Source organism: Microbacterium oleivorans (assembly GCF_001691565.1).
Taxonomy (GTDB): Bacteria; Actinomycetota; Actinomycetes; order Actinomycetales; family Microbacteriaceae; genus Microbacterium; species Microbacterium oleivorans_B.
Genome location: NZ_MAYO01000003.1, coordinates 909,737 through 1,019,391 on the forward strand (window position 1 = coordinate 909,737; position 109,655 = coordinate 1,019,391).

General features: G+C 69.3%; 124 protein-coding genes and 1 riboswitch (2 of these 125 running past the window's edge). Of the genes, 26 read left to right on the plus strand and 98 right to left on the minus strand.

The window, feature by feature from the left end; translation table 11 throughout:
• The 3 genes from BBA86_RS07105 to BBA86_RS07115 all read right to left on the minus strand — a co-directional run.
• Window positions 1-433 carry the 5' portion of a glycosyltransferase family 2 protein gene (locus BBA86_RS07105; protein WP_065570926.1) on the minus strand. Its footprint begins 1,262 nt before the window's first position, so only the first 433 of its 1,695 coding nucleotides appear in the window; it begins with the start codon at window positions 431-433; its stop codon lies off the left edge, out of view.
• A gap of 20 nt (window positions 434-453) precedes the next feature.
• Complete coding sequence (locus BBA86_RS07110; protein WP_065570927.1) at window positions 454-1,287, minus strand: fructose 1,6-bisphosphatase; 834 nt, start codon at window positions 1,285-1,287, stop codon at window positions 454-456.
• Between the two features lie 184 nt (window positions 1,288-1,471).
• Window positions 1,472-2,098, minus strand: coding sequence for a hypothetical protein (locus tag BBA86_RS07115; RefSeq protein WP_223247049.1), 627 nt, complete (start codon window positions 2,096-2,098; stop codon window positions 1,472-1,474).
• A 230-nt stretch (window positions 2,099-2,328) separates the two neighbouring features.
• On the opposite strand from BBA86_RS07115, the gene BBA86_RS07120 reads away from it, so the two are divergent.
• Window positions 2,329-2,889, plus strand: a complete 561-nt coding sequence (locus BBA86_RS07120) for a hypothetical protein (RefSeq protein ID WP_065570929.1) — start codon at window positions 2,329-2,331, stop codon at window positions 2,887-2,889.
• Window positions 2,890-2,966: 77 nt separating this feature from the next.
• Here the strand turns inward: BBA86_RS07120 and truA are convergent, their stop codons facing one another.
• The 3 genes from truA to BBA86_RS07135 are packed head-to-tail and all read right to left on the minus strand — an operon-like array spanning window position 2,967 to window position 5,610.
• Complete coding sequence (truA, locus tag BBA86_RS07125; protein ID WP_065570930.1) at window positions 2,967-3,797, minus strand: tRNA pseudouridine(38-40) synthase TruA; 831 nt, start codon at window positions 3,795-3,797, stop codon at window positions 2,967-2,969.
• Window positions 3,798-3,819: 22 nt separating this feature from the next.
• Window positions 3,820-4,725, minus strand: a complete 906-nt coding sequence (locus BBA86_RS07130; RefSeq protein ID WP_065570931.1) for a PfkB family carbohydrate kinase — start codon at window positions 4,723-4,725, stop codon at window positions 3,820-3,822.
• 42 nt (window positions 4,726-4,767) lie between these two features.
• Entirely contained in the window at window positions 4,768-5,610 is an 843-nt protein-coding gene (locus BBA86_RS07135; RefSeq protein ID WP_065570932.1) for a universal stress protein, read from the minus strand.
• A gap of 197 nt (window positions 5,611-5,807) precedes the next feature.
• Between BBA86_RS07135 and BBA86_RS07140 the strand changes: the two genes are divergently transcribed.
• Window positions 5,808-7,748 carry an acyltransferase family protein gene (locus tag BBA86_RS07140; RefSeq protein ID WP_065570933.1) on the plus strand — a complete coding sequence of 647 codons (1,941 nt, stop codon included), beginning with the start codon at window positions 5,808-5,810 and terminating at the stop codon, window positions 7,746-7,748.
• 380 nt (window positions 7,749-8,128) lie between these two features.
• Here the strand turns inward: BBA86_RS07140 and rplQ are convergent, their stop codons facing one another.
• From rplQ to BBA86_RS07335, 39 genes are all read right to left on the minus strand, one after another.
• Window positions 8,129-8,701: a 50S ribosomal protein L17 gene (gene rplQ / locus BBA86_RS07145; protein ID WP_065570934.1), complete on the minus strand. Its 573-nt coding sequence runs from the start codon at window positions 8,699-8,701 to the stop codon at window positions 8,129-8,131.
• 57 nt (window positions 8,702-8,758) lie between these two features.
• A complete protein-coding gene (locus BBA86_RS07150) occupies window positions 8,759-9,748 on the minus strand; it encodes a DNA-directed RNA polymerase subunit alpha (protein WP_018187328.1) in 990 nt (329 codons plus the stop codon).
• Window positions 9,749-9,865: 117 nt separating this feature from the next.
• Window positions 9,866-10,264: a 30S ribosomal protein S11 gene (gene rpsK, locus BBA86_RS07155; RefSeq protein ID WP_018171470.1), complete on the minus strand. Its 399-nt coding sequence runs from the start codon at window positions 10,262-10,264 to the stop codon at window positions 9,866-9,868.
• Between the two features lie 34 nt (window positions 10,265-10,298).
• Entirely contained in the window at window positions 10,299-10,673 is a 375-nt protein-coding gene (gene rpsM, locus BBA86_RS07160) for a 30S ribosomal protein S13 (RefSeq protein ID WP_065570935.1), read from the minus strand.
• A gap of 146 nt (window positions 10,674-10,819) precedes the next feature.
• Entirely contained in the window at window positions 10,820-10,936 is a 117-nt protein-coding gene (gene rpmJ / locus BBA86_RS07165) for a 50S ribosomal protein L36 (RefSeq protein ID WP_005050492.1), read from the minus strand.
• Window positions 10,937-11,001: 65 nt separating this feature from the next.
• The gene (infA, locus tag BBA86_RS07170) at window positions 11,002-11,223 is read right to left on the minus strand and encodes a translation initiation factor IF-1 (protein ID WP_017201569.1); all 222 of its coding nucleotides are present in this window, start codon (window positions 11,221-11,223) and stop codon (window positions 11,002-11,004) included.
• A gap of 135 nt (window positions 11,224-11,358) precedes the next feature.
• Entirely contained in the window at window positions 11,359-12,036 is a 678-nt protein-coding gene (locus BBA86_RS07175) for a DsbA family protein (protein ID WP_065570936.1), read from the minus strand.
• Window positions 12,037-12,048: 12 nt separating this feature from the next.
• Complete coding sequence (gene map, locus BBA86_RS07180; protein ID WP_065570937.1) at window positions 12,049-12,882, minus strand: type I methionyl aminopeptidase; 834 nt, start codon at window positions 12,880-12,882, stop codon at window positions 12,049-12,051.
• The gene (locus BBA86_RS07185; protein ID WP_065570938.1) at window positions 12,882-13,475 is read right to left on the minus strand and encodes an adenylate kinase; all 594 of its coding nucleotides are present in this window, start codon (window positions 13,473-13,475) and stop codon (window positions 12,882-12,884) included. Before BBA86_RS07185 ends, map begins: the two co-directional genes overlap by 1 nt.
• Complete coding sequence (gene secY, locus BBA86_RS07190) at window positions 13,472-14,797, minus strand: preprotein translocase subunit SecY (protein WP_065570939.1); 1,326 nt, start codon at window positions 14,795-14,797, stop codon at window positions 13,472-13,474. Before secY ends, BBA86_RS07185 begins: the two co-directional genes overlap by 4 nt.
• 100 nt (window positions 14,798-14,897) lie before the next feature.
• Entirely contained in the window at window positions 14,898-15,458 is a 561-nt protein-coding gene (gene rplO, locus BBA86_RS07195; protein WP_065570940.1) for a 50S ribosomal protein L15, read from the minus strand.
• The gene (gene rpmD / locus BBA86_RS07200; RefSeq protein WP_020098644.1) at window positions 15,458-15,643 is read right to left on the minus strand and encodes a 50S ribosomal protein L30; all 186 of its coding nucleotides are present in this window, start codon (window positions 15,641-15,643) and stop codon (window positions 15,458-15,460) included. Before rpmD ends, rplO begins: the two co-directional genes overlap by 1 nt.
• The gene (rpsE, locus tag BBA86_RS07205) at window positions 15,643-16,329 is read right to left on the minus strand and encodes a 30S ribosomal protein S5 (RefSeq protein ID WP_065570941.1); all 687 of its coding nucleotides are present in this window, start codon (window positions 16,327-16,329) and stop codon (window positions 15,643-15,645) included. Before rpsE ends, rpmD begins: the two co-directional genes overlap by 1 nt.
• Complete coding sequence (gene rplR, locus BBA86_RS07210) at window positions 16,326-16,685, minus strand: 50S ribosomal protein L18 (RefSeq protein WP_065570942.1); 360 nt, start codon at window positions 16,683-16,685, stop codon at window positions 16,326-16,328. Before rplR ends, rpsE begins: the two co-directional genes overlap by 4 nt.
• Before the next feature lie 2 nt (window positions 16,686-16,687).
• Window positions 16,688-17,224: a 50S ribosomal protein L6 gene (gene rplF, locus BBA86_RS07215; protein WP_065570943.1), complete on the minus strand. Its 537-nt coding sequence runs from the start codon at window positions 17,222-17,224 to the stop codon at window positions 16,688-16,690.
• A 6-nt stretch (window positions 17,225-17,230) separates the two neighbouring features.
• On the minus strand, window positions 17,231-17,629 hold the full coding sequence (rpsH, locus tag BBA86_RS07220; RefSeq protein ID WP_018187339.1) for a 30S ribosomal protein S8: 399 nt from the start codon (window positions 17,627-17,629) through the stop codon (window positions 17,231-17,233).
• Window positions 17,630-17,763: 134 nt separating this feature from the next.
• Window positions 17,764-18,354 (minus strand): 50S ribosomal protein L5, encoded by a 591-nt coding sequence (rplE, locus tag BBA86_RS07225; protein WP_018187340.1) that lies wholly within the window; start codon window positions 18,352-18,354, stop codon window positions 17,764-17,766.
• Window positions 18,355-18,356: 2 nt separating this feature from the next.
• Complete coding sequence (gene rplX / locus BBA86_RS07230) at window positions 18,357-18,716, minus strand: 50S ribosomal protein L24 (RefSeq protein WP_065570944.1); 360 nt, start codon at window positions 18,714-18,716, stop codon at window positions 18,357-18,359.
• Window positions 18,717-18,718: 2 nt separating this feature from the next.
• Window positions 18,719-19,087, minus strand: a complete 369-nt coding sequence (gene rplN, locus BBA86_RS07235; RefSeq protein WP_064003326.1) for a 50S ribosomal protein L14 — start codon at window positions 19,085-19,087, stop codon at window positions 18,719-18,721.
• 3 nt (window positions 19,088-19,090) lie between these two features.
• On the minus strand, window positions 19,091-19,420 hold the full coding sequence (rpsQ, locus tag BBA86_RS07240) for a 30S ribosomal protein S17 (RefSeq protein ID WP_018187343.1): 330 nt from the start codon (window positions 19,418-19,420) through the stop codon (window positions 19,091-19,093).
• Window positions 19,420-19,734 carry a 50S ribosomal protein L29 gene (rpmC, locus tag BBA86_RS07245; RefSeq protein ID WP_018187344.1) on the minus strand — a complete coding sequence of 105 codons (315 nt, stop codon included), beginning with the start codon at window positions 19,732-19,734 and terminating at the stop codon, window positions 19,420-19,422. Before rpmC ends, rpsQ begins: the two co-directional genes overlap by 1 nt.
• Window positions 19,734-20,153 carry a 50S ribosomal protein L16 gene (rplP, locus tag BBA86_RS07250; protein ID WP_065570945.1) on the minus strand — a complete coding sequence of 140 codons (420 nt, stop codon included), beginning with the start codon at window positions 20,151-20,153 and terminating at the stop codon, window positions 19,734-19,736. Before rplP ends, rpmC begins: the two co-directional genes overlap by 1 nt.
• The gene (gene rpsC / locus BBA86_RS07255; protein WP_018187346.1) at window positions 20,153-20,908 is read right to left on the minus strand and encodes a 30S ribosomal protein S3; all 756 of its coding nucleotides are present in this window, start codon (window positions 20,906-20,908) and stop codon (window positions 20,153-20,155) included. The genes rplP and rpsC overlap by 1 nt, the downstream gene beginning before the upstream one ends.
• Window positions 20,908-21,303: a 50S ribosomal protein L22 gene (rplV, locus tag BBA86_RS07260; protein ID WP_065570946.1), complete on the minus strand. Its 396-nt coding sequence runs from the start codon at window positions 21,301-21,303 to the stop codon at window positions 20,908-20,910. Before rplV ends, rpsC begins: the two co-directional genes overlap by 1 nt.
• A 40-nt stretch (window positions 21,304-21,343) precedes the next feature.
• Window positions 21,344-21,625 carry a 30S ribosomal protein S19 gene (rpsS, locus tag BBA86_RS07265; RefSeq protein ID WP_018187348.1) on the minus strand — a complete coding sequence of 94 codons (282 nt, stop codon included), beginning with the start codon at window positions 21,623-21,625 and terminating at the stop codon, window positions 21,344-21,346.
• 12 nt (window positions 21,626-21,637) lie between these two features.
• On the minus strand, window positions 21,638-22,477 hold the full coding sequence (rplB, locus tag BBA86_RS07270) for a 50S ribosomal protein L2 (RefSeq protein WP_036309862.1): 840 nt from the start codon (window positions 22,475-22,477) through the stop codon (window positions 21,638-21,640).
• A 24-nt stretch (window positions 22,478-22,501) separates the two neighbouring features.
• Window positions 22,502-22,801 carry a 50S ribosomal protein L23 gene (gene rplW / locus BBA86_RS07275; RefSeq protein WP_064003330.1) on the minus strand — a complete coding sequence of 100 codons (300 nt, stop codon included), beginning with the start codon at window positions 22,799-22,801 and terminating at the stop codon, window positions 22,502-22,504.
• The gene (gene rplD, locus BBA86_RS07280; RefSeq protein ID WP_065570947.1) at window positions 22,798-23,460 is read right to left on the minus strand and encodes a 50S ribosomal protein L4; all 663 of its coding nucleotides are present in this window, start codon (window positions 23,458-23,460) and stop codon (window positions 22,798-22,800) included. The genes rplW and rplD overlap by 4 nt, the downstream gene beginning before the upstream one ends.
• 2 nt (window positions 23,461-23,462) lie before the next feature.
• Window positions 23,463-24,122, minus strand: a complete 660-nt coding sequence (rplC, locus tag BBA86_RS07285) for a 50S ribosomal protein L3 (protein WP_065570948.1) — start codon at window positions 24,120-24,122, stop codon at window positions 23,463-23,465.
• Window positions 24,123-24,133: 11 nt separating this feature from the next.
• Entirely contained in the window at window positions 24,134-24,442 is a 309-nt protein-coding gene (gene rpsJ / locus BBA86_RS07290; protein WP_018171443.1) for a 30S ribosomal protein S10, read from the minus strand.
• 407 nt (window positions 24,443-24,849) lie between these two features.
• A complete protein-coding gene (locus BBA86_RS07295) occupies window positions 24,850-25,065 on the minus strand; it encodes an Rv0909 family putative TA system antitoxin (protein WP_065570949.1) in 216 nt (71 codons plus the stop codon).
• Window positions 25,066-25,209: 144 nt separating this feature from the next.
• Window positions 25,210-26,400 carry an elongation factor Tu gene (gene tuf / locus BBA86_RS07300; protein WP_018187366.1) on the minus strand — a complete coding sequence of 397 codons (1,191 nt, stop codon included), beginning with the start codon at window positions 26,398-26,400 and terminating at the stop codon, window positions 25,210-25,212.
• A gap of 147 nt (window positions 26,401-26,547) precedes the next feature.
• Window positions 26,548-28,662 (minus strand): elongation factor G, encoded by a 2,115-nt coding sequence (gene fusA, locus BBA86_RS07305; protein WP_065570950.1) that lies wholly within the window; start codon window positions 28,660-28,662, stop codon window positions 26,548-26,550.
• Window positions 28,663-28,739: 77 nt separating this feature from the next.
• Window positions 28,740-29,210 (minus strand): 30S ribosomal protein S7, encoded by a 471-nt coding sequence (gene rpsG, locus BBA86_RS07310; protein ID WP_018187368.1) that lies wholly within the window; start codon window positions 29,208-29,210, stop codon window positions 28,740-28,742.
• 5 nt (window positions 29,211-29,215) lie between these two features.
• Window positions 29,216-29,584 carry a 30S ribosomal protein S12 gene (rpsL, locus tag BBA86_RS07315; RefSeq protein ID WP_018171438.1) on the minus strand — a complete coding sequence of 123 codons (369 nt, stop codon included), beginning with the start codon at window positions 29,582-29,584 and terminating at the stop codon, window positions 29,216-29,218.
• 305 nt (window positions 29,585-29,889) lie between these two features.
• Window positions 29,890-31,203 carry a DUF5684 domain-containing protein gene (locus BBA86_RS07320; protein ID WP_065570951.1) on the minus strand — a complete coding sequence of 438 codons (1,314 nt, stop codon included), beginning with the start codon at window positions 31,201-31,203 and terminating at the stop codon, window positions 29,890-29,892.
• A gap of 42 nt (window positions 31,204-31,245) precedes the next feature.
• Window positions 31,246-31,905, minus strand: a complete 660-nt coding sequence (locus BBA86_RS07325) for a spermidine/putrescine ABC transporter substrate-binding protein (RefSeq protein WP_065570952.1) — start codon at window positions 31,903-31,905, stop codon at window positions 31,246-31,248.
• Between the two features lie 66 nt (window positions 31,906-31,971).
• Window positions 31,972-32,439 (minus strand): DUF6121 family protein, encoded by a 468-nt coding sequence (locus BBA86_RS07330; protein ID WP_065570953.1) that lies wholly within the window; start codon window positions 32,437-32,439, stop codon window positions 31,972-31,974.
• A 16-nt stretch (window positions 32,440-32,455) separates the two neighbouring features.
• Window positions 32,456-33,514: a hypothetical protein gene (locus tag BBA86_RS07335; protein WP_065570954.1), complete on the minus strand. Its 1,059-nt coding sequence runs from the start codon at window positions 33,512-33,514 to the stop codon at window positions 32,456-32,458.
• 131 nt (window positions 33,515-33,645) lie between these two features.
• Between BBA86_RS07335 and BBA86_RS07340 the strand changes: the two genes are divergently transcribed.
• Entirely contained in the window at window positions 33,646-34,251 is a 606-nt protein-coding gene (locus BBA86_RS07340) for a hypothetical protein (protein ID WP_065570955.1), read from the plus strand.
• A gap of 4 nt (window positions 34,252-34,255) precedes the next feature.
• On the opposite strand, the gene BBA86_RS07345 is transcribed toward BBA86_RS07340, so the two are convergent.
• The 6 genes from BBA86_RS07345 to pxpA form a co-directional block, all read right to left on the minus strand.
• Complete coding sequence (locus BBA86_RS07345; protein WP_065570956.1) at window positions 34,256-34,879, minus strand: hypothetical protein; 624 nt, start codon at window positions 34,877-34,879, stop codon at window positions 34,256-34,258.
• 102 nt (window positions 34,880-34,981) lie between these two features.
• A complete protein-coding gene (gene rpoC, locus BBA86_RS07350; protein WP_065570957.1) occupies window positions 34,982-38,857 on the minus strand; it encodes a DNA-directed RNA polymerase subunit beta' in 3,876 nt (1,291 codons plus the stop codon).
• 41 nt (window positions 38,858-38,898) lie between these two features.
• Complete coding sequence (locus BBA86_RS07355) at window positions 38,899-42,396, minus strand: DNA-directed RNA polymerase subunit beta (protein WP_065570958.1); 3,498 nt, start codon at window positions 42,394-42,396, stop codon at window positions 38,899-38,901.
• A gap of 237 nt (window positions 42,397-42,633) precedes the next feature.
• A complete protein-coding gene (locus BBA86_RS07360) occupies window positions 42,634-43,224 on the minus strand; it encodes a hypothetical protein (RefSeq protein ID WP_065570959.1) in 591 nt (196 codons plus the stop codon).
• A 27-nt stretch (window positions 43,225-43,251) separates the two neighbouring features.
• Complete coding sequence (locus BBA86_RS07365) at window positions 43,252-44,796, minus strand: 5-oxoprolinase/urea amidolyase family protein (RefSeq protein ID WP_065570960.1); 1,545 nt, start codon at window positions 44,794-44,796, stop codon at window positions 43,252-43,254.
• Window positions 44,790-45,545 (minus strand): 5-oxoprolinase subunit PxpA, encoded by a 756-nt coding sequence (gene pxpA, locus BBA86_RS07370; RefSeq protein ID WP_065570961.1) that lies wholly within the window; start codon window positions 45,543-45,545, stop codon window positions 44,790-44,792. Before pxpA ends, BBA86_RS07365 begins: the two co-directional genes overlap by 7 nt.
• 131 nt (window positions 45,546-45,676) lie before the next feature.
• On the opposite strand from pxpA, the gene BBA86_RS07375 reads away from it, so the two are divergent.
• On the plus strand, window positions 45,677-46,513 hold the full coding sequence (locus BBA86_RS07375) for an alpha/beta fold hydrolase (RefSeq protein WP_065570962.1): 837 nt from the start codon (window positions 45,677-45,679) through the stop codon (window positions 46,511-46,513).
• A gap of 24 nt (window positions 46,514-46,537) precedes the next feature.
• Here BBA86_RS07375 and BBA86_RS07380 read toward each other — a convergent pair whose 3' ends face one another.
• From BBA86_RS07380 to BBA86_RS07390, 3 genes are read right to left on the minus strand one after another with little or no spacing between them, the layout of a single operon-like run.
• On the minus strand, window positions 46,538-47,485 hold the full coding sequence (locus BBA86_RS07380; RefSeq protein WP_065570963.1) for a DNA-methyltransferase: 948 nt from the start codon (window positions 47,483-47,485) through the stop codon (window positions 46,538-46,540).
• A complete protein-coding gene (locus tag BBA86_RS07385; protein ID WP_065570964.1) occupies window positions 47,482-48,531 on the minus strand; it encodes a biotin/lipoate A/B protein ligase family protein in 1,050 nt (349 codons plus the stop codon). Before BBA86_RS07385 ends, BBA86_RS07380 begins: the two co-directional genes overlap by 4 nt.
• 4 nt (window positions 48,532-48,535) lie before the next feature.
• Complete coding sequence (locus BBA86_RS07390) at window positions 48,536-49,438, minus strand: alpha/beta fold hydrolase (protein ID WP_065570965.1); 903 nt, start codon at window positions 49,436-49,438, stop codon at window positions 48,536-48,538.
• Between the two features lie 86 nt (window positions 49,439-49,524).
• Between BBA86_RS07390 and BBA86_RS07395 the strand changes: the two genes are divergently transcribed.
• The 3 genes from BBA86_RS07395 (at window position 49,525) to BBA86_RS14570 (ending at window position 51,604) form a co-directional block, all read left to right on the plus strand.
• Window positions 49,525-49,971 (plus strand): MarR family winged helix-turn-helix transcriptional regulator, encoded by a 447-nt coding sequence (locus tag BBA86_RS07395; RefSeq protein ID WP_065570966.1) that lies wholly within the window; start codon window positions 49,525-49,527, stop codon window positions 49,969-49,971.
• Complete coding sequence (locus tag BBA86_RS07400; RefSeq protein WP_065570967.1) at window positions 49,968-51,341, plus strand: MFS transporter; 1,374 nt, start codon at window positions 49,968-49,970, stop codon at window positions 51,339-51,341. The genes BBA86_RS07395 and BBA86_RS07400 overlap by 4 nt, the downstream gene beginning before the upstream one ends.
• 125 nt (window positions 51,342-51,466) lie before the next feature.
• The gene (locus tag BBA86_RS14570; RefSeq protein WP_189318437.1) at window positions 51,467-51,604 is read left to right on the plus strand and encodes a hypothetical protein; all 138 of its coding nucleotides are present in this window, start codon (window positions 51,467-51,469) and stop codon (window positions 51,602-51,604) included.
• A 9-nt stretch (window positions 51,605-51,613) separates the two neighbouring features.
• Here the strand turns inward: BBA86_RS14570 and BBA86_RS07405 are convergent, their stop codons facing one another.
• Genes BBA86_RS07405 through ddaH form a run of 5 tightly spaced genes read right to left on the minus strand, consistent with a single transcriptional unit; the run spans window position 51,614 to window position 57,208 of the window.
• Window positions 51,614-52,459 carry a transglutaminase N-terminal domain-containing protein gene (locus BBA86_RS07405; RefSeq protein WP_065570968.1) on the minus strand — a complete coding sequence of 282 codons (846 nt, stop codon included), beginning with the start codon at window positions 52,457-52,459 and terminating at the stop codon, window positions 51,614-51,616.
• Entirely contained in the window at window positions 52,456-53,388 is a 933-nt protein-coding gene (locus tag BBA86_RS07410) for an alpha-E domain-containing protein (protein WP_065570969.1), read from the minus strand. The genes BBA86_RS07405 and BBA86_RS07410 overlap by 4 nt, the downstream gene beginning before the upstream one ends.
• Window positions 53,382-55,082 (minus strand): circularly permuted type 2 ATP-grasp protein, encoded by a 1,701-nt coding sequence (locus BBA86_RS07415; RefSeq protein ID WP_065570970.1) that lies wholly within the window; start codon window positions 55,080-55,082, stop codon window positions 53,382-53,384. Before BBA86_RS07415 ends, BBA86_RS07410 begins: the two co-directional genes overlap by 7 nt.
• 48 nt (window positions 55,083-55,130) lie before the next feature.
• Complete coding sequence (rocD, locus tag BBA86_RS07420) at window positions 55,131-56,348, minus strand: ornithine--oxo-acid transaminase (protein ID WP_065570971.1); 1,218 nt, start codon at window positions 56,346-56,348, stop codon at window positions 55,131-55,133.
• Complete coding sequence (ddaH, locus tag BBA86_RS07425) at window positions 56,345-57,208, minus strand: dimethylargininase (protein ID WP_065570972.1); 864 nt, start codon at window positions 57,206-57,208, stop codon at window positions 56,345-56,347. The genes rocD and ddaH overlap by 4 nt, the downstream gene beginning before the upstream one ends.
• Before the next feature lie 163 nt (window positions 57,209-57,371).
• Between ddaH and BBA86_RS07430 the strand changes: the two genes are divergently transcribed.
• The gene (locus BBA86_RS07430) at window positions 57,372-58,121 is read left to right on the plus strand and encodes a hypothetical protein (protein WP_223247050.1); all 750 of its coding nucleotides are present in this window, start codon (window positions 57,372-57,374) and stop codon (window positions 58,119-58,121) included.
• A gap of 191 nt (window positions 58,122-58,312) precedes the next feature.
• On the opposite strand, the gene BBA86_RS07435 is transcribed toward BBA86_RS07430, so the two are convergent.
• The gene (locus tag BBA86_RS07435; RefSeq protein ID WP_065570974.1) at window positions 58,313-62,035 is read right to left on the minus strand and encodes a proline dehydrogenase family protein; all 3,723 of its coding nucleotides are present in this window, start codon (window positions 62,033-62,035) and stop codon (window positions 58,313-58,315) included.
• 57 nt (window positions 62,036-62,092) lie between these two features.
• A complete protein-coding gene (locus BBA86_RS07440) occupies window positions 62,093-62,653 on the minus strand; it encodes an acyl-CoA thioesterase (protein WP_065570975.1) in 561 nt (186 codons plus the stop codon).
• Between the two features lie 132 nt (window positions 62,654-62,785).
• On the opposite strand from BBA86_RS07440, the gene BBA86_RS07445 reads away from it, so the two are divergent.
• Window positions 62,786-63,295, plus strand: coding sequence for a GNAT family N-acetyltransferase (locus BBA86_RS07445; RefSeq protein WP_065570976.1), 510 nt, complete (start codon window positions 62,786-62,788; stop codon window positions 63,293-63,295).
• Between the two features lie 189 nt (window positions 63,296-63,484).
• Here BBA86_RS07445 and BBA86_RS07450 read toward each other — a convergent pair whose 3' ends face one another.
• The 11 genes from BBA86_RS07450 to BBA86_RS07500 form a co-directional block, all read right to left on the minus strand.
• Window positions 63,485-64,948 (minus strand): cytochrome b/b6 domain-containing protein, encoded by a 1,464-nt coding sequence (locus BBA86_RS07450; RefSeq protein ID WP_317614747.1) that lies wholly within the window; start codon window positions 64,946-64,948, stop codon window positions 63,485-63,487.
• A 210-nt stretch (window positions 64,949-65,158) separates the two neighbouring features.
• Window positions 65,159-66,148 (minus strand): electron transfer flavoprotein subunit alpha/FixB family protein, encoded by a 990-nt coding sequence (locus tag BBA86_RS07455; RefSeq protein ID WP_065570978.1) that lies wholly within the window; start codon window positions 66,146-66,148, stop codon window positions 65,159-65,161.
• 18 nt (window positions 66,149-66,166) lie between these two features.
• Window positions 66,167-66,943, minus strand: coding sequence for an electron transfer flavoprotein subunit beta/FixA family protein (locus tag BBA86_RS07460; protein ID WP_065570979.1), 777 nt, complete (start codon window positions 66,941-66,943; stop codon window positions 66,167-66,169).
• Window positions 66,944-67,054: 111 nt separating this feature from the next.
• Window positions 67,055-67,459 carry a RidA family protein gene (locus tag BBA86_RS07465; protein ID WP_065570980.1) on the minus strand — a complete coding sequence of 135 codons (405 nt, stop codon included), beginning with the start codon at window positions 67,457-67,459 and terminating at the stop codon, window positions 67,055-67,057.
• Window positions 67,456-68,232 carry an enoyl-CoA hydratase-related protein gene (locus BBA86_RS07470; RefSeq protein WP_065570981.1) on the minus strand — a complete coding sequence of 259 codons (777 nt, stop codon included), beginning with the start codon at window positions 68,230-68,232 and terminating at the stop codon, window positions 67,456-67,458. Before BBA86_RS07470 ends, BBA86_RS07465 begins: the two co-directional genes overlap by 4 nt.
• 29 nt (window positions 68,233-68,261) lie before the next feature.
• On the minus strand, window positions 68,262-69,449 hold the full coding sequence (locus BBA86_RS07475) for a thiolase family protein (RefSeq protein ID WP_065570982.1): 1,188 nt from the start codon (window positions 69,447-69,449) through the stop codon (window positions 68,262-68,264).
• On the minus strand, window positions 69,446-70,636 hold the full coding sequence (locus BBA86_RS07480) for a bifunctional 2-methylcitrate synthase/citrate synthase (RefSeq protein ID WP_065570983.1): 1,191 nt from the start codon (window positions 70,634-70,636) through the stop codon (window positions 69,446-69,448). The genes BBA86_RS07475 and BBA86_RS07480 overlap by 4 nt, the downstream gene beginning before the upstream one ends.
• 22 nt (window positions 70,637-70,658) lie before the next feature.
• Complete coding sequence (gene prpB, locus BBA86_RS07485) at window positions 70,659-71,558, minus strand: methylisocitrate lyase (protein ID WP_065570984.1); 900 nt, start codon at window positions 71,556-71,558, stop codon at window positions 70,659-70,661.
• Window positions 71,559-71,718: 160 nt separating this feature from the next.
• A complete protein-coding gene (locus BBA86_RS07490; protein WP_065570985.1) occupies window positions 71,719-73,245 on the minus strand; it encodes an MmgE/PrpD family protein in 1,527 nt (508 codons plus the stop codon).
• Window positions 73,242-73,919, minus strand: a complete 678-nt coding sequence (locus BBA86_RS07495) for a GntR family transcriptional regulator (protein WP_065570986.1) — start codon at window positions 73,917-73,919, stop codon at window positions 73,242-73,244. The genes BBA86_RS07490 and BBA86_RS07495 overlap by 4 nt, the downstream gene beginning before the upstream one ends.
• A 57-nt stretch (window positions 73,920-73,976) precedes the next feature.
• A complete protein-coding gene (locus BBA86_RS07500) occupies window positions 73,977-74,585 on the minus strand; it encodes a TetR/AcrR family transcriptional regulator (RefSeq protein WP_065570987.1) in 609 nt (202 codons plus the stop codon).
• 66 nt (window positions 74,586-74,651) lie between these two features.
• Here BBA86_RS07500 and BBA86_RS07505 point away from each other — a divergent pair, with 66 nt between their 5' ends.
• Window positions 74,652-75,629 (plus strand): zinc-binding dehydrogenase, encoded by a 978-nt coding sequence (locus tag BBA86_RS07505; protein WP_065570988.1) that lies wholly within the window; start codon window positions 74,652-74,654, stop codon window positions 75,627-75,629.
• Window positions 75,630-75,660: 31 nt separating this feature from the next.
• On the opposite strand, the gene BBA86_RS07510 is transcribed toward BBA86_RS07505, so the two are convergent.
• From BBA86_RS07510 to BBA86_RS07530, 5 genes are read right to left on the minus strand one after another with little or no spacing between them, the layout of a single operon-like run.
• On the minus strand, window positions 75,661-76,509 hold the full coding sequence (locus BBA86_RS07510; protein ID WP_065570989.1) for a hypothetical protein: 849 nt from the start codon (window positions 76,507-76,509) through the stop codon (window positions 75,661-75,663).
• Entirely contained in the window at window positions 76,502-77,077 is a 576-nt protein-coding gene (locus BBA86_RS07515; protein WP_065570990.1) for a hypothetical protein, read from the minus strand. Before BBA86_RS07515 ends, BBA86_RS07510 begins: the two co-directional genes overlap by 8 nt.
• Window positions 77,070-77,681 (minus strand): hypothetical protein, encoded by a 612-nt coding sequence (locus BBA86_RS07520; RefSeq protein ID WP_065570991.1) that lies wholly within the window; start codon window positions 77,679-77,681, stop codon window positions 77,070-77,072. Before BBA86_RS07520 ends, BBA86_RS07515 begins: the two co-directional genes overlap by 8 nt.
• Window positions 77,682-77,713: 32 nt before the next feature.
• Entirely contained in the window at window positions 77,714-78,952 is a 1,239-nt protein-coding gene (locus BBA86_RS07525; RefSeq protein ID WP_065570992.1) for a hypothetical protein, read from the minus strand.
• Entirely contained in the window at window positions 78,952-79,254 is a 303-nt protein-coding gene (locus BBA86_RS07530; RefSeq protein ID WP_141677849.1) for a hypothetical protein, read from the minus strand. Before BBA86_RS07530 ends, BBA86_RS07525 begins: the two co-directional genes overlap by 1 nt.
• 110 nt (window positions 79,255-79,364) lie before the next feature.
• On the opposite strand from BBA86_RS07530, the gene BBA86_RS07535 reads away from it, so the two are divergent.
• Window positions 79,365-79,898, plus strand: a complete 534-nt coding sequence (locus BBA86_RS07535) for a ribonuclease H (protein ID WP_065570994.1) — start codon at window positions 79,365-79,367, stop codon at window positions 79,896-79,898.
• Here the strand turns inward: BBA86_RS07535 and BBA86_RS07540 are convergent, their stop codons facing one another.
• The 3 genes from BBA86_RS07540 to BBA86_RS07550 are packed head-to-tail and all read right to left on the minus strand — an operon-like array spanning window position 79,899 to window position 82,282.
• A complete protein-coding gene (locus BBA86_RS07540) occupies window positions 79,899-80,774 on the minus strand; it encodes a hypothetical protein (RefSeq protein WP_065570995.1) in 876 nt (291 codons plus the stop codon).
• Window positions 80,767-81,252 (minus strand): NUDIX domain-containing protein, encoded by a 486-nt coding sequence (locus BBA86_RS07545; RefSeq protein WP_065570996.1) that lies wholly within the window; start codon window positions 81,250-81,252, stop codon window positions 80,767-80,769. The genes BBA86_RS07540 and BBA86_RS07545 overlap by 8 nt, the downstream gene beginning before the upstream one ends.
• Before the next feature lie 16 nt (window positions 81,253-81,268).
• Window positions 81,269-82,282 (minus strand): aldo/keto reductase family protein, encoded by a 1,014-nt coding sequence (locus tag BBA86_RS07550; RefSeq protein ID WP_065570997.1) that lies wholly within the window; start codon window positions 82,280-82,282, stop codon window positions 81,269-81,271.
• Between the two features lie 75 nt (window positions 82,283-82,357).
• Here BBA86_RS07550 and BBA86_RS07555 point away from each other — a divergent pair, with 75 nt between their 5' ends.
• The 8 genes from BBA86_RS07555 to BBA86_RS07590 all read left to right on the plus strand — a co-directional run bounded on the left by BBA86_RS07555 (window position 82,358) and on the right by BBA86_RS07590 (window position 89,066).
• Window positions 82,358-83,023, plus strand: a complete 666-nt coding sequence (locus BBA86_RS07555; protein WP_065570998.1) for a hypothetical protein — start codon at window positions 82,358-82,360, stop codon at window positions 83,021-83,023.
• Between the two features lie 76 nt (window positions 83,024-83,099).
• Window positions 83,100-84,143: an ABC transporter substrate-binding protein gene (locus BBA86_RS07560; protein WP_065570999.1), complete on the plus strand. Its 1,044-nt coding sequence runs from the start codon at window positions 83,100-83,102 to the stop codon at window positions 84,141-84,143.
• Window positions 84,113-85,192: an iron chelate uptake ABC transporter family permease subunit gene (locus tag BBA86_RS07565; protein ID WP_189318438.1), complete on the plus strand. Its 1,080-nt coding sequence runs from the start codon at window positions 84,113-84,115 to the stop codon at window positions 85,190-85,192. Before BBA86_RS07560 ends, BBA86_RS07565 begins: the two co-directional genes overlap by 31 nt.
• Window positions 85,189-85,950 (plus strand): ABC transporter ATP-binding protein, encoded by a 762-nt coding sequence (locus BBA86_RS07570; RefSeq protein WP_065571000.1) that lies wholly within the window; start codon window positions 85,189-85,191, stop codon window positions 85,948-85,950. The genes BBA86_RS07565 and BBA86_RS07570 overlap by 4 nt, the downstream gene beginning before the upstream one ends.
• 339 nt (window positions 85,951-86,289) lie before the next feature.
• On the plus strand, window positions 86,290-87,021 hold the full coding sequence (locus tag BBA86_RS14445; protein ID WP_141677850.1) for a hypothetical protein: 732 nt from the start codon (window positions 86,290-86,292) through the stop codon (window positions 87,019-87,021).
• 364 nt (window positions 87,022-87,385) lie between these two features.
• Window positions 87,386-87,910 (plus strand): helix-turn-helix domain-containing protein, encoded by a 525-nt coding sequence (locus BBA86_RS07580; RefSeq protein WP_065571002.1) that lies wholly within the window; start codon window positions 87,386-87,388, stop codon window positions 87,908-87,910.
• Window positions 87,907-88,134, plus strand: coding sequence for a hypothetical protein (locus BBA86_RS07585; RefSeq protein WP_065571003.1), 228 nt, complete (start codon window positions 87,907-87,909; stop codon window positions 88,132-88,134). The genes BBA86_RS07580 and BBA86_RS07585 overlap by 4 nt, the downstream gene beginning before the upstream one ends.
• A gap of 194 nt (window positions 88,135-88,328) precedes the next feature.
• The gene (locus tag BBA86_RS07590; protein ID WP_065571004.1) at window positions 88,329-89,066 is read left to right on the plus strand and encodes a hypothetical protein; all 738 of its coding nucleotides are present in this window, start codon (window positions 88,329-88,331) and stop codon (window positions 89,064-89,066) included.
• 23 nt (window positions 89,067-89,089) lie between these two features.
• On the opposite strand, the gene BBA86_RS07595 is transcribed toward BBA86_RS07590, so the two are convergent.
• The gene (locus tag BBA86_RS07595) at window positions 89,090-90,121 is read right to left on the minus strand and encodes a hypothetical protein (RefSeq protein WP_141677851.1); all 1,032 of its coding nucleotides are present in this window, start codon (window positions 90,119-90,121) and stop codon (window positions 89,090-89,092) included.
• Between the two features lie 296 nt (window positions 90,122-90,417).
• Here BBA86_RS07595 and BBA86_RS07600 point away from each other — a divergent pair, with 296 nt between their 5' ends.
• Window positions 90,418-90,660: an antitoxin VbhA family protein gene (locus BBA86_RS07600; protein WP_065571006.1), complete on the plus strand. Its 243-nt coding sequence runs from the start codon at window positions 90,418-90,420 to the stop codon at window positions 90,658-90,660.
• A 408-nt stretch (window positions 90,661-91,068) separates the two neighbouring features.
• Here BBA86_RS07600 and rlmN read toward each other — a convergent pair whose 3' ends face one another.
• A complete protein-coding gene (rlmN, locus tag BBA86_RS07605; RefSeq protein WP_065572218.1) occupies window positions 91,069-92,292 on the minus strand; it encodes a 23S rRNA (adenine(2503)-C(2))-methyltransferase RlmN in 1,224 nt (407 codons plus the stop codon).
• Between the two features lie 76 nt (window positions 92,293-92,368).
• The gene (mmuM, locus tag BBA86_RS07610; RefSeq protein WP_065571007.1) at window positions 92,369-93,238 is read right to left on the minus strand and encodes a homocysteine S-methyltransferase; all 870 of its coding nucleotides are present in this window, start codon (window positions 93,236-93,238) and stop codon (window positions 92,369-92,371) included.
• Between the two features lie 55 nt (window positions 93,239-93,293).
• Between mmuM and BBA86_RS07615 the strand changes: the two genes are divergently transcribed.
• Together BBA86_RS07615 and BBA86_RS07620 are read left to right on the plus strand one after the other, a co-directional pair.
• A complete protein-coding gene (locus BBA86_RS07615; RefSeq protein ID WP_065571008.1) occupies window positions 93,294-93,761 on the plus strand; it encodes a GNAT family N-acetyltransferase in 468 nt (155 codons plus the stop codon).
• Between the two features lie 35 nt (window positions 93,762-93,796).
• A complete protein-coding gene (locus BBA86_RS07620) occupies window positions 93,797-94,645 on the plus strand; it encodes a Cof-type HAD-IIB family hydrolase (protein ID WP_065571009.1) in 849 nt (282 codons plus the stop codon).
• A gap of 10 nt (window positions 94,646-94,655) precedes the next feature.
• Here BBA86_RS07620 and BBA86_RS07625 read toward each other — a convergent pair whose 3' ends face one another.
• The 3 genes from BBA86_RS07625 to BBA86_RS07635 are packed head-to-tail and all read right to left on the minus strand — an operon-like array spanning window position 94,656 to window position 97,046.
• The gene (locus tag BBA86_RS07625; RefSeq protein WP_065571010.1) at window positions 94,656-95,486 is read right to left on the minus strand and encodes an SDR family oxidoreductase; all 831 of its coding nucleotides are present in this window, start codon (window positions 95,484-95,486) and stop codon (window positions 94,656-94,658) included.
• A 16-nt stretch (window positions 95,487-95,502) separates the two neighbouring features.
• On the minus strand, window positions 95,503-96,273 hold the full coding sequence (locus BBA86_RS07630; RefSeq protein WP_065571011.1) for an enoyl-CoA hydratase/isomerase family protein: 771 nt from the start codon (window positions 96,271-96,273) through the stop codon (window positions 95,503-95,505).
• Window positions 96,274-96,284: 11 nt separating this feature from the next.
• Window positions 96,285-97,046, minus strand: coding sequence for an SDR family NAD(P)-dependent oxidoreductase (locus BBA86_RS07635; protein ID WP_065571012.1), 762 nt, complete (start codon window positions 97,044-97,046; stop codon window positions 96,285-96,287).
• A 128-nt stretch (window positions 97,047-97,174) separates the two neighbouring features.
• On the opposite strand from BBA86_RS07635, the gene BBA86_RS07640 reads away from it, so the two are divergent.
• Together BBA86_RS07640 and BBA86_RS07645 are read left to right on the plus strand one after the other, a co-directional pair.
• Entirely contained in the window at window positions 97,175-97,900 is a 726-nt protein-coding gene (locus BBA86_RS07640) for an aminoglycoside 3'-phosphotransferase (RefSeq protein ID WP_065571013.1), read from the plus strand.
• 79 nt (window positions 97,901-97,979) lie between these two features.
• A complete protein-coding gene (locus BBA86_RS07645) occupies window positions 97,980-98,174 on the plus strand; it encodes a hypothetical protein (protein WP_065571014.1) in 195 nt (64 codons plus the stop codon).
• Between the two features lie 8 nt (window positions 98,175-98,182).
• On the opposite strand, the gene BBA86_RS07650 is transcribed toward BBA86_RS07645, so the two are convergent.
• Window positions 98,183-98,536, minus strand: a complete 354-nt coding sequence (locus BBA86_RS07650) for a hypothetical protein (protein ID WP_065571015.1) — start codon at window positions 98,534-98,536, stop codon at window positions 98,183-98,185.
• A gap of 118 nt (window positions 98,537-98,654) precedes the next feature.
• Between BBA86_RS07650 and BBA86_RS07655 the strand changes: the two genes are divergently transcribed.
• The gene (locus BBA86_RS07655) at window positions 98,655-99,158 is read left to right on the plus strand and encodes a GNAT family N-acetyltransferase (protein WP_065571016.1); all 504 of its coding nucleotides are present in this window, start codon (window positions 98,655-98,657) and stop codon (window positions 99,156-99,158) included.
• 98 nt (window positions 99,159-99,256) lie between these two features.
• Here the strand turns inward: BBA86_RS07655 and BBA86_RS07660 are convergent, their stop codons facing one another.
• The 3 genes from BBA86_RS07660 to BBA86_RS07670 all read right to left on the minus strand — a co-directional run bounded on the left by BBA86_RS07660 (window position 99,257) and on the right by BBA86_RS07670 (window position 102,146).
• Window positions 99,257-100,051 carry an energy-coupling factor transporter transmembrane component T family protein gene (locus tag BBA86_RS07660; protein WP_065571017.1) on the minus strand — a complete coding sequence of 265 codons (795 nt, stop codon included), beginning with the start codon at window positions 100,049-100,051 and terminating at the stop codon, window positions 99,257-99,259.
• A complete protein-coding gene (locus BBA86_RS07665; RefSeq protein WP_411267689.1) occupies window positions 100,048-101,589 on the minus strand; it encodes an ABC transporter ATP-binding protein in 1,542 nt (513 codons plus the stop codon). Before BBA86_RS07665 ends, BBA86_RS07660 begins: the two co-directional genes overlap by 4 nt.
• Window positions 101,508-102,146: an ECF transporter S component gene (locus tag BBA86_RS07670; protein WP_065571019.1), complete on the minus strand. Its 639-nt coding sequence runs from the start codon at window positions 102,144-102,146 to the stop codon at window positions 101,508-101,510. The genes BBA86_RS07665 and BBA86_RS07670 overlap by 82 nt, the downstream gene beginning before the upstream one ends.
• Window positions 102,139-102,248, minus strand: a riboswitch (TPP riboswitch). (Overlaps the previous gene by 8 nt.)
• A gap of 38 nt (window positions 102,249-102,286) precedes the next feature.
• Here BBA86_RS07670 and BBA86_RS07675 point away from each other — a divergent pair.
• A complete protein-coding gene (locus tag BBA86_RS07675; protein ID WP_065571020.1) occupies window positions 102,287-103,645 on the plus strand; it encodes a D-alanyl-D-alanine carboxypeptidase family protein in 1,359 nt (452 codons plus the stop codon).
• A 9-nt stretch (window positions 103,646-103,654) separates the two neighbouring features.
• Here the strand turns inward: BBA86_RS07675 and BBA86_RS07680 are convergent, their stop codons facing one another.
• The 8 genes from BBA86_RS07680 to BBA86_RS07715 form a co-directional block, all read right to left on the minus strand.
• Window positions 103,655-104,587 carry a J domain-containing protein gene (locus BBA86_RS07680; protein WP_065571021.1) on the minus strand — a complete coding sequence of 311 codons (933 nt, stop codon included), beginning with the start codon at window positions 104,585-104,587 and terminating at the stop codon, window positions 103,655-103,657.
• Between the two features lies 1 nt (window position 104,588).
• Entirely contained in the window at window positions 104,589-105,650 is a 1,062-nt protein-coding gene (locus tag BBA86_RS07685) for an enoyl-CoA hydratase/isomerase family protein (RefSeq protein WP_065571022.1), read from the minus strand.
• Window positions 105,651-105,717: 67 nt separating this feature from the next.
• Complete coding sequence (locus tag BBA86_RS07690) at window positions 105,718-106,194, minus strand: hypothetical protein (RefSeq protein ID WP_065571023.1); 477 nt, start codon at window positions 106,192-106,194, stop codon at window positions 105,718-105,720.
• A gap of 72 nt (window positions 106,195-106,266) precedes the next feature.
• Window positions 106,267-107,094 carry a uroporphyrinogen-III synthase gene (locus BBA86_RS07695; RefSeq protein ID WP_065571024.1) on the minus strand — a complete coding sequence of 276 codons (828 nt, stop codon included), beginning with the start codon at window positions 107,092-107,094 and terminating at the stop codon, window positions 106,267-106,269.
• Between the two features lie 169 nt (window positions 107,095-107,263).
• Entirely contained in the window at window positions 107,264-107,530 is a 267-nt protein-coding gene (locus tag BBA86_RS07700; protein WP_065571025.1) for a hypothetical protein, read from the minus strand.
• Entirely contained in the window at window positions 107,520-107,930 is a 411-nt protein-coding gene (locus BBA86_RS07705) for a phage holin family protein (RefSeq protein WP_065571026.1), read from the minus strand. The genes BBA86_RS07700 and BBA86_RS07705 overlap by 11 nt, the downstream gene beginning before the upstream one ends.
• Complete coding sequence (locus tag BBA86_RS07710) at window positions 107,927-108,340, minus strand: hypothetical protein (RefSeq protein WP_065571027.1); 414 nt, start codon at window positions 108,338-108,340, stop codon at window positions 107,927-107,929. Before BBA86_RS07710 ends, BBA86_RS07705 begins: the two co-directional genes overlap by 4 nt.
• 88 nt (window positions 108,341-108,428) lie before the next feature.
• A protein-coding gene (locus BBA86_RS07715; protein ID WP_065571028.1) for a protoporphyrinogen/coproporphyrinogen oxidase crosses the window boundary here: on the minus strand, window positions 108,429-109,655 show its 3' portion. 195 nt of this gene lie beyond the right edge of the window; the window shows 1,227 of its 1,422 coding nt (coding positions 196-1,422); its start codon lies beyond the right edge, outside the window — the gene reads right to left on this strand; it ends in the stop codon at window positions 108,429-108,431.

Sequence of the window (109,655 nt, forward strand, 5' to 3'; positions counted from 1 at the left end):
TCTGCTCGAGTAGCGACCGGATGACATCGGCGATCGACTCGGCCTCGTTGTACGCCGGGACGATGCAGCCGATCGTCGAGCGGTGCACCGAGGAGTTCTCGAGCACGGAGGAGAAGTCGTCGGCGAACTCGTCGACGGGGACGATGTCGCCCGGACCGGACGGCGCCGCAGCGAAGCCGCCCTGCGCGGGCGCACCCTGCCACGAGCCCTGCGGCGCGGCATCCTGCCACGCGCCGACGGGCTGAGCCCATGCACCGGCGGGGTCCTGCCACTGCTGAACGGGCTGCTGCTGAACAGGCTGCGGCTGCGCGGGCTGCTGCGACACGGGCCACGACGGCTGCTGCGACTGCGCCCCGTTCGGATCCTGCCACCCCCCACCCGGAGGCTGCGCGGGCTGCCAGCCCTGCGGGCCGGGGATGTACGGACTTGTCACGTCGGTTCCTCGAACTGGATTCACGGTGTGGTGGGACCGCCGGTACCGCCGGTCGATGTCCAACCGTCAGTCCCCGTCGTGCCCTGGGAGTCTCCTCCCGACGTGCCGCCGGTTGTTCCCCCCGTGGACTCGTCGGTCTCTGTATCACGAGGATAGATCGCAATCGGGATGACGGGGTAGACCGTCTGCTGCGCGAAGCTCTTGTCGTCGTCCGCGGTGCCCTCGACCCAGATGTCGAGCGCGAACTGCAGTGTGATGCCGTACGTGTCCTGCGGCAGCTGGTTGATGGTCGTCTCAGGGACGAGCAGACCGCCCTGGTAGCTGTTGATGAGCAGACCCCGGTTCGAGCGGATCGTGTCGGTCGGCACGAGTGTGCGCGGGTCGGCGCTGAACTGGAACGGCGAGCTGACCTGGTTGGACGTCTGCGCGGTCTGCGAGCTGATCGTCACGTTCGAGAGGAAGACGCGACGCTTCTGCTTGAGGACGGCCTTCTCATCGACGCGCGTGTCCTTGACGTTGACGGCGAACCCGAAGGTCTTCGGGTTGTCGGGGTGCCACTCGCGCGTGCGCTTCGAGTCGACCGCCCAGAAGTCGAGGATGATCTGCAGGCCGTCGGCGACCTCATAGGTCATCTGCACGGAGCCGTCATAGGTGAACTGCGAGTCGAAGGGCATCTCGGTCGTGCCCGCGGCGGGTGTCGCGTTGGGCACCGGCACAGCCTGGGCGTTGTCCTTCGTGCTCGAGATGCCGTTGAACGCCTCGACGATCTGCGAGCACCCCGACAACGAGAGTGCGGCCGCGGCTGCCAGCGCGACGATGGCCAGCCGACGGCGGGCCAGGGGACGGGTGGACATGCGCGAACCTCGTTCGATCGAAGGGGTGGAGGGCACCGGCGGCGGGGTTCGGGTCGCCGCCGCCAGTGCCACGTCCTTCACGTTAGAGGCGTGGACGAGCGCGGACCCGGGAGTTCGGGAACCCTCGCGGCGGCCTTTACCGGATCTTGAGGTTCTTGAGGTTGGCGGATGGACCGCAGGACCGTTATTCCGAACCGGATGCCGCCTGCTGCGCGATGGCGACGGTCACCGTGTCGGTCGCGGTCTGCTTCGCGTACTCGTCGGCCTTGGGCTTGGTCTGCACCAGGAAGTCGTACGTGAACTGCAGCGTCACGTACGTCGCGTTCTCGGGCACCTGGCCGACGTTGAAGGTCTGCGAGTAGCTGTAGGGCTTGAGGACGAGGTAACCGTTCTTCACGCTCGCCTGGTCGACCTGCGGCTCCAGTGCGGGGAACGTCTCGTCTGCGTTGGCGGGGATCGCCAGCATCGTCGCCTTCTGCAGATAGACCTTCTGGCCGTCGTTGGGCTTCACGGTCGTCACGAGCGACAGGCTCACCGGCTTGACGGCGGTGGGCGTCCAGCGGTCCATGCGCAGCTCGGACCAGTAGTTGACCGCCACGCTCACCGCGCCGGCGGTCAGATCGCGCTGCGTCGACCCGCTCGAGAGGTCGTTCTCGACCGGGGGTGCGACGACGGGCGGCGGCGATGACGGAGCGGGAGCCGACGACGATGTCGGCGACGGCGCGGTAGCCCAGGGCGCCGGCCCGCAGCCCGACAGGACGACGGCGGCGCTCACGACGACGGCGGCCGCGGCCAGACGCATGGTTCTCATCCGCATCATGACCCCTCCCCGCGGTGCCGACAGTCTACAAGGGCGGATGCCGGGTGCCGATCGCCGGGGATGTGTCGGAGTGAGTCGTTGTTTACCTGATCGAAACCCCAAATAGTTGCTGATACTGAGCGATTCCTGAATACTGGCTATGTCCAACCAACGAGGGGCGGCCGGTTGGATTTTTCTTTGCCGTCCACGCCTCGACCTCACGACGACCGAAAGCACTCACCATGAAGCACAAGATCAGCAAGGCTGCGGCAGCTCTCGCCGTCGCCATCGCGGCGGTCTTCGCGGCGCCGGCCGTCGCGAGCGCCTACCCCGCAGACCCCGACGTCGTCGACGCGCCCAGCTCGCTGGCTCCGGGCGAGTCCGGCACCGTGACGTTCGACGACTTCGCCGCCGGCGAGACCGTCGAGTTCACCCTGACCGGTTTCAACGCCTCGGGCGCCACCCTGGCTCTCGTCGCGTTCGCCGCTCAGGACTCGCAGACGATCACCAAGGAAGCCAACGCTCAGGGCGAGGCGGCCGTCTCGGTCACCCTCCCCTCGAACGCCCGCGGCAGCTACACGCTTGCTGCCGTCGGTCAGGACAGCGGCGAGTCGGCATCCACGACCATTGCGGTCGCCGCAACGGGCCCCGGCGACGGCGGCACCGACCCCGGCACCGCTCTGCCGAACGCCGGTTTCGACGGTGACGCACTCCTCGGCCTCTGGGTCGGCGGCGGCGTTCTCGTTCTCGCCGGTGCGAGCATCGCGGTCGCGACCTCGGTGCGCCGCGCACGTCGGGCATAAGGCACTCGCGAACCATCGCAAAGAGGAACTCCCCCGGGCCACGGCCTGGGGGAGTTCCTCTTTTTGCGTCTCGGGGGTCAGTCGAGCTCACGCCGCGCGCGCGTCTGCTCGGCGCGCGTCGCGAGGAGCTCATCCGCAGGGTAGCCGACCTCGGTCAGGGTCAATCCGCGCGCTGCCAGCACCTTGATCTCGTTCGTCCGAGTGAGTTCGTCGCGGATCTCCGCGACGCGGGCGACGTCGATCCGCCCCTCTCCCGCGGCGACGCACGCGCCCACGAGCGCCCGCACCATGCTGTGGCAGAACGCGTCGGCCTTCACCGAGGCGATGAGCGCGCCGGAGTCGTCGCGGTGCCAGCCGTATTCGAGCAGGGTCCGGATGGTCGTGGCCCCTTCGCGCGGCTTGCAGTACGCGGCGAAGTCGTGGAGCCCGCGGAGGCTGCGAGCCGCGGCATCCATCGCTGCGACGTCGAGGGATGCCGGGACCCAGGTCGTCCTGCCGCGCTCCAACGGGTCGTAGCCCGTCGTCCGGTCCGCGACCCGGTACGCGTAACGTCGCCAGACCGCCGAGAAGCGCGCGTCGAAGCCCTCGGGCGCGACGCCGACGCGGTGGACGAACACATCGGGGTACGGCCCGAGCACGCCGTTCAGGCGGGCGGCGAGCGCCTCGGGTTCGGGGTGACGGCCCGACAGCAGGCGACGCTCCTGCCCCTCGGTGAGGTCGAGGTGGGCGACCTGCGCGGACGCGTGCACACCGGCATCCGTCCGGCCCGCGACGACCAGCCGCGGGTCTCCGCCGAGGATTCTGGCGATGGCTGCCTCGAGCGTGCCCTGCACGGTCCGGAGGTTCGGCTGCCGCGCCCATCCTCGGAAGTCGGTGCCGTCGTAGGCGAGATCGATCCGCAGGCGCACGATGCCAGCCTATCCGCGGCCGTCAGAGCGCCGCGTCGACCTCGGTGCGCGTGGGAGGGTTCGCGCCGGGGCGCGAGACCGTGATGCCCGCCGTCACGACCGCGCGGCGGAGTGCGCGCTGCAGCGCATCGACGTCGCCGGCCAGCAGCGCGGCGTCGTCGACGAGGCTCGTGATGAGGCTCGCCATGAACGCATCGCCGGCACCGATCGTGTCTGCCACGTCGACGCTCAGCGGCGCAACCTCGACCGTGCCCGCCGCTCCCAGAGCGAGCGCGCCCTCGCCGCCCCGCGTCATGACGACGACCTGCGGTCCGAACGCGGCGATCGCCTCGAGCACCTGCTCGGCGGACATGCCGGGGTAGAGCGCCTCGGCATCCTCATCGCTCAGTTTGACCAACGATGCCGCGGCGAAGGCACGCTCGGCGACCGGACGAGGATCGTCGCCGACGAGCGCCGGGCGCACGTTGGGGTCGACCGTGACGATGCGCCCCGCCTCGCGGGCGCGCTCCAGCGTCGCGAGGGCGACCTCTCCCCCGGGCTGCAGGAACAGAGCGATCGATCCGGAGTGGACGACGGATGCCGCCGCTGCCGCCGCCTCGGCCGCTGCCGCATCGAGCGCCCACACGATGTCGAACTCGTAGTCGGCCGACCCATCGGCGCGCAGTCGGGCGCGCGCGGTGGAGGTCGCGGCATCCGTCCACGACGCCGCATCGATCGCGGCGCCGGACGCCGTCACCTGGTCGGCGATGCGCCGGCCCCGGTCGTCCCGACCGAGCCGGGTCAGCAGCGTGGCGGACACCCCTTGCCTCGCGATGCCGACGGCGACGTTCGCGGGGCTGCCGCCGACGTGCTCGGCGTCCGTGCCGTCCCGCTCGACGATGTCGATCAGCGCCTCGCCGACGACGAGGACGGTGTCCGTGTGGGTCATGCCCTCACTTTCGCACGACGGACGAGGCCGTGCACATCCATGTCAGCGGACGACCGCGGTGGCGGTCGGCAGATGCGACAGCAGCTCCTGACTGATCGACCCGAGCAGGAACCGCGCAAGGGTGCCGCGGCCATGCGTCCCGACGACGACCATGCGCGCATCGGCGGCGATCCCGGCCAGGACGTGCGAGGGGTGCCCCCGCTCCACGCGCCGCACGACACGCAAATCGGGGTACCGGGCCGAGAGCCCGCCGAGCGACAGCGCCAGCACCTCCTCCGTCGTCGCCTGCATGTTCGCCAGGTACAGGTCGGGGTAGACCTCCATCGCGTTCCGCGGCGTGTGCACGGGAGTCCACACGCTGACCGCGATGAGCGGCTCGCCGAGACGGTCGGCCTCCGCGGCGGCGAACTCGATCGCGTGCTCCGACACCTCCGAGCCGTCGATGCCGACGACGACGCCCATCCCCTCACCCAGGTCGCGGTCGGGGATCACGACGACGGGACAGGTCGCCCCCGCCGCGATCCGGATGCCGTGGACTCCGCGCGAAGGCCCGGTGCCGGGACCCCGGTAGTCGCTGCCGAGCACGAGCATGGCGGCATCCTTCGACGCCTCGATGAGCTTCGTGACGGGATTGCCGGACTCCACCCGCGTGGACACCGGGACACCGGCATCCGCCACGCGCTTCGCCTCGCCGTCGAGCAGCTGCTGAGTCGCGGTCTGCGCCGCTCCCAGGACCTCCGCCTCGCCGATCGCACCGATCGCCCCACCGACGACCGACACCAGCTCGATCGCCTGCCGCCGCGTCGTCGCACGGGCGATCGCCCAGTCGACGGCCCGCGTCGACACCCGCGCTCCGGTGACTCCCACGATGATGGTGCCCGCCATGATGCCCGCCCTTCCCTGGACGACACGCCGACCCGATCGCGGTGACGTCTGCGGCGCTCGTCCGTGTCTCGGTACTGCCAACCTATCCCGCCCTCACGCGGGTCGGAAGAGACGGACGGCGCTCAGGATGGCTTCGTAGACTGGATGCCGACTTCCGCCCACCAGCCCTCGACCCCTCCTCGACGACTGCCTCAGCCATGCCCCGAACCGCTCCCGCGCGCCTGCCAGGACTCGACGGTCTCCGTGCCATCGCCGTCCTGCTCGTCGTCGTCTACCACCTGTTCCCCGCGCTGCCGGCGGGGTTCCTCGGCGTCGACGTGTTCTTCGTGATCTCCGGGTTCCTGATCACCACCCTGCTGATGCGCGAGCACGAGGAGCACGGCCGGATCCGGCTGCTCGAGTTCTGGCGGCGACGCGCGCGCCGTCTGCTCCCGGCGATCGGCGCGGTGGTCCTGGTCAGCGCGTCCCTCGCGTGGATGGTCGGCGGCGACGTGCTGGTGGGCCTCGGATCGCAACTGGCCGGCGCCGCAACCTTCGCGTACAACTGGGTCGCGGTCGCCGCCGGATCGTCCTACTTCGGCGGACTCGACTCCTCCGCGCCCGAACTCCTGCGGAACCTCTGGTCGCTCGCCGTCGAGGAGCAGTTCTACCTGCTGTGGCCCCTCCTGCTCCCCCTCGTGCTGCGGCTGCGCCGGGGGCGCGTGATCGTCGCCGTCGCGCTGGCCGCGGCATCCGTCCTCACCGCGGTGCTGCTCGTCGGCGCGGACCCGACGCGCGTGTACTACGGCACCGACACGCACGCGTTCGGCCTGCTGCTCGGCGTCGCGCTGGCGTTCATCCGTCCGGCCGAGCGGTCGCGGGGCGTGCCGGCGACGATCGGCGGGCTCGGTCTCGCGGCGGTCGTCGCGCTGGCCTTCGTGACGCCGGGGCGCGGTGCGGAGACGTTCCCGGGTCTGCTGCTCGCGGCATCCGTCCTCACCGTCACCGCCATCGCCGCAGCCGTCCGCCCGGGGTCCTGGCTCGGGCGCGTGCTCGACGTCGCGCCGCTGCGGTGGGTCGGGGAACGGTCGTTCGGCATCTACCTGTGGCACTGGCCCCTCGTCGTGCTCCTCACCGTCGCGACGACGGGTGCCTCCCCCGACGTCGCCGTGCCCGTCGAGGTCGCGGCGGCCACCCTGATCCTGACGCTGCTGGCCGCCGAGATCTCGTACCGCTTCATCGAGCAGCCCGTACGGCGGCTCGGCTTCCGCGCCGCCGTACGCACCGTCGGGCGTGCCTTCCGAGGCGGTCCTGCCCGTCGCCTCACCGCGACCACGGCCCTCGCCGCGGGAGCTCTCGTCGTGGCCGGGACCACTGCCGCCGTCGCCGATGCGCCGAGCATGGCCTCGAGCGAAGCCGTCGTCGAGAACGGAGCGGCGGCGCTCGGCGCAGGTCCGCGCGGTTCCGACCACGCCACCCTGCCCGGAGCGGCCCTCCGCAGCGACGATCCGCCGATGCGCCCCGAATGCCCGAGCGCCAACCTCGCCGACGACGGCGGGCTCTGCACGGCGCCCGACGGCCGGCCCGCTCCCCCGGCTCCGGCACGCGTCGCCGGCGCCCGCGTGACCGCCGTGGGCGACTCGGTCATGCTCGCCTCCGCAGGCGGACTGATCGATCGGATGCCGGGGGTCGACATCGACGCGAAGGTGTCGCGCTCGATGAGCGCCGGAGTGAGCATCGTCGACGGACTCGCGGCACGGGGCCAGCTGCGCGACTACGTCGTCGTGGGCCTCGGCACCAACGGGCCGATCGACCCCGATGATCTCGCGCAGCTCAAGAAGGACGTCGGGCCGAGGCGCACGCTCGTGCTCGTGACGGCCCATGCGTCGCGCGACTGGATCCCGGGGGTGAACGACGAGCTCCACGCCTTCGCCGACCGCGTGCCGGGCGTCACGATCGCCGACTGGTCGGGCGCGGTATCGGGTCACGAAGACCTGCTGGCGGGCGACGGCATCCATCCCGGCGCCGCCGGAGGCAGGCTCTACGCCGACGCCGTCGGCGACGCGATCGACGAGGTCGAGAACAGTCGCGCCCAGCTCGAGTACCGCGTCGAGCTCGCCCAGTGGGCCGTCGGCGACACCTTCGCCCGCACCCCCTGACCCCGGCCGCGGTGCCGGCGTTCCCGGGCCGACACCTCCGGGTCGATACCTTCGGGCCGATGCCCACCGGGTCGAGACCATCGAGTCGAGACCCCTGGGCCCAGACCTGCGGGCGGACACCACCGGGTCGACACCCCTGGGCCCACATCATGTGCTCTCGTCGAGGACACACGCTGCGCACGGTTCGCGACGTATGTTCTCGTCGAGATCGCATGATCCGGACGCGGGGACGGGCGGCCGGGGACGGGCGGCGGGCGGACGCGGGGCGCGGCACGCGCCGCGAGGACGCGCGCGGCACGCGCACACACGTAGCCGGGGTACGAGAAAGGGCCCGCCCCGAAACGGGGGCGGGCCCTCGGATTCCCTCCGGGGAGGGAGCCTTACTTGGCCTCGTCGGCCTTCTCGTCCTCGGACGCGACGGCGTCCTCGGCGGTGGCTTCGGCAGCGGCGCCCTCTTCGGGCGACTCGGCACCGGCGTCGGCGGCGTCCTCAGCGGGCGTCTCGACCTCGGTCTCCTCGACCGCGGGCTCCTCGGCGGCAGCCGGAGCGGCAGCGGCCGGAGCAGCCTTCTTGGCGGACTTCGCCTTCGGGGTGACGGGCTCGAGGACGAGCTCGATCACGGCCATGGGCGCGTTGTCGCCCTTGCGGTTGCCGACCTTCGTGATGCGGGTGTAACCACCCTCACGCTCGGCGACCAGGGGGGCGATCTCAGCGAACAGCTCGTGCACGACGCTCTTGTCGCCGATGACCGAGAGGACGCGGCGGCGGGCGTGCAGGTCACCGCGCTTGGCGAAGGTCACCAGGCGCTCGGCGAACGGACGCAGGCGCTTGGCCTTGGTCTCGGTCGTGGTGATCGACTTGTGCGTGAACAGCGAAGCGGCGAGGTTCGCCAGCATCAGACGCTCGTGGGCGGGGCCGCCTCCGAGGCGGGCACCCTTCGTGGGCTTGGGCATGTCAATTACTCCTGGGAATGAAAGTCAGTCAAAAGGACCCGGCGAACCGAGATCCGATCAGACGGTCTCGTCGTCGTAGCCGCCGTAGAAGTGCGAGCCGTCGAACCCGGGGACCGAGTCCTTCAGCGACAGACCGAGCGAGACAAGCTTGTCCTTGACCTCGTCGACCGACTTCTGACCGAAGTTGCGGATGTTCATGAGCTGCGTCTCCGAGAGGGCGACGAGCTCGGACACCGTGTTGATGCCCTCGCGCTTGAGGCAGTTGTACGACCGAACCGACAGGTCGAGGTCCTCGATGGGCATCGAGAGCTCGTTGGTCAGGACCTCGGCGACCGGCGCGGGGCCGATCTCGATGCCCTCGGCCTCGACGTTCAGCTCTCGGGCGAGACCGAACAGCTCCACCAGCGTGCGACCGGCCGATGCGACGGCGTCGCGGGGGCTGATCGACGACTTGGTCTCGACGTCCAGGACGAGCTTGTCGAAGTCGGTGCGCTCCCCGGCACGGGTGGCGTCGACACGGTAGCTGACCTTGAGGACGGGCGAGTAGATCGAGTCGATCGGGATCTGACCGGCCTCGGCGTACTCGTTGCGGTTCTGCGTGGCCGAGACGTAGCCGCGGCCGCGCTCGATCGTCAGCTCGAGCTCGAACTTCGCCGAGTCGTTGAGCGTCGCGATGACCAGGTCGGGGTTGTGGACCTCGACACCCGCCGGGGCGGAGATGTCCGCGGCCGTGACCTCGCCGGCGCCCGTCTTGCGCAGGTACGCCGTGATGGGCTCGTCGCGCTCGCTCGACACCACGAGCTGCTTGATGTTCAGGATGATCTCGGTGACATCTTCCTTCACACCCGGGACGGTGCTGAACTCGTGCAGCACACCGTCGATGCGGATGCTGGTGACCGCGGCACCGGGGATCGACGACAGCAGGCTGCGACGCAGGGCGTTGCCGATCGTGTAGCCGAAGCCGGGCTCGAGGGGCTCGATGACGAATCGGCTACGGAAGTCGCCGACCTTCTCCTCGGTCAGAGTGGGACGCTGTGCAATAAGCACTATGTGTTCCTTTCAGTCACGTGACCGCTATATGACACGTGCAGTTGGTGAAGTGTTGAGTTGTGTCCGGGATGCCGGGGCGCGACACGCGTCGCAACCCCCGGCATCCGTCGAGGATCAGACGCGGCGGCGCTTCGGGGGACGGCAGCCGTTGTGGGCCTGGGGCGTCACGTCCTGGATCGAACCGACCTCGAGGCCGGCGGCGGTCAGCGAACGGATCGCGGTCTCGCGACCCGAGCCGGGGCCCTTGACGAAGACGTCGACCTTCTTGACGCCGTGCTCCTGCGCCTGACGCGCAGCGGACTCGGCGGCCATGCCGGCGGCGTACGGGGTCGACTTGCGCGAGCCCTTGAAGCCGACGCCACCCGAGGAGGCCCAGCTGATGACCGCACCCGAGGGGTCGGTGATCGAAACGATCGTGTTGTTGAACGTCGACTTGATGTGGGCCTGGCCCAGCGCGATGTTCTTCTTCTCCTTGCGGCGCGGCTTGCGCGCAGCGGACTTGGCCTGTGCCATGTGAGTGTTCTCCTAAACCTGTGGCGGCGGCGCTTTAGCGCGCCTTCTTCTTGCCGGCGACGGTGCGCTTGGGACCCTTGCGGGTACGCGCGTTGGTCTTCGTGCGCTGGCCGCGCACAGGCAGGCCGCGACGGTGGCGGATGCCCTCGTACGAGCCGATCTCGACCTTGCGGCGGATGTCAGCGGCGACCTCGCGGCGGAGGTCACCCTCCACCTTGTAGGTGCCTTCGATGTGGTCGCGGAGAGCAACCAGCTGCTCGTCGCTGAGGTCCTTGACGCGGATCGACTCGTCGATACCGGTCGCGCTGAGGATCTCGACGGAGCGGGTACGGCCGATGCCGTAGATGTAGGTGAGGGCGATCACCACGCGCTTATCGCGCGGGATGTCAACGCCGGCAAGACGTGCCATGCGATGTCTCCTAGGAGTAAGTGGAGGTGTGGAGCAGGACCGGTGCCCGGGCCTCCGACCCGAGGTGTCCCCCGCTGAGCGGGTTCTGATCCTGCCGAGATGTGTTCAGTTGTGAGCCTGCGAGCCGCGCGGGGCGCGGCATCCCATCAGCCCTGGCGCTGCTTGTGACGCGGGTTCGACTTGCAGATGACCATGACGCGACCGTGGCGGCGGATGACCTTGCAGTGGTCGCAGATGGGCTTGACGGAGGGGTTGACCTTCATGATGTTCCTGATTCGCTGTCTTCGCCGACGCTCCGGGAGGAGCGAGGCGTTACTTCTCGACCGGTCTAGCGGTACCGGTAGACGATGCGGCCGCGGGTCAGGTCGTAGGGCGACAGCTCCACGACCACACGGTCCTCGGGGATGATGCGGATGTAGTTCTGCCGCATCTTTCCGGAGATCGTGGCCAGGACCTTGTGACCGTTGCTGAGCTCGACGCGGAACATCGCGTTCGGCAAAGCCTCGGAGATCACGCCCTCGATCTCGATGACACCGTCTTTCTTGGCCATACGCTCGCTTACAGTTGGCAGACCGGTCGGTCTGCGGTGAGTGGGATGTGTGGTGACACGCCGAAACAGGCGCAACGCACCAAAGATTTAGTGTACGTGATATCGGAGCCCCCCGCCACTCGGGCGCGTCGCGCGTCAGCGCGAGGTGAGGTTCGCGACGATGTCCTTCTCGGGGTCGTACGTGACGGGGACGACCTGGCCGTTGACCATGAGCGTGGGCGTGCCTGTCGCTCCCTCGGGCAGCTGCTGCGACTGGGCGAAGGACTTGTACTCGCCGTCCGTGATCGCCTTCTCGAGCTTCGCGGTCATCTTCACGCCGGAGTCCTTCGCGAGCTGGATGAGCTCGTCGTCGGTGAGACCGGGCGTCTGCTCCTTGGGCTGCTTGTCGTAGAGCGCACGGAAGAAGGCGTACGCGTTGGCGGGATCCGCCTCGGCGACGGCGTAGAAGGCGGATGCCGCACGGCTCGAGTACTCCGACCCCTGCGACAGGCGGTCGAGGATGGTCACGGGGTGAACCTCGAGCGTGATGCTGCCGTCGTCGACCAGGCCGGCGATCGTCTTGCCTTCAGCGTCTTCGAACTGTCCGCAGTAGGGGCACATGAAGTCGACGTAGGTCGCGACCTTGTCGGGTCCGTCACCGAAGGTGACCGCGCCGGTCTGCTTGTCGATACCGCTCGAGGAGGGCACCGGGCCGGGGTCGGTCGCGCGCGTGTTCAGGACGGCGACGACGGCGATGACGCCGACGAGGACGGCGACCACCCCCGCACTGACCCAGATCGCGAACCAGTTCGTTTTGCGCGCGGCCGTCGCCATGTGCGTGTCCTCTCAAGAAATGGGGGTCGGGGTGACGCCGAATCGTGCGAGACCCGAGGCGCCCCCGTCGGGCGCGGTGAGCACCCAGATACCTCCATCGTGCACGGCGACACTATGTTCCCAATGGGAGCCGTCCTCGCCGTCGACGGTGCTGACCGTCCAGTCGTCGTCTTCGACCAGGGTGGCCTCGTCGCCGCCGACGATCATCGGCTCGATGGCGACGCACAGGCCGGGACGCACCTCGGGCCCCAGGTCCGCGACGCGGTAGTTGAAGATCGTCGGACCCTCGTGCATCTTGCGGCCGATCCCGTGACCGACGTAATCGCGGAGGATGCCGTAGTCCTCCCCCGACGACTCGATGTAGGTCTGCACGGCGTCGCCGATCTCGCCGACGCGCGCGGCGGAGGCGAGCGCGGCGATACCGGCCCACAGTGATCCCTCCGTCACGTCGGACAGACGCCGGCGCCGTTCGACGAGCTCGGGACGGTCCGGGTCGGGAATCACGATCGTGATGGCGGAATCGCCGTTCCACCCCTCGAACTGCGCACCGCAGTCGATCGAGACGATGTCTCCCGGCTCCAGAACCCGGTCACCCGGGATGCCGTGCACGACCTCCTGGTTCACCGAGATGCAGGTGCTGTGCTGATAGCCGCGAACGAGCTGGAAGTTCGATTCCGCGCCGCGAGCGAGGATCGTCGCCTCGGCGATCGCATCCAGCTCGGCCGTCGTCACACCGGCGCGGACGGCCGGACGCACGGCGTCGAGCGCGGCGGCGGTGATCAGCCCCGGCTCCACCATCGCGCGAAGCTGCGCGGGAGTCTTGTAGATCGATCGACGGAACACCATCAGGCGGTGATGCCGCGGCCCGCGAGGGCTGCGGTGATCCGCTCGGTGATCTCGTCGAGCGAGCCGACACCGTCGACCTCGTCGACGATGCCGCGGTCGCGGTACACGTCGAGGATCGGTGCGGTCTCCGACTCGTAGATCGACAGCCGCTTCGCGATCGACTCCTCGTTATCGTCGGCGCGGCCCTGCTCGGCAGCGCGACGGGAGAGGCGGGAGATCGACTCGTCGCGGGGAACGGACAGCTCGATGACCGCCGTGAGGGGCTCGCCGCGTCCGTCGAGGAACGCGTCGAGGTCGCCCACCTGGCTCAGGTTGCGCGGGTAGCCATCGAGGAGGAAGCCGTGCGCGGCATCCTCCTGCGACAGCCGATCGCGGACGATCTCGCTGGTCAGGGCGTCGGGGACGAGGTCGCCGGCGTCGATGAGCGCCTTCACCTTGAGCCCCAGTTCGGTGCCGTCCTTCACGTTCGCGCGGAAGACGTCTCCGGTGGAGATGGTCGGGATGCCGAGATGGTCGGCGATCCGGGCCCCCTGCGTCCCCTTGCCCGAACCTTGCGGGCCGATGATCAGGAGGCGGGCGGGGGTCTGCGTCATCGGAGGAGTCCTTCGTAGTGGCGCTGCTGGAGCTGGGCGTCGATCTGCTTCACGGTCTCGAGACCGACACCGACGATGATGAGGATCGATGCGCCGCCGAACGGGAAGTTCTGGTTGGCACCGACCGTCGCCAGGGCGATGAGCGGAAGCAGGGCGATGAGACCCAGGTAGATCGAACCCGGCAGCGTGATGCGAGTGAGGACGTAGTCCAGGTACTCGGCCGTGGGACGCCCCGCACGGATGCCGGGGATGAACCCGCCGTACTTCTTCATGTTGTCGGCGACCTCGACCGGGTTGAACGTGATCGCGACGTAGAAGTAGGTGAAGCCGATGATGAGCAGGAAGTACACCGCCATGTAGAGCGGGTGGTCGCCGTTCACGAAGTTCGCCTGGATCCACGAGACCCAGCCGGGGACGCTGCCGTCGGCGGACGGGTTCGCGTTGAACTGCGCGATGAGGGCCGGGATGTACAGCAGCGACGACGCGAAGATGACGGGCACGACACCGGCCATGTTCACCTTGATCGGGATGTACGTGTTGCTGCCGCCGAGGGTGCGACGGCCGACCATGCGCTTGGCGTACTGGACCGGCACGCGCCGCTGCGACTGCTCGACGAAGACGACGAGAGCGACGGTCGCGACGCCGACGGCGAGCACGAGGAGGAAGATCTCGAAGCTGCGGGCGACGGCGATGCTCCACAGCGCGGAGGGGAAGGTCGCGGCGATCGAGGTGAAGATCAGGAGCGACATGCCGTTGCCGATGCCGCGCTCGGTCACGAGCTCGGCCATCCACATGATGAGGCCGGTACCGGCGGTCAGCGTCACGATCATGAGGAGCTGCGCCCACCAGGCCTCGTCGGTGAGGAGCTGCTGGCACTCGGGGACGCCGGTGATGCCGAAGAGCTGACCCGAGCGAGCCACGGTGACGAGAGTGGTCGACTGCAGCAGCGCGAGCGCGATCGTCAGGTAGCGGGTGTACTGGGTGAGCTTGGCCTGACCGGCCTGGCCCTCCTTGTACAGCGTCTCGAAGTGAGGGATCACGACGCGCAGGAGCTGGACGATGATCGTGCCCGTGATGTACGGCATGACGCCGAGGGCGAAGATCGACAGCTGCAGCAGCGCGCCACCCGAGAACAGGTTGACGAGCGAGAGGAGCCCCTCGGTGGACCCGGACTGGTCCAGGCAGGTCTTCACGTTCGGGAAGTCGACGAACGGAGCGGGGATGTGCGCACCGAATCGGTAGATGGCGATGATGCCGAGCGTGAAGCCGATCTTCCGACGCAGATCCGGAGTGCGGAAGACCCGCGCGATAGCGCTGAACAAAGGGATTTCCTCCAGTGGGATGCCGGGCGCGTCGGGGCGCGCCGCATTCCAACATACGGCAACAGGGGCCGGAGGTTACCCTCCGGCCCCTGGCACGTGATTACTTGATCGAACCGCCAGCGGCGACGATCTTCTGCTCGGCCGATCCCGAGACCTTGTCGACGGAGACCGTCAGCGCGACCGAGATGTCGCCGGTGCCGAGCACCTTGACCTTCTCGTTCTTGCGGACGGCGCCCTTGGCGACCAGATCCGTGATGGTGACGTCGCCACCATTGGGGTACAGCTCCGCGAGCTTGTCGAGGTTGACCACCTGGTACTCGACGCGGAACGGGTTCTTGAACCCGCGCAGCTTCGGCGTACGCATGTGGAGGGGCATCTGCCCACCCTCGAAGCCCACCTTGACCTGGTAACGAGCCTTCGTACCCTTGGTACCGCGGCCCGACGTCTTACCCTTCGAGCCCTCACCGCGACCGACACGGGTCTTCGCGACGTTGGCACCGGGGACCGGACGCAGGTGGTGGACCTTCAGCACGCCGGGGCGCGCCGCATCCTTCTTCGGGGCAGCCTTGTCGGCGGCGGGCTTGGCCGCAGCCTTCCGGGTTGCCGGCTTCTTGGCCTTGGGCTCGACGGTCTCGACCGTCTCGTCCTTCTTCTCAGCCATCAGTCGATCTCCTCAACCTTCACGAGGTGCGCGACGGTCTTGATGTAGCCGCGCGTCTGCGCGTCATCCGGACGAACGACCGAGTCGTTGATCCGCTTCAGACCGAGCGAACGCAGCGTGTCACGCTGGTTCTGCTTTTCGCTCACCTTGGACTTGACCTGGGTCACCTTCAGACGAGCAGCCATCATGCACCCACCTTTGCAGCCTTGGCAGCGTCAGCCTCGGCACGGACCAGACGCGCGGGCGCGACCTGGTCGAAGTCGAGACCACGACGAGCGGCGACGGCGCGCGGCTCCTCGAGCGACTTCAGCGCCGCGACGGTCGCGTGCACGATGTTGATCGTGTTCGACGAACCCAGCGACTTCGAGAGCACGTCGTGGATGCCGGCGCACTCGAGGACGGCGCGGACCGGACCACCGGCGATGACACCGGTACCGGCAGCGGCCGGACGAAGCAGCACGACACCGGCAGCAGCCTCACCCTGGACGGGGTGCGGGATGCTCGAGCCGACGCGGGGCACGCGGAAGAAGTTGCGCTTGGCCTCTTCGACACCCTTCGAGATGGCGAGGGGGACCTCACGCGCCTTGCCGTAGCCGACGCCCACGAGACCGTTGCCGTCACCCACGACGACGAGCGCCGTGAAGCTGAAGCGACGACCACCCTTGACGACCTTCGACACGCGGTTGATCGTGACGACGCGCTCCAGGAACTGGTTATCGCCGCGGTCGCGCGAGTTGCGGTCGCGGGTCTGGCTGCGCTCGCGGCCACCGCGGCGCGGCTCGCGCTCACGCTCGGCGGGCGCCTCGGCCGTAGCCGCAGCCGCAGCGGGCTGCTCGGTCGCGGTCACTTCGTTCTCCTTGTTCTCGGTCACAGGTTCAGACCTCCTTCGCGAGCGCCATCGGCGATCGCAGCGACGCGGCCCGCGTAGCGGTTACCGCCGCGGTCGAACACGACCGTCTCGATGCCGGCCGCCTTGGCACGCTCAGCAACGAGTTCGCCGACCTTGCGGGCCTTGGCGGTCTTGTCACCCTCGAACGTGCGCAGGCCCGACTCGAGGGTCGAGGCGGAAGCCAGCGTGGTGCCCTTGCTGTCGTCGACGAGCTGAACGAAGACGTGACGGGCGGAGCGGGTCACAACGAGACGCGGACGCACCTCGGTGCCCACGATCTTCTTGCGAAGACGGGCGTGACGACGCGAACGTGCGTCGGACTTCGACTTGAGAGCCATGGTTACTTACCACTCTTTCCGGCCTTGCGGCGAACGACCTCGCCCGCGTACCGCACACCCTTGCCCTTGTACGGCTCGGGCTTGCGGATCTTGCGGATGTTGGCAGCTGCCTCGCCGACGGCCTGCTTCGAGATACCGGCGACGGTCACCTTGTTGTTGCCCTCGACGGTGAGCGTGATGCCCGCGGGGGCCTCGACCAGGACGGGGTGCGAGAAGCCGAGAGCGAACTCGACCGCCGTGCCCTTCTGAGCGACGCGGTAACCGGTGCCGACGACCTCGAGGCCCTTGGTGTAGCCCTGGGTCACGCCGATGATGTTGTTGTTGATGAGGGTGCGGGTGAGCCCGTGGAGAGCACGCGACTCGCGCTCGTCGTCGGGGCGGGAGACCAGAACCTGGTTCTCCTCGACCTTGACCTCGATGGGCTGTGCAACGGTGAGGTTCAGCTCACCCTTGGGGCCCTTGACGGCGACGTCCTGGCCGGAGACCGAAACGGTCACGCCGGCGGGGATGTCGATGGGAAGACGTCCAATACGCGACATGTCAGATCACCACACGTAGGCGAGGACTTCCCCGCCGACGCCCTTCTGCTCGGCCTGGCGGTCCGTGAGGAGGCCAGAGGAGGTGGACAGGATCGCGACACCGAGGCCACCGAGGACCTTGGGAAGCTCGTTCGACTTCGCGTACACGCGGAGGCCGGGCTTCGAGACGCGCTTGATTCCGGCGATCGACCGCTCGCGGTTCGGGCCGTACTTGAGGGTGAGCGTGAGGGTCTGGCCGACACGAGCGTCGGAGACCTCCCAGCCGGAGATGTAGCCCTCCTGCTGGAGGATCTCGGCGATGTGCGTCTTGAGCTTCGAGCTCGGCAGCGCGACGGAGTCGTGATGCGCGGAGTTCGCGTTGCGCAGACGGGTCAGCATGTCTGCGACCGGGTCTGTCATCGTCATAAGTGTGTTCCTTTAGTCATGAGGTTTCGACTGCCGTTACACGACAGCCGACCTTCTATGAATGAGCGATATTCAGTTGTGCAGTCGTTCGGCCCCGGAGCACGCCCCGAGGCCGAACGATCGATCTTATCGGATCACGCCTGAGCGTCGGCCGACTTGAACGGGAAGCCGAGGTGCTTCAGCAGCGCCCGACCCTCGTCATCCGTCTTCGCCGTCGTCACGATGGTGATGTCGAAACCGCGGACGCGGTCGATCTTGTCCTGGTTGATCTCGTGGAACACGGACTGCTCCTGGAGACCGAAGGTGTAGTTGCCGTTGCCGTCGAACTGGGCAGCCGACAGTCCGCGGAAGTCGCGGATGCGGGGCAGCGCCAGGTTCACGAGGCGGTCGACGAACTCCCACGCACGGTCACCCCGGAGAGTGACGTGGGCACCGATGGCCTGGCCCTCACGCAGCTTGAACTGCGCGATCGACTTACGGGCCTTGGTGACGACGGGCTTCTGGCCGGTGATCTTGGTGAGGTCGTCGACCGCACCATCGATCACCTTGCTGTCGCGCGCAGCCTCACCGACACCGGTGTTGACGACGACCTTGACGAGACCGGGGATCTGCATGACGTTCGCGTAGCCGAACTCTTCCTGCAGAGCCTTCTTGATCTCGCTCTGGTACTTCTGCTTCAGGCGGGGCTGGATCTTGCCAGCCGCCGCGGCAGTTGCGTTGCTCATGTTCAGAGGTCCTTGCCGCTCTTCTTGGCGTAACGGACGCGGACGGTGCGCTTGACGCCGTCCTTGGTCCGCTCCTCGACGCGGTGGCCGACACGAGTCGGCTTCTTGGTCGACGGGTCGACCAGCGCCACGTTGGAGATGTGGATCGGGGCTTCCATCGTCTCGATGCCGCCCGTCTTGGTGCCGCGCTGCGACTGGCCGACGCGGGTGTGCTTCGTGACGTAGTTCACGCCCTGCACGACGACGCGGTTCTGCTCGACGAGGACCTCGAGGACCTCGCCCTGCTTGCCGCGGTCGCCGCCCTTGTCCTGCTTGCGGCCGCTGATGACCTGAACCAGGTCACCCTTCTTGATGTGCGCCATGATCAGATGACCTCCGGTGCCAGCGAGACGATCTTCATGAACTTCTTGTCGCGAAGCTCACGGCCGACCGGGCCGAAGATGCGGGTGCCGCGGGGCTCCCCGTCGTTCTTCAGGATGACGGCGGCGTTCTCGTCGAACTTGATGTACGAACCGTCGGGACGACGGGTCGACTTGACGGTGCGGACGATGACGGCCTTGACCACATCGCCCTTCTTGACGTTGCCGCCCGGGATCGCGTCCTTGACGGTCGCCACGATGACATCACCCACACCCGCGTAACGGCGGTTGGAGCCACCGAGAACGCGGATCGTGAGGAGTTCCTTGGCGCCGGTGTTGTCGGCGACCTTGAGGCGAGACTCGTTCTGGATCATTGCTTACTTCGCCTTCTCGAGAATCTCGACCAGGCGCCAGCGCTTGGTGGCGCTGAGCGGACGGGTCTCGTTGATGAGGACGAGGTCGCCGATGCCCGCGGAGTTCTGCTCGTCGTGAGCCTTCACCTTGGACGTGCGGCGGATGACCTTGCCGTAGAGGGGGTGCTTAACGCGGTCCTCGACCTCGACGACGATCGTCTTGTCCATCTTGTCGCTGACGACGTAGCCACGGCGGGCCTTGCGGTACCCACGGGCGTTGACGTCGCGGACGTCGTGCTCGGACGACTCGTGACCAGCGGCCACGGTCGCCTCGGCGGCATCCTTCTTAGCCATCACTCGGCCTCTTCCTTCGCGGCCTCAGCGGACTCGTCCGCCTTCTTGGCCTTGCTCTTCTTCGCCTTGGTGGCCGTCTCGACCGGGGCGGGGGTGGCACGGATGCCGAGCTCCCGCTCACGGATGACGGTGTAGAGCCGCGCGATGTCGCGCTTGACCGCACGGATGCGGCCGTGGCTCTCGAGCTGGCCGGTGGCCGACTGGAAGCGCAGGTTGAACAGCTCTTCCTTGGCCTTGCGCAGCTCCTCCACGAGGCGCTGGTCTTCGAACGTGTCCAGCTCGCTCGGGGCGAGCGTCTTGGTGCCGACAGCCATTACGCGTCGCCCTCCTCGCGCTTGATGATGCGTGCCTTGAGCGGCAGCTTGTGAATGGCACGGGTCAGGGCCTCACGAGCGAGTTCCTCGTTGACGCCCGCGACCTCGAAGAGGACGCGACCCGGCTTGACGTTGGCGACCCACCACTCCGGCGAACCCTTACCGGAACCCATGCGGGTTTCGGCCGGCTTCTTGGTGAGGGGACGGTCGGGGTAGATGTTGATCCACACCTTTCCACCGCGCTTGATGTGACGCGTCATGGCGATACGAGCGGACTCGATCTGACGGTTCGTCACATACGCGGGGGTCAGCGCCTGGATGCCGAACTCACCGAAGCTGACCGTCGTGCCGCCGGTGGCGGCCCCGTCACGCTTGGGGTGGTGCTGCTTGCGGTACTTGACCTTGCGGGGAATAAGCATCAGGCAGACGCTCCTTCTGCGACGGGGGCCTCGTTGCGGGGGCCACGACGACGGTCGCCACCGCGGTCGTCACGACGTGACTTCGGCGCGTTGGCCTGCTCGCGAGCGAGCTCCTTGTTGGTGAGGTCGCCCTTGTAGATCCAGACCTTCACGCCGATGCGGCCGAAGGTGGTCTTGGCCTCGTAGAAGCCGTAGTCGATGTTCGCGCGGAGCGTGTGCAGGGGCACACGGCCTTCGCGGTAGAACTCCGACCGGCTCATCTCGGCGCCGCCGAGACGGCCGGAGACCTGGATGCGGACACCCTTGGCACCGGCGCGCTGCGCACCCTGCAGACCCTTGCGCATCGCGCGACGGAAAGCCACACGGGCGGAGAGCTGCTCGGCGATGCCCTGGGCGACCAGCTGAGCGTCGGCCTCGGGGTTCTTGACCTCGAGGATGTTCAGCTGGATCTGCTTGCCCGTGAGCTTCTCGAGGTCGGCACGGATGCGCTCGGCCTCGGCGCCGCGGCGGCCGATCACGATGCCCGGACGGGCGGTGTGGATGTCGACGCGGACGCGGTCACGCGTGCGCTCGATCTCGATGTTGCTCACGCCGGCACGGTCGAGCGACGTCGTCAGGAGACGACGGATCTTGACGTCCTCGGCCACGTAGTCGGCGTAACGCTGCCCGGGCTTGGTGGAGTCCGAGAACCAGCGCGACACGTGGTCGGTGGTGATGCCGAGGCGGAAGCCGTACGGGTTGACCTTCTGTCCCATTACTTGCTCGCCTTCTTGGTGTCAGCCGCTGCAGTGTCCGCGACCTCGGGGGTCGAGAGCACCACGGTGATGTGGCTGGTGCGCTTCTTGATCTGGAACGCGCGACCCTGGGCGCGGGGCTGGAAACGCTTGAGCGTCGTGCCCTCGTCCACGTAGGCGTTCTTCACGTACAGATCCTGGTCGTCCAGGAACTCGTTGTCCTTGTCGGCCTTCACACGAGCATTCGCGACCGCGGAGGCCACGAGCTTGTAGATGGGCTCGCTGGCACCCTGGGGAGCGAACTTCAGGATGGCGAGAGCCTCCTGAGCCTGCTTGCCCTTGATGAGCGCGACGACACGACGAGCCTTCTGAGGGGTCACGCGGATGTGCTTCACGCGTGCGATGGATTCCACCATTACTACTCCTCCTCTTCCTCTCTTTGAGAGCGCCACCGCGTTAGCGGCGACGACCCTTCTTGTCGTCCTTCTCGTGGCCGCGGAAGGTGCGGGTGGGCGCGAACTCGCCCAGCTTGTGACCGACCATGGTCTCGGACACGAACACGGGGATGTGCTTGCGTCCGTCGTGCACCGCGATGGTGTGACCCAGCATGGCCGGGATGATCATCGAACGGCGCGACCAGGTCTTGATGACGTTCTTGGTACCGGCTTCGTTCTGCGAGACGACCTTGCGAAGCAGGTGCTCGTCGACGAAGGGGCCCTTCTTAAGGCTGCGAGGCATCTTCCTCTACTCCTACTTCCGCTTCTTGCCGGCGTTGCGACGGCGAACGATCAACTTGTCGCTTTCCTTGTTGGGGTGCCGGGTACGACCCTCGGCCTGGCCCCAAGGAGTGACGGGGTGACGTCCACCGGAGGTCTTACCCTCACCACCACCGTGCGGGTGGTCCACCGGGTTCATCGCGACACCACGCACGGTCGGGCGGATGCCCTTCCAGCGGTTACGGCCGGCCTTACCCCAGTTGATGTTGGACTGCTCGGCGTTGCCGACCTCGCCGATCGTCGCGCGGCAGCGCGCGTCGACGTTGCGGATCTCACCCGAGGGCAGACGCAGCTGCGCGTACGGGCCGTCCTTCGCCACGAGGCGGACGGACGCACCGGCGGAACGCGCCATCTTCGCGCCGCCGCCGGGGCGGAGCTCGATGGCGTGGATCACGGTACCGGTGGGGATGTTGCGCAGCGGCAGGTTGTTGCCGGGCTTGATGTCAGCGCCTGCACCCGACTCGACGATGTCACCCTGCGACAGCTTGTTCGGGGCGAGGATGTAGCGCTTCTCACCGTCGAAGTAGTGCAGCAGCGCGATGCGCGCGGTGCGGTTGGGGTCGTACTCGATGTGAGCGACCTTGGCGTTGATGCCGTCCTTGTCATTACGACGGAAGTCGATGACGCGGTACTGGCGCTTGTGGCCACCACCGATGTGACGGGTCGTGATGCGGCCCTGGTTGTTGCGACCACCGGTCTTCGCCAGCGGGCGAAGGAGCGACTTCTCGGGCGTCGATCGCGTGATCTCAGCGAAGTCGGCGACCGACGAACCGCGACGACCGGGGGTCGTGGGCTTGTACTTGCGAATAGCCATGTCTCTAGTCCTCTATCCCAGCTGTCAGCCGACGGCCGTGAAGATGTCGATGGTGCCCGACTTCAGGCTCACGATGGCGCGCTTGGTGTCCTTGCGCTTACCGGTGCCGAAACGGGTGCGGCGGGACTTGCCCGGGCGGTTGAGCGTGTTCACCGACGCGACCTTGACACCGAAGATCTTCTCGATGGCGAGCTTGATCTCGGTCTTGGTGGCGCGCGGGTCCACGAGGAACGTGTACTTGCCCTCGTCGATGAGCCCGTAGCTCTTCTCGGAGACGACCGGCTTCAGGATGATGTCGCGCGGGTCCTTGTTGACGGCGGTCATGCCGAGACCTCCTCGGTGGAGCCGGCCTTCGCAGCGACGAACGCGTCGCAGGCGGCCTTGGTGAAGACGATGTCGTCGGAGACGAGCACGTCGTAGGCGTTGAGCTGGTCGAACGTCAGAACGTGGACGTACGCGAGGTTGCGGACGCTCTTGACGGTCAGCTCGTCATCACGGGTGATGACGACCATGACGTTCTTGGTCGGCGCGAGCTGGCCGAGGACCGCGACAGCGGCCTTCGTCGAGGGAGCGCCTTCGATGCCGAACGAGTCGACAACGTGCAGACGGCCACCGCGTGCCCGGTCGCTGAGCGCGCCCAGCAGGGCGGCGGCGACCATCTTCTTGGGGGTGCGCTGCGAGTAGTTGCGCGGCTTCGGTCCGTGGACGATGCCACCACCGGTCATGTGCGGCGCGCGGATCGAGCCCTGACGAGCGTTACCCGTGCCCTTCTGCTTGAAGGGCTTGCGGCCGGCACCGGAGACCTCACCGCGACGCTTGGTCGAGTGGGTTCCCTGGCGAGCCGCCGCGAGCTGCGCGACGACGACCTGGTGGATGAGGGGGATGTTCGTCTTGACGTCGAACAGTGCGGCGGGCAGCTCCACGGAGCCGGCCTTGTTGCCGTCTGCCTTCACGACGTCGAGCGCGAGAGTCGAGTCAGCCATGATCAGGCACCCTTCACTGCGTTGCGGACGTAGACGATGCGGCCACGAGCACCGGGGACGGCGCCCTTGACGAGCAGCAGACCCTTCTCGGCGTCGACGGCGTGCACCGTGAGGTTGAGGACGGTCACGCGCTCGCCACCCATACGGCCGGCCATGCGCATGCCCTTGAAGACGCGGCTCGGGGTCGACGATGCGCCGATCGAGCCGGGCTTGCGGTGGTTGCGGTGCGCACCGTGCGAAGCCGAGACGCCCTTGAAGTTGTGACGCTTCATGACACCGGCGAAGCCCTTGCCCTTGCTGGTGCCGACGACGTCGACCAGCTGGCCGGCCTCGAAGGTGGCGTCGACGGTGAGCTCCTGACCGAGTGAGTAGTCAGAGGCATCCGCCGTGCGCACCTCGGTGAGGTGACGACGCGGGGTCACACCAGCAGCCTCGAAGTGAGCCGACTGGGGCTTGTTGACCTTGCGGGGGTCGATCTGGCCGTAAGCGATCTGAACGGCGTTGTAGCCGTCGCGCTCGGGCGTGCGCACCTGCGTCACCACGTTGGGGGCGACTTCGATGACGGTGACGGGAACGACCTTGCCGTTCTCGTCCCAGACCTGGGTCATGCCGAGCTTGGTGCCCAGCAGGCCCTTGGAAACCTTGGAGTTGATGTCAGCCATGATGATCGACCTCAGAGCTTGATCTCGATGTTGACGTCGGCCGGGAGGTCGAGGCGCATCAGCGAGTCGACGGCCTTGGGCGTCGGGTCGATGATGTCGATGAGGCGCTTGTGGGTGCGCATCTCGAAGTGCTCGCGGCTGTCCTTGTACTTGTGCGGCGAACGGATCACGGCGATCACGTTCTTCTCGGTCGGAAGGGGCACCGGGCCCACGACCGTCGCGCCCGCACGGGTCACGGTGTCGACGATTTTGCGTGCCGACGAGTCGATGACCTCGTGGTCATACGACTTCAGGCGAATGCGGATCTTCTGTCCCGCCATTGTCTGCTCACTCTCTTTCTCGCGTCGTACCTCGAGGGCATTGGACGCACGGGGCGCTTACGCGCCGGGCACTTCTCCCCACCCGAAGGCGAGGTGATCGGCACCGCTGTTCTGATGTCATTCCGCAGGGCGACCTGCGGCATCCCGTCCCCGCGCACGCATGCGAACGAATCCGTCTCCGGAGCGGGGTGTGGGGATGTGGTGTTCTGCTGCCCGCGGCCTAGGCTTCTCGCCTATGCACTGCCCTGGCAGTGATCCCGCGCGAAGCGCAAGAATGTGGAACCTGTACAGTCTACGTGCCGGTCGGGCGTGTCGCAAACCCGGGCGTGTCGCGCGTCGGGGTAGTCTCCCCCGAACCACCGAAAAGGGGTCGGATGCCGCGGCATCCGACCCCTCCTCGTTCGAGGTCACTCGTTGCCGATACGCCGATCCACGTTGTCGCGGACCTCGTCGACCTTGGCGTCGACGGAGTCGGGGGCGACCTTCTTCACGAAGTCGGCCGCCGCATCGAGGACCTTGTCGCTGACGTCCTCGGCCTTCTCGGACTTCAGGTTCTTCTCGATCTCGTCCTTGTGCTGCTCGAGGAACTGCTTCCCCTTGCCCACGATGTCGTCGATTCCCATGCTCTTCCTCATCTCCGTCGATGCCCGCGCAGGTGCCGCGGCGCCGTCAGTCTAATCGGGGGCCATGAGCGCGGCACCCCTTGCGGGAACGACGAAGGGGCCGGGCCCGAAGGCCCGACCCCTTGTCGGTGAGTCCGAAAGGACTTACTTGATGATCTTGGTCACCGTGCCGGCGCCGACGGTGCGGCCACCCTCACGGATCGCGAAGCCGAGGCCGTCTTCCATGGCGATGGGCTGGATGAGCTCCACCGTCATGTCCGTGGTGTCACCGGGCATGACCATCTCGGTGCCCTCGGGCAGCGAGATGACGCCGGTCACGTCCGTGGTACGGAAGTAGAACTGCGGGCGGTAGTTCGTGTAGAAGGGGTTGTGACGGCCACCCTCCTCCTTCGAGAGGATGTAGGCAGTGCCCTCGAAGTTGGTGTGCGGCGTAACCGAACCCGGCTTCACGACGACCTGGCCACGCTCGACGTCGTCGCGCTTGAGACCACGGAGGAGCAGACCACAGTTCTCGCCGGCCCAGGCCTCGTCGAGCTGCTTGTGGAACATCTCGATACCCGTGACCGTGGTCTTCTGCGTCGGGCGGATGCCGACGATCTCGACCTCGGAGTTGATGGCGAGGGTGCCACGCTCGGCGCGACCGGTGACGACCGTTCCACGACCGGTGATCGTGAAGACGTCCTCGATCGGCATGAGGAAGGGCTTGTCCTTGTCACGCACGGGGTCGGGGATGTTCTCGTCCGCGGCCTCCATGAGGTCGAGGATCGACTGGACCCACTTCTCGTCGCCCTCGAGCGCCTTGAGGCCCGAGACGCGGACGACCGGAGCGTCCTCGGCGAAGCCCTGCGAGGCGAGGAGCTCGGAGACCTCGAGCTCGACGAGCTCCAGGATCTCCTCGTCGTCGACCATGTCGGCCTTGTTCAGCGCGACCATCAGGTACGGCACGCCGACCTGCTTGGCGAGCAGGACGTGCTCACGCGTCTGAGCCATCGGGCCGTCGGTGGCGGCGACCACGAGGATCGCGCCGTCCATCTGGGCAGCACCGGTGATCATGTTCTTGATGTAGTCAGCGTGACCGGGCGCGTCGACGTGCGCGTAGTGACGCTTCGGGGTCTCGTACTCGACGTGCGAGATGTTGATCGTGATACCACGCTGGCGCTCTTCGGGAGCGGAGTCGATCGACGCGAAGTCACGCTGCACGTTGGTGGCCGACGGGAACTTGTCGGCGAGCACCTTCGAGATGGCAGCGGTGAGCGTGGTCTTGCCGTGGTCGACGTGACCGATCGTTCCGATGTTGACGTGCGGCTTGGTCCGCTCGAACTTGGCCTTGGCCACTGGGTCCTCCTCAGGACTGTCGTGTAGTCATCCGGGCGCTGGATTGCGACCGGGTTTCTACGGGGATGTTGTCAGTGTAGTTGACGTGACGATATTCAGTTTGGGCGGATGCCGAGGGCCGGGCCCCCGGCATCCGAAGAGCGGGTGTTACTCGCCCTTGGTCTTCTGGACGATCTCGTCGGCCACCGCGCGCGGGACCTCGGAGTAGCTGTCGAACTCCATCGCGTAGACCGCACGGCCCGAGGTCTTCGAGCGCAGGTCACCGATGTAGCCGAACATCTCCGACAGGGGGACGAGGGCGCGGACGATCTTGATGCCCGCACCGTCCTCCATGGACTGGATCTGGCCACGGCGCGAGTTCAGGTCGCCGATGACGTCGCCCATGTACTCCTCGGGAGTACGGACCTCGACCGCCATGAGCGGCTCGAGGAGAACGGGGTTCGCCTTGCGGACGGCCTCCTTGAAGCCCATCGAGCCGGCGATCTTGAACGCCATCTCGGACGAGTCGACGTCGTGCGACGCACCATCGGTCAGGATCGCCTTGACACCCACCATGGGGAAGCCGGCGAGCACGCCGACCTGCATGGCGTCCTGGAAGCCCTGGTTGGTGGGCTCGATGTACTCGCGCGGGATGCGGCCACCGGTGACCTTGTTCTCGAACTCGTAGATCTTGTCCGGAGTGACCTCGAGGGGCTCGAGGGCGAACTGGATCTTCGCGAACTGACCCGAACCACCGGTCTGCTTCTTGTGGGTGTAGTCGTGACGCTCGACGGTCTTCTTGATCGTCTCGCGGTACGCGACCTGCGGCTTGCCGACGTTCGCCTCGACGCGGAACTCGCGCTTCATGCGGTCCACGAGGATGTCGAGGTGCAGCTCGCCCATGCCCTTGATGACGGTCTGGCCGGTCTCGGGGTTGAGCTCGGTGCGGAACGTCGGGTCCTCTTCGGCGAGCTTCTGGATCGCGATGCCCAGCTTCTCCTGGTCGGCCTTGGTCTTCGGCTCGATGGCGACCTCGATGACGGGCTCGGGGAACGTCATCGACTCAAGGACGACGGGCTCGGCCGGGTCGGCGAGGGTGTCACCGGTGGTGGTGTCCTTCAGACCGATGACGGCGTAGATGTTGCCCGCGGTGACCGCGTCGACCGGGTTCTCCTTGTTGGCGTGCATCTGGAAGATCTTCCCGATGCGCTCCTTCTTGCCCTTGGTCGAGTTGATGACCTGCGCACCCGAGTCGAGCTGACCCGAGTAGACGCGGATGTAGGTCAGGCGACCGAAGAACGGGTGCACGGCGACCTTGAAGGCCAGCGCGGCGAACGGGTCGTTGGCGTCGGGGTGACGCTCGATGACCTTCTCCTCGTCCTTCGGGTCGTGCGCCTCGATGGCGGGCACGTCGAGGGGCGACGGGAGGTAGTCGACGACCGCGTCGAGCATCGGCTGAACACCGCGGTTCTTGAACGCGGAGCCGCAGAGCACGGGGTAGAGCTCGCCGGCGACGGTCATCTTGCGGATGGCGCCCTTGATCTCGGCCAGGGTCAGCTCTTCGCCGCCGAAGAACTTCTCGAGGAGCTCGTCGTCGGACTCGGCGACGGTCTCGAGGAGCTTCTGACGGTACTCGTCAGCGCGGTCCTTGAGGTCCGCGGGGATCTCCTGGACCTCGTACTTGGCGCCCATGGTGACGTCACCCTTGGAGTCACCGGGCCACACCAGCGCGCGCATCTCGACGAGGTCGATGACGCCGACGAAGTCGTTCTCGGCACCGATCGGGAGCTGCAGCACGAGCGGCTTGGCGCCGAGGCGCTTGATGATGGTGTCGACGGTGAAGTAGAAGTCCGCACCGAGCTTGTCCATCTTGTTGACGAAGCAGATACGGGGGACGTCGTACTTGTCGGCCTGACGCCACACGGTCTCGGACTGGGGCTCGACGCCCTCCTTGCCGTCGAAGACGGCGACGGCACCGTCGAGGACGCGGAGCGAGCGCTCCACCTCGACCGTGAAGTCCACGTGACCGGGGGTGTCGATGATGTTGATCTGGTTCTTGTTCCAGAAGCAGGTCACGGCGGCAGACGTGATCGTGATGCCGCGCTCCTTCTCCTGCTCCATCCAGTCGGTGGTCGAGGCGCCGTCGTGGGTCTCGCCCAGCTTGTGGTTGACACCCGTGTAGAAGAGGATGCGCTCGGTCGTCGTCGTCTTGCCGGCATCGATGTGCGCCATGATGCCGATGTTGCGGACCTTGTTGAGGTCGGTGAGCACTTCTTGTGCCACGGGGTGTCCTTACGTGTAGTGACGGATGTCGCGGGGTGACCGGCCGGGGGTTGCCCGGCCGGTCACCGAGGTGCTGATTACCAGCGGTAGTGCGCGAAGGCGCGGTTCGACTCGGCCATCTTGTGGGTGTCCTCGCGGCGCTTCACCGCGGCACCGAGGCCGTTCGAGGCATCCAGGATCTCGTTCTGGAGACGCTCGGTCATGGTCTTCTCACGGCGACCCTTCGCGTACGAGACGAGCCAGCGCAGCGCGAGCGTGTTCGCGCGGTGCGGCTTGACCTCGACGGGAACCTGGTAGGTCGAGCCACCGACGCGGCGGCTCTTGACCTCGAGGGTGGGGCGGACGTTGTCGAGCGCCTTCTTGAGCGTCGCGACGGCGTCCTGGCCGTTCTTCGCCTCGACGCCCTTGAGGGCGTTGTAGACGATGGCCTCGGCGATGGACTTCTTGCCATCGACGAGGATCTTGTTCACCAGCTGGGTGACGATCGGAGCACCGTAGACCGGGTCGTTGACGACGACGCGGCGGGGTGCGGGTCCCTTGCGAGGCATCTAACTCAACCCTTCTTGGCGCCGTAGCGGCTGCGAGCCTGCTTACGGTTCTTGACGGCCTGGGTGTCCAGGGCGCCGCGGACGATCTTGTAACGCACACCGGGGAGGTCCTTCACACGACCACCACGGACGAGCACGAGCGAGTGCTCCTGCAGGTTGTGTCCCTCACCGGGGATGTAGGCCGTGACCTCGGTCCCGTTGCGGAGCTTCACACGGGCGACCTTGCGCATGGCCGAGTTCGGCTTCTTGGGCGTGGTCGTGTACACGCGGGTGCAGACACCCGCCTGCTGCGGGTTCGCCTTCAGGGCGGGCGCCTTGGTCTTCGAGACCTTGGGCGAGCGACCCTTGCGAACCAACTGCTGAATGGTTGGCACGTTCTCTCCTTGTCGATCTGCGCGCGGCTCTCGCCTCGCACAGGTGCTGCACGGTGACAGCGTTCGTGGTTTCACCACAGATCCATCGGCTTGCCGCGACTGCGACGAACGGGATGATGGATATGCCGTGGGGGTGGCCTGTTCGCAGGCCCTGTCCCTGTGTGCGTCCGCCTCGCCCGCGTCGCACCGAGGCACGTCGCATGGCGCGCGTGTGCGCACACCCGCTCAATGATACGCGGGATCGCGAACCCGGGTCAAACGAGGCCGGTGTTCACCGCGAGTGCTCAGGTGACGATCGCCGCCGGTCAGGAACCGGCATCCACCCGGTGCAGTCGGAGGGCGGCGTCGCCGAGCAGGAACCTGCCCGTGACCTCGACGTCCTCCCCCGGCTGGAGCTCGACGTCCGCCCCGAGCGGACTGGGCAGCAGGATGCCGTTGGTCGACCCCAGATCGGTGATCCGCCACGTGTCGCCGTGACGTTCGAGGCGTGCGTGCGTCTTCGAGACCGTACGGGTCGCGTCCACGACCGCGATCAGCTGCGCGCGCGGCCGCATCGGATCGGCGACCGGGTTGCGGCCGAGGACGACCACGTCGGCGGACAACGGCATCGTCGAGGCGTCGGGGAGGACGAGCTCCCAGCGCGCGTGCCCCCGCCGCACGACGACGGTGCGTTCGAGGTCGTCATCGAACGACGGCGTCGCCGCCTCCTCACGCCGGCGCTCCTGGGCGGAGACGGACGAGGCGGCGGATACCGGCGCGCCGGCGGCCGGCGACCCGGACACGGCGGAGACCTCTCCCGTGAGCTCGGGGAAGACGTCGCGCTCGTCGCGGTCGGGGCTCGCCGCTGCGCGACGAAGGCGTGTGACCGGAGCGTCGTCGCGGCCCGGCACCGACGAGATGATCTCGGGGCCACTGGCGCGGACCGGCGGGCTGACCTCGGAGCGGACCGTCGGCGTCGGAGCGGTCGGGTCGGGGGCCTCGGGAGCCGGGACGGGCTCGGCAACCGGCACCGCCGACACCGGCGCATCGCCCGGCTCGGGCGACCACGGCTGAGGGGCCACGGATGCCGGCGGCTCCGAGGGCATCACGGGCACACCCGTTCGGGGAGTCGGGGGCGCGGGCTCCGCCGTAGCCGGGAAGGGCGGCGGCGGGATCGGGGCCCCGAAGTCCGGCATCGGGGTGCCGATCGGCGGGTAGGACGCGCTCGGCTGCGCGGCCGGCTGCCGACGCTCGCGCGCGAGGCGCGCGCCCCGCCATTCCGCGGGGCCGAAGCCGACGATCGTGGCCCAGACCGGGAACAGCAGGGCACCGACCACCGTCATGCCGACCCCGTATCCGAAGCCGGGGTTCAGCCGGTGGACGGTGATGACGAGGAGGATCCAGATCGCGAGGGTCCCCGGGCCCGGGATGAGCGCGAGCAGCGCGAGCCACGGGGAGAATCCACCCCAGCGGAGGAGAACGGCGATGTTGAGGATCGGCACCCAGGCGCGCCAGGACTCCTCCCCCATCTTGCGGAACGCTGCCGCGAGGGCCAACGCGACCCAGACGTACACGGCCACGCCGAGGATCGTGGTCAGCAGACCCAGGACGATCGCCGCGCCGGTGTCGACTCCGTTCATCCCTCCACCCTATGCGCGCCCGGTGCTCCGGCGCGGCGGGGATCAGACGCCCGTGAGACCCTCGCCCGTATCGAACGGCGCGTCGAGCGAGCGGGTGAGCTCATCGAGCATCGCCGCGATCTGCGGCTCCACGTACTGCGCGATCGCCGTCTGGATCCTCAGCCGGTGCCGGAGCAGGAGCGTGCACACCTCGCGCCCGACCATGCTCGCGTACTCGTCCGCGAGCCGGACCTCCTGCCGGAGCGCCGCCTTCGCGTCCTCGGACAACGGCGGGAGTGCGGGGACAGCGGCATCCGCTTCGTCCGCCATCCCGGCGATCGTGAACAGGAAGGGAGCGCCGGGCACCGGATCGGGATCCATCGGCAGGCCGTCGAACTCCGGCTCGAGGCCCTCCGAGGGCCGATAGGTGCGGGAGCGGTTGCGGTCGGCCTGCTGGTCGAGCTCGGCCTGGAGCATGGGCAGATTCCGCGCCGTGTACAGGGCGACAGCGTGGTCGACGATCGTCTTGATCCGGGTCGACAGCCCGTGCTGCACGCCGTGCGGCACGTCGGAACCGAGGCCCGCCGCAGAGAGGACCGGTGACCCCAGGCACCGGCGGCAGGGGGCCACCCGACCGCGGTGGGTGGCGGGCTCCCAGCGCGGCAACCAGCGCAGCCAGGCCTCCACGGCCTGGCTGACCTGCGTCTCGAGCGAGCGCTCCACGCGTCCATTGTCGCGGAGACACGGCCCGATCGGGGGTATTTCAGAGCAGCGGGATGCCGCGGCCCGTCATTCGTCGTCCTCGTCGCGCTCCCACGGCCACTCCGGTCGACGGGCGCGCGTGCGATGAAGCGCGATGCCCGCCCAGGCGGCAGCAGCCGCAGTCGCCCCGAGGACGAGGGCGTACCAGGACAGCGCGAACTCCCCCGCGACGCCGAGGGACGCCGCCGCATCGGCGCCGCCGAGGACTCCCCCGACGACGACGCCCAGAAGGTACGCGGCGATCGTCGCGATCATCACCCATGCTGCGGCCGGGTAACGACGGCGACGCACCGCACCGTACTCCGTTCCGGCGAACACGACGCCGGACAGGAGCATGGCGGCGATGCCGGCCCCTTGTCCGAGATCGGGCGCCGAGAGGACATCGGTGTTCGTGAGCAGGCTCGTGAAACCGAACCCGCAGATCGCGAGCGCTGCGAACCCCACCGTCGCGAAGAAGGCGGCGATGGGGGCTGCGACACCGACGGGCTGGTCCATCAGCCCCGAGCGTACGTCAGTACTGGTGCAGTTGCGGACCGGCTTCGAGGGTGCGCTCGTACTCGCGCTGCGCCTCGTCGTTCAGTTCCGTCACGCGACGCCCGCGAGCGGAGACCCAGGCACCGAACCAGATCGTGATCTCGCGACCGAGGACGAAGGCGATGACCGCCAGCGGCGCGAGGAGCTGGTCGCCGACGATCTGGGCTGCCTGCGAGGGCGCGATGGACCAGAACGGCGCCTGGAAGAGCTGCCCGAGCAGATGCCCGCCGTAGGCCACGGCGCCGACGAGGAGGCCGAACACGACCCACCGGCCCCACCGTCCGCGGTTGATGAAGGCACCGAGGATCCAGAACCCGAGGAAGAAGACCACGACGGGCACCCAGAAGCTCCACGTCGTCACGATGTCCACGACGCTCTGGCCGAGCGCGTTGACGGCCAGACCGTCCTCGAGCGCCTTGAGCCCCAGCGCTGCCGCCAGGTAGAGCACCGCGAACAGCAGAGCTGCGAGGAGTCCGATCGCGCCGGCCGCACCGCGGTTGCCGCGCGGACGAGGTGCCTCCGGCGCCTGAACGAAGATCGGCTGCTGGGAGTACACGGCGGTCGGAGCAGCAGTCGACGCCGGCTCACTCGCGGTGACGGTCGTCGGAGTGTGATCGGCGTGCGAGTAGGCCTCGGTGGCGGCCGACGGAGCGGCGGCATCCGTGCTCACGGACTCGTTCGACCGCGTCGACGGCGTGGATTCGGCAGGAGCGGTCTCAGCCTCGGGAGTGGCGGGGCGGTAGAGCGGCTCGCTGCTGACGGCGCTCGCGGTGACGGGAGCGTCCGGTTCGCTGTACTTGCCGTAGTCGATGGACAGGTCCGACCCGCGATCGGTCACGTCGAAGGAGCGGTCACCGCGAGGGCGGTCGTCAGCCGTGCGCGATGCCGCCTCGGCATCGGCGAGACTGTCGTTGGCACTGCCGACGACATCATCCACGCCGCGTGATCCGTCGGCGGAGGTGTGCTCCTCCACGGGCTCGCCGAAAGCCGGCTCGGTCGTCTTGTCGTTGCGCTCGCCGAACTGGGGGTCGCTCATTGCCGTGTCACTCCTCACGCAGGGGCGTACGCCGCCGCTGCAGTGAGCGTATCCCCGCACGTCACAGGCGCCGCGGAGGCGCCCCGACGTGTCTCGGACGCGGCGCCTCCGGCGGTGCGTATCGTGGAGACATGGCGAGGCGACGGGCGAGGATCGGGCGGGCTCTCGGCGCGGCCGCAGCCGTGCTCATGGCTCTGTCCGTCGCGGCCTGCGCGCCCGAACCGGATGCCGCACCTCCGGCACCCACCGATGCGGCATCCGCCACGCCCCGCCCCACGCTCACGCCGGTCGCGATCGCCGACTTCCCCTTCGGCCCCTCGACATCCACGACGCCGCTGCCCTCGGACTGCGAGAGCATCCTGACCCCCGGCATCCGCGCCTCCCTCGAGGGCATTCCGCTGAACGCGCCCGGGATGGGCGGGGGCATCCGCCCCGACAGCAGCCGCGTCTGCGTGTGGGCGGATCCCGGGGCGAGCCGCACGAGCCTCGTGACCGTCGTCGGGTACTCCCCCGAGCGGGATGCACGCGACGCGCTCTACCTGCTCGGCGTCGATGACGGCTACCTCTGCTACGAGCCGGACCACGGGCTCCGGTGCGAGAAGAGCGGCAAAGACGCGCTCGGACTCTCGCAGGGACGCACCGTGTTCTGGCGCGACGGCGTCGCTATCGACACGCAGTACCGCAACCTCGCCCCGCAGGGTTACACCGACGGAATCGTGAAGGCGATCTGGGGCTGACCGCTCAGTCCGCCGCCGCGGGCCACACCGCTGCGGCGACGCCGTCGGCGTAGCCGGCGGGGTGCCACGCCCGCTGCGAGGTCGACACCCACCGCCCCGCACCTGCCTCGATCGTCTCGATGAGGTCCCCGTCGGTGCGCGTGCAGCGGACGCGGCCCTCCTCGTCGCCGCACGTGAACTTCTTCGTCGGCAACGCGGCCGCGGCGACGGCACCCGCATCCGTGGGCACGGTTGCGACGGTCGTCGAGATCTCCCCCTCGTCGGAGGTCCACCGACACGTGAGGACGACAGCCGGTTCGAGCGCTGCCACGAGATCCTCCGCCGTCGACACGGGCGGGTCGGTGGACTCGGCGACCTGGGCGCCGTCCGTCCACCGGAGTTCCGCCCACGATGCCTCGTTGTAGAGGTCGCGGCAGACGCGCGGGCCGTCGCTGGCCGCCGGCGAGGCTCCCGGTGCTCCCGTGTCGGAATCGCCCGCGGACTGCGCGCCGCCACCGGCCTGCGCGACCCACTGCGTCGCCGCGGGGAAGAGGGGGAAGGCGAGGACCAGCAACGTCACGACGACCGCCGCACTCACGACCCCGACGAACCATGCGAAAACCGAGTTCCGCCCTGCGACCCGTGCCATGCGTCCCACGGTAGCGGCGCAGCACCGACGCAGAGGTGCGGCAACGCCGAAGGCCCCCGGGAACGAGTCCCGGGGGCCTTCGGTCAGACGATCACACCTCGATCAGTTGTAGCTGCCGGGGGTGAAGTCGTCGGTCGAGAAGCTGTCGAAGTCGACGTAGCTCAGGTCGGCGTCGCTGTACGCACCGTCCGAGGCGAAGATGCGGTTGGGGTACCGCTCGCTCTTGGCCTCCTCCGTCGCCTCGACCACGACGTTGCGGTACTTCGCAAGGCCGGTGCCGGCGGGGATGAGCTTTCCGATGATGACGTTCTCCTTGAGGCCGACGAGCGGGTCGCTCTTGCCCTCCATGGCCGCCTGCGTGAGGACGCGGGTGGTCTCCTGGAACGATGCGGCCGAGAGCCACGACTCCGTCGCGAGCGACGCCTTCGTGATACCCATCAGCTCGGGACGACCCGACGCGGGGCGCTTGCCCGCGGCGACCGCCTCGCGGTTCATCTGCTGGTAGCGCTTGAAGTCCACCAGCTCACCGGGCAGGAGGTCCGTCTCGCCGTGGTCGACGACCGTGACCTTGCGCAGCATCTGGCGCACGATGACCTCGATGTGCTTGTCGTGGATCGGCACACCCTGCGAGCGGTACACGCCCTGCACACCGCCGACGAGGTACTTCTGCACCTCGCGGGCACCCTGCACGCGCATGACCTCCTTGGGGTCGAGCGTTCCGACCTGCAGCGGCTGACCGACCACAACGCGCTGGCCGTCCTCGACGAGGAGGGTGGCGCGCTTGAGGACCGGGTAGACGTGCGGCTCGTCGCCGTTGTCCGGGGTCAGGATGAGCTTCTTGGCCTTGTCGGTCTCATCGATCTTGATGACACCGTCGGCCTCGGCGATCGGGGACGCACCCTTGGGGGTGCGGGCCTCGAACAGCTCCTGGACGCGGGGCAGACCCTGGGTGATGTCGTCCGCCGATGCCGAACCACCGGTGTGGAACGTACGCATCGTCAGCTGGGTACCGGGCTCACCGATCGACTGGGCGGCGATGATGCCGACGGCCTCGCCGATGTCGACGAGCTTGCCGCTGGCCAGCGACCGGCCGTAGCACTTCGCGCACACACCGACGGCCGAGTCGCAGGTCAGGACCGAGCGCACCTTGATGCTCTCGATGCCACCGGCGACCAGCTTGTCGATGAGGACGTCGCCCACGTCGTCGCCGGCCTCGGCCAGGACGGTGCCCTGAGCGTCGACCACGGCGGCTGCGAGGGTACGGGCGAACACCGAGTTCTCGACGTTCGCGTCGCGGACGAGCTCGCCGTCGGCGCCGGGAGCGGCGATCGTGAACTCGAGGCCCTTGGTCGTGCCGCAGTCCTCCTCGCGGATGATGACATCCTGCGAGACGTCGACGAGACGACGCGTGAGGTACCCCGAGTCGGCCGTACGGAGGGCCGTGTCGGCCAGACCCTTACGGGCACCGTGCGTCGCGATGAAGTACTCCGCCACCGACAGACCCTCGCGGTACGAGGAGATGATCGGACGGGGGATGATCTCACCCTTGGGGTTGTTCACCAGGCCTCGCATACCCGCGATGTTGCGGATCTGCAGCCAGTTACCACGAGCACCCGAGCTCACCATGCGGTTGATGGTGTTGTCGGCCGGGAAGTTGTCCCGCATCGCCTTCTGGACCTCGTCGGTCGCCTCGGTCCAGATCTTGATGAGCTCCTGACGACGCTCGGCGTCGGTCGTGAGGCCCTTCTCGAACTGGCCCTGGACCTTCGCTGCCTGCTTCTCGTAGGCGGCGACGATCTCCTTCTTGTTCGGCGGCGTGAGCACGTCGCTGAGGGCGACGGTCACACCCGAACGGGTGGCCCAGTAGAAGCCGGCGTCCTTGATCCGGTCGAGGGATGCCGCGACCTCGGTCTTCGGGTACTCCTCAGCCAGCTTGTTGACGATCTGCGACAGCTTGCCCTTGTCCGCCTGCTCGCGCACGAACGGGTATCCCTTGGGCAGGGTGTCGTTGAAGATCGCCTGGCCGAGCGAGGCATCCACGAGACCGTGGCGCTCGTAGCCCTCGGGAGCCTCCCCCTCGAGGAAGGTCAGGCCGGGGACGCGGATGCGGACCTTGGCCTGCAGGTCGAGGGTGCCCTCGTCCTTGGCCAGGATCGCCTCGCCGACGGAACCGAACACACGGCCCTCACCGGCGGCACCCTCCTTGAGGGTCGTCAGGTGGTGCAGACCGATGATCATGTCCTGCGAGGGCAGGGTGACCGGGCGGCCGTCGGACGGCTTCAGGATGTTGTTCGACGCGAGCATCAGCACGCGGGCCTCGGCCTGAGCCTCGACCGACAGCGGCAGGTGCACGGCCATCTGGTCACCGTCGAAGTCCGCGTTGAACGCGGCGCAGACGAGCGGGTGGAGCTGGATGGCCTTGCCCTCGACGAGCTGCGGTTCGAACGCCTGGATGCCGAGACGGTGAAGCGTGGGCGCACGGTTCAGGAGAACCGGACGCTCGCGGATGATCTCCTCGAGCACGTCCCAGACCTCGGGACGGGTGCGCTCGACGGCACGCTTGGCTGCCTTGATGTTCTGCGAGTGACCGAGGTCGATCAGGCGCTTGATGACGAACGGCTTGAAGAGCTCCAGGGCCATCTGCTTGGGCAGACCGCACTGGTGCAGCTTCAGCTGCGGGCCGACGATGATGACCGAACGACCCGAGTAGTCGACGCGCTTGCCGAGCAGGTTCTGGCGGAAACGACCCTGCTTACCCTTCAGCATGTCGCTGAGGGACTTCAGGGCGCGGTTGCCGGTACCGGTGACGGGACGACCGCGGCGGCCGTTGTCGAACAGGGCGTCGACGGCCTCCTGCAGCATCCGCTTCTCGTTGTTGACGATGATCTCGGGGGCACCGAGGTCGATCAGGCGACGGAGACGGTTGTTGCGGTTGATCACGCGACGGTACAGGTCGTTCAGGTCCGACGTGGCGAAACGGCCACCGTCGAGCTGGACCATGGGGCGAAGCTCCGGCGGGATGACGGGAACGACGTCCAGGACCATCGACGCGGGGCTCATGCCCGTCGACAGGAACGAGTTGACGACCTTCAGGCGCTTGATCGCTCGGATCTTGCGCTGGCCCTTGCCCTCGGAGATCTGCAGGTGCAGCGAGTCCGCCTCGGCGGCCAGGTCGAACGCCTCGAGACGACGCTTGATCGACTCGGCGCCCATGTAGGCCTCGAAGTACTGACCGAAGCGGTCCTGCAGCTCCTGGAAGATGTCGTCTTCCTGCTTGAGCTGGCCGACCTCGAGGTTACGGAACTCGTCCCACATCCGCTCGAGCTTGGCGACCTGCTCGTCGCCGCGCTTGCGGATGGTGGTCATCTCCTTCTCGGCGGCGTCCTTGGCCTTCTTCTTCTGGTCGGCCTTGGCTCCCTCCGCCTCGAGGGCGGCGAGCTCGTCTTCCAGCTTCTGCAGGCGGTCGGCGACGCGAGCGTCACGACGGTCGGCGATGTTCTTGATCTCGAGGCGGAGGTTCGCCTCGTGGGTCGGGAGGTCGCGGTGACGCGCATCCTCGTCGACCGAGATCACCATGTAGGCGGCGAAGTAGATGACCTTCTCGAGGTCCTTCGGCGCCATGTCCAGCAGGTACCCGAGGCGCGAAGGGACGCCCTTGAAGTACCAGATGTGGGTGACCGGGGCGGCGAGCTCGATGTGGCCCATGCGCTCACGACGGACGGAGGACTTGGTGACCTCCACGCCGCAGCGTTCGCAGACGATGCCCTTGAAGCGGACGCGCTTGTACTTGCCGCAGGCGCACTCCCAGTCGCGCGACGGCCCGAAGATCTGCTCTCCGAAGAGGCCGTCCTTCTCGGGCTTCAGCGTGCGGTAGTTGATGGTCTCGGGCTTCTTGACCTCGCCGAAGGACCAACGACGGATGTCGTCGGCGGTGGCGAGACCGATGCGAAGCTGATCGAAGGTGTGTGACTCGAGCACTGATTCTCCTGTGTCGGAATTCTGTTCGTTGCCGGTACGGGTCAGATCTCGTCGATCGACGTCGACTCGAACCGGGTGGAGATGTTGATGCCGAGCTCTTCCGCTGCACGGAAGGCCTCGTCGTCACTGTCACGCAGGTTCACCTCGGTGCCGTCGGCCGAGAGGACCTCGACGTTCAGGCAGAGGGACTGCATCTCCTTCATGAGGACCTTGAACGACTCCGGGATGCCGGGCTCCTGGATGTTCTCGCCCTTGACGATCGCTTCGTAGACCTTGACGCGTCCCACGATGTCGTCGGACTTAATCGTCAGCAGCTCCTGCAGCGCGTATGCGGCGCCGTAGGCCTCGAGCGCCCAGACCTCCATCTCACCGAAGCGCTGGCCACCGAACTGGGCCTTACCGCCGAGCGGCTGCTGGGTGATCATCGAGTAGGGGCCCGTCGACCGTGCGTGGATCTTGTCGTCGACAAGGTGGTGCAGCTTCAGGATGTACATGTAGCCGACCGAGATCGGAGCCGGGAAGGGCTCGCCGGAACGGCCGTCGAACAGCTTCGCCTTGCCGGAGCTGTCGATGAGACGCTCTCCGTCACGGGTCAGGTTCGTGGAGTCGAGCAGACCTGCGATCTCCTCCTCGAACGCGCCGTCGAACACCGGGGTGGCGACCTTCGTGCCGGGAGCGGCCTCGCGAGCCTGCTCGGGGAGCTTGGCAGCCCACTCCGGGGATCCCTCGACCTTCCAGCCCTGCTTCGCGACCCATCCGAGGTGGGTCTCGAGGACCTGACCGAAGTTCATTCGACCGGGGATACCGAGCGGGTTCAGCACGACGTCGACCGGGGTGCCGTCCGCGAGGAAGGGCATGTCCTCCACGGGCAGGATCTTCGCGATGACGCCCTTGTTGCCGTGGCGGCCGGCGAGCTTGTCACCCGCGGTGATCTTGCGCTTCTGGGCGATGTAGACCACGACGCGGCGGTTGACACCCGAGCCGAGCTCGTCGTCGCCGTCCTCGGCGTTGAACTCCTTGACGGCGATGATCGTGCCCTGCTCGCCGTGGGGCACCTTCAGCGAGGTGTCACGGACTTCGCGGCTCTTCTCGTTGAAGATCGCGCGGAGCAGGCGCTCCTCGGCCGAGAGCTCGGTCTCACCCTTGGGCGTGACCTTGCCGACGAGGATGTCACCGGGGCGGACCTCGGCGCCGATGCGGATGATGCCGCGCTCGTCGAGGTCCTTCAGCAGGTCGGGGCTGACGTTGGGGAGGTCACGGGTGATCTCCTCCTTGCCCAGCTTCGTGTCGCGGGCGTCGACCTCGTACTCCTCGATGTGGATCGAGGAGAGGGTGTCGTTCTTGACGAGCTCCTGGCTGAGGATGATGGCGTCCTCGAAGTTGTGACCCTCCCACGTCATGAAGGCGACGAGGAGGTTCTTGCCGAGGGCGAGCTCGCCGTCCTCGGTGGCGGGACCGTCGGCGATGACCTCGCCGACCTCGACGCGCTCACCGGCCGAGACCACGACGCGCTGGTTGTACGACGTGCCCTGGTTGGAGCGGTCGAACTTCCGGAGGAAGTAGTCCTGCGTGCCGCCCTCGTCGAGCTGGACGGTGACGACGTCGGCCGAGACCTCGGAGACGACACCGGCCTTCTGCGCCGTGAGGACGTCGCCCGCATCGATGGCGGCGTAGCCCTCCATACCCGTACCGACGATCGGCGACTCGCTGCGCAGCAGCGGGACGGCCTGACGCTGCATGTTGGCACCCATGAGGGCGCGGTTCGCATCGTCGTGCTCGAGGAAGGGGATGAGGGAGGTCGCGACCGACACCATCTGGCGCGGCGAGACATCCATGTAGCCGATCTCGTCGACCGGGAACAGGTCGACCTCGCCACCCTGGCCGCGGCGGGCGAGGATCCGGTCGTTGACGAACGTGCCGTCGGCGTTGAGTTCGACACCGGCCTGCGCCACGACGTAGTCGGCCTCTTCGGCAGCCGTCAGGTAGTCGATCTGGTCGGTGACCTTGTTGCCCACCACGCGGCGGTACGGCGTCTCGATGAAACCGAACGCGTTGATGCGCGCGAAGGATGCGAGCGAACCGATGAGGCCGATGTTCGGGCCTTCCGGGGTCTCGATCGGGCACATGCGGCCGTAGTGCGAGGGGTGGACGTCACGGACCTCGACGCCGGCACGCTCACGCGAGAGACCACCGGGGCCGAGCGCGGAGAGGCGACGCTTGTGGGTCAGCCCCGCGAGCGGGTTGTTCTGGTCCATGAACTGCGACAGCTGCGACGTTCCGAAGAACTCCTTGATCGCGGCCACGACGGGACGGACGTTGATCAGGGTCTGCGGCGTGATCGCCTCGATGTCCTGCGTGGTCATGCGCTCGCGGACGACGCGCTCCATGCGGGACAGACCGGTGCGGACCTGGTTCTGGATGAGCTCGCCGACGGCGCGGATGCGACGGTTGCCGAAGTTGTCGATGTCGTCGACGTCCAGGCGGATCTCGGCGGCCTTGCCACCGCGGACGCCGTCGTAGCTGACGTCGCCGCGGTGCAGACGGACGAGGTACTTGATCGTCGCGACGATGTCCTCGACGGTCAGGACCGAGTCGGTCAGCTGCTTGTCGATGCCGAGCTTCTGGTTGATCTTGTAGCGACCGACCTTGGCCAGGTCGTAGCGCTTCGGGTTGAAGTAGAAGTTGTCCAGCAGCGCGCGGGCGGCCTCGGCGGCGACCTGCTCGCCCGGACGGAGCTTGCGGTAGATGTCGCGGAGCGCGTCCTCCTTGGTGAGGATCGTGTCCTTCTCGAGGGTCTCCTCGATCGAGCTGAAGCCCGCGAACTCCTGCATGATGTCTTCGGTCGTCAGGCCGAGAGCCTTGAGGAAGACGGTGACCGACTGCTTGCGCTTGCGGTCGATGCGCACACCGACCTGGTCGCGCTTGTCGATCTCGAACTCGAGCCACGCACCACGGCTGGGGATGACGCGAGCCGAGACGATGTCCTTGTCGGACGTCTTGTCGGGGGTCTTGTCGAAGTAGACACCGGGCGAACGCACGAGCTGCGAGACGACGACGCGCTCGGTGCCGTTGATGATGAACGTGCCCTTGGCGGTCTGGAGCGGGAAGTCGCCCATGAAGACCGTCTGCGTCTTGATCTCACCCGTGAGGTGGTTCATGAACTCGGCCTCGACGTAGAGGGGGGCGGCGTAGGTCTTGCCGCGCTCCTTGCACTCCTCGATGGAGTACTTCTCGGGCTCGAGGTACGGGTTCGTGAACGAGAGCTGCATCGTCTCGCCCAGGTCCTCGATCGGCGAGATCTCCTCGAAGATCTCCTCGAGGCCGCTGATCTCCGGGACATCGGTGCGACCGGCGGCCTGAGCCTCGGCGACGCGCGCCTTCCACGCCTCGTTGCCGACGAGCCAGTCGAACGACTCGGTCTGCAGCGCGAGAAGGTCGGGGACCGTCAGCGTGTCGGAGATCTTGGCGAACGAGAGGCGGGATGCTCCGCGGCCGTTCTTGGTGGTGGTGGTGGAAGTTGCGTTGCGCGCAGCAGCCAAGGGAATTACCTCCGTGAGCCCGGGGAGGGCTGGTTTTCCTTGTCGTCAGGTGGAGTACTCCCGTCCACGCCTGCGGCGCGCGCCGACGGAGACCGTCGGGGGCGCAGGCACAAGCCGACCACCATATGAGGGCAAGTAGAGGGGAGCGCAACTACCCACTATAGGCCGCGCGACGCGCCGTGTCCAGTCGGATCGTTGACGAGTCCGGCAGGCTGCGGTATAACTCGCGGGCTGCCCTCAGTTCCACTGCCAGGTCACGAGGACCGATTGCGCGACGGCATCCCGATCAGCCTGCGGGGTGTCGACGTTCGACGCGAACGTGACGATGTAGGTCTGTCCGGCGTTGACGAGATAGAACTGGTCGATCCGGTACGGCATCTCGCCCTGCTCGACCCGCGCCGTGAGGTGGGCGGACTCGGACCCGGCCGCCGTGATCCGGTCCAGCGCCTCGACCTCGGACGCGCCGGCCCCCTCGAGCTGAGCGACGCCGGCCTCCTCGACCTGCTCCGAGGTGACCTCTCCGCCGGGCGAGACCAGGATGTTCACGTTGTCGCTGAAGCCGTCGTCGTCCTGCAGGTCGGCAGCGAAGGTGGTCTCGTCGAACCCGTCCGGAGCGCCGTCCGGGAACCCCCACCCCTCGGGCAGGGTGAGCGTGTACTGCTCGGCCGTGATGGTGTCCCCGGTCGCCGGGGCGAACTCCGCGGCATCCGTCTCGGGAGCGGGGACGCCGTCGCTCGATCGTGTCGGCGGCGCGGCCTGCGACCCGCAACCGGCGAGCCCCAATCCTGCGACGAGCATGAGGGCGACGGAGGCGCGACGAAGGGACATGCCCGCCAACCTACGCGGCACGGCGCGTCAGAGCCGAGGGCTTGCGCTCCGCAGCAGAAGATGCGACCCCGGCCTCGCCTGCGCGAGTGCCGCCCGTCCCGCAGCGGTGACGACCGCGATGACCGGATATCCGCCCGTCACCGGGCCGTCCGGTCCGAGGATCACGGGACGACCGTCGGGCGGCACCTGGACCGCGCCCGGCAGCATCCCCTCGCTCGGGAGTTCGCGGGCCGCGGCATCCGCTGTCCGTTCCAGGGGAGGACCGTCGAGTCGGATGCCGACGCGGTCGGCTCGGGCATCGACGATCCACCGCGTGTCGAGGAACCCCTGCCGGGCGGCGGGGGTGAACCAGTCGGCGCGGGGGCCCGCGGCGACATCGACGACGAGGACATCCGGCGGCGGCGTCCACGGCCAGGAATCGATGGGCGGGACCGGATGCCGCGCGGCATCCGCCGTCGCGACCTCTTCGCCCGCGCGCAGCGGCTCGGCGCCGATGCCGGCGAGCGTGTCGGTGGCCGCGGAGCCCAGCGCGTCGGATGCGGCGATGCCGCCCCGCACGGCGAGGACGACACGGATGCCGGCGCGGGCGATGCCGATCGTGAGCTCGGCGCCGGCAAGCCACTGGACGGGACGGTAGGGATCGACGTCGCGTCCTCCGACTCGGATCGGCGCCCACGCGCCGGTCGCGGCGATCCAGAGATCGCGCTCGGCCACGGCGCGGAAGCCACCGAGGGCGATCTCGAGGACCGCCGCTCCGACCGGGTTGCCGACGAGACGGTTCGCGGCAGCGAAGGCGGGCTGGTCCGCCGCGCCGGACCGGGCGACGCCGTCGGCGAGCCGCCCGGGACGACCGGCATCCTGCACCGTCGTGAGGGCACCGGGGTCGGTGACTCTGAACGCGACGGGGCCGGCCGGAGCGGCGGGCCGAGAGGTGCGGGCGACGGTCGCCGCGACCGCCCGGCGGAACCGCACCCTCGTGCCGGGACGCAGCAGCACGGGCTCGGGCGCTCCGGGCTCGAACAGGGGTGCGTCCGTCGTCCCGATGAGCTGCCACCCGCCCGGGGTGTCGCGGGGGTAGGCGCCGGAGAACCTGCCCGCGAGGGCGACCGCCCCCGAGGGCACCCGCGTGCGGGGTGTCGCGCGGCGGGGCACGTCGAGGTCCCAGTCCTCACTCACCAGGTAGCCGAACCCCGGCGCGAAGCCCGTGAAGGCGACGGTCCATCGAGCCGCCAGGTGGCGGGCGACGAGCTGTTCCGTCGACAGGCCGAGGAGGGATGCCGTCTCGGCGAGGTCCGCTCCGTCGTAGACGACCGGCACCTCGACCTCATCCGGCGCGGGCGCGGCGTCCGCCGGGACGCGGGGCGCGGCATCCGTCCCCGTGATCCAGGCGCGGGCCGTCGCGAGCGGCAGGACCGCGGGATCGACGTGCGCGAGCACCGTCCGCGCCGCGGGCACGAGATCGACGACCCCGGCGGGACGCGTCCCGGCGAGGCGGGCGTGCAGGTCGAGGACGTCAGCGAGCGCGGCGACCTCGACGAGCAGCGCACTGTCGCCGAAGGGCCGGATCACCACGGGGCACGCACGGCGACCCCCGCGGCGTCGAGCGCGGCTCGGACCGCCTCGGCCATGGCGACCGAGCCCGCCGTATCGCCATGGAGGCACAGCGACGCCGCCTCGACCCGGACCGCCGATCCGTCGACGGCGTCGACCCGCCCCGCGCGGACCAGCGTCACCGCGCGCGCTGCGACGAAGCCCGGGTCGTGCAGCAGGGCGCCCGGGTCCGTCCGCGGGACGAGTCCGCCCGAAGCGAGGTACCCGCGGTCGAGGAAGGCCTCGACGAAGAACGGGATGCCGCGGGTCGCCGCCACCTCGGCGATCACCCCCGGCATCCCGAGCAGCGGAATCGGCCTGCCGAGACTCTCGGAGACGTCGGCGACGGCGTCCGCGACGGCGACGGCCGTCTCGGACGCGGCGGAGACGGCGTGATAGAGCGCTCCGTGCGGCTTGACGTAGCGGAGGTCGGCCCCGGCGCGGACGAGCGCGGCGATCTGACCCCGGACCTGCTCGCGCAGGAGTGCGGGCGGGACGGCGAGCGCGACGCGGCCGAACCCGGCCCGGTCGACGAAGGAGGGGTGCGCGCCCACGGCGACGCCCCGCGCCGTCGCCCGACGGACGGCATCCGTCATCGAGGCCTCGTCGCCCGCATGTCCTCCGCACGCGACGGACGCACTCGAGATCACCGCGAACATGGCCTCGTCATCGGCGGTCGGCACGCCCTCGACCGTCTCACCGAGGTCCGCGTTCAGGTCGATCGACGCCATGAGGCCACGGTAGCGGCGGGGCAGGGTGAACGGTGGGCGAAGGATCCGTCAACCCGTAGTGGGCGCGGGGGCCCGGACCGTAGCGTCGAGGGTGTCGCCGGAGGACCGCTCCGGCCGGAAGGAGAGCCGCTGTGGCGTACATCACCGTGGGGACCGAGAACTCGGTCGACGTCGACATCTTCTACACCGATCAGGGATCGGGCCAGCCCGTCGTCCTGATCCACGGGTTCCCCCTGAACGGGGAGTCCTGGGGCAAGCAGCAGGCCGCCCTGCTCGAGGCCGGCTACCGGGTCATCGCGTACGACCGGCGCGGATTCGGGGCATCCACCAAGACGGCGTCGGGCTCGGACTACGACACGTTCGCCGCGGACCTCCACGCGCTCATCGAAGAGCTCGAACTGACCGACGCCGTCCTCGTCGGATTCTCGATGGGGACCGGTGAGATCGCCCGCTACCTCTCGCGCTACGGAGCGGACCGCATCGCGAAGGTCGCCTTCCTCGGCTCGCTCGAGCCGTGGCTGCTGAAGACGGAAGAGAACCCGGACGGCGCCGGAGACCAGGCGTTCTTCGACGGTACGGCCGCTGCCGTCGCCGAGGACCGGTACGCCTTCCTGACCGGGTTCTTCAACGACTTCTACAACCTCGACGACTACCTCGGGAACCGCATCTCGCAGGAGGCCCTCGACGCGTCGATCGCCGTCGCGAACCAGGCCGGCAACGCCGCGATCGCCGCGGCCCCCTTGACGTGGCCGACCGACTTCCGCGCCGACATCCCCGCCGTCGCGGTCCCTGCGCTCATCGTCCACGGCACAGCCGACAACATCCTGCCGATCGACGCGACGGCCCGGAAGTTCCGCGAACTCCTCCCCGAGGCCGCGTACGTCGAGATCGAGGGCGCTCCGCACGGCCTTCTCTGGACGCACGGCGCCGAGGTCAACGAGGCGCTGCTCGGGTTCCTGCAGGACTGACTCGCGTCGACCGGATGCCGGGGTTCAGCCGGCGACGATCGCCTCGGGGATGCGCGCGCGCATGACCGCGAGCGCGTCGGCGCTGTGGTCGATGAGCACGGCGTCGCGCCCGAGGGCGTCGGCGACCGCGCCCGTCGTCCCCGAGCCCGCGAACAGGTCGAGGACCCGGTCTCCCGGCCGGCTCGACGCCTGGACGATACGGCGCAGGATCCCCTCGGGCTTCTGCGTCGGGTAGCCCGTCTTCTCCCGCCCCGAGGTCGGGACGATCGTGTGCCACCACACGTCGGTCGGCAGCTTGCCCCGCGCCGCCTTCTCGGGCGTGACGAGACCGGGAGCCATGTACGGCTCCCGGTCCACGGCATCCGAGTCGAAGAAGTACGCGGTCGGATCCTTCACGTAGACGAGGATCGTGTCGTGCTTGCTGGGCCAGCGCTTGCGCGATTTCGCACCGTAGTCGTACGCCCAGATCAGCTCGTTGAGGAAGCACTCCCGGCCGAAGACGGCGTCGAGCATGACCTTCGCGTAATGCGCCTCGCGGTAGTCGAGGTGCAGATACAGCGTGCCGTCGTCCTGCAGCAGCCGCCACGCCTCGCGCAGCCGCGGCTCGAGGAAGCCCCAGTAGTCGTCGAACCGGTCGTCGTACAGCTTCAGCGTGCCGCGCGTGCGGGCGTACGACGTGCCGCGGAACCCGCCCTTCACGGGGCCTGCCGGCGGCGTCGGGGCGTCGGGATCGGGCACGAGGTGTTCGGTATTCAGTCCCGCCGCTGCAAGCGCCGGGACGGGAAGTCGGGGATCCGCGGATGCGGGCGGTGCGGCACCCGTTGCGGACTGAATACGGACCGCGGACTCGATCGCCCGCTCCTGCGTCCGGCCGGTGTTGAACGGCGGGTCGAGGTAGACGAGCGCGAACGAGGCGTCCGGCAGACGCCGGGCGACCTCGAGGTTGTCGCCGAGATGGATCTCGACGGTCACGGAACGCGGCGCAGCCAGGCGTCCGTCGAGAACTTCGACTCGACGAGCGCCTCGGCCTCGGCGTACTCCTCCTCCGAGATCGAGCCCGGCTTCGCGCCGTACAGCGACGTGAAGGTCTCCGTGAAGCGCTGGATGATCTCGGCACGGGAGAGGCCCGTCTGACTGCGGAGCGGGTCGACGCGCTTCGCGGCGGACGCCGTCCCCTTGTCCGAGAGCTTCTCGCGACCGATCCGCAGGACCTCGGTGAGCACCTGCCCGTCCATGTCGTAGCTCAGGGTCGCGTGGTGCAGCACTCCCCCGTTGGCGAGGCGCTTCTGCGCGGCACCGCCGATCTTGCCCTTCGACGAGGCGATGTCGTTGAGCGGCTGGTACGTCGCGTCGATCCCGAGCGAGCGGAGCGCGTGCAGCACCCAGTCGTCGAGGAAGGCGTACGAGTCGGCGAACGTCATCCCCGCGACGAGGGATGCCGGCACGTACAGCGAGTACGTGACGATCGAGTTCGCGGCCATCAGCATCGCGCCGCCGCCGGAGATGCGTCGGACGACCTGGAAGCCGTGCTTCGCAGCCCCCTCCGGATCGACCTCGTTGCGGTACGACTGGAACGACCCGATGACGACGGCGGACTCGTTCCATTCCCAGATGCGGAGCGTCGGCGTACGACGTCCGTCGCCCACTCGCGTGGTGAGCACCTCGTCGAGGGCGAGGTTCATCGCGGGCGAGACGGCCTCGTCATGGACGACCTCCCACTCGAACTCGGTCCAGCCCGGCGCCACGATGAGCGCGCGGCGGACGGCGGTGGCGACGGCCTCGGGAGTGAACCCGAGCAGCTGCGCCCCCTCGGGGAGCGCGCCGCGGACAGCGGCGGCGATCGTCGCGACGTCGGCCTCGGTCGGGAGACCGGTCACCGCCGCGTCTATGTCGGCAAGCGCGTCGTCGGGTTCGAGGAAGAAGTCGCCCGCGAGATGGAAGTCCGCGATGCGGCCGTCCTCCACCTCGAGGTCGACGACGACCAGCTTGCCGCCAGGGACCTTGTACTCGCCGTGCATGGTCCTATTCTCCCGTGTCCGCGGACGGTGCGGCTGCGCGGCGCGGAACGGATGCCTCATCTCGCCGGGCGATGCGGGCGTCCAGCCACGCGAGCAGATCGGCGCGCGCCTCCGGAGCGCAGTGCTCGTTGAAGATCTCGTGTCGCGCGTCGGGATAGACGAGGGTCGTCACGTCGGTCAGCCCCGAGCGCGTCCGGTAGGCGTCGGCGAGGCGGTGGACGCTCCGCGGACCACCCACCGGGTCGTCACGACCGACCATGAGCAGGACGGGCAGGTCCGCGCCGAAGTCGCGTTTCGGCTTGCCGATGAGGCGGAGTGTGTCGAGGGGACCGAAGAGCTTCGGCAGGGGCACGGTCGTCGTCAGCGGATCGTCGAGGAACGCGCGGCCGACCGCGGCACCCGTCGACAGCCATTCCACTCCCGTCGCATCCGCACCCGCCCAGCGCTTGTTGAGGGGCGCCGCGTTGAGGTCGCCGGGCCAGAGGAGGGAAGAGCCGGAGAGGACGACGGCGTCGTAGGCGCGCGGATCGGCGTTCACCAGCTTCTGGGCCAGGAACGACCCCCACGAGTGCCCGAGAAGGACCAGCGGGAGGCCCGGGTTCTCGTCGCGGATGATCCGCGTGAACTGCTGGAGCCCGGCGACGGTGGCCCGCAGGCCCCCGGGTCCGAGCCGGCCGAGGCGGGAGTGGTCCCCGGCGTGCTGGCGCAGGCCCGTCCGGCCGTGGCCGCGGTGGTCGTCGGCGTAGACGTTGAAACCGTCGGCGGTGAGGGCGTCGATCACACCGGTGTAGCGGCCGGCGTGCTCGCCCACCCCGTGGAGGAGCTGGATCACGCCGCGCGGCGAACCGTGCGCCGCATGGACGTCGTAGACGATCGCGATGCCGTGTGCATCGATGAACTCGGGCATGCGTCGAATCCTAGGGGTCGCCCGCCCTCCCCGCGCTCGACCCGCTCCAAGCCATTAGCCAGACTAATGAGTTATGCTAAACAAATATGAGCAGCGCACCCGAGACGACCACCGCGGATCTGGCGCTCGCCGCATCCGATTTCCGCATGGCGACCTTCCGCCTCGCGCGTCGCCTGCGGTCGCAGCGCGCCGTCGACACCATGAGCGACGGTCACTTCGCCGTCCTGGCCGGACTGAAAATGCACGGACCGCACACGCTCGGCGAGCTGGCCGAGCGAGAGCGCGTGTCCGCCCCGTCGATGAACCGCACGGTGAACTGCCTCGAGGAGCTCGGCTACCTCAGCCGCACCCCCGACGAGAACGATCGCCGCAAGGTCGTCATCGACCTCACCGAGTCCGGCCGCGATGTCGTCGTCGAGACGGTCCGTCGCCGCGATTCCTGGCTCGAGCACGCGTTCGAGGAGCTCAGCCCCGCCCAGCGCGACACGCTCGCCGAGGCCGCGACGATCATGCAGGAGGTGGCCGGCCGATGAGCTCCGCCATGTTCCGCTCCTTCTCGGTGTTCAACTACCGGGTCTGGTTCATCGGCGCGCTCGTGTCGAACGTGGGCGCGTGGATGCAGGCGACCGCCCTCAGCTGGGTCGTGCTGACCCAGCTCACCGACAACGACGCGACGGCGATGGGCATCACGATGGCGCTGCAGTTCGCGCCGCCGCTCCTGCTCGTCGGGCTGACCGGCCTCGTCGCAGACCGCTTCGATCGCCGGAAGCTCCTGTTCGTCACCCAGGGCTCGCTCATGCTGCTCGGCCTCATCATCGGCGTCCTGCTGCTCACGGGCAGCATGAACCTCTGGACGATGTACGCCTTCGCGTTCGCCCTCGGGATCGTCGCCGCCTTCGACAACCCGACGAGGCAGGCGTTCGTCTCCGACCTCGTCGCCCGCGAGAACGCGTCGAATGCGGTCGCGCTCAACGCGGCATCCTTCAACACGGCCCGCATGATCGGGCCCGCCGTGGCCGGCCTCGTCATCGTCGCGGTCGGCACCGGCTGGGTGTTCCTCGTCAACGCCCTGACGTTCCTCGCGATGCTGATCGCCCTGAGCCTCATCCGCTCCGCCGAGCTCGTCCCCCGCCCGAAGCTGCACAGTGCTGCGCGCATGGCCGACGGCCTGCGCTACGTGGCGAGCAGACCCGACCTCGTCGTCACGTTCATCATGGTGTTCCTGCTGGGTGCATTCGGCATGAACTTCCCGATCCTCGCCTCGACGATGGCTCTCGAGTTCGGACAGAACGCGGACGGCTACGGCGTTCTCAGCTCGATCCTCGCGATCGGCTCGCTCGCGGGCGCTCTGCTGGCGGCGCGCCGGGACCGCGCGCGCCTGCGGCTCGTGATCCTCGGGCTCGGGCTGTTCGCCGTCGCCTCGGTCCTGTCTGCGGCCATGCCGGTGTACATCGCCTACGCCGCGACCCTCATGCTGATCGGCTTCTCGACGGTGACGACCCTCACGACCGCGAACGGCTACGTGCAGACGACGACCGAGCCCGCCCTCCGCGGACGCGTGCTCGCCCTCTACATGGCGATCCTGATGGGCGGGACGCCGTTCGGCGCGCCCATCGTGGGGTGGGTCGCCGACGCGTTCGGCCCGCGCGCGGCGATCCTCCTCGGTGCGGCGGCAGCGCTCATCGCCTTCGGCGTGGGCGGCGGCTGGCTGCTCTTCTCGGGTCGCCTGCACCGCCATGAGACGCGCCGCTTCGCGATGACGATCGACGAGACCCGCCCGATCAGCGTCGTCGCACCCGAGGAGTTCAGCGACGAGGTCGCCGCGACGACGCCGATCCGACTCCCCGACGCGGACGTCGCCGCTGCGGCGGCCGGGACGGATGCGACGGCCCGTCGCCGCTGACCGGCTCGGCGATTCCGGGGACGCGACCTGCCGCGCGGCATCCGCCCGGCGGACGAGTCGCGTGCCGTCGGACGAGCCTGTCAAGGGGGCGGATGCCGCGCCGCCGCGTGCGTAGCGTCGCGGCCATGAGCGACACAACACCCACCCCGGAGCAGGACGACCCGACCGGCGTCGACGAGGTCACCGAGAACCAGCTCGACGCCGACAACGAGGTCGAGGAGGACACCCTCAAGACCCTCGACCCCGACGATTCCCCCGCCTGAGGCGCCGAGTCACGCCTCGCGCGTGATGAGGACCGTCACCTCGAGGCGGCTCTTGAACGGTCCCGCGTACACGCCGCGCAGCGGCGGTACGTCGTTGTAGTCGCGCCCGCGGCCGACCGTGACGTGCCGGTCGCCGATCTCGGCGTCGTTCGTCGGGTCGAAGCCGTGCCAGGACCCCGCGTACCACTCGATCCAGGCGTGCGACTCCCCGGCGACGGGGACGCCGACCTCGGCGGTGGGGTTCGGGTGCAGGTACCCCGACACGTAGCGTGCCGGGATTCCGACGGAGCGGAGGGCGCCCAGGGCGATGTGCGCCATGTCCTGGCAGACACCCTTCCGCTCCGCCCACGCCTCGGCACCGGTCGACTGGACCTCGGTCGCACCGGGGACGTACTCGACGGCCTGACCGATGGCCGTTGCGATCGCGAGAGCCGCGTGCGACGGGTTCTCGTGCTGGGCGGCGATGCCCGCGGCGAGGTCGGCGACTTCGGGATGCGGCTCGGTGCGCCGCGTCTGCGAGAGCATCTCGACGGTGCCGATCGACCGCTGCGCGTCGCGCCCGAGTGCCTCCCACGACATGTCGGGGTGGGTCAGCGGCCGCGCACGGACCTCGACGAGCGAGCGCGCGGTGATCTGCAACGCGGAGTGCTTCGCCAGGACATCGAAGGCCGCCACCCGCGTACCGAAGTAGTCGACGAAGTAGTTCACGTTCGTCGACGGGTCGATGTCGAGCTGCGAGCTCAGGACGAACTGGCTGTCGCTCGTCGTCGGCAGCATCCGCGCCTCGTTGTACGACGCCCCCACCTCACCCGGGTAGTCGAAGCCCGTCGTGTGCTCGATGCGCAGCCGCTTCATGAGGTCTCTCCGATCCAGCTGGGTTCGGCCTGGGTCGGGAAGAACCTCGCCCGGATGGCCTCGGACGCCTCGCGCGTCACCGACTGCACCCTCTGCATGTGGGCGGGGAGCTCGGTGAGCACCTCGTCGATCGGGCGGTACTCGAGTTCGTTGCGCATCCGACCGAGAGCCCGGAGCACCGAGTTGGAGTGCCCGACCCGATCGGCGACGGGGTCGATCGCACTCATGCACTGCTCGGCCGTGCGGATCGAGTGGATGATCGACCGCGGGAAGAGACGGTCGAGCAGAAGGAACTCCGCCGCGTTCTGCGAACTCGGCATCCCGCGGTAGGTCCGCAGGTACGCCTCGTACGCGCCGCAGGAACGCAGGATGGTCGTCCAGGACGGACCGGATGCCTCGGTCAGCGACCTCGTCGCGAGCATCCGCGCGGTCATGTCGGTGCGCTCGATGGCCCTCCCGAGCGTGAAGAACTGCCAGGCCTCGTCGTGACTCGTGGAACTGTCCGTGACGCCGACGGCGAGCGCGGCGCGCTCGCGGACCCATTGGAAGAACTCGTGCGTCTTCTCGTCGTTGAGGCGGCGCGGCATCCGCGAGTACGTCGTGTTGAGCGTCTCCCAGAGCTCGGTCGACACGATCTCGCGCGCGCGCCGGGCGTTCTCGCGGGCAGCTTGCAGGCAGTACGCGATCGACGACGGGTTGACCCGGTCGACGGCGAGCAGGGTGAGCACGTCACCGCGGGTGACGACACCTCCACCGTCGGCGGGGGCGGCCCCCATGACGCCCATGAGCGACCGGCACGCGGTGTCCTCGTCGATCCACGGGTCTTCGAGGAGGAGCTGGAGGTGCACGTCGAGGATGCGGGCGGTGCCGTCCGAGCGCTCAATGTAGCGGCCGATCCAGAAGAGGCTCTCGGCGATACGGCTCAGCATCCCGCCTCCCCTCCCTCGACGTCGCTGCCCTGCTGCTGCTGTTCCTGCTGCTGCTGTTCCTGCTGTTCGGACAGCGTGCGCGGCCGATCCTGCGGCGAATGGTCGGGCTCGTCCTGCGCGTCGTAGATGATCGGGATGGCCGAGGTCGCGGTGGCCTGCTCCGCGACGAGACCGGCGAGGGACTGCGCCTGCCCGTACTCGCCTCGGCCGGGCGCGTCGCCCCCGACGATCCAGGTGTCCTTCGAACCGCCGCCCTGGCTCGAGTTGACGACGAGCTGGCCTTCGGGGAGGGCGACGCGGGTGAGCCCGCCGGGGAGCACCCACACCTCGTCGCCGTTGTTCACGGCGAAGGGGCGGAGGTCCGCATGGCGCGGACGCATCCCGTCGTCGACGAGGGTGGGAATCGTGGAGAGCATGACGACCGGCTGCGCGATCCAGCCGCGCGGGTCGGCCCGGAGCTTCGTGCGGAGCGCATCGAGCTCCGCAGGGCTCGCGTCGGGGCCCACGACGAGACCCTTCCCACCGGAGCCGTCCACGGGCTTCACGACGAGCTCGTCGAGCCGGTCGAGCACCTCCTCGAGGGCGCCCGGGTCCTCGAGACGCCAGGTGTCGACGTTCTTGAGGATCGGCTCCTCGGCCAGGTAGTACCGGATCAGGTCGGGCACGTACGTGTAGAGCAGCTTGTCGTCGGCCACGCCGTTGCCGACCGCGTTCGCGATCGTGACGTTGCCCAGGCGCGCCGCGAGCATGAGCCCGGGGGCGCCGAGCATCGAGTCGGCGCGGAACTGCAGCGGGTCGAGGAAGTCGTCGTCGATCCGGCGGTAGATGACGTCGACGCGGCGGGGTCCCCGCGTCGTCCGCATGAAGACCCGGCCGCCCTGGCAGACGAGGTCGCGACCCTCGACGAGCTCGACACCCATGAGGCGCGCGAGCAGCGTGTGCTCGAAGTAGGCGGAGTTGTAGACACCCGGGGTGAGCACGACGACGTTCGGGTCGTCGACGCCGGGCGGCGCGGAGTTCCGGAGGGCCTGCAGGAGCTTGTTCGGGTAGTCGCCGACGGGGCGCACGCGCATCGAGACGAAGAGTTCGGGGAGCGTCTGCGCCATAACGCGACGGTTCGAGATGACGTAGCTGACGCCCGACGGCACGCGGACATTGTCCTCGAGGACGCGCATCTCGCCGTGCTCGTCGCGGATGAGGTCGATCCCGGCGACCTGGATGCGGACCCCGTTGGCGGAGCGGATGCCGGCGGCCTGACGGTAGAAGTACTGCGACGACGCGATCAGCTTCGCCGGCAGGACACCGTCGCGGACGACGTGCTGGTGCCCGTAGGCGTCGTCAAGGAAGGCCTCGAGGGCGCGCACGCGCTGCTGCACGCCCTTCTCGATGCGCGACCATTCGTCGTACGCGATGACGCGCGGCACGGCATCCAGCGGGAACGGCCGCTCCTCACCCGCGAAGTCGAACGTGACGCCCTGCGCGAGATACGAACTGGCGAGTGATTCCGTGCGCCCGCGGAGCTCCTCCTGGGTCATCTGCGCGAGCGCTTGGTAGAGCTCGCGATACGACGACCGGGACCGGGCCGCCTCGCCCGGATGCGCGATCTCGGCGAACATCTCGTCGAAGGCCGGGACGCCGGACGGGGTCTTGCGCGGTGCCAGCGTGGAGCCGTATCCGTCGAAGAGGTCACCCATGCGACGAGCCTAATCCGGGCGGTGTTGCCGAAGTGTTTCGCCGTGCGGTCAGTCCGTGAGCGCGAGTCGCAGCTGCTCGACGGCCCAGTCGATCTCGGTGGCCCGGATGATCAACGGAGGCGCCATGCGGATCGTCTGTCCGTGCGTGTCCTTGACCAGGACGCCGCGAGTGAGGAGCCGCTCGGCGACCTCGCGCCCGGTCCCCTTGGCCGGATCGATGTCGACACCCGCCCAGAGTCCCGCGACCCGGATCGCCGTGACGCCCGCGCCGATCAGTGGCTCGAGACGCGCACGCAGGTGGTCGCCGAGCGCGAGTGCGCGCCGCTGCAGGTCGCCGGTTGCGAGGAGCCCGACCACGGCGAGTCCGACGGCGGCTGCCAACGGATTGCCGCCGAAGGTCGAGCCGTGCTCCCCCGGGTGGATGACACCCAGGACGTCGCGGTTCCCGACGACGGCGGAGACCGGGAGGATGCCGCCGCCCAAGGCCTTGCCGAGCAGGTACAGGTCGGGCACCACGTCCTCGCGCTCGCACGCGAAGGTCGTGCCGACGCGGCCCAGGCCGGATTGGATCTCGTCGGCGATGAACAGGACGTTCGCCGCCGTGCACATCTCCCGGACGGCGCGGAGATACCCGTCCGGCGGGATGACGACGCCGGCCTCACCCTGGATCGGTTCGATCAGGACCGCGGCGGTGTCGTCGTCGATCGCGGCCGCAAGGGCCGCGGCATCCCCGTACGGCACGACCTCGAACCCGGGAGCGAACGGACCGAAGCCGTCGCGCGCCTGCGGGTCATCGCTGAAGCCGACGATCGTGGTCGTCCGGCCGTGGAAGTTTCCCGACGCGACGAGGATCTTCGCGCGCCCCTCGGGGACGCCCTTCACCCGGTAGGCCCAGGCGCGCGCGATCTTGACGCCGGTCTCGACGGCTTCCGCGCCGGTGTTCATCGGCAAGACCATGTCCTTGCCGGCAAGGTCGGCGAGCGCACCGGCGAAGGCGCCGAGCCGGTCGTTGTGGAACGCGCGACTCGTCAGTGTCAGACGACCGAGCTGCTCGGTCGCCGCCGCGACCAGGGCGGGATGCCGGTGCCCGAAGTTCAGCGCGGAGTAGGCCGACAGGAGGTCGAGGTACCGCTTGCCCTCGACGTCGGTCACCCACGAACCCTCGCCCTCGGCGACGACGACGGGGAGCGGGTGGTAGTTGTGCGCGAGGTGCTCCGCTTCCGCCGCGATCGCGGCGTCCGACGTGGGCAGTTCGAGATCGGTCATCGCGCACCTCCGCGCAGTTCGAGCGTGCAGCACTTGATGCCGCCGCCGCCGAGCAGGAGCTCGGACAGGTCGATGGGGACGGGGACGTAGCCGCGCTCCTCGAGCTGCGCGGCGAAGTCGGCCGCTCGGGGCGAGACGAAGACGTGGAGTCCGTCACTGGCCGCGTTCAGTCCGAAGACAGCACCGTCGGCATCCGACACCCGGATGGCGTCGGGATAGCGTTCGGCGAGCACACGGCGGGACTCGTCGTCGAAGGCCGACGGCAGGTAGGCGATGTTCGCGCGGTCGACGCCGCCCGGTCCCTGGACCGGGTCGAGGACGGTGATCGCGGTGTCGAGATGGTAGAACCTCGGGTCTACGAGGCGCAGCGAGACCACCTCGCGGTCGAAGACGGCCGCCAGCTCGCGGTGGCTGTCGCCGACGGAGCGGAAGCCGGTGCCGGCGAGGATCGTGTCGCCGACGAGGAGGAAGTCGCCTTCGCCCTCTTGGACCTCGACGGGCTCGACGACCTCGAAGCCGTGCGCGGCGAACCAGTCCATGAACGGTTGCTCCTCGCCGCGGCGCTCGTCGACCCGGAAGCGGACGCCGAGCGCGCGACCGTCGACGATGAAGCCGCCGTTCGCGGTGTAGACCATGTCGGGCAGCCCCGGCACGGCATCGATCAGTTCGACCTCGTGGCCCCGCTCGACGTATGCGTCGTGGAGCACCTGCCACTGGCGGAGGGCCTTGGCGGTGTCGGTGGGGCGCGACGGCTCCATCCACGGATTGATGCTGTACGACACCGTGAAGTGCTCGGGCCGGCACATCAGGTATCGACGGTGCTGGGCGATGCGGGTGACCGTGTCGGGCTGCGTCGTCATTCTCGCTCCTCGTCTCCGGGGCGGCGGACGCTGTCCAGAGGCCCGACGGAGCTTGCGGAAGCCGACGGATCGGGCACGCCGGGTTCCATCATGGCAGGTCGGGTGCCGCAATCCGGTGGATGCATGCCACGGGGGGTTGCTCGGAAATGACAGGATGCAGATCATGGCCAGACGCACGGGTGAACAGACCAGAGCCCTCCTGTTGCGCGCCGGGATGCAGATGCTCCTCGAACGGGGGGTCAGCGCCGGCGTGCAGCACATCCGCCTGCAGGACGTCCTGCGGCGGACCGGCCTGACGACCGGGGCCGCCTACCGGCTGTGGGCCGACCAAGCCGATTACCACCGCGATCTCGCGGTCTCGATGGTGCGGATGCGCGTCGTGGGCCCCGCCGACGGCATGCGCGCCAGGGTCGACGAGATGATCGCGACCGGCGCGTCGGGCGAGGAGATCATCCGCGAGGCGGCGCTCGCGCACGTGAAGGCGGCGGAGCTCACCGCCGACGATCCCACCGAGGTGCTCGACGCGCAGTCCTTCCGCGTCGCCCTGGCGCTGCGGACGACCGCCGACACCTGGCCGGAGCTGACAGAGGCGAGCCTCGCACGGCACCGGGAGTCCATCGACGCGTTCGCGGAGCTCTACCAGTACGTCATCGACGCGTACGGCATGCGCATGCGGGACGGCCTGACGATCCAGGACTTCGCGGAGGCCATGGCGGCGATGGCGGAGGGGTTCGCCATCCAATCCCTCGAGCGGCTCCCCCACCCGATGCTCCACATGAGCGGAGCAGACGGCACGCCCTCCGGCGAATGGACCCTGCTCGGCCTCACGGTACGAGCGCTGGTGGATTCGTTCATGATCCCGCGCGATGACGCGGAGCCGGATGCCTGGGTGCGGCTCCCGCGCTACGCCTGAAAACACGAATGCCCCGGGCTCGGACCGATGGTCCGTGAGCCCGGGGCGACACTCCCCCCGAAGTGCTTTCGTGCGCGCTCCCCAGAAGCGCGTGACCATTCAAACAAGGCAAAGCGGCCCAGCACCAGAAAGATAAGTTGTTTTCTTCCGCGGATCGATTAATCCAGATGGATCGGCCTACCAGCACTCGGTCAGATGACGGATTCGCTCCAGTGGTACGGATTGCCGAATCGGTGGGCCGTGATCGAGATGGCCTGCTCCCGCAGGAACGGGAGCAGCTCGATCCGCCCCGCCTGTGTCACCTCGTCGGCGTAGACGGCCAGGTCGGGGTCGCCCTCGATCGCGGCCACGAGAGCGGTCCGGACCTCCTGCACCTGGGCGGGGGGTCCCACCAGTCGTACCCGATCGGCACGGGCGGGCGCCTCCTCCGCAGCCGGACCCGACATCCTCGCGTACCACTGCTCGTCGGATTCGACGAACACCGGAACGTCCAACGCCGTGAGCGCGGAGCGGACCGTGGCGGCCAGACCCGCCGGGGTGCTGACCGTGAACGACGACCCGGCCCGAACCGCCGCGATGATCGCGCGGACGAGCGCCTGCGGCGCGGCATCCGTCGTCGAACGGATCTCGACGGTCGCGGGCCGGTACCGGAACAGATTCCGCTCGACGCCCAGATGCGACACGTCCACGACCTTGCCGAAGGTGCGGTTCCAGGCGACGGCATCCGACAGCGCGGCACGGCGCAGCCATTCGAACGCCTCGTATCCGAGCGCGGGTTGCGCGGCCTCGATGACGTCGGTGATCGACGAGTCGAGACCCTTCAGGTGGAGCGTCGACGACGTCGCGGCACCCGCGGTGGGGCGCCACGAACCGAGCCCGATGAGGTGGTTCGGGCCACCGGCCTTGGCTCCCCCGCCGACGGATGAGCGTTTCCAGCCGCCGAACGGCTGACGCTGGACGATCGCGCCGGTCGTCCCGCGGTTGACGTAGAGATTGCCGGCCTCGACGCGGTCGAGCCAGATGGCCAGGTCGTCGGGGTTCTGCGTATAGAGCCCTGCGGTCAGTCCGTAGTCGACGGCGTTCTGCAGCTCGATCGCGTGCTCGAGCGAGCGGGCGTGCATGACACCGAGGACCGGACCGAAGAACTCCTCGAGGTGCACGCGCGAACCCGGCTTCACACCGGTGCGGATGCCGGGGGTCCACAGCCGACCGGGGTAGCGCTCGTCGACCAGCTCGCGCGGCTCCACGAGCCACGCCTCATCCTCGTCGAGCGTCGTGAGCGCCCATTCGAGCTTGCCGGACGGCGCCTCGACGAGCGGGCCGATCTCGGTCAGCGGGTCGTCCGGCGACCCCACGCGCAGGGAGGTCGCAGCATCCACCAGCTGTCGCGAGAAGCGCTGGGATCGCGCGACGGGTCCGACGAGGATCGCGAGCGACGCGGCCGAGCACTTCTGCCCCGCGTGCCCGAACGCCGAACGGACGAGATCGGATGCCGCGAGGTCGAGGTCCGCGGACGGCATCACGATCATCGCGTTCTTACCGCTCGTCTCGGCCTGAAGGGCGAGATCTGGTCGCCAGGAGCGGAAGAGCGCCGCGGTCTCGAACGACCCCGTGAGGATCACGCGGTCGACCGCCGGGTGCGTCATCAGCTGCCTGCCGAGACCGCCCTCGTCGAGATCGACCAGGGCGAGGACCTCGCGGCCGATCCCGGCCTCGTCGAGCGCCTCCCAGATCGCTTCGGCGACCACGGCGGCGCAGCGCCGGGCCTGCGGCGCGGGCTTGAACACCACACCGGAGCCGGCGGCGAGCGCGGCGAGGGCTCCCCCGGCGGGGATGGCGACGGGGAAGTTCCACGGCGGGGTGACGACCGTCACGCGCGACGGCACGAAGACCGCCCCGCTGACGCTGTCGAGCTCGCGGGCGGTGGACGCGTAGTAGCGGGCGAAGTCGACCGCCTCGCTGACCTCGACGTCCGCTTCGGCGAGGGTCTTGCCGGTCTCGGATGCCGCCACCTCGATGAGCTCGCCGCGGCGAGCCTCGAGTGCGCGCGCCGCACGCAGCAGCACTCCGGCACGATCACCCGCGGGCATCGAGCCCCATGCGTCGGCGGTCGACGCGACCCGGCCGACGACGGCCTCGAGCTCGGCCTCGGTGCCGATGCGAGCGGCGGCGATCGCGGCATCCCCCGCCGTCGAGGTGGCGACGCGGCTCAGGATCGATCGCGCCCACGCGCGGTTGGCGGGGAGGGCGGGGTCGGTGTCGGCCGTATTGCGGAAGCCGGGCGCACCCTGCGAGACGACGGTCTCGCGCGAGGAGAAGACGGCGGTCTCGACGAACGCATCCCCGCCGAACAGCGACGGGCGGCCGGGAAGCTCGGCCGGGCGCGTCTCGTCGGGGTCCGCTGCGGCGGCGCCACCCCCCGCGATACCGAGCACGACCTGCGTGAGACCCGCCTCGTCGAGATCGGCCGCCGGAGCGGCATCCGTCGTCGTCGCCGGCTCGCCCTCGTCGGGCGTTGCAGTGCGGTCCTGATGGCGGCGGGGGCCCGTGATGAGCATCCGGTCCGCCGCGCGTGTCACCGAGGCTGTGAACCGGTCGCGTTCGCGGACGAACATGGCACGGTCGAACGCCAGGTCGAACGCGGCCGAGAGGAAGTTCTCGCTGGACGCATTCTCTTCGAGGCGGCGCACGAGGTAGCTGATCGCGACGTCGAACTCGTCGGGGCGGACGACGGGCACGTACAGCAGGACGTGCCCGATCTCGCGCGCGACGGCCTGCACCTGACCCTGGGCCATGCCGAGGAGCATCTCGACCTCGACGTCGCGCTGCACGCCGCGTTCGCCCGCGAGCAGCCACGCGTACGCGATGTGGAACAGGTTGTGGCCGGCGACCCCGATGCGCACCGCCTCGGTGTTCTCGGGGCGAAGGGCCTCGTCGAGGCAGCGGACGTAGTTCGCGTCGGTGTCGAGCTTCGTCTCGTAGGGCGCGCTCGGCCAGTCGTGCATCACGGCGTCGACGTGCTCCATCGCGAGGTTCGCACCCTTGACGAGACGGATCTTGATGCGCGCACCTCCGGCCGCGACGCGCTCGCGCGCCCATGCGGTGAGGCTCTGGAGTGCGGGGAGGGCGTCGGGCAGGTACGCCTGCAGCACGATGCCCGCCTCGAGATCGCGCAGGCGCGGATCGTCGAGCACCCGCATGAACACGGCCATCGTGAGGTCGAGGTCGCGGTACTCCTCCATGTCGAGGTTGAGGAAGGTCCCGTCCTCGGCCGCCGACAGGTACAGGGGACGCAGCCGCTCGACGACGCGTTCGACGATCTCGTCGAACGCCCACATCGAGAGGTGGCTGGCGATCGCGGAGACCTTCACCGAGACGTAGTCGACGTCGTCGCGGCGCACGAGCTCGTGGATGCCCTCGAGACGGCGGAGGGCCTCGGACTCGCCGAGCACCGCTTCGCCGAGGAGGTTGAGGTTGAGGCGCGCGCCCGACTCGCGAAGCGTCTGCAGCGCCGGCCCGAGCTTGTCGGGCCGCGCGTCGACGATGAGGTGGCCGACCATCTCGCGCAGGACGCGGCGGGCGATGGGGACGACCGGCGACGGCAGCATCGGGGCGACGGCACCGCCGGCGTGGACCGCGGCGCGCAGGTACCAGGGCAGGAAGGAGGGCACGAGCGGCGCGACGCGCTGAAGATTGGATGCTGCCGCGGTGAGCGACTCCGGCCGCATGACGCCGTCGACGAAGCCGAGGGTGAACGGTAGGCCGTTCGGGTCCTTCAACACCCCCGCGAGGCGCTCGGCGGCGGGGTCGACAGCGACCTCGGCGGATTCGGCGACCCAGCGCTCTGCGAGGGCGATGGCCCGCTCGGCGAGGTCGGCGGTGGGCGCTTGTGGCGCGACAGACGTGTCCGACATGAGGCTCAGCCTAGGCGCGCCTCGGGCGGGCGCGGCGGGACACGCGAGGGCTGGACGCTAGGGCCAGATGCTCGGCGCGTCCGCGCGGGTCGACGGCAGAGCGGATGCCGCGGCCCAGTCCTGGATCCACTGCGGGATCGGGGGCAGGGTGTCGGGCCGGTGGAGGGCGTCGAAGAGCTCCTCCAGTGGCACGATCCCGCCCGTGCGGCGGAGGAACCTGACACGCAGGACCATCTCGGCGTAGACCTCGCCCCTCACGACCGCGCGATGCATCTGGTAAACGGCTTTGTCGTCGTGTCCGATGATGCGGCTCTCGACGGTGAATCGCTGCCACAACTGGAGCGACTTCCGGAAGGTGACCGTCTCGCTGGCGACCACGCCGTACCAGCCGCGCTCATTCATCGTCTGCCAGATGCCGGTGCGGGTCAGGAGGTCGAAGCGGCCGAGGTCGAACAGCGACGCGTACCGGCCGTTGTTCATGTGGCCGAGCAGGTCGATGTCGGTCGGCAGGGTCCGGAGCCGGATGCGACCGACGGCGTCCGGCGGGATCGGTCCGCGACGTCGGTACGTCACGCGGGCGCGCATCAGGGTCAACAGGGTCCGCCACCATACGTTCACGAGCGGCGAGCCTAGCCATGTACACGCGCACAGTGCGGCATCCGTTGTCGCTTGTCGACAGGCGCCGCGCGGCATATCGGGCCCGGTCGCTGTCGATTTCACGATCCGACGGGCCGTGCGTAGAGTCTGGCCATGGAGCCCGAACTGCAGACCGACACCGTCGTCCGTCCCGTTCGCGACGTGGATGCCGAGGCCCTCGGCCGAGTGCACGCGACGTGCTGGCACGAGACCTACGACCACCTCATCAGCAAGGCCGCCCTCGAGAACGTGTCGGCCCGCCGGCTCGCGGAACTCTGGACCCACTGGGCCCAGCAGGGACCCGACTTCAGCATGGTCGCCGCCCTCGTGGACGGCGAGATCGTGGGCTTCGCCGGATCCGGGCCCGCCCGTGACCGCGACGCGCCGCGCAACCGCGAGCTGTACTTCATCTACCTGCTCGACGCGTGGCACGGCACCGGCATCGGCCAGCGGCTGTTCGATGCCGTGGTCCCCGAGCGTGACAGGGAGCTGTACCTGTGGGTCGCCGAGGACAACCCCCGCGCCCACCGGTTCTACACGCGCAACGGGTTCACCCTCGACGGGGCGAGCCACACCGAACCCTTCCTCGGCGAGACGCTGACGGAAGTCCGCTTCGTGCGCTGACGCACGAGCGCGAGACTCGACGGCGCGGCATCCCGTTTCGGATGCCGCGCCGTCGGCCTTTGGTGCCGGATGCCACGGTGGGGCCACGGATGCACGACGGGTGGGACGGATGCCGCCTGTGCAGTCTTCGGAGGCGACACCCGCACCGCCGGTCGTGCATATGTCACCCGACGGGTGCGCCGACTGGCGTCAGCGGCTCTTGACCTCGCCGAACAGGCGCGCGATCGGGGCGACGACGAGCGGACGCATCGAGACATAGGCCGCGACGGTGACGGCGATCGACAGGGCGAAGAGCCAGAACCCGGTCCAGTTGTCGGCGTATGCCTCCGGGTCGACCGACCCGGTCGCCGCGTACATGTGGCCGAGGTTCCGGAGCGCTCCGGTCGACAGCACGAGAGCGACGTGGACGACGATGAACAGGACGAAGTAGAGCATCGTCGGGAAGTGGACCTTGCGCGCCCACTCGACGGGGTAGAGCCGGTTCAGCATCGTCGCCTGCTTCGGCCACATCGCGCTCATGCGGTAGCCGGTGATCGCCGCGAGAGGGGCCGCGATGAAGATCGTGGCGAAGTAGGCGAGCTGCTGGAGCGCGTTGTAGTTCACCCAGCCGTTCTCGGTCGGCCAGTCCAGGGAGACGTACTGCAGCGCGGCCGATAGCGCGTTCGGGAATACCTCCCACGAGGTCGGGATCACCCGCATCCACTGACCGGTCACGAACAGCAGCACGACGAAGATCAGCCCGTTCGCGAGCCACAGGATGTCGAGGGCCTGGTGCAGCCAGAGCGTCAGACTCATGCGCCGCTTGCGATCCTTCTTCGAGATCCAGAAGGCGGAGGGCCGCTTCTCAGACCGCACCTGTAGACCGGTGCGGATGATCAGCACGATGAAGAACGCGTTGAGGAAGTGCGACCAGTTCAGCCACGCGGGGAACCCGACGGGCGCCCCCTCGGGCAGGTGATACTCGCCCGGGTAGGTCGTGAGGAAGTCCTGGAGAGGCTCGAGGCTGAGGATCCAGCGGACGGCGAGGACGGCCATCGCCGCGACGTAGAGGACCGCCGCTCCGCCGAGGACGACCACACCGGCCCACTGGGCCTTCGAGAACGGACCGATGCGCGCGGGATCGGGCTTCGGCGCCGGGCGGCGGGCGACGCCCGCGTGCGCGAGCGGGCGCTCGGCGAGCGGAGGTCGCGGGGCGGCGGGGTCCGGGGTCGCGGGTGCGGGGGTGGCGGGCGCTGGCGCCGGCTCCGAGGAAGCCGAGACTGCATGCGCGCGCCCAGACTGCGGCGCGAGGTCGCTGTCTGGACCGCCAGGTGCAGTCTCGCGGAGTCGGGGCGTGGCGCGCGGGGCGGGCGTGGTCTCGGCGGGGGGCCACGGGTCCCCGCCCGCGGCGCGAGGCAGGCCTCGGCGGACCGCGCCGGTGCCTGTGCCTTCCGCCGAGGTCACGGCGGTGGAGGGCACGGAAGCCGATGCCGCGGGGGCGGTTGCCGCGGGCTCAGCCGCCTCGACGAGGACCCGGTCCGTGCCGGGGCCATCGGCCTCGCGCGGCGCGTTTTCGACGGCAGGGGCCGCGGGGGTCGCGGCATCCGGCGCAGTCGACGCTGCGGGCGGCCAGGGATCGCCACCCGGCGTGCGCGGGAGTCCCCGGCGCGTCACAGCACCTCGAGCCGACTCGTTCTGCATCGATGCGGTGCCGGTGGCCGCACTTTCGGTCGGGTCGGCGGCGGGTGGTGCGGCAGACGCGGGCGGGTCGACGGGCGCTGGGCTGACCGGCGCCGGGGTCTCCCCCTCGGGCGGCCAGGGGTCGCCGCCGCGGGCGCGCGGAAGTCCGCGGCGCACCGAACGCGCGTAAGTCGCCATCCGCTCCTACTTCTTTCCCGCCTCGAGCGCCGCGATCAGCTGCGGCACGACGGTGAACACGTCCCCGACGACACCGAAATCGGCGATGTCGAAGATCGGTGCCTCTCCATCTTTGTTCACCGCGACGATGGTTTTCGCCGTTTGCATCCCCGCCTTGTGCTGGATCGCGCCCGAGATGCCGAGAGCGACATACAGCTGCGGCGAGACAGAGACGCCCGTCTGGCCGACCTGGTACGAATAGGGCACGTACCCGGCGTCCACTGCGGCTCGTGACGCCCCGACGGCTGCACCGAGCACGTCGGCGAGCTGCTCGACGAGGGTGAATTGGTCCTTCGACCCGAGCCCGCGTCCGCCCGAGACGACCTTCGCCGCGCCCCGGAGCTCGGGGCGGCTGGAGACGGCGACCGCCTCGTCGAAGCCGGTGATGGTGGCGGCAGGGGCACCGGATGCCTCGACCTGCAACGCGACCACGGTCGGAGCGTCGACGGCCGCGGCGCGCGCGTCGACGGCACCTTGGCGCAGCGTCACGACGAGCGGACCGAAAGTCGCGCCGGCGGTGACGTTGTACGCGCCGCCGTAGACGGAGTGCTGGGCGAGCACGCCGTCGTCGTCACGCGAGACGCCGACGGCATCGACGCACAGCGCAGCCGAGGTGCGGGCGGCGAATCTGCCCGCGGCATCCCGACCCTCGATCGAGTTGGAGAAGAGCACGGCGTCGGGCCGCACGAGGGTGGATGCCGCGGCCACCGCGTCGACGACCGGCACCGTGAGCGCGGTGTCGGCACCGCCGAGGCCTGCGGTCAGGACGGCCGAGGCGCCGAGGGCTCCGGCCGCGGCGGCGAGGTCGGCGTGCCGGGACTCGTCGGCGACGACGAGGACGACGGGCGTACCTACCGAGGCGGCGGCTCCGAGCAACCCGGGAGCGGAGGCGGCGAGCTCCCCGGCAGGGGTCACGTCGAGCCAGACGAGGACGGCGTCAGGGGCGAAGTCGGTCACGATGTTCTCCTCGGTCTCTCACGCCAGCCGGTTCTCGAGGAGGAACGCCGCGAGCTTCTCGCCGGCGTCCCCCTCGTCGACGATCTTCGTTCCCGCCTGACGCGGCGGCTTCTGCGCGACCGCGGTCATGATCGACTGCGGGGCGGATGCCGCGTCGACATCGACGTCGAGGTCGGCGAGCGACAGCACCTCGAACGGCTTCTTCTTCGCCGCCATGATGCCCTTGAAGTTCGCGAAGCGGGCGTCCGGAAGCGCCTCGGTGATCGAGATGACAGCCGGGAGCGGCGCGGTGACCGACGCGGTGCCGAAGTCCGTCGCACGAGTGCCGCTGACGGCATCCGTCGCGATCTCCACGGCGGAGAGAGCAGTCGCCTGCGGCACGCCGAGGTGCTCGGCGAGCATCGCGGGGAGCACGCCGCCGGCTCCGTCGGTGGACAGGTTGCCGGTGATCACGAGGTCGAAGCCGGTCCGACGGAGCGCCGCGGCGAGGACGCGGGCCGTGACGCCGAGGTCGGCGCCGCGCAACGCATCGTCGGTGATCTGGACGGCGGAGTGGGCTCCCATCGCGAGCCCCCTGCGGAGGGAGGCGGTCGCGGCATCCGACGCCATCGTCATGACGACGACCTCGGTGCCTTCGTTCGCCTCGGAGTACGTCAGGGCGACTTCGAGAGCGCGCTCACCGATCTCATCGAGGACGCGCTCGGACGCGTCACGCGCGGCGAGCCCGGTCTCGAGGTCGAGCGTGCGATCACCCCAGGTGTCCGGCACTTCTTTCAGCAGGACGACGATCTTCATTGACTCCTCCTCGGCATCGCCTCAGAGTCTACGGTCGGACGCGAGGGTGCCGGTGTCCGGGACAGGAGCCGGGGGCGCGAGTGACGTCGAACGCCCGCGGCCGGCCCCCGCCTACCCGCGCCGCGTAGCCGCGACCGCCTCGATCTCCACGAGCTGATCCGGGTAGCCGAGCGCGGCCACACCCATCAGCGTGCTCGGCACGTCGTGGTCGCCGAAGGCCGCCTGCACGACGTCCCAGGCTGCGACGAGATCCCGCCGATCAGACGAGGCGACCAGCACCCTCGTCGAGGCGACGTCGGCGAGCGCAGCACCCGCGGCATCCAGGGCCACCAGCATCGTCTCGACGCACCGCCGTGCCTGCCCTGCGACATCGCCGACCGCGACCGTCGACCCGTCGTCGGCCAGGGGGCAGGCTCCGGCGAGGAAGATCAGCTCAGCCCCCGCCTCGACACGCGACGCGTAGGCGTACGGCGCCGCGGCGAGCCCGTCGGACCGCACCAGACGCACGGCACTCATCGGTGACGGAACTCCGGCGGACGCTTCTCGCGGAAGGCGGCCATGCCCTCCTTCTGATCCGCGGTGTCGAACAGCCCGGCGAACGCGTGCCGCTCGAAGCGCAGGCCCTCGGCCAGCGTCGATTCCACCGCGACGTCGAGCGCCGCCGTCGCCGCGTACAGCGCCGGCAACGGCTTCGACGCGATCGCCTCCGCCGTGCGCTGCGCATCGTCCAGAAGCTCCGCCGCCGGCACGACGCGCGAGACGAGCCCCGCCCGCTCCGCCTCCTCTGCCGTCAGCTGGCGGCCGGTCAGCACCAGCTCGGCAGCCTTGAACGACCCGATCGCTCTCACCAGTCGCTGCGTCCCGCCGAGGCCCGGAATCACCCCGAGACCGATCTCGGGCTGCCCGAACCGCGCCGAGTCCGCCGCGAGGATGACGTCGCACATCATCGCCAGTTCGCACCCGCCGCCCAGCGCGTACCCCGCCACCGCAGCGATCGTCGGCGTCCGCACCGCAGCGAACCGGGACCATTCGCCGAAGTGGTTCGCGAGCAGCATCTCACTGCCGCTGAGGGCCTCCATCTCCTTGATGTCCGCCCCCGCCGCGAACGCCCGCTCACTGCCCGTCACGACGATCGCGCCGATCCCGGCGTCGGCGTCGAAGGCCTCCGCGGCATCCACGACATCGTGCATGACCTGGGCGTTCAAGGCGTTCAGCGCCTCGGGTCGGTTGAGGGTGATCCACCCGACGCGCCCGCGCGTCTCGGTGAGGATGGTCGCGTAATCCGTCATGTCCACATGCTCGCAGACGGATGCCGCGGTCAGGCGTCCCAGCGTCGCAGGAGCGCTGCGAGCGCCTGTCCCCCGCCGATGCACATCGTGACGATCGCGAACTCGCCGCCGGTCCGCTGCAGCGTCAGCGCCGCGCGGACCGCGAGGATCGTGCCGGTGGCGCCGACCGGATGGCCGAGCGCGATCGCCCCGCCATAGGGGTTCGTCCGCTCCGGGTCGAGTCCTGTGTCGCGCATGACGGCGATCACCTGCGACGCGAACGCCTCGTTGAGTTCGATCGTCGACACGTCGGCGGGGGTCAGCCCCGTCTGCGCGAAGAGCTTGCGCAGCGCGAGCGTCGGCGCGTACCCCATGATGGCGGGATCCAGGGCCGCCGTCGTGACCGCCTCGATCGTCGCGAGCGCAGGCAGCCCCTCGGCCCGCACGTCGGACTCCCGCATCAGCACTGTCGCCGCGGCACCGTCGTTGATTCCCGAGGCGTTCCCCGCCGTGACCGTGCCGTCGGGGGTGAAGGCCGGCCGCAGCCGGCCGAGCGCCTCGAGCGTCGTGTCGGGGCGCGGATGCTCGTCGAGGGACACCTCGACGGGTCGGCGATCGGTGGTCGTCGTTACGGCGATCTCCTCCGCGAACGCCGCGCGGGCGGCATCCGTCGACGCACGGCGCTGCGACTCGAGGGCGTAGGCGTCCTGATCGGCGCGCGTCACTCCGAACCGCTCCGCGACGGTCTCGGCGGTCGTCCCCATGTGCCGCCCGCTGAACGGGTCGGTCAGCATCGCGAGCGTGCCGTCGAGCAGCCGGCGGTGCCCGAGCGTCGCGCCGGAGCGGGCGTCCATGTCGTAGAACGGCATGCGCGTCATGTTCTCGGCGCCGCCGGCCACGGCCACGTCGATGCCTCCCCACCGGAGCTCCTGCGCGGCCGACCAGATCGACTGCAGCCCCGATCCGCACAGCCGGTTGACCGTGAAAGCGGGGGTGTCGTCCGCGAGACCTGCCGCGAGCGCGATGCGCCGGGCGATGTAGGCGTCGCTCGCGACCTGGCCGATCGTCCCGATGACGACCTCGCCGACGCGCGCGGCGTCGACGGTCGACCGCTCGAGCGCGGCCGACACCGCCTGCGCACCGAGCTCGTGCGCGGGCGTGCCGCGGAACGCACCGTCGAACCTTCCGACGGGAGTGCGCGCACCGGCGACGATGGCGATGCGCTCGGCGGAGGTCATCCCGCGGCTTCCTCGGGCCGTTCGAGGGCCTCGACCTCGGCGGCATCCGGAACGTAGCCCTCGATGTGACGTTCGCCCTCGCCGCCGTAGGCCGACAGGGGGCGGATGAGGGCGTTGGATGCCTGCTGTTCCATGATGTGCGCCGTCCACCCGGTGATGCGGGCGGCGATGAACAGCGGCGTGAACGTCAGCGTGTCGAAGCCCATCAGGCTGTACGCCGGGCCCGACGGATAGTCGAGATTCGGGTAGATGCCCTTGCGTGAGACGAACTCGGACTCGAGCGTCTCGTACAGCTCCGCGACGTCGGGCCGGTCGTAGTGCGCGACGAGCGTATCGAGGGCTGCCTTCATGGTCGGCACGCGCGAGTCGCCGCGCTTGTACACCCGGTGCCCGAAGCCCATGATCTTGCGCTTCGCGGCGAGGGCGTCGTCGAGCCACGGGATGACGGCGTCGGCCGAGCCGATCTCGTCGAAGATGTGCATGACGGCCTCGTTGGCGCCGCCGTGGAGCGGTCCCTTCAGCGCGCCGATCGCGCCGACGACCGACGAGTAGAGGTCGCTCAGGGTCGACGCGATGACCCGCGCGGTGAACGTGGACGCGTTGAACGAGTGCTCGGCGTAGAGGACCATCGAGCGGTTGAACGCGTCGACGACGGCCTCGTCGGGCTCCTCGCCGAAGGTCATCCAGAGGAAGTTCGCGGCGTAGCCGAGGTCCTCACGCGGCTCGACGATCTCCTGTCCGCGACGGCGCCGCTGACCGTACGCGACGACAGCGGGCAGGATCGCGAAGAGACGGATGCTGCGGTCCAGGTTCTCGGCCGGTGTGCCCGCGGCATCCAACACATTCGCGATGCCCGCGGTCTCGAACGCGCCGAGGACGCTCACGACGGTGCGCGCCTCGTCCATCGGGTGCGCCGAGGTCGGCATCGCGTCGATGAAGGAGCGGATGTCGGCGGGCAACGCGCGGTTCGCTCGCTCGACCGCCTGCAGCTCGGCGAGCTGATCGGCCGTCGGCAGTTCACCGTGCCACAGCAGGTAGGCGACGGCCTCGAACGGCTGCGTCGCCGCGAGCTCCTGCACGGGGTACCCGCGGTAGAGCAGCGAGTTCGTCTCAGGGTTGACCTTGCTGATCGAGGTCGTGTCGGCGTAGACGCCGGCGAGGCCCTTCTTGATGTCGGGGTCGCTCATGTTCGCTCCTGTTCGTCGACCGTCAGCGGTCGATGCGGAAGGTGAAGACGTTCGTGTCGAAGTGGTTGTACGACTCGTAGTCGATGAGGTCGTACAGGTCGGCGCGGTGCTGCATCTCGCCGAGGCGGGACGTGAGGTGCCCCTCGTCGATCAGCGTATCGAGCGCACGCTCGGCCGCGCCCATCGCGATCCGCAGGAGCGACACGGGCCAGATGACGATGTTCACCCCGACGTCGCGCAGCTGGTCGACGGTGAACAGGTCGCTCTTGCCGAACTCGGTCATGTTCGCGAGGATCGGCACGTCCACGGCCGCGCGCACCGCGGCGAACTCCTCGAGGGTGCGCATGGCCTCGGGGAAGATCGCATCGGCCCCGGCGTCGACCAGCTTGCGCGCGCGGTCGGTCGCGGCATCCAGTCCGTCGACGGCCCGGATGTCGGTGCGCGCCATCACGAGGAAGTTCGGGTCGCGACGGGCGTCGACGGCGGCGCGGATGCGCCCCAGCGCCGTACCCTCGTCGACGACCTCCTTGCCGTCGAGGTGGCCGCAGCGCTTCGGGTTCACCTGGTCCTCGATGTGCGCACCGGCGATGCCGGCGTCTTCGAGGGTCTGGATCGTCCGCGCCACGTTCATCGGCTCGCCGAAGCCCGTGTCGGCGTCGATGATCGCGGGCAGTTCCGTCGTGCGGGCGATCTGCTGGCCGCGGGCGGCGACCTCGGTGAGCGTCGTCAGTCCGATGTCGGGGAGCCCGAGATCGGCGGAGAGCACGGCGCCTGAGATGTAGACCCCCTCGAACCCCTTCCGCTCGATGAGCCGGGCCGACAGCGGGTTGAACGCGCCCGGGAACCGCAGCAGCTCCCCCGTCGCGAGCCGCTCGCGGAACAGGCGGCGCTTCTCGTGCGCCGGGGTCTGCGCGTACAGCATCAGCGAGCCTCCCTTGGGCCGGCGGGGCGTTTCGTATTCAGTCCCGACGTATCGCCCCCGTCGATACGTGCCCCCGAGTTGCGCGGTTCGAGGCCTCCTGCCGGCCGGACGCGTGAGCGCAGGGACTGAATACCGAACGCCCGACCCATCAGACCGGTCATCAGAACAGTCCCGTCGGGGAGGGAACGGCCTCGAGCACACCGGCGGCCGCGACGATGTCGAGCTGGCGCACCTCGTCGGCCGTCAGTTCGGGCAGCCGCTCCGCCAGCGCGAGGAAGCGGTCGATCTCGGCGGGCTCGAGCACGGGCTCGGCGAGCAGGCGGAACTTGCGGACGTAGTCCGCGCGGGTGAACGGCCGAGCACCGAGGGGGTGGGCGTCGGCGACGGAGATCTCGTCGATGACGGTCGAGCCGTCGGCCAGCGTGATCTCCACGCGACCGCCGAATGCCTTCTCGTCGGGGTCCTCGGAGTGGTAGCGGCGGGTCCACTCGGCATCCTCCGCGGTCGTCACCTTCTGCCACAGCTCGACGGTGTCGGACCGGCCGGCGCGCTCGGGCGCGTACGAGTCGACGTGGTGCCAGCCGCCGTCCTGCAGCGCCACCGTGAAGATGTACGGGATCGAGTGGTCGAGCGTCTCGCGGGAGGCCGTCGGGTCGTACTTCTGCGGGTCGCCGGCGCCCGAGCCGATCACGTAATGCGTGTGATGACTCGTGTGCAGCACGACCGACGCGATGTTCGCGGGGTCGCGGAGCTCCGGCCGCTCGGTGCCGAGCTTGCGCGCGAGGTCGATCCACGCCTGCGCCTGGTACTCGGCCGAGTGCTCCTTCGTGTACGTGTCGAGGATGCCGCGCTTCGGCTCGCCTGCTGCGGGGAGCGGCACCTCGTAGGCGGCGTCCTTGCCGTCGAGGAGCCAGGCGATCACGCCGTCCTCGCCCTCGTAGATGGGTGACGGGGAGGTCTCGCCGCGCATCGCCCGGTCGACCGCCTCGACGGCCATCTTCCCGGCGAAAGCGGGGGCATGCGCCTTCCACGTGGAGATCTCGCCCTTACGCGACTGCCGCGTCGCGGTGGTGGTGTGGAGCGCCTGGCCGACGGCCTGGTAGATCGTGTCGACGTCGAGTCCGAGGAGAGTGCCGATGCCGGCCGCCGCGGACGGGCCGAGGTGGGCGACGTGGTCGATCTTGTGCTTGTGCAGGCTGATCGCGCGGACGAGGTCGACCTGGATCTCGTACCCCGTGGCGAGTCCGCGGACGAGCGAGGCTCCGTCGGCGCCGACGTGCTGCGCGACGGCGAGGATCGCGGGGATGTTGTCGCCCGGGTGCGAGTACTCCGCCGCGAGGAACGTGTCGTGGTAGTCGAGTTCGCGCACCGCGACCCCGTTCGCCCACGCCGCCCACTCGGGGCTCGTGCGCGTCTCGTTCGACACGCCGAACACCGTCCCGCCGTAGCCGTTCGCCGACACCGGGTGCGAGAGCGCCTGCGATCGCGCCGCGCTGACGGGACGACGGGTGAGGGATGCCGCTGCCACCGCCGCGTTGTCGATGATGCGGTTGACGATCATGTCGACGACGTCGTCCTCCACGGCGACCGGGTCGACGGCGACCTGGGCGATCTTGTAGGCGAGCTGCTCCTCGCGCGGCAGGGGCTCGTCGCTGCGGTAGACGCGGACGTGGTGGGTGACGGTCATGTCGTTTCCTCCGGGGTGTCGGACAGGGAGTCGAGGATCGAGGTCAGCGCGTTGTGCAGGTGCACGTGCGTCGCGTGCGCAGCGAGGTCCACATCGCCGGCGGCGATCGCGCGCGCGATGAGGCGGTGCTCGGAGACGGATGCCGCGAGCCGCTCGGGCTTGTCGCGGGCCAGGCGCCGCACGCGCACGAGGTGGGTGCGGACGCTGCGGAGCGCGGACGTCAGATAGTCGTTGTCGACGGCGGCGTCGAGTTCGGCATCGAAGCGGGCGATGAGCGCGTAGTACGCGTCGGCGTCGGCGTCGGATGCCGGTCCGCCGGCCGTCTGCGTCGCCGCGAAGTCGGCTGCCAGCGCCTCGAAAACGGCGCGATCGTCCGCCTGGGCCGCGAGCCGAGCGGCGGTCTCCTCGAGCGCGCGGCGTACGGCGAACAGGGCCCGGATGTCTGAGGGCTCGATCCCGGTGACGACGGTCACCCGCGGGGAGGCCTGCTCGACGAGTCCGTCGGCGGCGAGACGCCGAAGCGCTTCCCGGAGCGGCGTCCGGCTCACGCCCAGCCGGGTGGCCTGCTCGACCTCGCCCAGCACGGTGCCGGGGCGCAACGTCCCGTCCTGGATCTCGCCCAGGAGCGTCTCGTACGCGCGCACGCCGGCGTACCGCGCGGGTGCATCGGTCATGACATCAGTGTATGCACAGCAGGGCCCACGGCGGGCGATCGGGGCCGGATTGCTGTTCTATGTATACACAGGCGTCGCACCGACGTCCCACGAGGCGACCGCGGTCACGACGGCCTCGAGGCTGCGATCCGCGGCATCCGGGTCGACCCTCGCGACGGCGAGCGCCGCGATGACGAGGGACGCGCAGACCTCCGACAGCGCCGCACGCGACCCCGCCGAGAGCTCGGGGCGCGCCGAGTCGACGCCCGCGGCGATCGCGGCGCGGAGCTCGTCGGTGTAGGCCGTGACGAGCGCGCGTACGTCGGGGTCGTCGTCGACGACGGGCGCGCACGCGGCATTGAGCAGCAGGCATCCTGCCTGCGCACGCGGGGTGCCGCTCGCGATCGCGGCCCGCATCTCGGCGATGTACAGCTCGAGGGCCTCGGCACCGGCATCCGGCCGCTGCAGACGCCCGATGCGGGAGCGCACGACCTCGTCCAGGTACCGCGCCACGACAGCCTGGAAGAGTCCCTTCTTGCTGCCGAACGCGTGGTAGATGCTCGAGCGCTTGAGGCCGGTCGCCTGCTCGAGCTCGCCGATGCCGGTCTCGGCGTAGCCGCGCGCCCAGAAGACGTCGCGCGCGGCGCGGATGACGTCGTCGCGGTCGAATGCGCTGGTGCGGCCCATGGTGGATCCTCTCGGTCACTCGTAGTATATTGTACCGATCGTTACACAATGACGCTTGGAGGAAACATGCGCGCAGTCACCCACCCCGTTTTCGGCGAACCGGCCGACGTCCTCGAGACCACCGAGACTTCCGACCCGACGCCCGGCGCCGGTGAGGTCCGCGTCCGCCTCCTCGCCTCCCCCATCCACAACCACGACCTCTGGACAGTCCGCGGCACCTACGGCTTCAAGCCGGAACTGCCCGCCCGCGCCGGCACCGAGGCCGTCGGAGTCATCGAGGAGCTCGGCGAGGGCGTCGAGAACCTGCAGGTCGGTCAGCGCGTCGCCACCGGCGGCACCTTCGGCGTGTGGGCGGAGCAGTTCGTCGCCCGCGCCGCAGGCCTCATCCCCGTCCCCGAAGGCCTTCCCGATGAGCAGGCCGCGCAGCTGGTCTCCATGCCCTTCAGCGCCATCAGCCTCATCGACTTCCTCGACCTGAAGCCGGGCGACTGGATCGTCCAGAACGCCGCGAACGGCGCCGTCGGCCGCATGGTCGCCCAGATGGGTCGCGCTCGCGGCCTGAACGTCGTCGGCCTCGTGCGCCGCAGCGCCGCCGTCGCCGAGCTCGCCGAGCAGGGCATCGACCGCATCGTCGCCGTCGACACCGACGACTGGCGCGACAAGGTCGCCGAGATCACCGGTGGTGCCTCGATCATCGCCGGCGTCGACTCCGTCGGCGGCGAATCGAGCGGGCACGTCCTCTCGCTCCTCGGCGAGAACGCCACGCTCGTCGTCTTCGGCGCGATGGATGCCCCGGTCATGGAGCTCGCCTCGGGCCCGGTCATCTTCCGCCACATCACGATCAAGGGATTCTGGGGCAGCAAGGTGAGCACTGAGATGGATGCCGCCAAGCGCGGCCAGCTGTTCGGGGAGCTCGCCCAGCACCTCTCGTCGGGCGTCCTCACCCTGCCGGTGTCGGCGACCTTCCCGCTCGAGCAGGCGCGCGACGCCGCCCGCGCGAGCCTGACGGCCGGCCGCGTCGGCAAGGTCCTGCTCCGCCCGTAAGGGACGGACATCGGCGGAGGGGTGGTGGCGCTCAGCGCTGCCACCCCTCCGTCATGTCGAGCGGTAGCCACCTGCTGGCCAAGAACTGGATGATGACACCACCGGCGGGCGCGGACGAGGCCACGTCAGCGAGTTCGGGGTGCTCGTGAGCGAGATCCCGCAGCACTGCTGTGCGGACGCGCACCGTCTGCGCCGCCCGATCCGGGCCGAGCGCAGCCTCGGCCTCGCGTTGCGCCCGAGCAGCACGCTCGGCCACAACCGGTGCAGCGTCCGCGTATGCCGTCTGAAGTGCCGTGTCGATGTCGCGGGTGCCCTCCGGGTCGCGTCGCCTAACGATCACAATCCACGCGAGAACGACGAGAGCGATCACTGCGCCGCCCGCCACAAGAGCCGCCCACCCCTCGACGGCACGCGCGAGCATCAGCCCCGCCGCGAGTCCTGTCGCGGCGACGGTCGGAACCTGCGCACGCACGAACGCCGCATTGAGCGGACGGCGCCCCGCGACGACCACCATCACGAGGCTCAACACCGCGACGGCCAGCCCCAGCAGTCCGCAGAGAGGCGCCGTCACTTGAGGATCGATCCTAAGTCCTGTCGCGGACACCGCAGCGAGCGCCGCGGCCAGCAGCGCGAGGAACGACGGCCAGAGCAACCACCCTCGGCGCGGGTTGAGTGCGCCGTGCCGCTCACGGAGGAGCCGTGCTGCTTCTTCTCGCGCTGCCTCTCCCGCCTCGAAGCCCGATTTCCACGTGCGATCAGCGAGTTCTTCCCCCGCCACAGCAACGAGGACCGCCCGCTCCACCATGGCAGGGTTCAGGTGGCCGCGGACGACACGACTCGACGCCGCGCGGGCTTGCGCGATCAGCTCGGCATCAGACATCGGCATCCTCCACCTGAACATCCACGGCGGAGAGAACCCGCTCGGTGTGCACGTGCGCAGCGGCGGCGGTCGGAGGGTTCAGCGGCGGGAGGACCGCAACGAGAAGACGTCCGCGGCAGCCCAGCACATACGCGGTTGCCACAGCCTCGGCGACGGCAGCGCCGCGCGCATCCGCGGCGCCGAGGAGGGCCGTGAAGCGCCACCCGCCGATGTGTCCTACCTCGATCTCGAGCGCCTCGAGCGCCCACTCGCTCTGGAGCAGCGGGCCCGCCACGCGCTCCGCCTGCGCCCTGTCAGCCGGGGGCGGCACATCGTCGAACGCGTAGATCGACAGCGACGCGAGGACGGCGTGACCGGACGCTGCGAGGAGGAGCACGATGCTCGGCCCGCTCCCGGCACGCTCCCGGAGCGCCAGCGTCGCGGCCGATGACGCGGCGGACCGCCCCTCGGGCGGGGCGGCGTCGACGAACGAGTCGAACCATGCGGCAATCTGCGGCTCGGGGGTGCGGTCGATGTCGGGGACGATCGACCACAGCGACGGATCAGGATGGACGAAGACCTCAGGCATTCTTCGGCCATCTCACGCTGGCGACGATCGCATCGCAAAGAGCAACCATCACAGCGACCGCCGGCTCGGGCACAGCGGCACCCTCGGCCTGACGGAGGATCGTAGAGCGAAACACGAGCGCTTGCGAGGGCCGTCCGGGCACGCGGAGGAGGTACCCGTGACCCGACACGTCGACCGAGCCACCCTCGATCACGGCCTGCTGATCGAGCGGCCACCGGAGGATCGCTGCGCCGTCGTCGAGGGGTTCGGCCCCGAATCGCTTCACGAGGTCGACTCCGAGATCGGCTGCGGTCGCCCCACGCGGCGCTGGGAGCCAGGACGCAACGAGCGCGACCGGGAGGACGTCGTCCGGCCCGGTGATCGTCGGCGTGAAGATGCGAATGATGTCGGCGCGGTCCGCTTCGGTCTTCGCGACGTCGAGCATGCGCATCAGCGTCGTCCGAGCTGCGGTTCGTGCCTCGAACGACAGCGCCCCGATGCGGTGCTCGGCCCGCTCGCGGGCCTCAGCGAACGTGCCGTCCGATGCCTCCCACCCATCCGGGAGGAGTAGAGCGAAGCCCGGCATGGACTCGGTCCCGCCGATCAACTCGGCACGTAACGACATAGCTCGCCTCTCGGTCGAATCGACGACTCACCCTACCGAGAAGGCAACAGGTCGGTGACGTTCTTGAGGGAGTCGAGCACATCGAGGTACGCATCCACCGATCCGCCGATCGCCTCGGCCGCGTTCGCGGGGTTACCAGCGAGCGCCATCCACCCGGCACGGATACTGCCGGTTCGGCCGAAGTTCGAGACGAGGAACTCAGGCGTGCGAATGGTCCGCATAAGGTTGATCGAGTTCAGCCCATGCTGCCCGCTGAACAGGGCCGGCATCCGCTGCGCCAAGAACCCATCGAGTGCCGCACCGTACTGCACGAACTCGTCGCCGCCGAGACGGAGCGCCCCCGACAGTCGCGGGAATCGCGATCCCGCACTGGCGAACTGGGCGAGATCGCCGAGCTTCGCAAGTTTCCCGAACGGGATGATGCCGATCGCGGCGAACGCGACGCTGCCCCAATCGCCGCGCCCGGCCGCCATCTTGCCGAGTTCGCCCACGAGCGACAGAACACCCGCCACCACAGAGAGAAGACCTGCGAGGAGTGCGAGTGGACCTGTCACGAAGAATGCGACGACGAGGAGGATGACGCCCACGACGGTCAGCACGACGAGCATCGCTTCGATGAACGGCATGGCGTCGTCCCAGAAACCGTCCTTGACACCGTTCTCGTTGGAGCCCTCGAGACTGTCAGCGGCGGCGGAGTAGGCACTCTCGAACGTCTCGACGGGCGCGTCGTACCCGCTCCAGTACGCCTCCCAGTCGGCTACCGCGGAGTCGAAGCGGGCCTGCTCGGCGCCGCTGGACGGGCGGGATCCGGCAGGCTCATCCCCCTCGGGGGCATTCTCCGCGGCCTCGTCGAACTCGGTCACTTCCTGCTGCGCGCCGAGAAGTGCTTGCGACGCTGCCCGCACCTCGGGCCATTCGCGCTCCGCACCTGCCACGCGCCAGTCGGTCGACCCCTGCACGCTGCTCAGCGCTCCCGCGTAGGTTCGCAGGGCCTCGCCGCTGGGCCGATAGCGGTCGGCAGCGACAGCCAGGTCGCCGTGGACCTCCTTGGCCTGCTCCCGAATCGCCTCGAAGGAGGCCCCCCTGCCGACGGTGCCGTTCGCGAACAGCTCGAGCGTTCTCGCGGCACGGGACATCTTCTCGGCCAGATCTTCGATTTCGGAGGCGCGCGTCAGGATGGTGGACGGCGTCCCGTCGATCGTCTGTACACGGCGACCGCCGTCAGTCTCGGGCATGTTCTCCGAGCGGTACATGCTCGCGTTCTCGACCATTACTCCGTCGCCTCCAGACTTTGAGCGAGCTCGAGATCGAACTGCTGCCACGCCTCACGCGACTCGTCGAGGCGCTTCTTCATCTCCTCGAGATCTCGGCGCTGCGTTTCGCGTTTGTCGTCCCAGTCCGATTCGAACTTCTCGGCGGCATTCGCTAACCGACTGTCTCCCTGCGGTTCGCCGATCGCGGCGATGAGTCGATCCGTCCGGCCCCCAGCCGCATCGAATTCTGCGATGATCTCCGTCAACGCGTCGCTGAGCGTCTGCATGGACTCCAGCGGTATCTCTACGTCATCGGCCATTGCTGCTCCCTCCCGCGGCGATGTCAGCATAAGCGGACCGACGTTCGCGTGGTGATGGGTAGCTCTCCCCATCGCCACGGATACACTCGTCACGCGGGTACCGTGGAGCGGTGACCGAAACCTCCCGCTATGTCGTGGCCACCGACGGCGCCTGCAAGGGCAACCCCGGACCGACGGGCTGGGCCTGGGTCGGCGAGGACGGCCACTGGGCGGCCGGCTCGGTCATCCAGGGCACGAACAACGTCGGTGAGCTGCTCGGACTCCTGAAGGCGATCGAGGACCACCCGGATGTCCGCGAGCTCGTCGTGCAGGCCGACTCGAAGTACGCGATCGACACCTACTCGACCTGGATGGACGGTCACCGTCGCCGCGGGTGGAAGACCTCGACCGGCGCGCCGACGAAGAACGTCGACCTGCTCGAGCAGTTGATCGTGGCGCGCGACGCACGTCGGGCTGCGGGCCTTCCCGACGTCGTTCTCGAGCACGTGCGCGGTCACCGCGGTCACGTGCTGAACGAGTGGGCCGATGAGCGCGCCGTGCGCGGAGCCGAACACGCGGCATCCGGCAAAGAATCTGCGTGGTCGTCGCTCGGCGGTAAGCACGAGAAGCTCGACGTGACCGAGGCGCCCAAGAAGAAGCGCTGACTATCGAGTGCGGCTCTTCGCCATCGCTGCGGGCAGCCACCGGTCGGGATCGGCCTTCGAAGCGATGATCATCGCGCCGGCCGGTACGTCCAGTTCGAGATCCGACAGCTCGGGTCTCCGGTCGCCGAACTCATCGAGCAGGCGCGTGCGCACCGCTATCAGCACGGCGGCCTCGCGCTGATCGAGGGCTGCGTCGATCTCGCGCTGCGCTCCACGGGCGACCTCGTCGACCTGGTCGATCGCCCGCTGATAGGCGCGTTCGACGCTGAGGTCGATGTCTCGCGTCGCTTCACCGCCGCGCGCGCGGATGATCGCGACGATCGCTGCGAGCGCAGCAGCAACCGCCGCACAAACGGCCACGATCCCGCCTGAGCCTGACATCCCGCGCGAGAACGAGAGCACTGCGGCCACCACGAGCGCAGCGACGACGAAGTATTGCATCCTGACGATGAAGCGGTTCATCGGACGCAGTCGCGATCCGACCACCACGACGACCTGCGCGAGCACGGCAGCGCCGGCGAGTGCGATCGCCCATGGCGCGAGCGCCGCTGGGTCACCCCGGACACCGGATGCCACGCCTGCCGCGAACGCACTCGCGAGCACAGCGGCGAACATGACGAACCCGAGCCAGCCGCGCTCCGGATTGCGCGCACCGAAGGTTCGGGTGAGATGCCGCTTGGCGTCGGCGACTGCGGCCGGACCGGCCGCGCGGACCCTTTCGGCGACGTGGTCAGCCAGGTCCGCGTGTCCGGCGACGTGGAACACGTTCACCTCGACCATCCCCGCAGAGAACTGAGGCGCGCGCAACGCGTTCTCGACGCGCGGTCGAGCGGAGTCCGTCAGCGATGCGATCCGGGTCTCGTCGGGTTCAGTCATGGGAGTACACCCCGTCCAGCAGCTCCACCAGCCGGTCGAGGGCGGGCCGCTGCCCCGTCACGACGCGTTCGCGGGCCCGGGCCAGGGGCATCCACTCGGCGCGATCAACCTCGGGGAACGATGCCATCCGGCCCGATCGCGGCGGCCACTCCATCTCGAACTCGCCGAAGGCGAAGTCGGATGTCGCGAACGCCGCGCCATCGGCGACGAAGACCGTCACCCGCTTGCCCGACGAGTACGAGAACGTGCCCAGCTCGGCGTAGTCGACCTCGGGCGGGCAGACGCCGAGCTCCTCGCGGAACTCCCGCTTCGCGGCATCCAGGGCATCCTCGCCGTCCTCGACCTCGCCCTTCGGGATCGACCAGGCACCCTCCTCTTTGTTCGCCCAGTACGGCCCGCCCATGTGAGCGACGAACGCCGACACCCCGCCCCGACCGTCGAGACGGTAGAGCAGGATGCCGGCGCTGTGCGTGGCCACGGACGGGCGGCGCTCGTCAGATCAGACGCGACTTCGGCGAGACCGAGTACGTCTCCTCCGGGTCGGTGACCGCGACCGGCGCGAGGGCCTCGTTGATCGCGGCGTACGTGTCGTCGTCGAGCCCGATGCCCGAGGCCTTCACGGTGTCCTCGAGCTGCTCGGGACGCGACGCGCCGATGATCGCCGCGGCGATGTTCGGGTTGTGCAAGACCCACGCAAGGGCGAGCTGCGGCATCGTGATGCCCGCGCCCTCGGCGATCGGCTGCAGCTTCTGCACGGCGGTGAGGGTCTCGTCCTTCATGAAGCGCTTGATCATGTCGGATCCGCCCTTCTCGTCCGTGGCGCGCGAGCCCTCGGGCGCCGGCTGGCCGGGCTGGTACTTGCCCGTCAGAACGCCCTGCGCCAGCGGCGACCAGACGATCTGCGAGATGCCGAGTTCCTCGGAGGTCGGGACGACCTTGCCCTCGATGACCCGCCACAGCGCGGAGTACTGCGGCTGGTTCGAGATGAGCTGGAAGCCCAGCTCCTTCGACAGCGCGTGTCCGGCGCGCAGCTGCTCGGCGGTCCACTCGCTGACGCCGATGTAGAGCGCTTTGCCCTGACGGACGATGTCGGCGAACGCCTGCATCGTCTCTTCGAGCGGGGTCTCGTAGTCGTAGCGGTGCGCCTGGTAGAGGTCGACGTAGTCGGTGTTCAGCCGCTTGAGCGAACCATTGATGCCCTCGAGCAGGTGCTTGCGCGAGAGTCCGTGGTCGTTCGGCCCCTTGGGACCGGTCGGCCAGTAGACCTTCGTGAAGATCTCGAGGGATTCGCGGCGCTGACCCTTGAGCGCCTCGGCGAGGACGGACTCGGCCGCCGTGTTGGCATACGCGTCGGCGGTGTCGAACGAGCTGATGCCGAGGTCGAGGGCTTTGTGGACCGTCGCGATCGCCGCGTCGTTCTCGACCTGAGAGCCGTGGGTGAGCCAGTTGCCGTAGGTGAGTTCGGTGATCTTGAGGCCGCTGTTGCCCAGGAATCGATAGTTGACCATGCGTTCGACGCTACTCCCGCAGCCTGCCGGGTCCTCGGGGCCTTGACAGCGTTACGCCGCGGGCAGAATGTCGGCATGGCCGACGTTCCCGCGATGCCCGAGACCTTCTGGCTGCCGCCGCTGCCGCGCGAGCTCGACACATGGTTCTCGTTCGTGCGGAGCGTGTCCGACGACGTCGAGCTGCGGCACGACGGGCGCCCGCTCGACGGCCTCGGAGTCGTCGACGAGCCCTCCGCGCTCGCCGCGCAGGCCGGCTACCGATTCGTCCTCGAGAACGGCGAGTGGGCGGATGCCGCGGCCCGCGGCGCGTGGCGTCCGGAGTGGATCGTGCTGGACTCGATCGGAGCGGACCCGTTCATCGCCGACATCTCGGCGCCCGGCATCCCGGTTCTGGAGGACCGACACGGCGAAGGCAGGTGGAATCCGTCTCCTGCGACGCCGACGCTCGCGGACTTCATCGGGAGCCTCGAACGACGCCGAATCGACGACACCGGTGCGGACATCGCTCTCGACTGGGAGGTCTGGGCGCTCGATTTCGGGCCGGAGCCGTTGCGGGCGCTTCTGGCCATGTCGAGGGCGCCGCTCTTTCCGGACTGGACCCGAACCGACCTCCTGCGGTTGCGCGCATCGGTTCCCGTGATCCTGCAGAGCGGGCTCACGGAACGTCTGGCCGCGGGATGCGTCGCGTTCGGAACACGTCACGGAGCGCGGCTGGAGGCATGGCGTCACTCTCCGGAGTGACCCCGGTTCGGCAAGGCAAGGCTTACCTTGCTACGATCGGTCATCGACGTCCCCCGGCCCCGACGAGAGACCATCGATGCCCTTCCCCCGCCGCTTCGCCCTGCTCGCATCCCTGACCGCCGCCGCCCTCGCCCTGTCGGGGTGCGGCGCCTCCGAGGTCGTGACGCAGAAGGCCGCCGCGACCGGCGAGCGATCGACCGCGTATCCGCTCACCATCGAGAACTGCGGGCGGGCGGTCGAGGTCGACGAGGCGCCGCAACGGGTCGTCTCGCTCGATCAGAACTCGACGGAGATCCTCCTGTCGCTCGGTCTCGCTGATCGCATCGTCGGCACCGCGTCGTGGACGGACCCCGTCCTTCCCTCGCTCGCCGACGCGAACGAAGAGGTGCCGCGTCTGTCCGACAACGCCCCGACCTACGAGGTCGTGCTCGGCGCCGACCCCGATTTCGTGACGGCCTCGTTCGGGCGCCACTTCGCCGAGGGCGGCGTCGTCACGCGCGATCGGCTCGACGAGACCGGGATCGGCTCGTACCTGTCGCCGACCGATTGCTCCGACGACCGGAGCGTCAACGCCGGCGGGACGCGCACCACCCCCCTCACGGTCGACGACCTCTACCGCGAGATCCGAGAGCTGGCCGAGATCTTCGACGTCCCCTCTCGGGGAGACGCACTCATCGCCTCACTGAAGAAGCGCGCGGCAGCGGCCGTCGACGGGGTCGATTTCGGCGGTGAGAAGGTCGTGTTCTGGTTCGCCGACACCCGCACGCCGTACGTCGCCGGCGGGATGGGCGCCCCGGCGATCCTCGCGCGGGACACCGGCATGTCGGGGGGGTTCGCCGACCAGACCGACGATTGGCCGGCCACGTCCTGGGAGGCGATCGTCGAGGCCGACCCCGACGTCATCGTCCTCGGCGACCTGCAGCGGGACCGCTTCCCCGGCGACCGACTCGACGACAAGATCGCCTTCCTCGAGAGCGACCCTGTCACGAGCTCGCTCGACGCCGTGAAGCACAAGCGCTTCATCGCGTTGCACGGGGCCGAGATGAACCCGTCGATCCGCTTCGTCGACGGTCTCGAGAAGATCCGCACATGGTGGGACGAGAACGAGGCGGGGCGCTGACCGTCACCGCGGCACTGCCCCGGCGTCGGGCCCGCCGCATTCCGCTCACCGTCGTCGCCACCGCGCTGTCGGTGGGCCTCGTCGTCCTGACGATCGCCGTCGCCTTGACCCTCGGACCGGCGAACGTGTCGCTCGTGAACGTCCGCGACGTGATCACGAACCATCTCGGCCTCACCGACATCCCGGTGCGCGTCGCCGCCGACGCGATCGTCTGGCAGGAGCGCCTGCCGCGGGCGCTCGTCGCCGCGGCGTGCGGCGCCGGTCTCGGGCTCTGCGGTGTCATCCTGCAGTCGCTGCTGCGGAACCCCCTCGCCGATCCGTTCGTCCTCGGTGTCTCGTCCGGCGCCTCGACCGGCGCTGTCCTGTTCGGCGTGTTCGGTATCGGCGGCGGCGTGCTCACCCTCTCGGGCGGCGCGTTCCTCGGCGCGCTCGTCGCGTTCGGGCTCGTCCTGGCCATCTCGCGCTTCACCGGGGGCGGCACCGCGTCATTCATCCTGGCGGGCATCGCCGCAACCCAGTTCTTCTCCGCGCTCACCTCACTGGCGGTGTTCGCCTTCGCCGACTCCGACGAGACGCGCGGCGTGATGTTCTGGCTTCTCGGCTCACTCGAGGGCGTCCGCTGGGACGACGTCGTCCTCTGCGCCGCCGTCGTCCTGGTCGGCGCGGTCGTCGCCTTCGCCTCGGTGCGTCCGCTCGACGCCTTCGCGTTCGGCGACGACGTCGCGGCATCCCTCGGCATCCACGTCGCACGCACCCGGATGCTGCTGCTCGTCCTGACCGCCCTGATCGCCGCGACCCTCGTCAGCGTCGCGGGAGCGATCGGGTTCGTCGGTCTCGTCCTGCCCCACGCCGCGCGCCTGCTCGTCGGCTCGCGTCACGCCCGAGTGATCCCCGTGACGATCGGGCTCGGCATGGTGTTCATGATCGCGGTGGATGCCGTGTCCCGCGTCGCGTTCGCACCGACACCGCTCCCGGTGGGGGTCGGCACCGCACTGATCGGGGTCCCGGTCTTCGTCGCCCTCCTCGTCCGACGTCGGAGGCGCGCATGAGCCTCCTCGCGGAGCACGTGTCGTGGCGCCGCGGCGGCACGCTCGTCGTCGACGACGTCTCGCTCGCGCCGAAGCCCGGGTCCGTCGTGGGTCTTCTCGGCCCCAACGGATCGGGCAAGTCGTCGCTCCTGCGCCTCTTGCAGGGAATCGCGAGGCCCGACGAGGGACGCGTCCTGCTCGACGGTTCCGACATCCGGCACCGCGGGCGTCGCGAGGTGGCGCGGAGCGTCGCCGCCGTGACCCAGCACGCCACGACGGAGGTCGATCTCACGGTGCGCGACGTCGTGCGCCTCGGCCGCACCCCCCATGCCTCGCTCTGGGGCGCGGACCGCGCGCGCGACGACGAGGTCGTCGACGCCGCCCTCGCTCAGGCGGGACTGACGGCGAAGGCCGACGCCCGGTGGCACACCCTGTCGGGCGGAGAGCAGCAGCGTGCCCAGATCGCCCGCGCGCTCGCGCAGGAACCCCGCGAGCTCCTGCTCGACGAGCCGACGAACCACCTCGACATCCGCCATCAGCTCGAGCTGCTGAGCCTCGTGCGGAGCCTGCCCGTCACCGTCGTCGTCGCTCTCCACGATCTCAACCTGGCGGCAATGTTCTGCGACGAGGTGCTCGTCATGGCCGGCGGCCGCGCCGTGACGGCGGGCCCTCCCGCCGAGGTCCTCACGGACGGCCTCATCGAGGAGGTCTACCGCGTCCGCTGCCGCGTCACGGTCGACGGCGGACGCCCGACGATCGCTTTCGCGCCACGGAGCTGAACCCGGTTTCATGGACGCCGAAAACGATCGTTCTCGGCGGGGACACGCCAGTCGGGTGGCGGATGGGTCGAAATGCCCGACGAAACGGTGCCTAAGCGGCCGGGTCGGTACAGAGCGCTTTGCAGGACTACCAACCCGTTGATTTGATTCAAATGGTGAGCTGTCGACGGTTCGCGAGACTCACCCGGTGGAGGCTAGGAGCATGACGTGGATCAGGAGCTAGAACGCAATCTTCGGACGCTCGGGCCGTACGGTGATTCGGATTTCGTGGTTGGACTCGCATGGCCCGCGGAAGGAACCCGAGGCGGGGGCCGGCCCCCGTTACCAATCGAGACCCTGATGAAGGCAGCCGAGTCAGGTCTGCCGATCGATCTCTACCCGACTCGACCCTTTGACCTGAACGACTTCGGGGCGGCGCTGGGAAGCATCCCGAGGTTGCGATGGCTTGGCGATGCGAAGTACATCCGCGGAGTTCAGGCTCTGACGCAGATGCGTTCGCTGACGCACCTGCATTTCCCCGCGATAGATGGGCAGGTAGACATTTCTCACCTGCCAGCACTGACACGCGTCGTGTTGGAGGGCGATGGGATGCTGAGCGCTCTGCGTGCGCCACATCTGACCGTTGCTGATGTGTCGCGAGTTCGGGCGTGGCCGACCTCTTTCGCCATTTCAGCAGGCATGGCGAATTTCAGGGCAGATGGGGTTTCGCTGCCGCCTGACGCGCTTCGTGAAGCTGTTTCGCTTGAACAGCTGTCCATTGAGGGAACACGCTCGCTAGATCTGAACGAGCTGCCGGAGCCGACGCGTCTGCAAGGCTTTGTCGCTATGCGCGTTCGGGATCTGAAGGGGATCGCGCGACTCATCGATCACCACCCGCTTGAGGCACTGTTTTTGTACCGTGTGGCACAGATCGACGATCCTGCCAGCCTCGAGCGCGCCGACATCGCCAAAGTCGAGATCGAGCTGTGCGACGACGTCGACGAGGCTTTCGCTGCAAAGCTCGCTGGCCTGCACCCCGACTGGTATCTGAGGCCTCGGCGAAAGAACGGGACAGCCAGACCGGGTTGGTGATGCCGGGGCACAGCGAGCCTATGACCCATCGTTGCTCACGCCCCAAGGCCGAGGACTGCGGTTTCCGCGAACCTCAGCGGATGCGATGTCGACGCTGGATCAGCGTCGTGCGCGAATGTAGACCCGAGGCTCGCATTGTGCCGAAAACGATCGTTTCTGGTGGAGCCAGCGGATGTATGGCAAAGCGGTCTCCGCAAACGGTGTCCGTAAGCGGGTTTCGGCAGAGATTTCCGGCGGAGCCAGCCGTCGCCGCGGCCGCCGATCATGAGGCGACGGTGGTGGCGGCTACGTGGCGGGAGCTTGGCGGCCGACTGGCGGGCGCGCGACGTGGTGGGGGCGGGAGAGGACGGCAAGTATGAGATCTATGAACACAACACGAATCGCGGATCTTCGGCAGACAGTCGGCTGGACCCAGGAGCGGCTCGCAACTGAGAGCGGCGTTGGTTTGCGAACGATTCAGCGCCTGGAAGCGGGAAATGAGGCGAGCCTGGAGACTCTGTCCCTGGTGGCGGATGCCCTGCGCGTGCCGGTGAGTGAGCTCTTCACCAAGATCGATGACGCCGACTTCGGCACTCGCGTGGAAGCGCTAGATTCCCGCGCTACCGATCAGCAGACTGCACGCGACCGCGCAACTTCGGCGTCGACGTGGCTGTACGTGGGGATTGGCCTAGTGCTGACCATGCTCAGCTTCACGATGGGTTCGTACGGGCTTGTGCTGTTTCTCGCCTATTGGACAGGTGGACTGTTGATCCTCATCGCACTCCGTCGGCTCATCCTCGAATCTCGTCTCGACGCCCGCTACCCGCTCTCGCGCAGCAGGCGGCAGCTTCGCGAGCAACGGCGTGCGCCCTCGACCAGGATGCCGGCGAATGTTGAGCCGGTATCGTGACGGCGCTCGACGGGTTCACACTCGCGGAGTTGTCCGTCACGGTGTTTGCATCCCCCGAAACCTTCACGGCGCTGTACGACGACATCATCGAGCTTCTTGAGACGAAGTATGAGCAGAGCACGTGGGAAGTTCACTCGCAGGACGATGTGACTGAAGACCCCGAGTACCGCGACGCACTCGATCGGCTTCGGGAAGAGGCAGAAGTCGCGAGTCGCTTTCGGTGAAGGATCTGCTGTCCATGCGGGCGTGCTCCCTGTCTTGTGATCGGCCCGCCGGAAACGATCGTTTGCGGCACCGTGCGCGATCAGCTGAGTGAGTGCGGCCGTAATCGTGTCCCGTATCGAAACCTAGTTGCGGGAGAATTTGTTTCGGGACACAGTTTCGGCACAGCTCTGCACAGGCCAATATGATGCGTCGCATGGGGACGTCGTATGAGCAATTTCTCGCGTGCTTACGGAACTCCACGGCTCGGAGCTTGCTCGGAATCGAAATATCGGACGGGCAGGCCGAGGTGCTGGCGGCTGACGCTTTAGCTGCGCGAGCGTTCTACGAGGTCTGGTCAACGAGCCAGGGCGGCTCCACGCTGGCCTCGACGAGAACCGTCCGGCAAGCCGGCTCGGCAGTTTCGGTCGAGCGGGTCCTCCTCGATGTTTCGACCGTCGGGAGAGGTGGAGAGCCCGCGAAGGTGCGGGTGTCCACTTCGCGCTTATTCATCTCCACAACTGGTGGGGTGTCGGCGTGGAAGGCATTCCTAGGTGTTGCAACGCTGGGGTTGAGCACCACCGTGACCGGAATTAACGCCGGAGTGGGAGGCGACCTCGATATCCCCGTGCACGCGGTCAGCGCAGCCCTGATCACCAAGACGGGAATGGCCTATTCGACGGTCAAACTCGTCGTCGGGGGAGATGCCATCGAGCTAGGGCTAGCAACAGTCGCGTCTAGAGCGATTGTCGAAGCTATCAACGCCGCGGTATCTGGCGGAGATCGAGCCCTGGCTGCGGCTGACGCATGGGCTATCTACGAGCAGGGGCGCGCGAAGCAGTGGCCGAGCGAGGGGGCACTGAGGAAGCAGCTACGAAAGGGGCAGATTGCTCAGCAGCGATTCGAGCACGACGCCGCGGTTGCCCGCACCCTTCAAGCTCTCGCAACGATCTGACGCATAGCGCCGCCGCGGACCCACTACTTGCCGCGTCTCTCGTCGATCAGTTGCTGTACAGCCTCGTCAACCTGCAGCTCGACTCTCTCAATTGCATCTTCCAAGGTCGTGAGCTCATGGTCTATCTCGGCCAGTCTCGCGAACGTCTGGAAGGCCGCTTCATCTGGCTCAGCACGAACCACTTCTTCTGCCCATGAATCGAGGGTGACCGTCGTTACCGGAGGTGCGAGGGAGTGCAGCGCTTCACCCACAGGCCATGGTTCGGGAGTCTGCGCGAGCCCGAGCCACATCTCCGTTGTGACCCCCGGCATCGCCATGTCGTTCCTGATCTGTTCAACGCGCCGCGCGACCTGCTCGATGCGCTCACGAAGGTTGCCCCCGAATGAAGATGTGACGTCACTTGCACCTTGTTCGATGCCGGCCCGAAGGCGATCAGCAAACGCGCCATAGTTGACTTGGCCGCTCTCATCGAGGCCAAGTAGCTCTCGCGCTTCGCTCCAATCGACCGGCGGGTACAAACGGTAGATCGGTCCCGAAGGCATCGACTCTAAGAGTGAGGCCATCACGGTCAGCTGGAGTTCTACGAGGACCCTCACCGTTCGGAGGTTGATCACATTCCGGTGGTGAGCCCCATTGCGATATTCGTGGAGGTGTTTCAGCGCCGTCCCCTCGTCCGGGCTCAGGGCGCCGAAAAAGACAGCAACATCGACGGTCGGGCCGAATTCGCGATCGAGACGGTCTTGTTGCCTCCGAGACAGGTAGATCGGCGAGAACGAACGATCGCCTCTGACGTCGGAGGGGAACGTCATGACATGAACGTCGTGAGGTGGATCTTCACCGAGTGCGGCTGCCTCGTTGTTCTGTCGGAACATGATCTGACCAACCCGAAACGAGAATTCTTTGTCAGCCACGAACCGGCGCAACAAAAGTTCCGCTGCGCCGTCCAGCACGATAAGCGCCAGGCGGGCATGCTCTGGGTGCCCGTCGTCGTAGAAGCGCCGAGCCGAGAGCAACGAGAGCCCGACTCGCACTATGAACTGTTCGTCTGAATCCATGGGCACACGCACATTGTCGAGCACTGGATGGCCTGTTGGCAGCCCTCGCTGCTCACCTGGCCGCCCGGAGGCGCTGGCCCCGGCGGGCGAGGTACCTCTGTCGACGCGAATGAGGTCGCGTTGTGGGAATCCTCAGGACGTCAAAACTGATCGTTTTCGGGACGGTCATCGCCGGCACCGCGCCGACGCCGACACTCCGTGCCGAAACCGTGTGCCGAAACCCGGTTGTGCCGAAACGTCCTATGGACCGTTTTCGGGCTAACGGCAGACTGGACAGACGACGAAGGGGGTTCATCGTGGCCGAGGCTTTCACTGTCGAGCAACAGTGGCCGGAGCTGTTCGCCCAGCTCGACGCAGCACAGCGCGACAACGTGCGCCAGACTCTCGCCGCCGGCTGGCACGAGGGGCTCACCCCGACGCGCGAGGACGTCGAGAACGTCACCGACTACGTGCGGGGCGCGATCGAATGGGACGAGTACACCCGCCGAGCCGACACTGCAGCTCGCCGCGTTGCCGATGTCGCCGCCGCCGGGGAGTGAAGAAGGCCGATTCCGAGATCGTCCGCCGCCCGACGGAACGGTGATCCCGGCGGTATAGAGCGGATCATCATCGAAACGCTGCACGACCTCGATCGTCTGGGAGGCGACCTGTCCCGCCCGAGGGCGACGTGACCACGGGTGCTCCGAGCGGTCAACAGTGACGACACGCAACCTCGACGAGCTCCGAGAGCCGATCGAACACCTGCTGATCCAACGGGCACTGCACTCCGACGGGGAAACCTACCGGCAGCCGCCGGGGGCTTCTTCACTGGTCCCGACCTCGCGCGGGTTGCCCGCGTCAACGGATTCGTGTGCCCTGCGATCACATTCAGCTCGTCGACCGTCAGGCCGGCCGATGCCGTGGTGTGTATAGCTCCGGTCAAGTTTCCAGGACCGGCGTGACCGGGGTCAGACGGATGCGGCGGCGACCTGATCGTCCTCGGTCGCCACGAGCTGACCGCAGGCGCCGTCGATCTCCTTGCCGCGGGTGTCGCGCAGGGTCGTCGGGATGCCGGCCTCATTGAGGCGCCGGACGAACTCGTTCTGCACGTCGACCTCGGACGAGGTCCAGATCGATCCGGGCGTCGGGTTCAGCGGGATGGGGTTCACGTGCACCCAGCCGCGACCGCGCTGGTTGAGCTTCTCGGCGAGGAGATCGGCGCGCCAGGCGTGGTCGTTCATATCCTTGATGAGCGCGTACTCGATCGAGACGCGACGACCGGTCTTCTCGAAGTACTCGCGCGCGGCGTCGAGGGCCTCGTCGACCTTCCACCGGGAGTTCACCGGGATGAGCTCGTCCCGCAGCAGGTCGTCGGGGGCGTGCAGCGACAGCGCGAACGTGACCGGGATGTCCTCGTTGCTCAGCTTGCGGATGGCCGGCACCAGTCCCACCGTCGAGACGGTGATGCCGCGCGCGCTCATGCCGAGACCGTGCTTCTTGTCGACCATCGTGCGGACGGCCTGCATGACGCGGGCGTAGTTGGCGAGCGGCTCACCCATGCCCATGAAGACGATGTTCGTGACGCGCTCGTCCTTGTGGCCGACCTTGCGGGGGTCGCCGAGGCCGCCGTCGGCGATGAGCCGGTTGGCACGGACGACCTGGTCGACGATCTCGGCCGCCGACATGTTGCGCGTGAGCCCGGCCTGGCCGGTGGCGCAGAACGGGCAGTTCATGCCGCAGCCGGCCTGGCTCGACACGCACAGCGTGATGCGGCCGGTGTAGCGCATGAGGACCGACTCGACGAGCGCGCCGTCGTGCAGCCGCCACAGGAACTTGATCGTGTCGCCGCCGTCGGTCTCGAGGCGGCGCACCTCGGTCATGAGGTTCGGCAGGAGTCCGCCGACCAGCTCCTCGCGGCCCGCCGCCGGGAGGTCGGTCATGTGGGCGGGGTCCGACGTGTAGTGCTGGAAGTAGTGCTTCTCGAGCTGGCCGGCGCGGAAGCCCGGCATCCCGAGCTCCTTCAGCTTCTCGACCCGCGCATCGTGGTCGAGGTCGGCGAGGTGCACCGGCGGCTTGCCGCGCTTGGGGCTCGCGAACTGCAGAAGCGGGCGACCCTCGGCATCCTTCGCCTGCGTCCACCCCTCGGTCGCGGGCCGCACCTGCTTGGGCGTCGTCGTACGCACGGCGGACATGCCCTCGGGGCGCGCGGAAGTGGACTCGGTCATGCCCTCCAGGCTACCGGGGCGGGCTGGACGGATGCCGGGCGGCCTAGAGCCGCGCGGCGAGCGCGGCGATGTCGGCGGGCGTCGTGCGGCAACAGCCGCCGACGAGGCGGGCACCGGCATCCACCCATGCCTCCGCCTCAGCGAAGGTCGCGTCCGCCTCGCCGCGCCAGGTGCGGGATGCCGCGTCCCACGTCTCGCCGCTGTTGGGGTAGACGACACCCGCGACGCCGGCTGGCAGCTGCGCGAGCACGGCGGGGATGAGCGCGGGCGGGCAGCAGTTCGCGCCGACCGCGACGACACCCGGCGCGGAGGCGGCCACGGCGAGCGCGGAGGCGTAGCCGGCGTCGTCGAACGCCGCACTGGCCGCGGACAGCGAGATCCACCCCGGCACTCCGACGCCGTCCAGGGCGAGGGCGATCGCCTCGACTTCGGCGGGAGAGGCGATGGTCTCGATCGCGAGCAGGTCGGGACCGGCGTCGGCCAGGACCTGGATGCGGCGGCGATGCCAGCGGGCGAGGTCGGCGACCGACATCCCGTACGCCCCGGAGTACTCGCTGCCGTCGGCTCGCACGGCTCCGAAGGGGCCGACGGATGCCGCGACCCACGCCTGCCCGTCGGCCGCCTCGCGGGCGAGCCGGACCGATGCCGCGAGCAGCCGGTCCACGGCGGCCTCGTCATGCCCGGCCGCCGCCAGGTTGTCGTAGCCGAGCTGGTACGAGGCGGTGGTCAGCACCTCCGCGCCGGCAGCCACGAACTCGGCGTGCACGCCGCGGACGTCGCCGGGCGCCTCGAGCAGGACACCCGCCGACCAGAGCGCGCCGGCGAGGTCGTGCCCGCGGGCTTCGAGCATGGTGCCGAGACCGCCGTCGAGCACGAGGGGACGATCGGCCATCGCGGTGCGGACATCGGGCATGCGGTCACTGTAGGCCCGCGGCCGCGGGCCGCCGAACGCGGATTACGCTGAACGAATGAGCACCACCCGCATCCGACCGATCTCCGTGGACGACGCCGGCGAGGTGCTCACGCTCCAGCGCGCCGCCTTCGTGCAGGAAGCGCTCATCTACAACGCGGTCGACATGCCGCCGCTCACGCAGACCCTCGACGAGGTGCGCGCCGAGCTCGAGGAGAATCTCGGCTGCGTCGCGCTCGACGGCGAGCGCATCGTGGGCTGCGTGCGGGCCCGCGTCGACGGCGACCTGCTGCTCGTCGGTCGGATCGCGATCGCCCCGGACCAGCAGGGATCGGGCCTCGGTACGAGCCTGCTCACGGCGGTCGAGGAGCGGGGCCGCGAGGCCGGGGCGACCACCGCGGAACTGTTCACGGGGTCGCTCAGCGAGGCGAACATCCGCCTCTACGAACGCGAAGGCTACGTCGAGAGCGAGCGCGTTCCCGGCGACGACGGCACCGACCAGGTCTTCCTGCGCAAGCAGCTCTGAACCGGGCGTCCCTCTCCGTCCGGGACAATGGAGGCATGACGCGCATCGCCTTTCTGGACGTGGACGGAACCATCCTGGAGCACGGGACGGCGATCGCCGACTCGACCATCGCCGCGATTCGGACGGCGCGCGAGAACGGGCACCTCGTCTACCTCTGCACGGGACGCGCGGCGGGCGACATCCACCCCAAGGTCCGCGAGATCGGATACGACGGAGCGATCACGAACGGCGGCGCCTACGCCGTGCGCGGTGACGAACTGCTCTTCGCCGACCCGATGCCCCGCGCGGACACCGACCGGCTGATCTCGTACTTCGAGTCCGAGGACATCGACTACTTCCTGCAGTCCGACCAGGCGGTGTACGCCAGCGAGGGCGTCGGCGCGATGCTCGACGTCTACTTCGCCGAGCGCCGCAAGCGCCACCTCGAGGACGCCCGCCGCCTCGGCCAGACCGACGTCGTCGAGCCCAAGCCGATCGTCACCTACCGCCCCATCAGCGAAGCGAACCTCGACGCGATCGCGAAGACGACGTTCATCAGCAAGCGCTCCGACAGCGTCGACAAGGCTCAGGCCGACCTCGGCGAGCGGTTCCACGTCATCCCCGGCAGCATCCCCCTGCCGGGCGGTTCCAACGGCGAGATCGGGCTGGCGGGAACCAACAAGGGGACGGCGATCGTGCGGGTGCTCGACATCCTCGGCCTCGACGCCGCCGACGCGATCGGCATCGGCGACAGCTGGAACGACGCCGAGATGTTCGACGTCGTCGGCTCCCCCGTCGCGATGGGCAACGCCGACCCCGCGCTCAAGGAGCGCGCCGGCACCGTCACGACCGACGTGCTCGACGACGGGGTGTGGAACGCGTTCGTGAAGCTCGGCCTGGTCTGACGCGCGCCGCTCAGTCGAGGAAGATGTCGGGGAACAGGTCCGAGTCGGGTGTCCCCGGCGTCGCGGCGTAGCTCGAGAAGTCGGTGACACCGGCATCCCGCAGCACGTCCTCGACGATGAGCGTCTGCCCCGTGTACTCGCGCGCCGGCTTGCAGAGCACCTCGTATGCCGCGTCGGCGTAGACCTCGGGCGTGCGGCTGACCTTCATCATTCGGTCGCCGCCGAGCGCGAACTGCACGGCCGCGGTCGCGATCGTCGTCTGCGGCCACAGCGTGTTGGCGGCGACGCCGTCCTTCGCGAACTCCGCGGCCATGCCGAGGGTCGCCATCGTCATGCCGTACTTCGCGAGCGTGTACCCGGTGTGGGCGCCGAGCCACTTCGGCGACAGATTGAGGGGCGGCGACAGCGAGAGGATGTGGGGGTTCGCGGCATCCTTCAAGATCGGCAGCGCCGCGCGCGACAGCATGAACGTTCCGCGGACGTTGACGTCCTGCATCAGGTCGTACTTCTTCGCCGCGAGCTCGAGTGAACCCGACAGGTCGATGACGGAGGCGTTGTTGACGACGATGTCGATGCCGCCGAACTCGCCCTGGGTCTTCATGACGGCCTCGGTGATGTCGCCGTCGTCGCGGACGTCGCCGACGATCGGCAGCGCCCGACCGCCGGCCGCGCGGATCTGCTCGGCCGCCGAGTGCACGGTGCCATCGAGCTTGGGATGCGGGGTGTCCGTCTTGGCGAGCAGCGCGATGTTCGCGCCGTCGCGGGCGGCGCGCAGGGCGATCGCGAGGCCGATGCCGCGGCTGCCGCCCGACATGAGGATGGTCTTTCCGGCGAGGGTCATGGGTTCTCCAGGAGTTTCAGGAACGACGCGAACGGGATGCCGCGGCGAAAGCAGCGACGCGGGCCTTCGATTCGTCGGTGTCGAACGCGGCACCGATCGTGCGGGCCTCGTCGTCGAGGTTGTCGACGAAAGGCCGCGCGGCGCCGGTGCGGACGAGGCGCTTCGCCTGGCCGAACGCGCCCGTCGCGCCGTGAAGCCAGTCCTGCGCGATTTCGTCGGCACGCTCGCCAGGCTGATGGACGACCTCGGCGACGAGGCCCCACTCGAGCGCCGTTCGCGCGTCGATCGTCGTGTCGGTGAGCAGCAGGTGAAGTGCGCGCCGCTGTCCGATCGCGGCGGGCAGCAGGGTCGAGACCCCGAGGTCGGGGGTGAGCCCGATGTTCGCGTACTTGCTGACGAACACCGCCGTCGACGACGCGACGATGTAGTCCGCCGTCAGCATGAGGCCGAGTCCGCCGCCGGCGACCGCTCCCTGCACCGAGGCGACCATGGGGATCGACGACTCGACGAACGTCCGGATGCCGTCGTGGATCACCCCGGCCATCTCGGTGATCGTGCCCCCGCTGCCGCCCGAGGTCGCCATCTGCACGACGTCGCCGCCGGCGCAGAAAGCGGGGCCCGCGGCATCCAGCACGATCGCGCCGACCGTGTCGTCGGCGGTGAGCTCGTGGGCGAGGTCGCGCCACCGGGTGCCCATCTCGAAGTCCATCGCGTTCAGCGAGGCCGGCCGGTTGAAGGTCAGCCGCGCCAGCGCGCCCTCGCGTCGCAGCAGAATCGTGTCGCTCATGGGGTCTCCACTCACTTCGGGGCCATGCGGATCGAGCCGTCGAGACGGATCGTCTCGCCGTTGAGGTAGCCGTTCTCGACGATGTGCTGCACGAGCGCGGCGTACTCGTCGGGCCTGCCGAGCCGCGCCGGGTAGGGCACCTGCTGACCGAGCGATTCCTGCGCCGCCTCGGGGAGCCCGGCGAGCATCGGGGTCTCCATGATCCCGGGTGCGATCGTGCACACGCGGATGCCGGAGCGCGCCAGCTCGCGCGCGATCGGCAGGGTCATCGCGTGCACGCCGCCCTTACTGGCCGAATACGCCGGTTGCCCGATCTGGCCGTCGAACGCGGCGACCGACGCGGTGTTCACGATCACGCCGCGGTCCCCGGATGCCGTGGGTTCGGTCGCGGCCATCGCCGCCGCCGCGTGTGCGACGACGGTGTACGTCCCGATGAGGTTGATGCGGATGATCCGCTCGAAGTCCGCCACGGGGTTCGGCGAACCGTCGCGCGCGAGGACCTTCGCGGGCGGTGCGATCCCGGCGCAGTTCACGGCGACGCGGAGCGGGGCGACGGCGGATGCCGCGGCTACCGCGGCCTCGACCTGGGCGGCATCCGTCACATCGGCGGCGGCGAAGGTACCCCCGAGTTCCGCAGCGATGTCGGCTCCAGCGGACGACGGCAGATCGACGATGACGACGTGCGCGCCCTGCGCGGCGAGGCGGCGGGCGGTGGCGAGCCCGAGCCCGCTGGCTCCCCCCGTGACGAGGGCGGATGCTCCGGCGATGTCCATGCGCTCTCCTTCGAACGGTATCGGGTCCCACGCGTGGCGCGACTGGGTGCCACAACGGGATGCCTCCAGGCTAGCGGCCCCGCGCTGCGGGCACGACACGGTCGGGCTCCGGACGGCAGGATGGGGGGATGTCGATTCCGCAGCAGGACGCTCCGGTGCCACCGACCGCGCGGCGACTGGCCCGCGGCGCGGCGCTGACACCGGTGTGGCGGAACATGCTCGGCGGGATGACGCTGCGCACCGACGACGAGCGGTACATCAAGGTCGGACCGGTCCACCTCGAGACCTCGATGGCCGACGAGGCGGAGAGGCTCGCATGGGCGGCCCCGTACCTCCGCGTGCCGACCGTCGTCGAGCAGGGCGACGACGGTGAGACCGAGTGGCTCGTCACCAGAGCGATCGCCGGGCTCTCGGCCGTGCACCCCGACTGGGTGGCGCGCCCCGAGACGGCGGTCCGGGCGATCGGCGAGGGCCTTCGCGCACTGCACGAGAGTCTGCCCGTGGCATCCTGCCCGTTCGACTGGACCGTGCCCTCCCGGGTCGCGAACGCGGCGCAGCGTGGTGTGGTCGTGCCGGCGGGACTTCGGGAGGGACCGCCGATCGACCAGCTCGTGGTGTGCCACGGCGACGCCTGCGCACCGAACACGCTGATCGGCGACGACGGCCGATGGAGCGGTCACGTCGACATGGGGCAGCTCGGCCTCGGTGACCGCTGGGGCGACATCGCCGTCGCCGCGATGAGCACCGGCTGGAACTACGGTCAGGGCTGGGACGGCCTGCTGCTCGAGGCGTACGGCGTCGATCCGGACGAGGATCGCCTGGCGTACTACCGCGACCTCTGGGCCGCGACGTGAGAGGTCAGCGCACCGCCGCGGGCGGCGTGTTCGCGGTCCCGCACGACACCGGCTTCGCGATCTGTGATCGGATGACACCATGTTCATCGAGAGCGCCCATGGCGGCCACTGGAACCTCCTGCTGTGCGTGAACTACCGGCGAGACAAGAAGGGGGTCCTCCACCTCGTCTTCCCGCAAAGCATGGGCGGTAACTTCAAGGTCACGCCCGCGCACCCGCAGTACCGGCAGATCGAGCGCCACCTGCTGGCGGCGACTCTTCCGCACGACAGCTGACCACAGGGTCAGCGCACCGCGGCGTCGAACACTGCGACCGCGAAGAGGTAGCCGGCGACGACGAGGGCTGTCGAGACGAGCGGCACCCAGGCGAGGTCCCGCCCGGTCCGCCACCCGACGATCACCGCGGACACGGTCACGACGACGCTCGCGCCGATCACCGCGACGAAGAGCATGCCCGCGGCATCCGCCGCCACCCAGTCGCACGTGGTTCCGCAGGCGCCGCCGGCGAAGACGGTGTGGAAGAACCAGAGCACCGCGGTGACGACGATCGCGACCATTTGCAGGACGCCGACGGCGAGGACCGCGCCCGCGCCGGTGGGACGGGGACGAGGGCGCGGAGCGGCGGTGCCGGCGGTCATACCGCGGACGCTACCAGCCGCAGGATTCGCTCGCGCCGAATGGCGGGCTTGCGGCCGGTGCGGTCGCCATATGGCGCGAGCCAAGACCGCCCGGCGTCAGGGCGCATAGGCTCGTCCGGTGAGCGAACGGACGAGCACCGGGTCCCGCATCCTCGAGGTCGCGTGGGACGACCCGCGCGCAACCGCGCTCCGCGACGAGTTGGATGCCGACCTCGGCGCCCGCTACGACGGGTTCCACGGCGACGAGCCGGCCGAACGCCGCGCCGCCCGTTCCCGCGCGCTCGCGATGCACCCGGACGAGATCGTCGCGACGCTGATCGCGGTGGATGCCGACGGCACCCCCACCGGCCACGTCATCCTCCGCCGCCTCGGCGACGAGTGGGAGGTCAAACGCCTCGTCGTCACCGCGGCTGCCCGGGGCCGCGGCACCGCGCGCGCTCTCATGAGGACAGCCCTGGACCGGGCACGCACGGGCGGCGCCGAGCGCGTCATCCTGCAGACCGGCATCCCGCAGCCCGAATCGGTCGCCCTCTACGAGTCGCTCGGATTCACCCGCATCCCCGTGTACGAGCCGTACGTCGAGACGATGCCCCGCTCCATCTGCTTCGCCTACGTCTTCTGACGTGCGACGGATGCACGACCCGAGGTGCAGGAGTCGATCACCGCGCCGCCGGCGACGACTCACGTAACGCCGATCGTGCAGATGTTCCGACGGCCGGGTCACATCCAGACGAAGCGGAACGACCCGACGACCACCGCCACGGCGATCGCCGCCGCCATGATCGCGAGCGCTCCGACAACAGCGACGGCGTCCCGCCGCGACAGCCGCGAAGTGCGGGCCCACGTGCGCTCGATCGGTGACCCGAACCCGCGGGCCTCCATCGCCGTCGCGAGCCGCGTGCCGCGCCGCACCGCGAACACGAGCAGCACGAACGCCATGGAGAAGAACCGTCGCACGGCGTTCCGGTCCCCCACGCCGCGCGCCCGACGTGCGAGTCGCATGGCCCGCCAGTCGTCGACGAACAGCCCGAGTGTGCGGGTGCCGGCGAGGACGCCGAGCACCAGACGCGCCGGCAGCCGCACGATCTGCGCCAGCGCGGCGGCGAGCTCGATCGGATCGACTCGGCTGAACAGCAGGATCGTGGGGAGGGCCAGCGCTATGACACGGATGCCGACGGCCACCGCGAAGGCGATGGAGTCGTCGCTGATCGTGGCGTACCAGAACGACGCGTAGACCCGCCCCCCGGGTTCCGCGTAGAGCAGCATGCTGAGTCCCGCGACCGGCATGAGGACGAGGATCGGCGCCATGCGGCGGACGACCGTCCCGAATCCGATGCCGGTGAGCGGGGTGCAGAGCACCATCAGGGCGACGGCGACCCCGGCGCTGACGGCGTCGATCGTCGTCAGGAGAGGAATCGACAGGACGAAGGCGAGCAGGATGCGGACCGCCGGGTTCACGCCGTCGAGCCAAGCGTCCCGCCTCGCGGTCTCGGTGTCGGCGCGCGCGAGCGTCATGACGCCACCACCCCGAGGTCGATGCGCTGTCCGCCCAGCAACCGGACGACGTCCTCGTCGTGGGTGACCGCGACGACCGCCCGGCCACCGGCGATCTGCTCCTGCAGGAGCGCGACGATGCCCGCCCACCCGCGGCGGTCCTGCCCGAACGTCGGCTCGTCGAGGACGATGACCTCGGGGGACGTGGCGAGAACCGTGGCGACCGACAGCCGCCGCTTCTGCCCGCCCGACAGGGTGAACGGATTCGCCCGCGCGAGCGCGGCGAGCCCGAGCCTGTCGAGCAGGCCGTCGACGACCGCATCGATCTCAGCGGCGGGCAGCTTCAGCGCGCGCGGACCGACCTCGAGCTCGGCGCGGACGGTCGATGCGAGGAATTGGTGCTCGGGGTCCTGGAAGACGGTGCCGATGCGGGTGAGCAGCTCGCGCGAGGTCCACCGCGACGGCCGCTGGCCCTTCCGTCCCGACGCGACGACGACGGCCTCGACCGTGCCGGCGAACTCGGGCAGGAGCCCCGCGAGGGTGAGGGCGAGGGTCGACTTGCCGACGCCGTTCGGCCCGGTGACGACGGATGCCGCGCCTGCCGACACGTCGATGTCGAGTCCCTCGCGCACCGGGGTCCGCCCGTCGCGCGAGACAGCGAGCCCGCGAGCGCGGAGGGCGACCGGACCGCCCGCCGCGGCCGACGGCAGCGCGGGGAGGTCGACGGGATGCCCGGGCAGCCACACTCCCGCCGCGAGGAGCGCGTCCGCGTGACGGGCGAACACCTCGGCCGGCGACCCGTCGGCGAGGAGCCCGCCGTCCGCGTCGAGCACGACGACGCGCGTCATCAGGTCGATCCAGACCTCCGTGCGGTGCTCGATCACGACGAGGGTCGCACCGGTGGCATCCACCGCCCGTCCCACCACAGCCCGGACCTCCCGCACCCCCTCGGGGTCGAGATTGGCGGTGGGCTCGTCGAGCAGGAGCAGGCCCGGGTCCATCGCCAGCACCCCGGCGATCGCGAGGCGCTGTTTCTGGCCGCCGGAGAGCTTGGCTGTCTCACGGTCCAGGGCCACGTCGAGCCCGACGGCGTCGAGCGACGCGCGCACGCGCTCGGGGATGCGCTCGGGCGGCACCCCGAGGTTCTCGCATCCGAAGGCGACATCGTCTCCGACGCGGGAGAGCACGACACCCGCGTCGGGGTCCTGCAGCACGAGCCCGACCCGGCCCCGCTGGGTGGACGGATCGGCGCCGTCGACGGTCAGCCGACCCGACGTCGTTCCGTCCTCGTCCCCGCCGAGGAGACCTGCCATGCCGGCCAGCAGGGTGGACTTCCCAGCGCCCGACGCACCGAGGAGCAGGACCCGCTCGCCGGGTGCGATGTCCAGATCGACGTCCTGCACGGCGGGGAGTCGGCGCCCGGCGTAGCGCCAGCCCCACCCCTGCGCACGCAGCCCCGCCGGGCGAACCTCCGCGGTCAGACCTCGTCCGCCTGTTCTCGACCCGCCGCGAAGCGGCTGAGCGCGCCGGTCTTCGCGAGCGCTCGCACCAGCAGCCATCCGACGACGCCGGCGAGCGCGATGCCCGAGACGATGACCGTGCCGAGATAGATGAGGTTGAACTCGAGCGTCTTCGCGATGTTGGGCGACGAGCCGAAGAAGAACTCGAAGATCCACGCGGCGACACCGGCACCGACGCCGGCGAGCGCGGCCGCCCCGATGCCGAAACGGCGGTAGAGGAAGACGGCGAAGATCAGCTCCGCGCCGAGTCCCTGAACGAGACCCGACAGCAGCGTCGACGGCCCCCAGATGTTGCCGATCGTCGCCGACACCGCGGCGGCGACCACCTCGACCAGCAGAGCGGCACCGGGCTTGCGGATGACGAGCCCGCCGATGACGCCGCCGATCAGCCAGATGCCGACGGCGAACCCGCCGAGGCCGGGGGTCGCGGCATCCATCACCTCGAACCAGCCGTAACCGATGCCGTTCCAGAACCAGAACAGGAGCCCCACGGCGACACCGAGGACGGCGGCGACGACGATGTCGACGACGCGCCAGCGGAAGCGGTTCGGTGACGAGGTCGTCGTGGTGTCGGTTGCGGACGCGACAGCGTGCATTGTTTCTCCTCCCTGCGCCGGCATGATCCGGATCAGGTTCGACGGTCGAAGCGTGGATCGCTTCCTCTCAGCCCGGCTCACCGGACTCCCGTGGTTGTGGCTCGAGTATAGCCGCAGCCTGGGCGCGCTACCGTGGTCCGGTGACCGTGGACGACGCCGCTACCCGCACGCTTCCCACGGGAGAGCGGGTGATGGCGCTCGGCTGGGTGGATGCCGACGGTCGATCCACCGTCACGGCTTCCCCCTCGACCTCCGCCTACGACCTGCTGCCGCCGATGCGGCGCCGTCGTCGCGTCCGCGGCAGCGCGATCGGCGTCCCCGTCCTGGCGGTGCTCGCCCTGGCCGGGGCGTACTCCGGCGCAATGCTGCTCTGGCCGCTGTCCGCAGTCGACGTGACGGCGAAGGCGGCCGACGCCCCGCGCCTGGCGGGTGCCCCCAGCGCGATCCCATGGCCGGCGGAGGGAGAGGCCGCCGTCGGCATCGACGGCTTCCGGTCGGCGTCGTCGTCGGAGGACCGGGTGCAGATGGCGAGCACCGCCAAGCTCGTCACGGCGCTCGTGATCCTCGACGAGAAGCCCCTCGCCTCCGGCGAGCAGGGTCCCGCCTACGACTTCACGTTCGCGGATCGGCAGGAGTACTGGCGCTACGTCTCGCAGAACCAGTCGGCCCTGAACGTCCCCGACGACGGATCCCTGACGGAGTACCAGATGCTCCAGGGCATGCTCATGGCGTCGGCCAGCAACTACGCGAACCGCCTGGCGAGCGACGCGTTCGGGTCCGTCGACGGATATGCGACGGCCGCGAACGCCTGGCTGAAGGACAACGGCCTCGACGGCATCACGGTGACGGATGCCTCCGGCTACAGTCGCGACAACCTCGCCACTCCCGCGGCCATGGTCGCCCTCGCCGAGAAGGCGCTCGACAACCCCGTGATCGCCGAGATCGTCGCCACGAAGACCGCGGAGCTTCCCGGTGCGGGGTTGTTCGAGAACACGAACGCGCTCCTCGGGGTCGACGGCATCGTGGGGCTGAAGACCGGCAGCTTCGCCGGCTACAACAACCTCATCGCCGCGAAGCGGATAAACGTCAACGGCATCCCCACGACGGTGTTCGCCGCCGTCGCCGGTCAACCCACCAGCAGCGCGCGTCGCGACGAGACCGAGCGCCTGCTGGACGCCGCTGCGTCCGAAGCCGCCGTCCCGACGACGCTCGCCGCAGGAACGGTCGTCGGCGAGGTCACGACGGTCTGGGGTGCGACGAGTCGGCTGCTCACCGAGAAGGATGCCTCGCTGCTGCTGTGGAACGGCGCGACGGCTGAGAGCGAGACGGCGTTCGATGTCGACGCCGATGCGACGGCCGGGTCGGACGCGGGGGCACTCACGGTGACCGGCCCCGCCGGGACGATCGAGGTCCCCGTCACGATCGAGAAGGCCCTGCCCGGCCCTGACGCCTGGTGGCGCCTGACCCACCCGATCGAGCTGACCGGGATCGGCGGCTGACGAGCGCGATCAGGCGAACCGGACGGTCTGCTGCAGCCGGGTCCGCACGTCGAACAGCTCATTGCCGCCGATCTCACGTGCCCCGCTGACCCCGCGCCGCAACACCGTCGCGAGCGCGCTGCGGGCGACGATGGCGACGGGCAGACCCTTCACCTTGCCGAGTTCTTCGATCGCGGTGACGACGTCGTCGTCCGGCAGGACGACGAGGGCCGCGCTGAACTTCACTTTCGCGGAGCGTCCGAGTCCTCGCGCCGCGAGCACGAGCTGAGCGACCGGCGAGCCGACGACCGCATCGCCCTCGAGCTCACCGCGACGGGTGCGGACGGGAGCCCCGAAATCCTCCGAGAGCACGGCGTACAGCCCGCTCGGTCCGAGCACGATGTGGTCGAGCTTGATGTCCGGGTCGCGCGGATCCGCGGCCACGTCGTGCCACACCGTGTACCCCATGCCGAGCTCCGCGACGATGCGGGCGGCCGCCTCTTCGGCGAGCGCATCTGCGAGCAGCCGTCGCACCTCGTGGGGAGCGCTCCGCACGAGCGCGGGGTCGTACGGGTCGGGCAGGTCGACGCCGCGGCCCGCCCATTCGCGGATCAGGTCGAGGTAGCGCTCGCGTCGCCACCCGCCGGGCTGCCCGAAGGAGCGGGCGCGCGGGCGGGTGTCGGCCTGGCGGGCGCGCGGGCGCCACTGAGGTGCGTCGGCGTCGGGGGCGTACGACACGGTGTCGGTGAACCCGTGGCCGCGGTCGTAGGCGGCTCGCGCCGGCGCCGTCCCGACCAGCTCCCACGCTCGCTGGACGCGGACGAACTCCGCGGCGTCGCCGCCGGTGTCGGGGTGCGTCTGCCGGAGCCGCAGACGGTACGCCTTGCGGAGATCGTCGTCGCTGGCGTCCGTCGAGACGCCGAGGACGTCGTACGCCGAGGCGGAGAGGGGACTGTCGAACACGTCAGCTCCAGAGCGGGGCGGTCGGGATGAACGACAGCGCCCGGTCGGCGGTGTCGGCGGGGACCTCCGACAGGCTCGCGGGCTGCCAGCGCGGCGAGCGGTCCTTGTCGACGAGCTGTGCACGGATGCCCTCGACCAGATCGGGCTGCGTGCGTCCGAACCATTCGACGAGCGCGTACTCCTGTGCGAGCGCAGCCCGGAGATCCGGAAGCCCCCGCGCGGACCGCACAGCCGCGAGGGTCACCGTGAGCGCCGTCGGTGCCTGAGTCTCGAGCAGGCCGGCGGTGGCCCCGGCATCCGGCTCGGAGCGTTCGCGCAGGCGAGCGATGATCTCCGGGACCGTCTCGGCGGCGAACGCGTCGTCGATCCATTCGCGGGCGGCGACGAGGCGCGACGGCTCCGGCGTCTCGTCGAACAGCATCGCGATCTCGGTCGGGGTGTCGGGGTCGGCGCGGGTCACGAGCGCGTGACGGACGTCGTCCAGTCGATCGGCGGGCACGACGTGGTCGGCGAACCCCGCGTAGACCGCGTCGGCGGCATCCATCGTTCCACCCGTCAGCGCGAGGTACTCGCCGACCCGACCCGGCGCGTGCGCGAGCAGCCACGACCCGCCGACGTCGGGGGTGAATCCGATGCGCGTCTCGGGCATGGCGAGGCGCGAGCGCTCGGTCACGATCCGGACCGAGGCGTGACCGGCCAGGCCGATCCCGCCGCCCATCGTGACGCCGTCGGCGAAGACCACGATCTGCTTCGGGTACTCGGCGATGCGGGCGTTGAGCGCGTACTCGTCGCGGAAGAATCCCATCGCCGCCGCGGCATCCCCCGCCAGGATCTGCTCCCGGAGCGTCCGGACGTCCCCGCCGGCGCAGAAGCCGCGGTCACCCGCACCGTCGAGCAGGACGAGACGGATGTCGGGGTGGTGCTCCCAACGGTCGAGCGCGTCGGCGATGCCGCGGATCATCCCGTGGTCGACGGCGTTGATCGCTTCGGGCCGGTGGAGCGTGATGCGACCGACACTCCCCTCCGCACGGACGAGCAGACGGGATGCCGGGGGTTCACTCACCCGGCCAACGTTACCGGGCGACTCACCGGGACCGGCCGAGACCAGGACCGGCCGAGAGCGGGGCCCGTCAGGCCTGGGCCGGTCGCGGCGCGCGTCGACGGGGTGCACGACCCGACGGGCTCGCCGCGGCATCCCCGTTCTGCACCGGGATCTCGGTCGTCACGAGCTGGACGACGTCGACGGGCTCGTCCTCGCCCTCGAGCCGCAGTGCCTGGACGAGCGCCAGCCCGTGGCGCGTGGTCAGCACGAGCCGCTGGAACTCCGGATCCCCCTCGAGATCGATCACGACCGACGGGCGACGTCGGCGGACCAGGACGAAGTCGTCTCCGCCGGCCGAGCGCCACACTCCCATCGCGACGGTCCGAGGAACGACCGTGCCCGGATTCGGGACACCGCGCAACCACGACCACGGATCGTCGACGAGCTGCACCTTCGCGATGTGCGCGCGCTCGACCCTGACGGCATCCTTCCGGAACGCCAGCACGCGCTCCGTGGCGGACAGCGCGACCTCCAGTCGCGACGAATCGAGCAGCAGCGTCACCATGGATTCAGTCTGCCAAAGAGGTCCGGCGGGACGGATGCCGGGGCCGCAACGATCCGGTCTCGACCACGTGCGTCAGCCTTGGATGCGGGGGAACGAACCGGTCGGGGGCGCGAGCTCGTCGATCGCGTGCGGGAGAGGGAACTGGCCGACGGCCGAGATGAGACCGGCGACCGTCTGCTCCTTGGCCGTCACGCTCACCCCGAGTCCTGCACGACGCGCATCCTTCGCGGTGCGCGGTCCGATCGCGGCGATGACGGTCGACTCGGGGATCTCGGGGAACTGCTCGTGCACCTGTTCGGCGACCGAGCCGCTCGTGACGAGAATCGCGTTGATGCGCCCCGACCGCACGTCGGTCGCGACCTTCTCGGTCACGGGGACGCCGACCGTCCGGTACGCGACGACACTGCGCACGTCGTGCCCCGCCTCTTCGAGAAGGCGGGTCAGGACGGGCTTCGCCAGCTCGCTCCGCAGTGTCAGGACGCGAGTGGGTTTCGGCTCGAGCGCGATGAGCTGTGCCGCCATCCCCGCCGCCGAGTTGTCGTCCTCGGGAACCAGGTCGACCCGGTATCCGACCGCACCCAGGGCCGCGGCGGTCGTCTCACCGACGGCGGCGACGCGGGTCGAGTGGGGGATCACCGCACGGTAGGCGTGCAAGACGTCGACGGTCGTCGAGCTCGTGAGCGTCACCCAGTCGAAGGCACCGGAGGCGAGGTCGCGGAGCGCGGACTCGAGGTCGGTGGGATCCTCGGAGGGGGCGAAGTTGATCAGCGGCGCGATGACCGGCGTGGCACCCTGCGCCCGCAGTGCGGCGGCGACGCTGTCACCCCACGGGCCTCCGCGCGGAACCAGCACACGCCAGCCCTTGAGGGGCTTCGGTGCTGTCGCAGCGGATGTGTTCATGGTTCGACTCTCGTGTAGGCGTCGGCCACCCCTGCGCGAGACGGCCGACGCTCAGCAGAATGCGCGCGATCGCGCACGTTCGGGACCGTGTCGTCGGCAGCAATCGCGCCGTCGCCGCTGCCTGAACCGAGCATACCCCCGGCGTCGGCACCGGTGACGCGGTGCTGCCTCAGCGGGTGTAGAGGCGGACCGCGCCCCACACGAGAAGACCGACGGCCACAGCGGCGCCCACGGCTGCGATCGCCGCACCCGAGGGGTTGCGGTCCGCGAACTCGCGAGCGGACACCTTGGCACGGCGACTCGCACGAGCCGCCCGCTTGGGGACGTTCGCCTTCTCCTCGATGGCGACCAGAGCCGCCTTCAGCTCGGCGCGGGCGCGCTCGACCGGGTCGGTGATGCCGAGCGGGACGGCGGTGCGGGGGAGATCAGAACTCATCGGCCACTTCCTTCACGATTCGGGCGTCGGTCGACAGGGCCTTCGCGGGGTTCTCACGATTCTTCATGCGCCGGACCCTCAGGAATCCGAGGAGTGCGGCGATGACGAAGAGCAGCAGTCCGAGCACGACGAGGATCAGGGCTGCCAGCCACGGCGCCATCCACGACGAGAGCCCGATGATGGTGAACGCGCCGATCGCCGGCAGGGTCCAGAAGAGGAAGAAGAGGGCGAGGACGAACCAAAGCGCAACGACGCCGGCATCCTTCCCCGTTCGCGTCGCCCAGGCCTTCGCCGCGTTGATCTCGGCGACGATGAGGTTCTTGACGAGCTCGGGCAGCTCTCCGACGAGGCCGAGGAGGCTCTCGTCGCGCCGATCCCGGAATCCGCGGGGAGTGCTCATGACTCGGTCGGGGACTTCTTGCCCGAGCCGCCCGTCGTGCTGGACGACGCCCGACTGGTCGACTTCTTGGCCGAGCCCGACACGGCGTCGGCGGTGGTCTTGGCGGCGTCCTTGACGTCCTCAGCCGCATCTTCAGACGCGTCCAGCGCGGCGTCGAGCTTCTGGCCGGGGGTTCCCGACGTGGTCGCGGCGCGCGTGACCTTGACGGCGCCGTTCCACAGGACGCTCGGCAGCGCGAACGCGGCGGACTTGCCGAAGCCAGCGACCTTGTCGACCTGCTTCTGGACGGCTGGCGTGTTGTAGACGCGCAGGTAGGCGTCCTTGATCTGCTCGTAGCGCTGGCGGCCCGCGCGGGCCCCGAGGACGTAGCCGGCGGTGAGTCCGACGACGATTCCGATCTTGCCCTTCATGGCGATTCCTCACGTTCGAAGCGATGTGGTGCCGAGCACTCAGCGTATCGGCGCATTCCGTTCGAGGCATCCACCCTTGACAGCGGGCTCAGGTCGAGGCACCCTCGCCGCCGGCGTGCCACAGCAGCCCCGACCGGATGCGTTCCGCTTCGGTCTTCGCATCGGCCGCGACCCGCGCGAGACCGGTGCCGTCGACCCAGGCGCCGACGACGCCGAGACGCTCGTGGACGCGGGCGGCGCGGCGCAGCTCGTCGCGCGCAGGCGACAGCGCGGACGAGGGGAGGGAGCGGGGCCACCGAGCGCGATGCGCCGCGCGAACGGCGGGAGCCTCGAGGGCGAGCAGCTCGCGTGCCGCCGCCGTGGCCGCGGCGATCGCGTCGTCATCACCGTCCTCGCTCGCGGGGAGCGTCACGCGCACGACGTGCGGATCGCCGGCCGCGTGCGGCCATGTCGCCGTCGCGTGCACGACCGCGAGCGCCGCGGCCTCGCCCGGAACCGCGTAGACCGCGTGACCTCGCGGCCGGTCATCGAGCGAGGGCGCGTCGAGGACGAGGGTCACGACATCGACGTCGTCAGGAGACAGCGGCGCACCGTCGAGGCCGCCCAGGTGGGGCGCGAGCAGGCGCCGCGCGGGACGCTCCGAGGTCGCGACGATCACCGCGTCGACCTCGAGCTCACCGCTCTCGTCGCCTGCTGTCCAGGCAAGCGACCATCCGTCGCCTGCGGACGCGATCCCGTCCACATCGACTCCGGTGCGGACGTCGGCCTCGAGGTCGGCCAATCGCTCGGCGAGTGCGGCGACGAACACGGACATGCCGCCGGCGATCGTCGCGCGGGAGGGGCGGGAGTCGGCGTCCGCGTCGGGGAGCTGCTGGGCGACGGCGCCCGACAGAGAGCCGGTGCGAGTGAGCGCCGAGTTGAGTCCGCGCGCGGCGCGGTCGACGTCGACCTGCTCGGGAGGCACGCCGTGGATGCCGTGGGTCAGCGGGGCGACCATTCGCTCGAGGACCCGGGACCCCATGCGCGTGCGCACGAGGGCGCCGAGGTTGCGCTCGGCGCCGATCGTCAGCGGCGGCCGCAGCCGGTCGACGTACGCCCGCCACGCGCCGCGCGAGCCGATGATCCGGCGCGCACGCGCGTCGAACGGGTTCGCCGGGATGCCGAGGATCGACGCAGCCGGCAGAGGTGCGACCCCGTGCGGGCCGGCGACCCACGTGTCGGCATCCCGCGCGGGAACGACGGCCCCCCGCAGGCCGAGTTCATCGATGAGCTCGGCGAGGGCTCCCGGGGCCACGCGGAAGCCGTCGGCGGCGAC

Coding starts and splice junctions, on each gene's coding strand:
- BBA86_RS07695 (WP_065571024.1), bottom strand. CDS start 107,094: ATGAACACATCCGCTGCGACAGCACCGAAGCCCCTCAAGGGCTGGCGT.
- rplE (WP_018187340.1), bottom strand. CDS start 18,354: ATGAGCAACGCAACTGCCGCGGCGGCTGGCAAGATCCAGCCCCGCCTG.
- BBA86_RS07500 (WP_065570987.1), bottom strand. CDS start 74,585: ATGGGCCGCACCAGCGCATTCGACCGCGACGACGTCATCCGCGCCGCG.
- BBA86_RS07580 (WP_065571002.1), top strand. CDS start 87,386: ATGAACACAACACGAATCGCGGATCTTCGGCAGACAGTCGGCTGGACC.
- rplN (WP_064003326.1), bottom strand. CDS start 19,087: ATGATCCAGAACGAGTCTCGCCTCAAGGTCGCCGACAACACCGGCGCC.
- rplQ (WP_065570934.1), bottom strand. CDS start 8,701: ATGCCCAAGCCCACGAAGGGTGCCCGCCTCGGAGGCGGCCCCGCCCAC.
- BBA86_RS07175 (WP_065570936.1), bottom strand. CDS start 12,036: ATGGCGACGGCCGCGCGCAAAACGAACTGGTTCGCGATCTGGGTCAGT.
- BBA86_RS07460 (WP_065570979.1), bottom strand. CDS start 66,943: ATGAAGATCGTCGTCCTGCTGAAAGAAGTGCCGGACACCTGGGGTGAT.
- BBA86_RS07515 (WP_065570990.1), bottom strand. CDS start 77,077: ATGCCTGAGGTCTTCGTCCATCCTGATCCGTCGCTGTGGTCGATCGTC.
- BBA86_RS07360 (WP_065570959.1), bottom strand. CDS start 43,224: ATGTCCCTTCGTCGCGCCTCCGTCGCCCTCATGCTCGTCGCAGGATTG.
- BBA86_RS07130 (WP_065570931.1), bottom strand. CDS start 4,725: ATGACCCACACGGACACCGTCCTCGTCGTCGGCGAGGCGCTGATCGAC.
- BBA86_RS07550 (WP_065570997.1), bottom strand. CDS start 82,282: ATGGTCAACTATCGATTCCTGGGCAACAGCGGCCTCAAGATCACCGAA.
- rpsC (WP_018187346.1), bottom strand. CDS start 20,908: ATGGGACAGAAGGTCAACCCGTACGGCTTCCGCCTCGGCATCACCACC.
- BBA86_RS07565 (WP_189318438.1), top strand. CDS start 84,113: ATGGTGGGACGAGAACGAGGCGGGGCGCTGACCGTCACCGCGGCACTG.
- BBA86_RS07185 (WP_065570938.1), bottom strand. CDS start 13,475: ATGACGCAGACCCCCGCCCGCCTCCTGATCATCGGCCCGCAAGGTTCG.
- BBA86_RS07530 (WP_141677849.1), bottom strand. CDS start 79,254: ATGGCCGATGACGTAGAGATACCGCTGGAGTCCATGCAGACGCTCAGC.
- BBA86_RS07665 (WP_411267689.1), bottom strand. CDS start 101,589: ATGGCTGCTGGTGCGAGCGCTCGCGAAGACCGGCGCGCTCAGCCGCTT.
- BBA86_RS07505 (WP_065570988.1), top strand. CDS start 74,652: ATGCGCGCAGTCACCCACCCCGTTTTCGGCGAACCGGCCGACGTCCTC.
- BBA86_RS07120 (WP_065570929.1), top strand. CDS start 2,329: ATGAAGCACAAGATCAGCAAGGCTGCGGCAGCTCTCGCCGTCGCCATC.
- BBA86_RS07595 (WP_141677851.1), bottom strand. CDS start 90,121: ATGGATTCAGACGAACAGTTCATAGTGCGAGTCGGGCTCTCGTTGCTC.
- rocD (WP_065570971.1), bottom strand. CDS start 56,348: ATGACCGATCTCGAACTGCCCACGTCGGACGCCGCGATCGCGGCGGAA.
- BBA86_RS07390 (WP_065570965.1), bottom strand. CDS start 49,438: ATGCCCGAGTTCATCGATGCACACGGCATCGCGATCGTCTACGACGTC.
- rplB (WP_036309862.1), bottom strand. CDS start 22,477: ATGGCTATTCGCAAGTACAAGCCCACGACCCCCGGTCGTCGCGGTTCG.
- BBA86_RS07110 (WP_065570927.1), bottom strand. CDS start 1,287: ATGTCCACCCGTCCCCTGGCCCGCCGTCGGCTGGCCATCGTCGCGCTG.
- rplF (WP_065570943.1), bottom strand. CDS start 17,224: ATGTCGCGTATTGGACGTCTTCCCATCGACATCCCCGCCGGCGTGACC.
- BBA86_RS07415 (WP_065570970.1), bottom strand. CDS start 55,082: ATGGGTGACCTCTTCGACGGATACGGCTCCACGCTGGCACCGCGCAAG.
- mmuM (WP_065571007.1), bottom strand. CDS start 93,238: ATGCCCGATGTCCGCACCGCGATGGCCGATCGTCCCCTCGTGCTCGAC.
- BBA86_RS07660 (WP_065571017.1), bottom strand. CDS start 100,051: ATGACGCTCGCGCGCGCCGACACCGAGACCGCGAGGCGGGACGCTTGG.
- BBA86_RS07430 (WP_223247050.1), top strand. CDS start 57,372: ATGGCCAGACGCACGGGTGAACAGACCAGAGCCCTCCTGTTGCGCGCC.
- BBA86_RS07630 (WP_065571011.1), bottom strand. CDS start 96,273: ATGAGCGACACGATTCTGCTGCGACGCGAGGGCGCGCTGGCGCGGCTG.
- BBA86_RS07645 (WP_065571014.1), top strand. CDS start 97,980: ATGTTCATCGAGAGCGCCCATGGCGGCCACTGGAACCTCCTGCTGTGC.
- BBA86_RS07700 (WP_065571025.1), bottom strand. CDS start 107,530: ATGAGTTCTGATCTCCCCCGCACCGCCGTCCCGCTCGGCATCACCGAC.
- infA (WP_017201569.1), bottom strand. CDS start 11,223: ATGGCCAAGAAAGACGGTGTCATCGAGATCGAGGGCGTGATCTCCGAG.
- BBA86_RS07475 (WP_065570982.1), bottom strand. CDS start 69,449: ATGACCTCCGCCGAGCGCATCGCCATCGTCGCCGGTGCGCGCACTCCC.
- rpsJ (WP_018171443.1), bottom strand. CDS start 24,442: ATGGCGGGACAGAAGATCCGCATTCGCCTGAAGTCGTATGACCACGAG.
- rpsM (WP_065570935.1), bottom strand. CDS start 10,673: ATGGCACGTCTTGCCGGCGTTGACATCCCGCGCGATAAGCGCGTGGTG.
- rplR (WP_065570942.1), bottom strand. CDS start 16,685: ATGGCTCTCAAGTCGAAGTCCGACGCACGTTCGCGTCGTCACGCCCGT.
- BBA86_RS07330 (WP_065570953.1), bottom strand. CDS start 32,439: ATGGACCAGCCCGTCGGTGTCGCAGCCCCCATCGCCGCCTTCTTCGCG.
- BBA86_RS07560 (WP_065570999.1), top strand. CDS start 83,100: ATGCCCTTCCCCCGCCGCTTCGCCCTGCTCGCATCCCTGACCGCCGCC.
- BBA86_RS07620 (WP_065571009.1), top strand. CDS start 93,797: ATGACGCGCATCGCCTTTCTGGACGTGGACGGAACCATCCTGGAGCAC.
- rplD (WP_065570947.1), bottom strand. CDS start 23,460: ATGGCTGACTCGACTCTCGCGCTCGACGTCGTGAAGGCAGACGGCAAC.
- BBA86_RS07140 (WP_065570933.1), top strand. CDS start 5,808: ATGCCCCGAACCGCTCCCGCGCGCCTGCCAGGACTCGACGGTCTCCGT.
- rpsH (WP_018187339.1), bottom strand. CDS start 17,629: ATGACGATGACAGACCCGGTCGCAGACATGCTGACCCGTCTGCGCAAC.
- rpsG (WP_018187368.1), bottom strand. CDS start 29,210: ATGCCTCGCAAGGGACCCGCACCCCGCCGCGTCGTCGTCAACGACCCG.
- BBA86_RS07670 (WP_065571019.1), bottom strand. CDS start 102,146: ATGCACGCTGTCGCGTCCGCAACCGACACCACGACGACCTCGTCACCG.
- prpB (WP_065570984.1), bottom strand. CDS start 71,558: ATGCTGTACGCGCAGACCCCGGCGCACGAGAAGCGCCGCCTGTTCCGC.
- BBA86_RS07115 (WP_223247049.1), bottom strand. CDS start 2,098: ATGAGAACCATGCGTCTGGCCGCGGCCGCCGTCGTCGTGAGCGCCGCC.
- BBA86_RS07570 (WP_065571000.1), top strand. CDS start 85,189: ATGAGCCTCCTCGCGGAGCACGTGTCGTGGCGCCGCGGCGGCACGCTC.
- ddaH (WP_065570972.1), bottom strand. CDS start 57,208: ATGACGACGCAGCCCGACACGGTCACCCGCATCGCCCAGCACCGTCGA.
- BBA86_RS07640 (WP_065571013.1), top strand. CDS start 97,175: ATGTCGATTCCGCAGCAGGACGCTCCGGTGCCACCGACCGCGCGGCGA.
- BBA86_RS07555 (WP_065570998.1), top strand. CDS start 82,358: ATGGCCGACGTTCCCGCGATGCCCGAGACCTTCTGGCTGCCGCCGCTG.
- BBA86_RS07525 (WP_065570992.1), bottom strand. CDS start 78,952: ATGGTCGAGAACGCGAGCATGTACCGCTCGGAGAACATGCCCGAGACT.
- rplO (WP_065570940.1), bottom strand. CDS start 15,458: ATGGCTGAGAAGAAGGACGAGACGGTCGAGACCGTCGAGCCCAAGGCC.
- BBA86_RS07590 (WP_065571004.1), top strand. CDS start 88,329: ATGGGGACGTCGTATGAGCAATTTCTCGCGTGCTTACGGAACTCCACG.
- BBA86_RS07490 (WP_065570985.1), bottom strand. CDS start 73,245: ATGACCGTCACCCACCACGTCCGCGTCTACCGCAGCGACGAGCCCCTG.
- BBA86_RS07405 (WP_065570968.1), bottom strand. CDS start 52,459: ATGAAGCGGCTGCGCATCGAGCACACGACGGGCTTCGACTACCCGGGT.
- BBA86_RS14570 (WP_189318437.1), top strand. CDS start 51,467: ATGAGCGACACAACACCCACCCCGGAGCAGGACGACCCGACCGGCGTC.
- BBA86_RS07410 (WP_065570969.1), bottom strand. CDS start 53,388: ATGCTGAGCCGTATCGCCGAGAGCCTCTTCTGGATCGGCCGCTACATT.
- BBA86_RS07385 (WP_065570964.1), bottom strand. CDS start 48,531: ATGCACGGCGAGTACAAGGTCCCTGGCGGCAAGCTGGTCGTCGTCGAC.
- rlmN (WP_065572218.1), bottom strand. CDS start 92,292: ATGTCCGCCGTGCGTACGACGACGCCCAAGCAGGTGCGGCCCGCGACC.
- rplC (WP_065570948.1), bottom strand. CDS start 24,122: ATGGCTGACATCAACTCCAAGGTTTCCAAGGGCCTGCTGGGCACCAAG.
- BBA86_RS07520 (WP_065570991.1), bottom strand. CDS start 77,681: ATGTCGTTACGTGCCGAGTTGATCGGCGGGACCGAGTCCATGCCGGGC.
- BBA86_RS07480 (WP_065570983.1), bottom strand. CDS start 70,636: ATGAGCGACCCCGACATCAAGAAGGGCCTCGCCGGCGTCTACGCCGAC.
- BBA86_RS14445 (WP_141677850.1), top strand. CDS start 86,290: ATGAAGGCAGCCGAGTCAGGTCTGCCGATCGATCTCTACCCGACTCGA.
- BBA86_RS07135 (WP_065570932.1), bottom strand. CDS start 5,610: ATGGCGGGCACCATCATCGTGGGAGTCACCGGAGCGCGGGTGTCGACG.
- BBA86_RS07510 (WP_065570989.1), bottom strand. CDS start 76,509: ATGTCTGATGCCGAGCTGATCGCGCAAGCCCGCGCGGCGTCGAGTCGT.
- BBA86_RS07625 (WP_065571010.1), bottom strand. CDS start 95,486: ATGACCCTCGCCGGAAAGACCATCCTCATGTCGGGCGGCAGCCGCGGC.
- BBA86_RS07615 (WP_065571008.1), top strand. CDS start 93,294: ATGAGCACCACCCGCATCCGACCGATCTCCGTGGACGACGCCGGCGAG.
- BBA86_RS07340 (WP_065570955.1), top strand. CDS start 33,646: ATGGCGAGGCGACGGGCGAGGATCGGGCGGGCTCTCGGCGCGGCCGCA.
- rpmC (WP_018187344.1), bottom strand. CDS start 19,734: ATGGCTGTCGGCACCAAGACGCTCGCCCCGAGCGAGCTGGACACGTTC.
- BBA86_RS07540 (WP_065570995.1), bottom strand. CDS start 80,774: ATGACTGAACCCGACGAGACCCGGATCGCATCGCTGACGGACTCCGCT.
- rpsS (WP_018187348.1), bottom strand. CDS start 21,625: ATGCCTCGCAGCCTTAAGAAGGGCCCCTTCGTCGACGAGCACCTGCTT.
- BBA86_RS07470 (WP_065570981.1), bottom strand. CDS start 68,232: ATGACGGATTACGCGACCATCCTCACCGAGACGCGCGGGCGCGTCGGG.
- BBA86_RS07710 (WP_065571027.1), bottom strand. CDS start 108,340: ATGAAGGGCAAGATCGGAATCGTCGTCGGACTCACCGCCGGCTACGTC.
- BBA86_RS07705 (WP_065571026.1), bottom strand. CDS start 107,930: ATGAGCACTCCCCGCGGATTCCGGGATCGGCGCGACGAGAGCCTCCTC.
- BBA86_RS07435 (WP_065570974.1), bottom strand. CDS start 62,035: ATGTCGGACACGTCTGTCGCGCCACAAGCGCCCACCGCCGACCTCGCC.
- rpsK (WP_018171470.1), bottom strand. CDS start 10,264: ATGGCACAGGCCAAGTCCGCTGCGCGCAAGCCGCGCCGCAAGGAGAAG.
- rpmD (WP_020098644.1), bottom strand. CDS start 15,643: ATGGCTGCTCGTCTGAAGGTGACCCAGGTCAAGTCCAAGGTGAGCGAA.
- BBA86_RS07635 (WP_065571012.1), bottom strand. CDS start 97,046: ATGGACATCGCCGGAGCATCCGCCCTCGTCACGGGGGGAGCCAGCGGG.
- BBA86_RS07400 (WP_065570967.1), top strand. CDS start 49,968: ATGAGCTCCGCCATGTTCCGCTCCTTCTCGGTGTTCAACTACCGGGTC.
- pxpA (WP_065570961.1), bottom strand. CDS start 45,545: ATGGCGTCGATCGACCTGAACGCGGACCTCGGTGAGACGGTCGAGGGC.
- BBA86_RS07345 (WP_065570956.1), bottom strand. CDS start 34,879: ATGGCACGGGTCGCAGGGCGGAACTCGGTTTTCGCATGGTTCGTCGGG.
- rpmJ (WP_005050492.1), bottom strand. CDS start 10,936: ATGAAGGTCAACCCCTCCGTCAAGCCCATCTGCGACCACTGCAAGGTC.
- BBA86_RS07295 (WP_065570949.1), bottom strand. CDS start 25,065: ATGGGAATCGACGACATCGTGGGCAAGGGGAAGCAGTTCCTCGAGCAG.
- BBA86_RS07465 (WP_065570980.1), bottom strand. CDS start 67,459: ATGAGTGCCGTGCGTCTGGTGCGGTCCGACGGGCTCGCCGCGGCGCCG.
- map (WP_065570937.1), bottom strand. CDS start 12,882: ATGGTGTTCCGTCGATCGATCTACAAGACTCCCGCGCAGCTTCGCGCG.
- BBA86_RS07445 (WP_065570976.1), top strand. CDS start 62,786: ATGGAGCCCGAACTGCAGACCGACACCGTCGTCCGTCCCGTTCGCGAC.
- rpsQ (WP_018187343.1), bottom strand. CDS start 19,420: ATGGCTAAGAAGGATGCCGCCGAGGCGACCGTGGCCGCTGGTCACGAG.
- rplP (WP_065570945.1), bottom strand. CDS start 20,153: ATGCTTATTCCCCGCAAGGTCAAGTACCGCAAGCAGCACCACCCCAAG.
- rplV (WP_065570946.1), bottom strand. CDS start 21,303: ATGGTGGAATCCATCGCACGCGTGAAGCACATCCGCGTGACCCCTCAG.
- BBA86_RS07495 (WP_065570986.1), bottom strand. CDS start 73,919: ATGACCGATGCACCCGCGCGGTACGCCGGCGTGCGCGCGTACGAGACG.
- rplW (WP_064003330.1), bottom strand. CDS start 22,801: ATGACCGCCGTCAACAAGGACCCGCGCGACATCATCCTGAAGCCGGTC.
- BBA86_RS07395 (WP_065570966.1), top strand. CDS start 49,525: ATGAGCAGCGCACCCGAGACGACCACCGCGGATCTGGCGCTCGCCGCA.
- BBA86_RS07650 (WP_065571015.1), bottom strand. CDS start 98,536: ATGACCGCCGGCACCGCCGCTCCGCGCCCTCGTCCCCGTCCCACCGGC.
- BBA86_RS07690 (WP_065571023.1), bottom strand. CDS start 106,194: ATGGTGACGCTGCTGCTCGATTCGTCGCGACTGGAGGTCGCGCTGTCC.
- BBA86_RS07335 (WP_065570954.1), bottom strand. CDS start 33,514: ATGAGCGACCCCCAGTTCGGCGAGCGCAACGACAAGACGACCGAGCCG.
- rplX (WP_065570944.1), bottom strand. CDS start 18,716: ATGGCGCACATCAAGAAGGGTGACCTGGTTCAGGTCATCAGCGGCCGC.
- BBA86_RS07320 (WP_065570951.1), bottom strand. CDS start 31,203: ATGAACGGAGTCGACACCGGCGCGGCGATCGTCCTGGGTCTGCTGACC.